This window comes from Treponema sp. J25 (assembly GCF_004343725.1).
Classification (GTDB): domain Bacteria; phylum Spirochaetota; class Spirochaetia; order Treponematales; family Breznakiellaceae; genus J25.
Window position 1 is genome coordinate 1 of the sequence record NZ_PTQW01000005.1, and the last position, 115,343, is coordinate 115,343.

Here is a 115,343-nt window from a genome sequence, read left to right on the forward strand (position 1 = left end):
GTTAGAGAAGAGGGCCTTGTAGCCGCGGTCGTGGTGGTCTGGCATAGGAAAACCATAGCACAGGGATGGTGGGAAGGCAAGGCTGGAAGGGGAATTTGGGTGCAGTGGGGTGGTATGGAGAGGGGCCTAAAAACCTGGCGCTATTGCGGGGTAACCCGGAAAGGGGCCAAAAGACGCCCGCTGTGGCCTGGTGGGAGCAGCCCCCACCCGCAAAAAACTCCCGGCGGGGCTTAGAGGGCGCCAGAACCGGGTAAGATTGGCTAAAGGGGCCCTGAGAAGGGCCCCGCCGGGGGTGAGCCCGGAGTGGGGGGAGCGCCTGATCGCCTGAGCCGGGGGCTCTGGGGTAGTGGGCCGGGCTGGAAGCCCGGCCGGGGAGGGGCTGTGGAAGCGGCGAAGGAAGCAGGCGCGAGGGGGGAGCCGCGGCGGCTGATGTGGCAGTCTGGTGCGGGCTAAGCCGAAGGGGGGGCGGTGCGGTGCTCCCCCTTTTCAGGTCTGGTTGTTTCTATTTTTTGCAGGAAAGAGCGAGCGGGCCAGGTGCGGATTCCTGGTCTTAAAAGTAAAAAAGCCCCCTTTCGGGAGCTTTTTGTGTGTTTAGCAGGGGCAGGACTCGAACCTGCGACCTCCGGGTTATGAGCCCGACGAGCTGCCAACTGCTCTACCCTGCGTCGTATGCTGAACAAAATATAAGAAAATTACTAAAAAGAGTCAAGGGGAGCCAGGGCCCGATCTAAAAGTGTACGAAGCCCCTTTTTTGTTAGGGTAAAGCTTTGGTCCTGCTTCTCTTCTTCATAAAAAATACTTTTCTGATGGACAGGACAAGCCTTTCCATAGTATAAAGATACAGTGGAGCATCATACATCTTTACAAGCGGTGGCTTTTGATCTTGATGGTACCCTGTATCCCAATGGGGCACTGTATGTTCGTCTCATCCCTTTTATTACCCGGCATTTTCGGCTTTTGCAAGCCATGGGGAAAGCCCGGGAAGCGCTGCGGCAACGAGGGAAGGTGGATCGGTTTTACGAGACCCAGGCCCAGCTGATGGCTTCTTATTTGGAAGAGGAGCCCCAGAAGGTATACGAGAGAACGGAACGTCTGATTTATCGGGGATGGGAACCCCTTTTTAAGCACATTCGGCCCTTTCCGTATGTGCGGGAAACCCTGGTGGCGTTTAAAAAAGGGGGCTTGAAATTGGGGTTGTTATCCGATTTTCCTCCGGTACAAAAACTGCAGTATTTAGGCCTGTATGATTATTTTGATGTGATTCTCTGTTCCGAGGAGGTAGGAGCCTTGAAACCCGACCCTTTTCCTTTTCAGATTCTGGCGGAACGATTAGGCTGTTCTCCGCAGCAGATCTTGTATGTGGGGAACAGTGTGGCCTATGATGTACGGGGGGCGCAAAGGGCAGGGTTCTCTTCGGCCCTCATTGATCGAAGGTGGTGGGGCTTTTCCCGTTCCTGTGGAGCCCAGTTTATCTTTAGGGACTATCGTCAATTGCGTAGTTATGTGCTAAGGTAGTAGACAAATGTTATTCACCGTAGGAAACCTATTAACCCTGGGAATCGTTCTCATACTTATGGTCCTCTTCCGGCAGCTGGACCGAAACAACCGCTCCCTTGATAAGGTACGGAAGTACGGGGAACGGCTTAAGGAAGAACTGGCCGCTTTTGTGGCTCAGCGGGAAGCGGCGGTAAAGGATTACGCGGTAGAACTGGATGTGCAGCAGCGGGCTGCGAAGGAACTGCTGAAGCGCCTCGTGATCACCGAAGAGGAACTCGCGGCGAAGGCCGAGGCGGTGGCCCGGATTGATGAACGGATCGCCGGTTATGACGCATCCCTGGATGAACTTATCAAGATGACTGCCCGGGTTCAAGAGAATCTGAACCGCATCAAAGAAGAAGCCTCCTTCACTGAATCGGTGTATAAGCGTATTGGTGATGCCAAGCATCAACTGGATCAGATTCAAAAGGAGTTACAGGATCTGGTGCAACAGTTTGAGCGGGAAAACATGGCCGCCCTGGAACGGGTGGAAGAAACCATGGTGGCCAGTATCAGGACAACCCTGGCGGATGTGCAGACCACCGCGGAGACGCTGGAACAAAAGGTGGAAGACCATCGGGAAGCGATCCTTTCCATAGAAAAAAAACGGGCCGAAACGCTGGAACGGGATCAGCAGCGTATCGAATCTATGCTTAGACAGGCCCTGGAACAGGCAGAACGGGCCGCCGATACCCTGGAAGAGCAGGCCTTTGCGAAACTTAAAGAACAGGCCCTGGAACGGGTACGGAAATTCCAGGCCGCGGTGGAAGAAAAACTGCTCCAGTACCAGGAAGCCACCAAGACCCGACTGGCTGAGGTCCAGGGGATGATCCGGACCTTTAAGGACGAATGGAAAGAGGATGCGGCCGACCTGGAAGCAAAACAACGGACTGCCCGGGATGCCTGGAAAAAAGAAATGCAGGATCTTTCCGAGATTGCCCGGCAGCAACAGGAAAGCTGGAAGCAAAACATGCAACAGCTTTCGGCCCTGGCAAAGCAACAGAAAGAAGAGTGGAAAGAGGAATTGGCCAAGGGGCTCACAGAAGTTCGTGCTATTCACGCTGAAATAAAACAGGGAACCGAACAGATTAAACGGGAAACGGCCCAACAATTGGCGGGCCTCCGGGAAGAGCTTGCCCAGACCCATCGCCATGCTCTGGATGAGACAAACCAGCTTGTCAGCGAGTTGCGTAAGGCCGTACATGGTTCAACCCAGGAAAATCGGACGATGGTAGAAAGCCTGCTTGCCGAGTTCCAGCAAAAGACCCAGCAAACGATTCAGCAGAACCTTGAACAGGTGGAGGGTCTCCTGGAGGGGCTTCGTAAAAAAACGGAGGGAGCCGTTCAGGAGAATACCCGACAGGTGGAACAGCTCTTGGCAGAACTCCAGCAAAAAGCGGAGGCCCTTGCCCATCAAAATCTACAGGATATGGACCAACGGCTGCGGGAATACCAGGAAATTTTCCTTGCCCAGTTTGAAAAACTCCAGGCAAGCAGTGCCGAGGTAGAACGCCTGGAAGGGGAACTGCGGAAATTTATGGCCCAGACGGAAGGTCGGGTATTGCAAGATTTTGCTCAGTTTGAGCAAAAATCAGAGGCCCGCCGGCAAGAAACCCTTGCGCAGTTTGATGCGGCGGTAACCCAATTCAAAGGCCAGGTAGCAGAACTTGAACAGGAACTGGCCACCCTTAAGAGTAAGGCCTACGAAAATGTGTCTGAAAAATTGCAGGTCTTTGAGGACGATTTCTTTGCGGACCTGGCCAACCGCAGTCGGGCCATCGATAGTCGCCTTGCCGAATGGGAAGAAAAAATTGCGGCCGACCTATTGGCCATGGGAGAAGAAGGGCGAAAAGAGCGGCAAGAATTGGAGAACCAGTATACCGAGTACTACAAGAATCGTCTTGCAGAACAATCGAATCGGCTCCAGGAAGAGTTGGAACGCCTTAAACAACAGGCCGCAGCCTTTGAAGAAGGAATCCGGGAACAGATGGCTCAGGCTGATCAGTCCCTGCTTGCCTTTAAGGAACAGATGGCCCGGGACCTTGCGGAGGCCCGGGAGGCGGCAGCGGCGACCACCAAGGCCGAAATTGGGCGGCACAACCTTGCCATGACGGAGCTTCTTAAGACCACTCAGCGCGACATAGAGCAGAACCTGAAGAATCTCGAAAAGGATGTCCAGGAGCGCCTTGCGGCCCTTACCAGCGAGATTGAAAAAGAAGGCACCCAGTTGTCCGAATGGCAACTGCGCTTTAATAAGCAATTGCGGGACCTGGAGGCCATGGTTGAAGAGGCCCGCAAGCGTTCCCGGGAACTCCTTGCAGAAAGCGACGAGCGGCTTACGTCGGTCCGTTCTACCATTCAAGAGGCCCAGGAAGAGGCGGAACGGTATCAGAAAGAGCTTTTAGGGCGGACCGAAGAGCAGGTTAAGGGTCTGGGAGCGCTCCTTAAAGAAATGGACCGGCAGTTCAAGGATTTTGTGGAGCAGACCAAGCTCTTTGGAAAGGCGGAGGAACTGAAGCAAAGCCTGGAACAGCAGCTTGAGGACTTCCGGGTTGAATTGGATAAGCTGGACCAGCGGAAAGCAGAGGCCGCGGAACTGGAAGCCCAGTTTGTCAAGATTAAACGTCTCGAAGATGAAGTGAATGCCAAAATGACCCGGTTCCTGTCGGAGCGGCATCGGATCGAACTTATGGAGAGTGACTTTAAACGGCTGATCCAGACTGCCCAGGCGGTGGACGAAAAACTTGCCCAGGTCACCGCTTCTGATGACACCCTTCAGACTTTACAGGCCCAGCTTCGGCGCTTTGAAGATGCGATCAAAGACACGGAAGAAAAGTACCAGCGCCTGGAGAAGAAAAAACAGATCCTGGATCTTACCACCAGTGGGGTCGATCAGACCTTTGAATCCCTTAAGAACCTGGAAGAGCGGGCCAAGGCTATCGGGGGCGAAACAGAACGTCTTGCCACAGAGCTGTCGAAGGCCCGGCAGAGCATTGATCAGGTGCTTTCCCAGAAGGATCTCGTGCTTACGGTGGTGGACAAGATGGAGCACCTGGATAGCACCCTGGAAGAACTGGAAGCCAGGATCGAAAAACTGCAGACCGCCCGGGAATGGCTTGCCCGAACTGAGACGAGGCTGAATGAACTTACCAAGCAGGCCCAGGATCAGGTAAAACTCATGGGGACCCTGTTAAAGGGAGAAAGTAAACGGGGAAGTGGGGCCCCTAAAGATACGGGGGCCCCCGCGATCAGTGTCCGAGAGTCGGTGGTGCGCCTTGCCCAACAGGGGTGGACGGTGGAAGAAATTGCCCGGTCGGTAAAACTTTCCAAGGGCGAGGTAGAACTGATCCTGGAACTGGAAGGAAATCGGTAGCAAAGAAGAGGGCCGGCGTCTCCTCTTTATCGGGAACGCCTTACCCCGTGACGCTTACACCAGGGGCTAAGGGGGCAGCTACTACAGCGGGGGCTCTGGGGGGTGCAGACCCGCTGGCCAAAAAGGACAAGGAGTCGGTTGATCTCTTTCCAATACGTCCGGGGAAGGATGTGGCGGAGTATTTTCTCCGTTTCGTCGGGGGTTCGAGAAGAAAGGACCCCGAGGCGATTGCAGATTCGATGCACATGGGTATCCACACAGATAGCATCTTGCTCAAAGGCTTCGATGAGCACCAAATTCGCGGTTTTGCGACCGACCCCTGGTAAAGCAAGGAGTTCCTCCAGACTAGCAGGTACGAGGCCCCCATGGTGATGTACCAGAATCTGGGCAATACGTATGAGTGTCCGGGCCTTGGTGCGGTAGAAACCCGCCGGATAGAGCAGTTTTGCCACTTTTTCGATGGTTGTTGTATCGGCCAGAGGGGGTGGGGGCGCTTCTGCGCTTTTCTGTGGATCTGGTCCTTCTCTCTTTTTTGGGTTCCCTGCGGCGGTAACCAGAGCGTGCGGTGAAGGGAAAACCTCAAGAAATCGTCGAGCCACCGTGATGGTTACCTCATCTCGGGTGCGAAGACTGATGAGCGTAGCCACCAGCACCGCCCAGGGATCGGCTTTCTCTTGTTTTCGAAGGGCTGTTACGGAAGGATCGGTAGGACCGGAGGTTTCCTGCTGTTCTTTCCACATTCGCAGGGCCCTGAATGTCTCGTCCCACGGTAGGGGGGCAAAAGGTTGTTCGTCCTTTCTTAGTTGATCCATCTCTGTATCCACTGCTACAACTCAACCCCTGGCCCTGCGGAGGAAAGCTTACGGGGGACTCTATTTTTCTAAAAGACAGACTACCAGGGCCTCTACCGCATCGCCTGCTCCGATAGCATCGAGTTTTTCGTTGGTCTTGCCTTTTATAAAAACCGAGTTTACAGGAATACCCAAAACCGTGGCAAGAGAAGAGCGGATGGAATCCCGGTAGGGAAGAATTTTGGGTTTTTCGCAGGTTACTACCCCATCGATATTGAGAATTCGCCAGCCCTCTTTTTGTACTTTTCCCCAGGCCGTCTTTAGGAGTTCCATTGAATTAGCATCTTTCCAGCGTTCCTGAGTGGGGGGAAACAATTCTCCAATATCCCCGAGACCTGCTGCCCCTAACAGGGCGTCGGTAAGCGCATGGGCAAGGACATCCCCGTCGGAGTGGCCTAATTCACCCCGGTCGCTGGGAATTGCTATGCCCCCTACCAGAAAGGGGCGACCCGGCACAAGCCGGTGTACATCCTTGCCTAGTCCGATCCGTATCATGGCAGGTCCTCCGGAAAGGTGATCTTACGGTTAAGGGCAGACCCCGGGACGGTAGCAACGGGTCCCACAAAGGCGCCCCAGACTTCCGCGTCATCGGTAAATTCCCGATGGTGGTGTAGTTCTTCCTCTGCGGCCTGTTCGTGGGCCCGAAGAATTTCGGGGAACGCAAACCCCTGGGGCGTCTGGGCGGTAACCACCGCAGCCCGTCGCAGGTGCTGGAGAATGTGTCCTTCCTCATCAATTATTTTGGGGGTTTCCACCAGGGGCATCACCGGAATAACCGCTGGATGGGTTTCCAGGGCGGTAAGAACCGAACGGACCAGTTCTTCCGGAACCCAGGGACGGGCCCCATCATGGATGAGCACATGAGATGGGCTATAAGTTTCTAGTAAGGAAAGGGCATGGTGTACCGATTGTCGCCGATTCGAACCGCCGGGAACAAAAACTATTTCTGGTCCCTGGGTTTGTGAAAATAATCGAGCGGGAAGGGCTTTCCGCGCCGCCGCCTCTCCATCTTCGGCTCGGGGAGGAACCGTAATGACGATGGTTCGTACCTGGGGGAGCGCAGCAAAAACCACCACCGCCGCTCCCAATACGGTAAGGGGCTCCCCCTTCTCATCTACCACGTCGGGACTGAGGACCCGATATTCCTTTTTTATCCCCCCCATGCGACGAGAGGCTCCCGCGGCGGTTACCACCACCGCCACCGATTGGACTGGGCTGGTCACCATGGAGCCTACGATTCAAGCCGTTCGTGGATAAGGCTTTCTACCTCTTCTCGGCTTTTCCCCAGGGAAAAACTGATCTCATCTTCCAGGAGTTTTCGAGCCGATTCGTAGAGCTTGCGTTCAAGGATGGGGAGTTCTTTTACCTTGCTTCGATGATAGAGGGAACGAACAATGGTTGCAATATCGATGACGCTGCCCTTTTTAAGAAGGTCCAGGTTCATCTGGTACCGCAGCTTCCAATCCGACGGGATAGGATCAAATTCCTGACTGATAAGTTCAAGAGCCCGAAGGGCCTCTTCCTGGGGGACAATAGGACGAATCCCCAGATCCTCCGCCTTTGCCACGGGCACCATCACCGTCATATCCGAGACTTCCAGGTAAATCACATAGTAGGGAACCTTTTCCCCCTTGAACAACTTTTCCTGGATAGCCACGATCTTGCCAACCCCCTGGCTGGGGTACACAACCTTTTGTTCTACCGAAAAGGTTACTGCCTGCTCACTCATTGGTTACAGTATATCAGAAAAGGCTTCCTTAGGGAATAGACCTTGGCCGAAAGGACCGCTGGGGCAGTCCTTCTCCGAGGGTAGATTTAGTGATTAGAAAAGGAGGAAATTCATAGAATTCCCTTTAGGCCCTTCCGTTTCTCGCTGTCTCTCCTTATTATCATTGAGATGATAGTTCTGTTTTTTACAATACCTTCCGATTTTTCCCTCGGGGTTCCCTTTCCAGAGGGATATTCCCTTTCGCAACTCCTGGTAAAGCTTTGGTGGCAGAATACCGAAGGTACTTAAAAGGATGAATATCAAGAGGATTGGGATACCAGCCTTCAATCTCGTTCATGTCGATGACATTGAGGGCCGGCGGATGGGAAATAGGCAGTACCACCGCCCGCTGCAAAAGGAGTTCCTCTGCCTGGGCAAGCACCTTCCAGCGCTCCTCCCCTTCCAGGATGAGGGATTTATTCATCAGGTCCTCAAAATCTCCATCGGAAAGGGATGCGTCGTTCAGATTGGATTCCCGTTGCCACAGGTGTAAAAAGGTATAGGGATCCGCAAAATCCCCAATCCAGGTAGTGGCTCCTATCACATAGGATTCTTCTTTTAGAGCATCGTAGTATCGCTGGGAAGGAATTTCCCGGATTCTTACCTGGGCCGTAAGTTCTTTTTCCCAGGCTTCTTTCATTAAGGTGGCAATTCGACGGCTTTCTTGAAAGGCCGTAATGAGAATGGTAATAGGAGGAAGGGGCTTTTCTTTGCCAAACCCTGCTTCGGTAAGCAGAGCCCGGGCCTTTTCCGGGTTAGTCTCGGAAAGGGCCGTCACCTTCGGATAGCCGGGGATGGGGAAAATAAGGGTTTCCGCCGGAAGGTAGTAGGGTTTCCGTACCTCTGCCCAGGGAATGGTAAGAGCCAGGGCCTGGCGCACCCGGTAATCGTTCCAGGGGGCTTCCTTTGATTTTATAAAATAGTAATTAGTAGCAAACAGGGCGTTTACGACAATTCCACTGCGATCCTGGAGTTTTTCTAAATCCACGTCTCCTGCAATCCAGCGGGCCCTACCGGTATTCCAGAACTGGGCCGCCTCTTGCGCATCGTCGGTAAATCGGATGGTTAGTTTTTTCAGGGCCACCCGCCTTGCATCCCAGTAGAGTTCGTTTTTGGCAAGGGTAAGCACGGAATTTTCCTGGCTTACGATGTAAAAAGGTCCATTTGAAATAGGAACCCGCTTTGACCAATCCTTTTCCTGGATCATCCGGGGATGGATGGGACTAAAGGCATGATGACAGAGCATGCTGGGAAGATAGGATGCGGGGTGTTCCAATTTTAGAACAAGGGTCCGATCGTCCGGTGTTTGAATACCTACCTGGGTCCGGTCGGAAATGGTTCCCAGCCGGTACTGACGGGCGCCCGCTATACAATCAAAGAGGGATGCATAGGGCGAATTCCGTTGGGGTTCTATCAAGGAAAGCCAGGCATCTCGGAAGTCCCCGGAACGGACAGGGTCACCGTTCCAGTATTTGGCTCCTTCGCGGATAGTAAAGGTCCAGGTTTTCTTATCCTCTGAGACTTCCCAGCGAGCGGCAAGGGCTGGTACGGGTTCCATGGTGAGGGGGTGATACGAGAACAGCCCTTCATACAGGGCCGTGAAGATCTGGGCCTCTTGCGCAGTATAGGATCGGCGGGGATCAAGTTCCAGAGAATTGTTGTTCATCACCACCGTAAGTTCTGAAAGATCTGTCGGTGTAGGACGACTTTCTGCGTAGGGTTCCGTTTTTTCTGGTTCTGTCATCTCTGGCCCAGGAAGACTTTCTGCGGGGGCCGTTTCTTTGTTTTTTTCTGTAATTGTGTCAGAAGAACGATCGATGGTGTCAGTTTTTGTTTCCGGAATTCCCGAACACCCTATGATGATACCGATGATGAGGATGGCCCCTGTGGCCCTTATACCATGCCGTCGTTCTATTTTTTTCATGCTATTCATCCTTTATTCCAAGTTTCTTAAGCTGTTCCATCTCTTCTTTTTGAGCGATGTATTCATGGCGCTTCTGGTTTGCCTTTACGATGCTGTTTTTTAATGCCGAAAGCTCCGGCTTTATTCCCCGAATTCGATCCCGGTTTTCTTTGTGGACCGAACGTTTGAAAAACTCATCCAGCGCGTTCAGAGTACGATGGGAACTCTGAAGTTCTTCAATGAGTTTCGTGAGAGTATTTAAGAGGGATTCTTCGGTGGCTTCTTCAATTTTTTTTAGCACCGAAGAACCCCGGGTGGAAAGTCCCGTAAGATAGCGGCTCTTCCGTTCAAGCTCAACACAAAATTGAGTAAAGTTAAGTTGTTCTGTCCGTTTAGTTCCCAACACGGGGTCAAGATACTCCACTTCGTAATAAAGGGGCTCCGCGTCCTTGTTCAGCATCTGTTGGATCAATTTTTTAAGTTTATACCAGAACCCCTTCTTTTCACTTTCGAGGATACTACTGTTTTCTTGGATTTTTACTATCACGTCGGTAAAGGTAAAGGAAAGGGTCCCCAGAATCTTAAAGGCCTCTATTAACAAATTCTTATTCGAAACGGTGGTCTTAGTCGGTTTAGGTTTTTCTTCAGGCACCGCAAGCCCTTTAAGAATTTCTTCTTTTAGACGAGGTCCCTCGGCGGCATAATTTTCCCGGAGGATCTCTTCCACCAGTTCGGGATAAAAGGGACGATCCGTAATAGTTTCTGCAAATTTTCGCTTTATGGTGTGGAGGGTTTCCTCTTTCTGGGTGAACACGGTGCTTGCGTCAAGGGACATTTGATCCAGAAGACGGATGCGAATATCCAGTTTGTACGATTCTCGATGGTAGTCCGTAATTTCTTTAAGGATACGGAAAATTTCCCGGGAAGAACGATCCAGGACCTGGAGCGCATCGGCCACAAGACCAATAGAAAGTTGATCGTTACCACCCCGTACCAGGGCGATGATTTCTGCCAGGGCCCTTGTATTGATATAGGGTGAATTAACGGAAAACTGGGACCAGTTAAAGTATTTTACGAGTTGTAAAATCCGTTTAATTCGTTCCAGGGTGAGAAATTCAACGCTGTACTGATAAAAATTGACAAGAAAATCCAATTGGCTGTCATAGGCAGAAAGGCGAATGCTCATCTCCTCCATCCGCTCACTTTCGGTAAAGGGCCCTTCGGGGGGAATTTCCAGTTCCCCTATCTTTGCATCATGTTTGTAGGGGTCTTCATGGATAAGCCCTTTTTTAAGGAGCACCTGGTATAGCCCCTGAAACGCGGTGTGGAGGATCTTGAACTCTTCTTTCAGTTTGGGCATTTCCTGACGATCAAGCCATTCTTTTCGACGATCCAGGGCATCGGTGAGTTTTTCCTGGAAGGCAAGGGCATCACTCATATAAAAAAGTATGGCCTATTTTAACGATTAAAGCAACCAGGGAAGAAAGGAGCCCCAACGCAACAAGTGCTTTAAGAAAGAGGTACTTCCAAGCAAAAATCGTTGCAAGGAGGGCGTTCCCAAGCAAAAAGCGCAAAACAGTTCTTATGTAGGTATGATGATAAAAATTAGATATTGTGGGTGGTATGGGTTGATAGCCTCGCTCTGGCTTATATTTGCAGCCTGTCCCCTTGTATCGAATCAGGAGAAAACCCTGGAGATAGCCTTTCCTCTGCTTCCCGCGGCATGGCAGGAAACCCTGGGAAACGCTGCCTGGTGTGTCCAGTGGATGAACCGCGAAGGGAAACGGGAAAGCCTTAGCTTCCCGGTGGGAACCGCCACCGCAACCATCCCCTGGGATTTTTCCTGGGGAACGCCCCTCTGGGCCTATCCCTATTGGCCAGATCGCTCTATACCTGCCGGGATGGTGCATCCGGCGGGGGCCATTTTCCCTCTAGAGCTAGAGCTTTCTAGCGGTCGCATCGTACTAAGCTGGCCTGGTGGGGTAGCGGCCACGTTGTATGAGGCCCTCCTTCGTTATGGTATGGGAGTATCGTATCGACCGGAATGCTTCAATTGGCCCCGCTTTTGCGAGCTTTTATCTGAGTATCTTTCCGGGGGAGTGATTGGAGACCCCTGGAATGTGGATTGGGAAGCGGTGGCTCAAAAAACAGTCCGCTCTGGTTTTACCTCCCGCTATCTCAAGGAAGCTCCCTCAGAAAGAAGGGCCCTTTCTCTTCCACCCGATGTTCCGCCAGCCCGGTGGGTTTCTGATTCTCCTTTTGGCTTGTCCCTTTTTTTAGTTCCCGGCGCTTCCTCTGAAATTTCCTGTTACCCCTGGGTAGACAGGCTTTTGTCTCCCTATGGTATACTAAACTATTCCCAACAAGGATTGGTGTATTGTTCTCTTCCGGTATTTTAAGGAAAGATATTCAAGGCTTTAGTCCCCAAGGTAGGGCTTTGGGGTTTATTGACCGGGGAGATGTGTTGGGTAGTAGGGGGAGTGGAAAACATGAAATTCAAAAACCGGCACAGTAAAAACTCTGCTTTATTTCTGGGGCTCGTAGCGGTCCTGGCGGTATGTGTTTCCTGTAAGAAGGAAATGCCCTCTGAGTCAGGTAGTTCTGGAGTCCTTCCAAACAATCCAAAAAAAGGACCCGCCCTTATTGTTTCCCCCCATGAGCGGCCCTACTGGTTTACCTTTTCTTCGATGAAAGATACCCCAGCCCGGGTGCTTTCCCTTGTTTCTTCTCCAGAAGGGTCAGAGGCTCCGCCCCTTGTGCCATGGCCCAGTGCCGTGCGGATAACCGAAATAGGGGGAGCTCTCTTTGAAGGAACCCCTTCGGCGGGGAGCGCAGCGGAAGGGTTACCAGAGGAAGGAGCCGCCTTGAGCCACAAGAAAGATGCCCAGGAGGTGCTTTTCTGCCCCCTTAATACCTGGGGGATCATCCTCTTTCAACAGGAAGTTCAGGGAGATCGACTCTGGATTTTTCCGTTACCGCTTTCTTTTGAGTCTAAAACAGGTCCTTTTACCATAGGGCCCCTGTTTCCCCTTTATGGTCATATGGCCTTTTCGGTGTATCGGGATATTTTTTTTCAGGAGCTTTCTTCCTCACCACTCCCAAGCACCCTCTGGTATTACGATGAAGTAGGCTCTGAATTTCAACCATTATCCCTGGAAGGGCTGGTGCCCAACATGCAGGAGTTCCCCTCTTCTTGTGAAATAGAATCGGTTAGCCCGGGGAACGATGGCCGCTGGTATGTCCGGGCCCTTGCTCCTAACGCAAGCAATACTGCCGGGACTCTTTCTCGAGGAACAACGGCTTCCTCTCAGAACAAAGGAGATACAGAGAAAAATCCCCAGGCCAGTCCCATCGGGCGGTTGTATTTTTCTCTTGAACAACCAGGAAAGGGGCGGGCCCATCCTGTTTCTGTGGGCGTCTATTATGAAAAAACCAGACCCCACAATTCCGATCAGCTTTCCCCCCTCTTGCGACAGGTGGTACAGGCCTTACCATACCGTCCTAAGGGAATCCTGAGGCTTTTTCGAGAGACCCCGCGGAGTAGCGGGTCTTATTATCTTGCTGTCTCTGAAACTTCCCTTGACGAAGCCGACACCTATTATTGGGGATACGAAGGTGCTAATAGGGCTATCATCATTGATAGCCAGGGAAGGGGAGCCATGGGGTTGATGGGGAAAGAAAAAAATCTCGCCTCTTCTTTTGTGGTAAAAGAAATTACCCTGCCGCCTCTCCCTTCGTCTTTTGTATATACCGGCGTAGGGCTCTTGAAAAACTGGATTCTTGCTAGTTGGGAAGAGCAGGATGCCTATCTTGTTGGGGCAGCAGGAATACTTCTTTTGTGGTATAATGAATGAATGATGAGACGAAAAAACGATAAAGAAAAAACACTGTTGTTCCTCATACTGGGGTTTTTCGTGATGAAAGGGCAGGGCTTCCTCTGGTCTATTCCTCTGGAATGGACCGTGAGTGGCGCTCTTTTAGCCATTCTAGAAGACAATGGCCTTGCATCGGACCCCATGCCCCTTTGTCCTATGCCGGGAGTACGGATAAGCACCCCTCTTACCCCCTGGGTTGAGGGCGTTGTATCCTGTGATATCTATGGCACCTATTACGGTTATTCGGATAGTCTCCAGCGTCCTATCCCGGTGGCTATTGAAAATCGATCTGCCCTGGTGGTGGGAGCCCTGGTGGGAATAGGTCCTCAATTTCGTATTCCCATTGCTTCGCCTCCCTTTGCCCTTCCTGGACCCTGGACACTCTCCTTCTTTGTAGGCCCCGTGGTGGAAGTGAGAGCCTCTTTCCTTGCCTCCGGTCTTGAAGGTGCCGATGCAGCGGATGCGCAGGAAGAAATTAACCGTATGAGCAGTTATTTCTGGTCTTCCGGTCGCTGGCTTTCTTTTTCACTGGGAGGCAGTTTGTTTTTTTTGCCCCTTGGGTCCTATCAACTAGGCCTCTCTCTTACAAGCTGGCTTCCCTTGTATCGTATCTGGACCGATTATAATCAACCCTTTGTAGAGGGGTGGAAAGTAGCCTTCGGTTTTCTTATTCGAAAAAATCCATAACAGCTTATCCTTTTTTACCTTAAGATTTTATTTTTTATTTGGTAGTTGTGTGTGGGGGGGGAGAGCCTTTCCTAGGCTCCCCCCTTAATGTGCCGCTCCTCAATCGCCGTAACCAGGAAATAATTGTTCATCTACCGGGCAAGGGCTCGGTCAATTTCGGCCTTGTTAAAGCCCACGATTATCCTGCCATTAATGTCCACCACCGGAACACCCATCTGGCCAGATTTGCGAACCATTTCCTCTGCCCGGCGGGGGTCCCGGCCCACATCATAATCGGTGAAGGGGACTCCTTTTTGTTTTAAATAGTTTTTTACCATTACACAGTAGGGGCAACTCTGGGTAGAATATACTTGTACGGTCATAGACTCCTCCATTCGATTATTGTTACATATAAAAAATAATATATATGAAACGTAAACGTCAAGACCTTTGTTATCTAAAGACCTGGGAAATTTTCTGGATAAGGTCTGCCTCTCTATTGTTTAGCCCCCCAAAGGAATGCGTACAAGGTTGATCTGCTGGCCCCGATAACGGTTTAAAAAATCGGTATACGAGGTCTCTGCGGCACTCTCAAAAAGGGCCACCGAAAAGGTTCCCTCGGGGGTAAAAAACGGAATAAGTACTACCACATGGTAGTATCGACGTAAGGGAGGTTTCCCTGGCTGAACCGTGCTTATGGTTCCCAGATAAGAATAGGTGGGTTCTTCTACTGCCAGGGTATAGAGAAGCGCCGTAAGCCCTTCTATGGGGAATCCTACGTTTTTAAGATACCCTGGATAAGGACGGTGTTCTCCCGGTAATCCCTGGGGATGGGCCAAACTTGCCAGGGGATTCTTCTGGACCTCCACGGTTTCGAGGGTAACCCGTTGGTTCTGCTGAAGCACTTCCTGCGCCGCTATTGCCAGGTTGCGGGTCCAATCAAGGCCAAAAAAGGGATCGAGGATTGTTTCATAGGGTTCGGTAAAGGAAGAACCGCGAGTATAGGGCGGTTTTTTCAATGGTTCTATTTCCAATCCTCTTCCCCGACGGGCATATATGAATCTGTCCACCACCCATTTTGCAAAACCAGAACAATTAAGCCCCCAGTTTTCTCCCTGAGGGAGTCCTGTATGTATAAATACGGGGCGCCCCTCTTCATCAAGGGCCCCATCATCGGCGTAGCGCAGGGAGGGAAGGTCCCTTCGTATCTCTTCTATGAATGTTCGCTGGGCTTGATAAAGGGCGGGTTCTATAGAAATAAAAGAAGAAAGGTCCGCTGTGCCTGGCTGGTTTAGAATGGTGTGCAGGGGGAGCGTAAAAAAAGAATTCCACGGGAGTCCCATAGGACGTTCATACCATCGATACGCCCCATATATCACAAAATCTACTACCGTGTTTGACCCCTGAGATGCGGCTCTAAAATCCAGGTACACCCGAGGATCCGAGCGGGGATAAAAGCGAAAGGCCCGGATTTCCCCTTGTGGCCATGAACGGTATACAATCCATGACCCTTGACTCCATTCCGGATAGGTGTTTCCCCGAAGTCGGGAAATAAAAATAAGCAGAAAATTCCCTTCCCGTTTTGAACGAACCTGAACAAGGTTGCCCGAAAGAAGGCGGTATATCTGGGGTTTTCGAGATACTACCTGGCGGGGGCTTTCCAGAATCCAATCCTGGTACAGGGCCTTCCTCAGAAGACCATCATCGGCAATCTCAGATAGTTCTAGATCCTGCGGGAACAGAAACAATGGGAAACAGAGGCCTATGAGAAGGGCGCCCAGTATATGAGATGGCTGTATTCTGGCCGTGATAAACGTAACCTTCATATATCATACATATCGGCGCTGTTTATCCATTCCTGCAGGACTCCTGTTGCCAGGAGGAGGGGGAGCGCTGGAACCGCCCTGGCGCAGAGTTGCGGGCAACACGATATCCTGACCGGGTAAGCCCCGGATAAGCTTGACCGCGAGGGAAGCTGCCGCATAGCCCTTGTCATACCCACTCTGATATATAGTAGTGAGGGGTGGTTCCAATAGACGGGAAAACCGAATTCCATCAAAACCTACCACGGTGATATCCTCCGGTATCCTTAGACCTTTCTTTTTTATCGCCCCATAGGCTCCCAGGGCAAGGACATCCGCAAAACATACTAGGGCGGTGGGGCCTGGCTGTTCTTCAAGGATTTTTTCTGTCACCCCCGAAGCCGAATCCATGTCGGCGTCCACCAAACACAAGCTAATACCTGGATCCTCGGGCTCCAGTCCCCATTCTCTAAGAGCCCGGTATGCCCCCTGAAGCCGGAGATCCAGAATCCGGGACCGACGAGCCGTAGGTGCATCCACTATGGCCTCGTGAAGGTTTTTAATGCTGAGGATGGTGATTCGCCGATGTCCAAGTTCAAGTATATGACGAAGTAACTGGTAGCCCGCTTCCTCATCATGTATCCCTACCTGGACTGAACCGGAAAGGCCTGCGCCGTCAATGATCACAAAAGGGAGATTTCGCTTACGAATAATAGATAGCACTTCGTGATCGGGCCCAATTCCAATGGTCATAATGGCATCGACTAAGGCAGTTCGGACTGTATGGGTTAATAGGCCCTTAACAGGGGGCAGAATCGTGAGGGAGAGATCTTCTCCATGACAGACAGCGCCAATGCCTTCGAGGAGTTCTACAATGTATGGGTTTTTAAAGGCTTCCTGAATAGGGTCGGGTAATAAAAGCCCAATGGAACCGACCTGTTTGGTGGCAAGGGTTCGGGCGAGCGGATCAGGGACGTACTCGAGTTCTTCCGCCACCTGGAGCACCCTCTGGCGGGTTGCGTCGGTAATCTTCCAGGGACTATTGAAGGCAAAGGAAACGGTCGCCTTGGATACCCCCGCCCGTTCAGCGATATCTTTGATGGTAACCCGTTGTTTGTGTTTTTTTTCGGTCATAGAACTATCTTAGCAATTCAAAGACTTAGTCGAAAGTATCCATAATAGTTCACAGGCCCTGAGATCAAGAGCTTCCTGGGCCATAACAAGATTCCCTGTTAAAAGATCAACCCCGTTACACCCTGCCAGGATCTGCTGTATCTTATCTGCCGGAATTTGTACGAGGAATTCTGAAAAATTCCCCATAACCGTAAGAAGGTTCCCCCGGTCCTGTTTGTGAAAAATCAATACCGAGGGATGCCCCGAATCGGCCACCGTTAAAGATGGGACTGAAAAAATCCTATGTTCTTTGCGAATCCGAGCCATATTCTGCAAGGCGGTAAACACCCTTCCTTCCACAGTGGCCAGGTTATGACGCCTTTCATAGGCCTGTTGAGACCAGAGGGGACGATGTACCCACCGGCTGTCCCGGCTTTCCCGGGGGTTCTCTACATATTCATAGCGATTCAAGGTTGCCCATTCATCGCCCAGATATATGAGGGGGATACCTCCGGCAGAAAAAACTATGCCATAGAGCAGTAAGAGACGGCGGATGGCCCGATCAAGGTCTGCACCGCTCCCTTCCTCAAGGGCCTGTTCAATGCCGGCGAGGGATGCGGCGGTCCCGCAGATACGGCGGTCCCCCGTTATGGGATTATACTGAAAGCTTACCCCCCTACTGAAACTGCCGGGAAATTCGCCCATGTAAAAGGCATTCAAAAAATTCCGGTGATCCCTTCCTTTAATGCCGAGTTCTGCCGCATCTTCATCTGCGAAGGTCCAGCCGATGTCATCATGGCAGCGCACGTAGTTCACCCAACTGCAGCCCACCGGCAAGTGATGTCGTTTCCTCAAGGAGTGGGCCAAAAGGCGCACTTCCTTAGTCGCCGCGGCTTCCCAAAGTTCCGCCATTAATAAGGGATTGTAGGAAAGCTGGCATTCCCGCAGGTCTATGTATTGTTCGATATCATCGGGATGCACAATAGCCTCCGATTTAAAAAGAAGGGAAGGGCAGACCAGCCGGGCCGCACACTGAAAGGCCCGGATAAGGATGTGGGCTTCTTCCAGGTTTTCACAGGAAGTCCCGGCCTTTTTCCAGATAAAAGCTACCGCATCCAGTCGAAGAATAGCGATTCCTGCGTTGGCAAGGAAAAGCATTTCCTGTACCATGGCATTAAAAACCGCAGGATTGGTGTAATTCAGGTCCCACTGGTAGGAATGAAAGGTGGTCCATACCCATTTTTTCATTGCTTCGCAATAGGTAAAGGATCCTCGGCGTACCTCGGGGAAAATATCTCGAAGGTAAGGCTGGTACCGCTGGGTTTCTCCGTAATCAGAAAAAGTCCAGTAGTAGTCTTGATACTCCCGGTCGCCCTTCTTTGCCCGCTGGGCCCATTCATGTTCGTCCGAAGTATGGTTGAACACAAAATCTGCCACCAGGGCTATCCCTTCATCTGAAAGCTTTTGAGCAAGATTCTTAAGGTCCTCCAGGGTCCCCAATTTGGGATCCACTTCTCTATAGCTTGAAACCGCATACCCCCCGTCATTTTCTTCTGCGGGGCATTTAAAGAAGGGCATGAGGTGCAAATAGGTAATGCCAAGCTCTTTTAAATAGGGAATCCGGGACTCCATGCCTTGCAGGGTTCCCGCAAAACGATCCACGTAGGCCACGGCCCCTACCATCTGGTTTGATAAAAACCATCCCGATTCGGGTGGGTACTTCCTATCTCGTTCCTTAAGGTACTCGGGACGTTCCAGATATGCCTGAAAAAGGTTGGCAATGATAGTTTCGAGTTGAAAGGCAAAGTCTGGTCGATGTCCATAGAGGCGCCACAGGAGCTCTGCAAAACGCTGGAATTCCTGTTCGAGACGGTCGGCAAATTCGTTCCATCCGGGGGACTGTGAAAGCCCCCGTCGATCTAAATGATCAAGACACTGGGTATACAAATGATGCCACATAAGTTCCATCTTATTTTATCGACCCTGCAATCATGCCTTTTACAATGTATTTTTGCGCAAAAAGGAAAAATACAATAACCGGAACCATGGCCAGCAGAATAGCGGTCAGAATAAGATCCCACTGTTTTACGAAGGCCCCCGCAAAATTAGAAACCGCAATGGGAATGGTCATGATTCTATTCCCCTTGCCAAGTACCAGAAGGGGTAAGAGGTAATCGTTCCAGATCCAGATGCCGTTGAGCACCATGACGGTTGCCTGGATGGGGGTAAGGATAGGGAAAATAATCTCGTAGAAAATCTGGGCCCTGTGGCAGCCATCAATGGTCGCCGCTTCTTCGAGTTCGAGGGGTATGGTTTTTATGAAACCGTGGAACATGAATATCGAAAGGGAACACCCAAAGCCCAGATAACTTAAGACGATTCCCTGGTAGGTCCGGAGGAGGGGGATGCCAGTGATCTGGGTCACGCTTCTGAACCAGGAAAGCAGGGGAAACATAACAATCTGAAAGGGGATCACCATGGATGCCACAAACAGAAAGAAAATCGTATTGGATGTTTTGTTTTTCGTGCGAACCAGGGCCCATCCTGCCTGGGCAGATAAAATATTCAAGAGGATGAGCGAAAGGGCGGTAATGATGGCGCTTGATAACAGAGAAGAAGGGTACCGAACCGATTCGCTGGTCCAGATTTTGATGACATTATCGATCAGGTTTCCCCAACGTTGGGGCCAGTCGAGGGGTACGTTGGTTACTTCAAAGGCGGTTTTAGCGGAGTTGATAAGCACCAGGTAAAAGGGAAACACAAAGAGCACAAACAGAAAAGCCGTGATGAGTTCGGCAATGAGGAGGGGAAATTTCTTGCCTTTCATAGTTCAATTTCCTTTCTTTTGTTTACATATACCTGGATAATCGAAATGATAGCCAGGACGATAAAAAACACCACCGCCCGGGCCTGTCCTTCCGCAAGCTTGTTCGATATGAAGGCAGTGTTGTAGATGTTCAGCGCTAAAAGTTCTGTTCCCAGAATAGGCTTTCCCAGGAGCATGGTAGAAGGTCCCCCGCTGGTTAAGGAAACATTCACGTCGAATTGTTTAAAGGAATTTACCAGGGTCAAAAAGAGGGTTACCGTAAATGCCTGGGCCGCCATGGGAAGGGTAATTGCCTTTAGGCGCATCCACGCATTGGCCCCATCGATTTTTGCTGCTTCGTGGAGTTCTACCGGCACGTTTTCAATAGCTGCGATGTAAATCATCATGATGTACCCCGCGTATTGCCAGGTCCCCACAATCACCATGGCGACCAGGGCTGAAGTGTTCTTGCTGAGCATGAGATTGTCCGGTTCTGCAAGGAAGGCGAGGGCGGGCATAAATTTCCCCAGGGAAGGGATGGCGTTATTAAAAATAAACTGCCAGATGTAGCCCAGAATAAGACCCCCAATTAAGTTGGGGATGAAAAAAGCCACACGATACAGGTGTTTGAAACGGAGTTCACTGGTCACCAGCAGGGCAAGCGAAAAGGCCACCACATTGATGACCACCATGTTCATAAGTGTATAGGCGAGGGTAATCCCAAACGAATACAGAAAGGAGGGATCGGTAAAACTCTGCACAAAATTAGCCAGGCCTACCCATCGCAGGCCTCCATCAGCCTTTGCCGAAGAAGACCAGTTGGTAAAGGCATAAAAGGATCCCAAGAAAAAGGGAATCACCATTACCATAAGAAAGGCAAAGAGAACAGGAATAAGAAATAACCAGAATACCAGGGCGTTTTCGGTATGTTTCTTCATGGGTATACCTCGTAGGTTAAAAAGCCCCTTGCATCGGAGACGCAAGGGACCAGGACGCTTACTGCTTCAGGGCCCAGGGACAACGATCCTTGTCCCTGAAGGGTGATACTGTGTTACGGCCTAACCGGGGAAAAAGAAGGTAAAACCGGAGCTGGAAACCCCTTGTGTTGATTAACCTGCTCTCCCCCGTCCTGGGTTTATTATTTTATTTTTTTGCGTTATCTTTGAAGGCCTTTGCCATAAGGTCGATAAACTGGGCCTTCGTAATCTGTCCTGCCGCAAATTGATTATATATGGGAGCAAGCACCTTGTCCCGGAAATCCCCGGAGAAATAATACTGATTCCAGGAATACACCTTGCCAGCGGCGGACCATTCCTGGACAGACCTGGAAAGTTGTCCTTCGGGCTGGAGATCGATTCCCGAGAAGGCGGGAATCATCAGGGCTTCCTTTACCATGTAGTTGTGCCCTTCGGGGGTGGTAACAAGGTCGTTCAGGAATTTCTTAGCCAGTTCGACGTTCTTCGAGTCCTTATAGATGGCGTAGAAAGAAGGGGCAGCCACAAAAATACCATCGGTAACTTTTTCCATAGAACCATGGGGCGCAAAGGCCATCTTAAAGGTGGCGTTGGCCGCCTTCATGTTTGGATCTACCCAGTTGCCCTGATGGAGGAAAGCGGCTTTGCCGGTAGCAAAGGCTCCTACCTGGGCATCGTAGTTTCCTGTTAAAAGGATGGTTTTGTCGGCGTATTTAAAGAGCAACTCTACCCAATCGGCATATTCCTTAAGCCGTTGCATGTCCACGTTGCCTGCTAAAAGGTCGTTTACTACGGAAAGATCCCCATAGGGCAGTCCATTAGAAAGGAGACTGTTAAAGTTATGATGGGCCGTTACCCATCCCATTTCGATGGATGCCGCCATAGAAACCACCGAGGTAATTCCTAACTCCTTTTTCATGGAGTCCAGTTTCGCAAAGGCCTTACGATAGCCTTCCAGATTTACCAGGGTTTTAGGATCGATACCGGCTTTGGCGAGCATGTCCGCATTATAGGCCATGCCCCAGCCTTCTACTGCTACGGGGAACCCATAAACTTTCCCGTTGTATTTAAAGGCCACCGAGGTCTTAGAAACCCAGGGTTCGTTGGAAAGATCCAGGATGGCGTTTTCCCATTCTTTGTAGGATTCTAGACCATCGAAAGCAAAAATATCGGGCATGTCTCCTGCGGCGTAATCGGCCTTAAGTTGCGGCCCCATGCCGCCGGAGGTCCCTCCGATGGATTTGATGGTCACTTGAACCCCATTTTTTTCTCCCCATACCTTCGCATAGGCCTTTAATTGGGTATCGATTTCTGGTTTATTCTGCATGAGGGTGAGCTTCTTGGGCTCCGACGCGGGTTTCCCGCAGGACATAAGAGCGGCTACTACCAGAAGGGTAGCCCCTACCAACATGATTCGTTTCATGGTTTTTCCTCCTAAAACCTCTTACGTTTAACCGGTTTATTTAACCGGTTAAATAAAGGGTAGCACACTTTTTTATTTTGTCAAGGAAAAAATGCTCTATTTTTTGTGCTTTTTTATCGAAAAGATATATATCCCATAACGGCAGTAGTTCATCTCGGCTTTGCTTCTTTCCTTTCTTGAAAAAAAGTGGTCACCCCTTTGTTAACCACCTTCTTCTATATAAAGAAAGGAACCGCAAGTATTTGCACGAGGCGGTCATGGATCGAGTGGTATATGTGGATGAAAAGAAAGAGGCTATCCAAGAACTTTCTTTTGCGCTGCAGGATACCTACGAAGTAATTCCTTGCCTAAATCCACGAGAAACGGTTTCGCTCATCAAAAAATACAATCCCAAAGCGGTGCTGTTAGAAATAGCTCTTCGAGGATATAGCGGATTCCAGGTTCTCGAGGATCTTCAGAAACTTCCCCATCCCTTGCCGGCAATGGTGATCTCGGAACACATCGATCCCCTATTTGTAGTTCGGGCCCTTAAAACAGGAGCCCAGGATTACCTTTCACGACCATACACTATCAGCATGCTTACCCATCGACTGAAGCGGCTCATTGCATCGTCTGCCCCTAAAAACCTCGAGAAAGGCGAAGGCTATGTAAAACGACCTTTATCTATTCATAAAGGCTCTTTTTTTATTGGGACATCTCCCTTTATTCAACAGGTTCGTGAGTTAGTGCGTTTTTATGCTGATAGTCACTATCCGGTGCTCATTCAAGGGGAAAGCGGAACCGGTAAGGACCTGGTAGCCCGGATGCTCCATTTTTCTTCATATCGAGCCCACGGCCCCTACGAAGTTCGAAATGTAGGTGCCATACCTCTTTCTCTTCTGGAAAGTGAGTTATTCGGTTGTGAGGTCGGAGCCTTTACCGATGCCCGCCAGCGGAAGGGGTGTTTTGAACTGGCTCACAATGGAACCCTTTTCCTTGACGAAATCGGTAATGCCAGCGATAGCTTGCAGGCAGCGCTGTTAAGGGTGATAGAAGATGGAGAGGTGCGCCGTCTTGGAAGTACCACGAGCATCTTTGTGAATACCCGGATTATCTGCGCTACGAACAAAGACCTGGGAGAATTAGTAAAAAAAGGAAAGTTCCGAGATGACCTCCGCTATCGCATCGCTCATCTTGTTATTTCGCTTCCCCCTCTCCGCAAACGAAAAGAGGATATTCCTCTGTTGGTAGAATATTTTTTAAGAAATTCAGCCTTCCCCGATGCAAGTATTTCGAGTAAGGCCCTTTCTTTCCTTCAAGATTACCATTGGCCAGGGAATGTGCGGCAACTTCGGGCTTGTCTGGAACGGGCCCTCCTTCTCTGTCAGGGGACCCATATAGAGGTGGGACATATCAGCTTTGAGTAAAAGGTAGTATCCTGGAGCTTTTTTTTTCGGGCTGGTGGGATTTCCCTCCGGGCATCCGGTTCCTCCGGCTGCCCTGCGGGCCGCGGGAGCCTCCTGGCGGCTCCCGTCCTGGGAGCCTTACCTCGCATCCGCTCGGCGGAGGCTCCCGATCAAATCCCCCCAGCCTTCTAACCTTTTCGGGCTGGTGGGATTTGAACCCACGGCCTCTTGGTCCCGAACCAAGCGCGCTAGCCCCTGCGCTACAACCCGATACTGGATAGAAAAATGGGCTGCTTCGATAGTCCGAAACAGCCCTTTCACGGGAGCGACGGGGCTTGAACCCGCGATCTCCGGCTTGACAGGCCAGCGCGATAACCAGCTTCGCTACGCCCCCGTAACGGGCATGACTATAGCGAACTATATAAAACTTGTCAAGGCCCTGCACTGGGGTATCTTTTTTCTTCCCCGAAGGAAACGAAAAATAAAAACTAAAATCTGGCAAGAAAATTTCTCTCTAAGTTCTTATGATTTTTAGCCGCCAGGGAAAAGAAATCAAAATTGAGGAAAAGTCAAATAAAAAAGTTGTCCCCTATCGTCCTAATTATTACTTTTTTAGTATAGTATTTGTGGTGGGGGCCCTGAAACCTGGGAATAGAGAAAGGGAAATAATTTTTTTCCTTCTTCAACAAAGGGGGATGTGGTGCTTAGCTTAGAGAAATGAAAGGAAGCAACTATGAAAGATATAGATGGTAAGAAATTAGTCATTTGGATGTTATTTTTCGGTATAATGCTTCAATCGGCATTCTCCTTTGAAAACACCCCTATAGCCGAAATATCTTCCCGGCTAGAACGATTCCGGGTTATACGAATCGCTTCTGGCCTGGAATATCCCTGGGGGCTAGCCTTTCTTCCCGATGGTTCTCTTCTTGTTACTGAACGGGTTGGCAGAATGTGGATCCTGAGGGAAGGGAGAACGAGACAATTAGTGGTTGGATTACCGTCGATGGTGACCTCCGGACAGGGGGGGCTCCTCGATGTAGCTCTGGATCCGGCATTCAGCACAAATCGATGGGTCTATTTTTCATATGCCGCCCCTGGTCCCCGGGGAACCTCTGGAACAGCGGTGGCCCGGGCTCGCTTAGAGGGAAATCAATTGTGGGACCTTCAAGTTCTGTATGACATGAAACAAAAGACTTCTTCGGGTCTTCATTTTGGATCTCGAATCGTTTTTGGAAGGGACGGAATGCTGTATATCTCTACCGGAGAGCGGGGAGAACGTAATCGGGCTCAGGACCTTTCGGATACGGCAGGGAAGGTATTGCGAATTCACCCTGATGGGAGGATCCCCCAGGATAACCCCTGGGTAAGCCAAAGGAACAGAGGAATAACAGGCGTTGGGGTTGTGGCTCCGGAAATCTATACCTATGGGAATAGGAATATTCAGGGGATGGCGGTGCATCCTGATACGGGAAAAATCTGGGTTCATGAACATGGCCCGAGGGGAGGAGATGAGATTAATGTTCTCATACCGGGAGCAAACTATGGGTGGCCCATTATTACCTATGGGAGGGAATATTCAGGAAACACCCCTATTGGAGAGGGAACTCATAAAGAGGGTATGGAACAGCCCCTTCTGCAGTGGACCCCTTCTATCGCTCCCTCAGGGATGACCTTTTATACCGGCGATAGATTTAGCAAATGGAAAGGAAACCTCTTTGTAGGAGCCCTGGTGGGACAACACCTCCGTCGCCTTGTACTGAATGGCGAACAGGTAGTTGAGGAGGAAATCCTCTTATATCAACAAATTGGACGTATTCGGGATGTGCGGACAGGACCAGACGGATTGTTGTATATATTAACGGATGAGAGAAATGGGGGAGTTTTCCGTTTGGAACCTGTTTATTAGAGCCTGCGAAGATCCGTTTCTGCCTTAACAAACAATAAGCTAGTACCCCCTGGTTTTCCCCTCACAATCCATTGACGAGAAAAAACGGGCATGGTATGGTTTTGAATTGTCCACGCCCTCATACCGGTGTATGGCATCGAGCTTAAAAGAGAGAGGTACACTATCCTATGGCAAAGAAGGAAAAAGGGAAGGATCCGCAGAAAACCGAAGGCTGGCAGGAACTGGTTAATCGGTTTCGACAACATCCTGTTTTATTTACGGGAACGATTCTTATCCTTGTATTAACGGTGGTGGCATTTATTTTTGTGCCCGCCCTGGTTCCGGATGATAAGGGTATTCAGACAGGAAGAATTGCCTTTGGTTCCTATGATGGGACACCGATTGAGTTTATTCCCGGTAATTATTTTGCTCAGCAACGGGATTACTATATCGAACGGGTACGGCAATCAGGGGCCACCAATTCTCAATTTATGGCCTTCCAGGTATGGCGGGCCGCCTTCGAAAACACGGTCATTCGTACCGCTGCCTTAAAAGAAATGGCCGCGGCGGGCTTTGTTACCCCGGAAAGCATGGTAGATGAACGGATAATGGAACTGCCTCAATTTCAGGAAAACGGGCGCTTTTCCGCTATAAAATACAAACAGGTTTCGGAAACGGATCGACTTTCTTTGCGGAAAGAGCTTACCGATGAGATTGCCATGAACTATTATATGGGAGACCTATTGGGCCTTCGCATACCTTCTAAAGAGAAAGAGTTTATCAAATCGATGGCAGCGCCGGAGCGAAGCTTTGTGCTTGTGTCATTGCCGCTTTCTTCCTATCCTGATAATGAAGTAGAAAAATTTGTAGAGACCCATGCCGATCTTTTTACGGTGTACCACTTTTCTAAAATCACCATTACCAGCAGCGAAAAGGATGCTAAAAAAATTCAGTCCGATGTCCAGAAAGGAACTATTTCCTTTGAGGATGCCGCGAAAACCCATTCGAAGGACGAATATGCCGATAAAAACGGTGATATGGGAATAAAGTATGCCTATGAACTAAAAACAGAAATTCCTGATGAGGCAAATCGTACCAAAGTCTTCGGGTTGAAAAAGGGAGAAATCAGCGAGGTTGTCAAAGTTCCCACAGGGTGGGCTTTCTTTCGCTGTGAAGCAGATCCGGTACCTTCTTCGGGAAAGGATGCGACCGTTCTGGCCAAGGCCCGCAGTTATATCCTTTCTTTTGAGCGGGGGCGCATGGAAGACTATCTTATGAATGAGCTTAAAACTCTCGCTACTCGGATAAAAAATGAAAGCCTCGATGCGGCCCTTTCAGCGTATAAATTGGAAAAAAAGACCTTTGGACCAGTCCCGCTGAACTATGGGGATGTGGAACTGTTCCGTCCGGTGAGTTCCTTTGCTAATGCTATTTCTGAACTTCAGGGGGTAGCAACGAATGAGCAATTCTGGAAATATGCTTTTTCGACTCCCCTCCAGAACCCGTCGGACCCCTTTGTACTGGGAGATTCGGTGGTTCTCCTGTATCCTACTGAAGAATCCCGTCCTGAAGAATCATCCCTGGCGGTGATTGATTTTTATTACAATTATGTGGCTGGTCAGTATTCGGAACAGACGGTACGTAACTACTTTTTAGCAAGTAAAAAACTAAAGGACAATTTTTACGAAGTATTTGTAAAACAATTCCTCAGCCAGTCTCAGTAGGGTGATGGAACAGGAAGCTCCCCGGCTTAGCGCAACGAGCCGGGGATACACCATCTATTACAAAGAACGGTATCTTCTTTCTCCGCGGGATGCCGAGGGGGGCTGTGAACGGGTGGTAGAGGCTCTCCCGTTAAAAGAAGATACCCTGTACGTGGTGGCTTCTCCGCTCTTTGGGTATGGGCTTCCCCGTCTCGTTGCCCGACTCCCGAGAGGTGCTGCCCTGCTCTGTGTTGAGCTCGACCCTCTCCTGTATCAGGTAAGCGTTACCGAGTTCTGTGAGTTCTGTAAGGAAGTCTCTTCTCTGCCTTACCTTTGTACTCCTTCTCCAGAAAAAGTGATCAATTTTGTCCGGACTACCTGGGGGCCCCGGCGATTCCGGCGCGTAGAACTACTGCGAATTACCGCTGGCTGGCAGATCCACCCCGCAGGATACCAGGAAATAGTAAGGCTCCTTGAAGAAAGTATTGCCCTGGATTGGTTTAACGCTATGACCCTTACCAGGCTGGGACGACGTTATGCCCGGAATTTTATTCACAACCTGGCGTTGCTTCCGCAAAGCTATGATGCCCGATCCCTTTCGTGGGGAAACGTGCCGGTTCTTCTCTGTGGGGCTGGCCCGAGTTTGGACGAAACCCTCTCCTCATTAGTGCATGTTTTACCTTCGGTAAAAGAGAAAAAACAACGGCCCTTTAAGATACTCTGTGTGGATACCGCCCTGAGGACCCTTCTTTTGTATGGGATTATTCCGGATCTTGTGGTGGTGCAGGAAGCCCAGTGGTGGAATCTCCGGGATTTTGTAGGCATACAAGAAAAGGATGTTGCCCTTCTCCTTGATCTCTGTAGCCTTCCCGCCGTTCCTCGGCTTTCTGTGTTTAAAACGGCGCCTTTTTATTTATTTTATACGCCCTGGACATCCCTGCGTTTTTTTTCTCGTCTTAGCAATCGAAATCTGCTTCCTCTGCAGGTCCCTCCCATGGGTTCGGTGGGACTTACCATGCTTGCCCTGGCTCGCCAGATAAGCACTGGACCCCTGTTCGTAGCAGGTCTTGATTTTTCGTATACCCTAGAACAGTTCCATTGTAAAGGAGCCCCGGGGTTTCTGGAGTCACACTATCGTCTTACCCGTTTTTTTTCTCCTATTCAGGGGGAAAAAAGCTTTCGAGAAAAAAGTCGTTCCCTAGCTCATCCTTTTTTGGCCCTCAGAACCGACCCGGCCCTCTTGCAGTACCAGCAACTCTGTGTGCGCCACTTTTCCCATCATCCTGCCATATTTGATCTGAGGCCCTGGGGTCTTGATCTGGGATTCCCCAGGCGAACCATCGCTGAATTGGTGGCGCTTCTGTCTGAAGAAATGGCAGATTCTGGAGAGAATCCAGAAGGGGTGCCGCAAATCTCTGGTTCTTCTTCTACTTCCCCCTGGGCTCGAAAAGAGGTAGAATTGTTTTTACAGGATGAGAAAAAAACTCTAGAGCGGATCGTGGGGCTTCTTCAGGGTACAGAAGATACTGCCCCGGCAGAACTGGAACAGCTCCTGTCTGACCTGGATTATTTGTGGGCCCATTTCCCGGAGTGGGCAGGGCGGGAGGGAAGCATCCCCCCCACCCAAGACATTTCCTTTTTAAAACGGGTTCGGGCGGAACTAGACTTTTTTATCAAAACCGTCGAACTCGCTTTGGAAGAGATTTGTATACATGGTCTCTTTTAACCAAGGAGTTGTTCCAGTCTTTCCACGAGCTGCGCAAAGGTCTGGCACGCCTGGGCAATCGGTTCCGGGCTCCCCATATCTACCCCTGCGACCTGGAGTGCCTCGATCGGATAGCGGGACCCACCGGATTTCAGGAAGGTAAAGTAATCTGCCCGTTCTTTCTCGCCTCCTGAGAGCACCCGTTCTGCCAGTGCCAGGGACGCGGAGATCCCCGTTGCATACTTGTACACGTAAAAGGCCCGATAAAAATGGGGAATCCGCAGCCCTTCCATGTCGCTTTCTGGTTCAAACACCATGGCTGGTCCAAAGTATTTTTCCAGTAAGGTTCGATATTCGCTGCGGAGCCTATCCACCGTAAGGGGTTCCCCCGCTTCTTCTAAGCTATGGATCCGCTGCTCATATTCGGCAAACATGGTCTGGCGGTACAGGGTGGCAAGGATGTCATCGATCCGTTTGTTGATAAGATAGGTTTTCATCTCCTTTGTTTCAGCCTCTTGTTCCAGATACCGGAACAGAAGTTCCTCATTAAACGTGCTGGCCACCTCTGCTTCAAAAATAGTATACCCATAGTGCATAAAGGGATTATTCCGGGACGAATACCAGGAGTGCATCGAATGGCCCCCTTCGTGGGCGAGGGTAAAGACATCTCGGATCACGTCTTCTTTGTAGTTCATAAGGATGTATGGCAAGCCCGTATAACTTCCCGCAGAAAAGGCCCCTGAGCGTTTCCCTTTGTTTTCGTAGCGATCTGCCCAACGCCCCAGAAGGCCTGAACGAAGGGTGTGCACGTATTCTTCTCCCAGGGGAGCAAGGGCCTTACTGATGATATCAACCGCCTCTTCCCACGGAGTAGTTCGCTTTACGCTTTGAACAAGCGGCACGTATACATCATAGTGTCGCAGCTCTGGCACCCCTAACACCCGCTTTCGGAGTTCGTAATAGCGATGGAGGGGGCCTAAGTTACGATTTACCGTGGCCACGAGATTATCGTAGACCGCTTCATCTACCCGGTCAGGAAAGAGGGCCATTGCCCGGGCACTGGGAAACCCCCGAAGGCGGGCTTTAATAACATCTTGCTTAACAGACCCAGCGTACAGCGTGGCCAGGGTGTTCTTGTGTTGTTCAAATTGTTGATAAAAGGCTTTGTATGCCCGGCGCCGGAGATCCCGGTCGGGTTTTTCCATAAAACTGGACCAGGTCGATTGAGAAAGGGGACGGGGACCTTCGGGGGTATCAATGCTTCCAAAGTCTATATCCACATTGGTAAGCACCGAGAAGGCCTCCTGGCAGGTTCCTTCTGATTCGGACATCATGGCGATAAGTCGTTCTTCCCGGTCGCTGAGAATGTGGGGTTTCCAGCGAAGTATCTTTTTTAGGTAGATACGGTATTCTTCAAGACGAGGATGCTCCAGAAACTGGGCCATTCTTTCATCGGGGATAGCCTGAATTTCAGGGATAGCCCATGCACAGGCCGTATTTATGCGGGCATGGATAATGGTAAAACGGCCCGTCATAGCTCGGGCGGCGGCGGCCCCTTCGTCTTCGGTTTGCCGAAGTTCACAATAGTAGGCGAGTCGTTCTTCTAGAATGCCCAGATCCCGGTAAAAATCGAGCCAGTCTGCAAGTTTTTCCGCGGATGCTCCGAGGGTGCCTCGGAAATTTCCGATCAGTTTTTCTTTTTCTTCGTAAAGATCCAGGTCTTTATACCAGGCTTCATCGCTGGGATACAAACTCGAGAGATCCCAGGTATATTCGGTAGGTACTTCTGAACGGTTTGGAATGGTGGTTGTTTTCATAGAAATAACAGTATCATTTCTTAAGAAAAAAAGGAATAGGCATGTCAAAGATGAAATTCCCTTTGAATTTCTTGGTTTTGAAACGAAGGAAAAGAGCCTTTTCTACAGAAAAACTCCTATTTTGCCGATAAGTTGATTGATTTATTCTGTTTTCGCTATATAATTGGAACTACAGTACGATTGCCATGCAACAAAAGGATGTTCTAGTGATATGAACATGATACAAAAGTTACCAAAAGTAGAGATCCATATCCACGCGGAAGCCACAGTACAGTTTGCTACGTACTATGAGCTGAACAAAAAATACAAAATTAACAAAAACTATAAGGATGAACAAAGCTTCCGGCAGTTGTTACAGATTTCGAGTCTTGAAGACATGATTCGGAATTTCTTTTTTCTACAGTCCTTCTTTCGGGCCCCAGAGGATTTTTCACTCCTTGCAAAGGATGTGGTAGCCTATGCCCGGCGAAACAATATTTGGTACATGGAGACCTATCTTTCTCCTTCGATGGTTATCCGTCAGGGCTTTGTGGATTTCCATGATTTTGTAGATCCTATTGTGGAAGTATTTTCGGAGGAATTTAAGCGGGGTGGTATTGATATCCGCATCATTATTGACGTTTCCCGGACCTTTGGGTATGAAAATGCGGCCCAGAATTTACGGCTTCTTAAGACATATCTTTCCAAAAAAAGTACCGATCGCATTATTGGGATAGGCCTTGGAGGGCAAGAAATCGACCATCCTTGTAAGGAATATGAGCGGGTTTTCAAAGAGGCTGGGGAAGCAGGATTCCACCGAGTAGTCCATGCGGGAGAAGAAGTGGGGCCCGAATCTATCTGGGAGGCTATAAATTATTGTCATGCGGAACGGATTGGGCATGGTACCAGCGCTATTTACGACAAGAAACTGCTTCAGTATCTCAAAGAACACCAACTTCCCCTGGAAATCTGTCCCACCAGCAATATTGTGACCAGAAAATTTGTATCGGCCTATGAAGATCATCCCATTTATTCGTTTTATCCGATGGGCCTTATGGTAACCTTGAACACGGATGATCCAAATCTTTTTGATGTGGAACTGAACGACGAATATCGTCGTTTCCTCTCCTATAATGGAGTTCAACTCAGCGACGGTATGAAGATACTTAAAAATACGGTACTTTCTTCGTTTGCTCCCCAGGAGACGAAAGAAAGACTCCTTAAGGAAATTGAAATGTGTGTGGTTCCTAAAGGAGAAGTAAGGTAAAAAGCAACGGCCTTTTTCAAAAGAAGGCGTGGCGCTTTCTATCTAGTGATGAGAATGGGATAGCGCTGTGGGGGAAATCCTGCCTGGTCGGGGATAGCCCTTGTATTTTTTGACTTCCCTGTTTTATTATCAAACCAATGCAATTTCATTTAAGTCCGTACCAATTAAAAAAAGCCCGGTCGTTATATAATATTTTTAATACCCTGAACGGGCTTGCCTTTACGCTCCTGAGCGGTAATATCATCACCCTGTATGCCCTACGGCTGGGCGTCTCTGCCACGGTGATCGGCGTATTAAATGCCCTGGTGTTTTCGTCGTTTTTCTTTATGCCCGTCGGAAAATACCTGGTGCGACGTCATCCTATCGTACAGGTTTTTGCTACGGCCTGGCTTTTTCGGTATGTGGGCATGATTCCCATCCTTTTTATTCCCCTTGCGGTACAGGGGGCACGTCTTGATATCGCCCTTGTTTTGTTGTTGCTCTCTGTTTCCCTGTTTCATATTACCCGCGGGGTCGGAATGATTGGCAATAACCCGGTCCTTAATGAACTTGCGGCGGGCCCTGATCGGGGGGCCTATATGACCACCATTCAAATCATTGGGAGTGGGGTTTCCCTGGTAACCAATCTGCTTCTGGCCCTATTATTGGGGAGAAATCCCCCTCTTTTGATGTATACGTTAATACTCGGGTTTGGAATTGGGGCAGGAATTTTTAGTAGCTTTATGCTGTATCGTATTCCTGAACCGGCGCGAGAAAATCCGGCGGGGGAGCAGGATTTTTTTTCTACTGTCCAACATGCCTTTGCTCGAGCACCGTTCCGACGGTTCATGGTGATTTTCCTGACCCTTAGTTTTGTTTCGTCGGTAGCCCGTTCGTTCCTTGTGGTGTATGGAAGGCAGGTATACCACCAGGGTGATGGGATGATCGCCTTTTATTCTGTCTTTGGGGGGATAGGGGCGCTGATGGTAGGCCTGCTTACCCGTCTTTTAGTGGATCGAATCGGTGCAAAACCCCTATATGTATCTTTTACCTTTACTGCTCTTTTAGGCCTTGCCCTGGTACTTTTATCACCAGCGATGAATCTTCTTTCATCAGAAGAAGCCTATCCTTTTTCTCAGAACGTAATAGTGGTGTTGCTCTGTACGATCTTTTTTATTGTGAACTTTGCCTTTGCAGGGACCGAAGGAGTGGCTCAACCGTACTTTTTTGGGTTAGTTCGCCCTACAGATATTCTGGACCTGGGTATTCTGTACTATATTGTCTATGGTCTTGCGGGTGCCTTTGGTTCCTTTGTTGCGGGGGTATTTCTTGATATGGTTGGTCAGTGGGGAATTTCTCCCCTCTGGGCTTTCCGGATGCTCTATGGATTTTTGAGTCTCCTTACCATACTGGTTTTATACTGGCAGAGAAAATTAATCCGATTGGGAGCCTTGCCACTGCGGGGAGCGTTAGCGGTAATCTTTTCATTTAAAGATCTCCGGGCCCTTACTCTTCTGGATAAGCTTGAAAAGACTACCCAACCTGAAGAAGAACAGGCCCTGCTCGAAGCCCTCCACGAAAATCCGTCGCCGGTGGCCCTTTCAGATTTGCTTACCCGTTTGCGTTCCCCCCGGCTTATGGTTCGCCTCGAAGCCCTTCGGGCAATCGATGCTCTGGAAGACCTTTCACCAGAAGCCCGGGACGCCCTTATGGAAGATGTGGTGCACAATCCCTTTACCACCGCCTATGCTTCAGCCCGGATTCTCGGCAACCATGGGGTCCGAGAAGCCATTCCGCTCTTGCGACAGGCCGTGTTTTCGGAAGACTACATGCTGGCGGGAGAAGCCCTACTAGCCCTGGCGCGCCTTCGGGACGAAGAATCCCGTTCTCTTATAGAAAAGGTGGTCAGCTCTTCTCATAATCCCCGACTCCAGATTATGGGCGCCCTGGCCCTGGAAATTCTTGGTTCGATGGAGTCCCTGGGGGTGCTCCTCGATGTGATCCGCTATGAACATCCTGCTCCGTATGTACGGGATGAGATTACCCTTGCTATGGCAGGAATTCTGGGGGTAGGAAAAGAGTTTTATGCGGTGCTGGTGCAATATCTTTCTGACCCTTTATTGCTTTCTCCGCTGGTGATGGATATGTTAGAGGAAGCGATCAATACTTGTCTTAAAGGAAAGAGGAAACAGACCAGAGAAAAAATGATCCCCATTTTTCAGGACCTGCGTATCGCTATGGAACAGTATCTAGGTGAAAGAAAGGGGGTTCCCCTTTCCTGCTGGATTCAGAAGCATCTGGGGAATTTAAAAAATCCCGGGGGGTTCCTTTTTGCTGAAATAGTGTTGGAAGATGAACTTGCCCCCTATGAACGCTTACGCCTCTTAGTGGGAACCTGGATTGCAAAACACCTGGAACATCTTTCCTGGTGAAAGGCGATGGGGAGAGGGCGGACGATCTAGCAATTTTTTATTATTTTTCGTATGGTACGTATATGTACGCTGGTAGTCAAAGGGATAAAAAAAGAAGCCTTCTCTATATGATTGTACTGGGTTTTTTGCTCAGTCTTCCCCTCTCCTGTACTCGTCCGATGGGATGGGGGGTTGTTCTCTGGACCATTGATGCTCATTCTATCCCCGCAGGAACGGTGGTACCGGTCTATATTCGTTCTAACATCGATAAGGTTTGGGTAATTGGGATACCAAAGGAGTTGTTGAGCAAGTCTCCCGCCGGGGAGACCCAGGATAAAATAGAAGTGCCCCTCTGGCAGATTAACTTTTTTAAACAGAAATCCAAGGCCCAGCAGTGGGCGGCGTCCTTTGCTCCCTTTGCTTCCCTGTATGGCGAGACCCTGCAGGATGGGCTTCCCATACGGGATAGCCCCGATAATAATGGCCGGCGGGTGTATCGGCTCCGGGAGGGGCAGATCGTAAAGATTCTGGCCAGTGTGAAAGGAAGCCCGGTTATGGGCGCCGATGGGCCACTCCCCGGTGAATGGCTTCAAGTGTTGACCGATGATGGCGTGAGCGGTTACTGCTTTTCCTATCGCTTGCGAATATTTGAAAAACAGGTTGCAGTTTCTGAGAAGTCCCAGGCAGAAAAGACGCAAAAGGGTTCCACCACAGATGAAGAATTAGAGCTTGTTCTTGGTAGTAGATGGGTACCCCTCTGGTATCGTTCGATGTATGAAAAGCAGATGGTGGACCTTAATCGGGTATCAGAAAAGTGGGGGTTCTTTCCATCCCTTGAGGGAGGCATAGTACATATCCGTATGCCCGATTTTGAAAAGAGCTATCGATTTACCTCTATCGAAAGAAAGGATGAACACACCTGGTATTTTGCCGGCACACCGATTCAGATGCGTCTTGCAGAAAAGGATCAACTGGATGTGGAGATTCAAGAATCAGGGAAGGAACGGCGCTTTTTTCAGTATACCCTTCTTCCTGTAGCAGTGGAAGATTGGATTCGTCAGGAAGAGGAACGACGGCTTGCCCTGTATGATCAACTCCGGAACGAAGGATCCCTCTGGAGAAGTCCTACTTATGGCACCCTTTCTTTTTTGCCCGAAGGGAATTTTCAATGGGAAGACTATGAAGTGCTTTTCCCTCAAATAATTCCGTTTCGGGGACCTGCCCGGGGAAAGGTAATTACTGGTCTCTACATTCCCGAAGAACTCCTTTCTCTCTATGAAGGGGCTTTCCAATTGATTTTGTCTTCACCGCAGGCAGGGACTGCATCAGAAAATTCCCCCCAGTCTTCTTCGTCGGGTCAGGGGAAAGAACTGGGCCTTACCTTTTTGTACACCCTTCAGAACAGCGAGCTTATCCTGGAGTATGTTCCCTCCAGCGCTGTGGATGGGGTACAGGTGCTGCGTCGGGCCCCTGCGCCCCTTATTCTTCGCTTCCAGAAGGGAGAGACCTCTGGTGGAATCGAGCCCCCCCCTTTCTTTTTAGGGAGCGGCCGCTGGCTTATTCCAGAGAACCGCCGGAGCTAGGGGATACCGATGGCCTTTGTCCAGTGTACCAAAGTCTCCCTTGCCTATGGGGATAGGGATATCCTGAAGGACGTAAGCCTTTTCCTTGGTCCCGGTTCTCGTTCAGCCCTGACAGGGGCTAATGGCTCTGGGAAATCGACCTTAATGAAGGTTGTGGCGGGCCTGATTCAGCCTGACCGGGGTGAACGCTCCGTGGATCGGGATAGTCGCATTGCCTACCTTCCCCAATCGGGTATTGTTCACCGGGGTAAAACCCTCCGGGAAGAGGTAGAACAGGCCTTTGGGTTTATCCAGCTTCTCATCCAGCAGATGGAGCAGGTGGGCGAGAGGCTTGCCCAGAGCCGAGAGGAGGATGAGCGGACCCGTGCTTTGTTAGATGAATACCACCGGCTTCAGGAAAAAATAGCCCGGTCAGGATACTACGAACGGGAACAGTTTATTGGCCGAGTGCTGGAGGGACTCGGTTTTGAACGCTCCGATTGGGATCGTCCTGTCGAAGTATTTTCTGGGGGCTGGCAGATGCGGATAGCCCTCGCAAAGGTGCTTTTGGAACGGCCCGATATTCTGCTTCTCGACGAGCCTACCAACTACCTGGACGTAGAAGCCCGTACCTGGCTCGAAGGGTGGCTTAGAGAATTCCCGGGGGCCTACCTGATAGTTTCCCACGATCGGTATTTTCTCGATGTGACGGTGAATGAAGTGTATGAGTTGTTTCAGGGCACCCTGCGCCGGTATGTGGGTAATTACAGTACCTATGAAAAAATTCGACAGGGTGAACTGGAGGCGCTCCTGGCCCAGTACGAAGCCCAGCAGGAAGAAATCGCCCGAACCGAAGAGTTTATCCGCCGCTTTCGCTACAATGCGGCCCGGGCCTCGCTTGTGCAGGATCGGATCAAACGGCTTGAAAAAATGGATCGAATCGAGATCCCCGAGTCCCTCAAGCGCATACATATCGAACTGCCGCCGCCGCCCCATTGCGGCCGCAGGGTCTTAGTTCTGGAAGGCCTCGGCAAAAGCTACGGGAACCACCGGGTGTTCCGGAACCTGGATCTCCTTGTGGAGGCGGGAGAAAAACTGTTAGTGGTCGGCCGCAATGGGGCGGGGAAAACGACCCTTCTGCGGATCATCGCCGGTCTTGATACGGACTACGAGGGAACCCTTACTCTGGGTACGGATGTACAGATTGGCTATTTTTCCCAGGATGTGGCGGAAACCATGACCGGTTCTCAGTCGGTGCTGGAAACCCTGGAGGCGGAGGCTCCCCTGCACCTTATTCCCAAACTGCGGGACCTTTTGGGGGCCTTCCTTTTCCGGGGAGACGATGTGTACAAGACCGTTTCGGTTCTGTCGGGAGGGGAGAAGAGCCGCCTTGCCCTGCTCAGGCTGCTGCTCCATCCGGTGAACCTCCTGATTCTGGACGAACCGACGAATCACCTGGACCTTCATTCCAAGGATGTCCTCCTGGAGGCCCTGCAAAAATATCCGGGGACGGTGATCTTCGTGTCCCATGACCGGGCTTTCATGGAGGCCCTTTCGACAAAAACCCTGGAGCTTTCTGGAGGACAGGGGCGCCTTTTTTATGGGAATTACGCCTATTACCTTGAGCGGATTGAACAAGAATCGGCCCTTCCTCAGGAGACAGCCCGGATTCCTCCACCGAAAGAGCAGAGCCTTTCGGCGGCGGCCCGTTATCGGGAAGAAGAAAAGAAGCGACAGGCCCAAATCCGGCGTCTTGAACGACAGGAAGCAGAACTTATGGGCCGCATCGAACAACTGGAAGCGGAAAAGCAGAGTATCGAAGCTGCCCTCGCGGATCTCGCTACCTATCTGCAGGGGCAGCGAGTTAAGGAATTACAGGGAGCCCTTACAGAGGTATCCCGTTTAATAGAAGCGGCAAACGCAGAATGGGAGCGTTGTGCCCTGGAATTGGGGGCCCTCCGTTCTGAGCTACGAAAGGAGCACACATGAAAATACTTGTCATTGGAGGCGCAGGCTATATCGGTAGCCATGTGGCCCGGGAATTTCTGGATCAGGGCCATGAGGTAGTAGTGTTTGACAATCTTTCTTCGGGGACGGAGGAAAATCTATTCCCCGAAGAACGGTTTATCCGGGGAGACATCATGGATTACCCCTTCCTGGAAAAAGTGATGTCTGAGGGATTCGATGCACTGGTGCATCTTGCGGCCTTTAAGGCGGCAGGGGAATCGATGATCAAACCAGAAAAATATTCGCTTAACAACATCAATGGAACCATTCATATTTTGAATGCCGCCTGTGCCACGGGGATACGGTATATTGTTTTTTCTTCTTCCGCCGCCACCTATGGTGAGCCCCGGTATCTCCCCATCGACGAGGAACATCCAACTAACCCAGAAAACTACTACGGGTTTACCAAACTTGAAATAGAACGGTTCCTTTCGTGGTATGATAAGCTTAAGGGGATAAAATATGCGGCCCTTCGTTACTTTAATGCCGCGGGCTACGATATCCAGGGCCGTATTCGGGGCCTTGAGCGAAATCCGGCCAATCTTTTACCTGTGGTGATGGAAACCGCCTGCGGTATTCGACCGGAAGTGCAGGTTTTCGGGAATGATTACGATACCATTGATGGCACGGGGGTGCGGGATTATATTCATGTAAACGACCTGGCGGTGGGACACGTGTCTGCCCTGGAATACATCATGAAGCACAATACGAGCCTTACCGTGAATCTGGGGAGCGAAACGGGGCTTTCGGTTCTGCAAATTATCGAGGCCGCCCGACGTATTACGGGCCGTCCTATTCCGGCTCGAATTGTAGGAAGGCGTCCTGGCGATCCGGCAAAGCTCACCGCCTCGGCAAAGAAGGCCCGGGAACTCTTAGGCTGGCAGGCGAAGTACTCTGACGTAGATACCCTGGTGCAAACCAGTTGGGAGGTGTATCGCCCCCATGCGCGGTAAAGCCGCTCATCATATATTGTAAGGAAGCCCTATGGATACAAGGATAGAACAGTACATTGCAGGAAGTCGTGATCTCGTGGTGGAACTCCAGCGGGAGCTTACCCGTCGGCCCGCCCTTTCACCTGAATCAGGAGGGGGAGGAGAACTTGATAAGGTTACCTATCTTGAAGGCTGGCTCCGAGCCCATGGTATTACCCAGTTAGAGCGCCATGATGCCCCCGATAGTCGGGTTCCCTCCGGGATTCGTCCCAACCTGGTGGCCACCATTCCCGGGAAACGGGACGACAAGCGTCTGTGGATCATGAGCCACACCGATGTGGTTCCCCCGGGAGAACGGGCCCTCTGGAACAGCGACCCCTGGACGGTGGTAGATGCAGGGGATCGGCTTATTGGGCGGGGAGTAGAGGATAATCAACAGGGCCTCGTATCTTCGGTCCTGGCCGCCCTTTCGTTGGTCCAGCAGGATATCGTTCCGCCCCATACGGTGAAGCTCCTCTTCGTGGCCGACGAAGAAATGGGCAGTGAATATGGAATTCAGTGGCTCCTTAAAAATCGGTCCCTTTTTAAGTCCGACGATATGGTGCTTATCCCCGATGGGGGAGATCCCCGGGGCGAAACGATCGAAGTGGCGGAGAAGAATCTCCTCTGGCTCGAAATAAGAACCACCGGGAAGCAATGCCACGGCTCCCGACCTGACCAGGGGGCCAACGCCCATCTTGCGGCCTGTGAACTGGCGGTCCGCCTCCATGATGAGCTTCCCCTGCGGTTTCCCCAGCGGGATCCCCTCTTTGAGCCGGACCGTTCTACCTTTGAGCCCACTAAGCATGAGGGCAATGTGCCCAACGTGAATACGATCCCCGGGGAAGATGTGTTTTGTATGGACATGCGGATTTTACCCTGCTATCCGGTCCAGGAGGTTCTCGCGGAAGTGGACCGTATCATGGGCGAGGTTGCCCAGAAGCGGGGCGTGCGAATGGAATACCGCATCCTGCAGCGGGTAGAATCGAAGGCCACAAGTCCCGAGGCGCCGTTGGTGCACCTGCTTTCTCAGGCGGTACAAAAGGTATACGGCGTGACCACCCGGCCCATTGGGATCGGCGGAGGCACGGTGGGGGCCTTTTTGCGCAACGAGAATATCGATGCGGTAGTGTGGGGCCGCCTTGAAGAAAGCGCCCACCAACCGAATGAGTATGTCCTCATAGCGAATATTCTAGGAGATGCCACCGTCATGGCTACCCTGATGATGCAGGAGCGGTGATTTTTTGGCTCCCTAGCAATCGAAGTAAGAGTCCCCCTTGTGTGGTAGATCGATGCGTATTCTTTCCCGACCTGAACAGTTACCCCCTTCTCTTGCCGCTTCTTTAACGCCCGCAGAGGTGGCGTATATTCAGGAACTTGAACAGGGAAGGGGGCTCCCCTTTGGGGTAACTCCCTTTTATGCGTCCCTTGCCGGCAGCGATAGCGCTGATCCGCTTCGTCGTCAGTGTATCCCTGACCCCCGCGAAAATATCCGACTTCCCTGGGAACTGTCGGATCCCCTCGGCAGCGAGCTCTATAGTCCTTTGCCCCGCCTGGTTCATCAATATCGAGATCGGGTGCTCCTGCTTGCTAACGGTACCTGCGCGGGGTATTGTCGCCATTGTTTCAGGCGGGATTGGACTGCCGGTGCCCTGGGTTTTATTCGGCCTGCGGAGCTTGCTCCCATTCAGGAGTACCTGGGTTGCCACAGAGAAGTAGAAGAGGTCCTTGTTTCCGGTGGGGATCCCCTTATGGGGGATACCGCTAAACTTGCCTGGCTTTTTACGGAACTACGAAAAGCCTCACCGGGAATTTTTATTCGCCTCGCAAGCCGTATACCCGTAACCTGGCCCGATCGAATCGATAAGGACCTCATTGATCTTTTAAGAAACCATCGTCCTCTTCGAGTGGTGGTGCACATAAATCATCCCCGGGAATTGGCAAAACCGGTGGTCCAGGGCCTGGAATGTCTTGTGGCAGGAGGAATCCCCGTGCATAGTCAAACGGTACTCCTTAAGGGAATCAACGACGATGTGGAAACCCTGAGGATACTTTTTCGGGGGCTACTTTCGGTGGGGATAACCCCGTACTACCTTTTTCAGGGGGACCTTGCGCCGGGGACGAGTCATTTCCGGTGTAATTTGGAGCGGGCCATAGGGCTCTATGAAGAGCTTGCGGTTCGGCTTTCCAGTCTTGCCCTGCCCGCGCTGGCGGTGGATCTTCCCGGGGGGGGAGGAAAAATCAGGCTTCGGAGAGAAAGTATTCGGGGAACGGTGCAGGAGGAAGGGGACTTTGCCTATTACCTTCTTTCTGATGCTCAGGAAAAGCTCTGGAAGTATCCTGTGGAAAGGGACTGAAAATCGACTCTGTTTAGGGGCGACGCCCCCTCGGACAGATGAACTGAGAGACTTGTCGATGGTGGGGGTTTTTAAGTAAACCATCGGGGGGATTTTATCCCTAAAAAACTAAGATAGGTTGGAAAAAATCACAGAGGAGCAGTAGAATATACGGTATGGAAGGTAAGAAAGAGCCTAAAAAGTATAAACATTCCCGGCAACGGGAGCGAATCCTGGAAGTTCTCCGTTCTACAAAGTCCCATCCGACAGCGGCATGGGTGTATAATGAACTCAAGCCAACGATGCCCCGTTTAAGTCTTGGCACGGTATATCGGAATCTCCGGATTCTGGGAGAGCAGGGAGAAATTTTGATTCTCCAGAATGGGAGCGGTCCCGATCGTTTTGATGGGGATACGAAGCCCCATTACCACTATATTTGCCTTCGCTGTGGGCGCGTTGAAGATGTGCCCTTACCGGTTAATGCGGAGCTTGATGCACAAGCGGCGTCGGTTCTGAACCGACCTGTCCTCGGTCATCGGCTTGATTTTTTAGGTTTTTGTGCAGACTGTATGGGTCAAAAAGACTAGACAGAGGGGTCCCTCATTTGCTATAGTAGTTTCCGTCATTGGCGCCGTACCCAAGCGGTAAGGGAGAGGTCTGCAAAACCTTTATGCGACAGTTCGATTCTGTCCGGCGCCTGGCATACGCCTCCTATAGAGTGGCCCCGGACTTCCGTACCTCCTAAGTTCGGGGCCTTTTTTATGTGCCCCACCTTTGTTAGTGAGAGAATTTTTGCTATAATACAGCGATATGAAACCGACGATTTCCCGAATAGCAGAACTCGCGGGGGTTTCGAAAACCGCCGTTTCCTTTGCGTTTAATGATCCTTCTAAAATAGCCCGCTCCACCTACGAGCGGATCATGGAAATTGCCGAACGGGAAGGGTATGTACCTGATCCGGTGGCCCGTTCTATGACCCAGAAGCGGGTAGGGGCCATCGGGGTTTTGCTCCCCCAGGCTATTCAAGATACCTTTCGGAATCCCTATGTTTCGGAAGTGTTGCGGGGTATTGGTTCGGTCTGCCACCAGGAAGATCTGTTTTTAACGATTCTGCCCCCCGTAAAGGGCTTTCTTTCCCATGCTATTCGTACGGCCGTGGTGGATGGGTTTATTGCCTTAGGGGTGGAAGCTTCTCCCGAATTGGCCGCTACTATTCGGCAACGCCATGTTCCCTTTGTGACCATTGATGGGGATGCAGAATCGGGAATCCCTAACGTGGGAATCGATGATGTGATGGCCGCGGAAAGCATCATGAACTATGTGCTTTCTCTGGGGCATCGGGATATTATCATTCTAGCGCTAAAGTCTGACGGACCGGGAACGCGGGAAGAATATTCTTCCCGTACGGTCGATCGTCGTTCCGCTGGCTTTGAACGGGCCCTTCAATCCTATGGGCTGAGTCTCCAGAGCCCTGAAGTACGGGTGTATCCCGTGGATGTTACCATGGAAGCGGCAGAAGAATTGTTGATTCCTATCCTTCGTTCAAAACCCCCTACGGCCATTGTGAGTATGAGCGACTCCGCTGCCTTTGGGGCTTACCTGGCCTGTCGAAAGGTGGGGCTTTCCATCCCTCGGGATATCACCATTACGGGTATGGATGATATTCCCTTTGCCTCTCTGATGGATCCACCCCTTACGACGGTCCGGCAGCCGGGCATGCGAAAAGGGGCCTATGCGGTGCGGACCGTACTCGATCTTATTCAGGGGCGGGTGGTGGCCTCCGCTATCTTGCCTACCGAACTGGTAATTCGGGGCTCCAGCGCTCCTCCACCCCCGTATCCTCGGGATGTGTAAAGTTACTCTCCCCAAGGAAATGGATTGGGGGTGTTGTGGTGATGCCCCTGGTAGGTCAGGCATTTTTTACAAGGGTCTGCTGGAGGGCCTGTTCGAGCTCTTGGACGGAATAGGGTTCCCAGAAGGGGATACTATTTTTTAAGAAGAACCCGTATTCGGTGCGTAAAAGCTGTTGTAATCCCTGTTGGAGGAGCCGAGCGGTATGGCGGAGGTTGTCAGGGATTCCCTCTGTTTTCATAAGATGGGCACTCACGGGACTTGCCAGGAGGGTTTCCATGAACATTTTTGCTGCAAGGAAACGTTCTTCCTTCTTTACTTGAATGATAAGGGGATGTTCCAGAAGACCTAATACTTCCCAGGTGCTCTGTTCAATCTGGGCGTAGCGACCGGCCTCTTTATCCTGATCGCTTACATGGAGGGGCAATTGGTCTGCAATCGAAGAAAGCCGGGGAAGGAGGTAGTCCAATTTAAAGAGTCCGATTGCGCAGTTAAAGAGGACCGGCTTCCCTTGCTGTTCCTGGAGAGTAAGTTCTTCCCGGGAAATTCCCTGCCCAATGTCGAGGACCGAAAGACGGCCTGTGGTCGTCTCTACCAGGACCCCTCCTTTCACATCGATAGGGGTTTTCAGGGAAAACTCAAAGGCCCCGGTGGCGTCGGAAAGGGCAAAATAGGCAAGTTCTACTGGATCGATGGTATACCCTGAATTATCTACATTCCCTAAGTATACATACCGAATCCCCTGATCATAGAGGGCCTGATACACCGGTGCAAGAACTCGGAAATTTTCTCCATGTCCCCCTGGCAAGGCAAGCCCTTCATGGGGTCTCCCATAGGCCCGATCAAAAATTCGGCGAGGAAGTCCTTCGCTGCTATGGGTTATGGCGGCTAAAAGCCCCTGGCACGCCCCAAGGGAACAGGTGGGATCGGTGCCGGTTCGTTGGATAAGCTCCGTAAGAAGGGGATCAGCCCGATATTCCTTGTAGGTTTCCTCCAGTTTTGTGGTGGTGCTGTGGCTTGTCATCTGAAAAAAAGGGAGAAGAGGTCGTTCCTTATCGCCAGTAAGGATACGATATTCCAAGGCATGTATAAGAAGGGACCGCATTTTGAGAAGAATAAACGAAGGCCCCGCACTCCCATCGGCTTGCAGGAAGGCAGGAGTAATACCTTTTGGACTATCTTTAATTATCGGCCCGTAGGAATCAAAATACGATTGAAAGTGGTCGTACAAAAGGGGAGCCAGTTCTCGATTTTTTTTGCTGTCCCCATAGGTAGTGGCGGATCCCCCATTGAGGACCCCATAGGCTGTAAAGGGGTACAGGTAAATACCGAGAAGACGGAGTTGCTGCTTACTCATGGTAAGGAGATTCCCTTGTCGCGTGCCCCACCGTTCCACAGGGCCGGCTAGGCCGTGGCGGGTAAGGAGTTCTTCTACCTTAGACAGGGGAATGGAATAAAAAGAACGGTGAAAGTCCGTAATTTGACTATTGTCTGGGTTGGGAAGCCGGTGTTTTTCTGAGTCGGAAGAAGAACTATCCCCCTTGTTGTGTTCAAGAATACTCAGTAACTGAAGGGTTCGCTCAATATCGGCCCCTTTTTTTTCTAGATCCGCACGAAGGGCCGGATGAAGGTCCTGTAGCTGTTGCATAGACCTTCAATCTATACCTTATTCCAAAACCTGGTCAAGCTTTTTGGGTATGTGGATAGTAAAGGTCGATCCAACCCCTTCTACACTGTGTACCGAGACGGTGCCCCCATGGAGTTGCACCACGTGCTTTACGATGGAAAGGCCCAAACCGGTGCCCCCCGCTTCGCGGCTTCGGCTTTTATCGACCCGGTAAAAGCGTTCGAAAATGCGATCCAGATCCCGGGCGGGAATCCCATTCCCTTCGTCCCTAAAGAGGATCTGAATTTCCGCTGGGAGGTCCCGGACCTCAATAGTGGTCCGGGTATCAGAAGGAGAATATTTGAGGGCATTGTCTAAAAGATTGGCCAGGGCCTGTTCAAAGAGAGAAGGGTTGAGCTTAAGGGTGATATCTGGGGGACAGAACAGGGTAACCTCTATGTTCTTTTCCTTAGCAAGCGGCTCAAAGAGTTCGACTATCTCTTCGAGCATCATCTTAAGGTTGGTATCTTCTGTTTCCAAAATGCGTCCTTCTTGCTGTTCTATTCGGGCAAGGGAAAGGAGATCTTCGATAATATGCTCCATCCGTATAGTATGACGGGCAATGATGTCCAGGTAGCGACGGCGCAACTGAGGGTCTTCCCCTGCCCCATCCTGGAGGGTTTCTACAAAACCCTTGATAGAGGTGATGGGGGTACGGAGTTCATGAGAGACGTTGGCCACGAAGTCCTTACGGATCTGTTCCAGCCGGGAAAGATGGGTGATATCGTGGAGCACCAGGATATACCGCTGTGAATTTAACAGGGGCGCCCCGTAGACCTGGAACTTCTTTTGGTTTCGATCCCAGGAAGACACGGTTCCCTCAAAGGATGTGTTGTGCTGGAGCATCTGATCCACGAAGGTTTTCAGTTCTGAAAGAGGAAAAAGTTCCAAAAGAGGGGAACCGACAAAATCGGCAGGGACCTCCGTTTTTCCTACCATGAGGAAGGCCGCTCGATTTGCCTGATATACCCGAAGGTGTTGGTCCAGTACAATAACGCCTTCCCTCATACAGGTAAAGATGGTTTCTATCTCCTCTCGACGGCGAGTGCTTTCCTGGATCCGTTTTTCGATCTCCTCTGCCATCGTATTCAGAGTATAGGCCAGGGTTTGGAGTTCCTCCGGACCTTCAAGGTATATCGGAGATAGGGAAGCCCCCTTGCTAAAGTCCCGGGCTAGATCCGTTAACTTCTTAATGGGCCCTTCGATGCTGCGGGAAAGGTACCAGGCAAGGAGAAAGGAGATACCACCAATCAGCAGCATGAGAAGAAAAAATCGAAGGTAAAAGCGCCGGATTTCCTGGTTCAGGAGATGGAGGGGCAGGGCGGCCCGGACAATGACGAGTTCCCCCGTATCCAGCTGTTTCCTCTGGGCATAGTACACCATCTCCTCCTGGATCGAGACAGAATAGCGGACCGCCCGTCCTTCTCCTTTGGTAAGGGCGGAGATTACCTCGGGACGGCGACTGTGATCGTCCAGGGTGGCGGGATCGGCCCTGGAGTCGGCTAAGACCGTGCCGTCCTTTGTAATAAGGGTGATACGGAAGGATCTTGTTTCTCCCAGATTTTGAACATATTCAAAGACCGATGATTTTTCTATCGAAGGGAGCGACAGGAGGGTGTCTATCAGACTTACCAGATCTTGAAGCTCTTTGATGGTAGCCTCATAGGTTTGCATACGAAAGGTAAACACCCCCAGGGGGATAAAAAATCCCATAAAAACAACGATGATGATACAGTACGACGTAAGGAGCTTTTTAAAGATACTTTTATATTTCATCTTTACAATCCTGGAAACGATACCCTACTCCTCGAACCGTTTCAATCAGGTCCCCCAGGGGGCCGAGCTTTTTGCGGAGTCCCAGGATTTGTACGTCTACCGAACGTTCGGTTACGGGGTAATCTTTTCCTTTAACGGCGTTGATTATCTGGTTTCGGGAAAAGACCCAGCCGGGATTGCGGGCAAGGAATTCCAGAATGGCAAATTCGGTGGCGGAAATGTCGATGGGAACATTGTCAATCGTAACCATGTGGCGCCCTGGATCAATAACAAGGTTTTTCCGTTTAATAATCTCTTCTTTTAGTGGGCCGAGGCCCTGTTTCATATGGGTTCGTCGAAGAAGGGCCCGAATCCGGGCGATGAGCACCCGGGGGCTGAAGGGTTTGGCGATGTAATCGTCGGCCCCAAGTTCAAGGCCGGTGATAATATCCATGTCCTCGCTTTTGGCGGTCGCCATGATCACCGGGATCTGTTTAAATCGATGATCCTGGCGGATCGTTCTCAGCACATCCGTTCCGTCCATCCCCGGAAGCATGATGTCCAGGATAATCACATCCGGATTTGTTACTTCGAGGATCTCAAGGGCCCGTTCGCCGTTATCGGCGGTTACAACCGTGTACCCTTCTTTCCCGAGATTATATGCTAGAAGCTCCTGTATATCCGCATCATCTTCTACCACAAGAATCGTAGCCTTCGCCACCGGTTCCTCCTGGTTAATCGTTCAGTTCTACCCTGTCCCCGGTCCCACAGTAGACAATAATTTCACAGATATTGGTGACATGGTCTCCCAGCCGTTCCAGGTAGCCTGAGGTCTGGATAAGCCGATTCCCCGAAGAGATTTTTTCAGGATGCTTCTGGATGATTTCTATCACATTAGCCACCAGTTCTTTATGGAGCTGGTCTATTTCATCATCCTTTTGGGCAATGTTTTTTGCTTTTTCCATATCCATTGCAATGAAAGCTTCGATAGCCGCTTCTACCATGGTACTCCCGATGTGGGCCATGGTAAAAAGCTGTTCCGTGGCCGCTAAGGAGCTTTGTTTCTCCAGTTTTAACACCGTTTTTGCTAAATGGACCGCATAGTCTCCTATGCGCTCTAATTCATTGGCAATTTTGATGCAACTTAAGAGCCACCGCATATCCTGGGCTACCGGTTGCTGGGTGGCAATAACCCGGGCACAGGTTTCTTCAATTTCGATCTGGAGTTTGTTTACCTCCGGGTCGTCATCCTTTACTTCCTGGGCAAGGGGGAGATCCATCTCCTTTAATGCCTGGGCGGCTTTTAAAAGATCGTCCTTTACTTTCACTCCCATGTGAAGCAGTTGATCCTGGATCTGTCGCTTTGCCTCTTCCAGGTGAATTCTTCCCGTCATATGTCCGTCCTTTGTTTGATATGTTCCGTGGCACTCTTAATCATAGTGAGTATAGCCCCTTTTCTTTTTCCTGAACATAGTCTTACTATATAAGCGAATTGTTAGTAAATTGTTAAGAATTGATAAATTAATGAAAAGGTGCAGAAAAGTAGGCGTACCGCCGGTGGGATGGTGTCCTGAATCTCTCCCCCGAGGGATGCAAGAAGCCCGAAAGTAAGATGCGGTATTCGTGGCGGGTTTCCCGCGATAGTGTATGCTAATACCACAAAAAGCTCAAGCAATCTGACCATATACCCCCTATCTTAGGTATGCATGTATTCTCCTACATACCCTATGGAATGGAAGGTTTCATTTTAAAGATTGAGGCGGACCTGCGGCGCGGAATCCCGGGTATCGAAATTTCTGGCCTGGCGGATAATGCCATCCGGGAAGCCCGGGAACGAATCCGGGTGGCCTTCCGAAATTCGGGGTTCCCCTTTCCGCAGGAACGGATTGTGGTGAATCTTGCCCCCGCGGGGGTGAAAAAAGAAGGGGCAGCCTTAGATCTGCCCATTGCGCTCGCTATCATGGCCGCCGCAGGCCTTGTCCCTCCTCTCGAGGACCTTATGGTCCTCGGTGAATTGGAGCTCTCGGGGAAGGTTCGTCCGGTGCGGGCCGTCATGGCGGCAGTCCTGGCGGGTATGAAGACGGGGCTTGGTGGGTTTCTGGTCCCCGCAGAAAACCTGGAAGAGGCTGCCCTTGCCCGGCCCCGCTGGTATGCGGGGGCGGCGACCCTCGAGGACGCGGTGCATTGTGCCCGGCAGTGGGGAACAGAGCGATGTTTTTCTTTGCCTGGGAAACTTCCTGCGCCGGTGCCGTCGTATGGTTCTGCCGCGGGGAAGTCCTCTCCGGCGGGGCCGGGCTGTGGTTCAGGAGGGGGAAACGCCCTTCCGGGAGATCGGTCTTTGCGGCAATCTTCCCTGGGATGGGGGGATTTTTCCGACGTCCGGGGACAGGGCCGCTATAAACGGGCCCTTGAAATCGCCGCTGCAGGGGGCCATCATCTAGTAGTCTACGGACCTCCCGGTTGTGGAAAGACCATGCTGGCCTTTCGCCTTCCTTCTATTATGGCTCCCCTTTTGCCGGAAGAAGCGATAGAGGTCTTTCAGCTATATAACCTTTCAGGCCAGGAGCGACAGCGGCTGGTGAAAGAGGGAGTCGTAAGTCTGGACCCTCCCTTTCGTAGTCCCCATCATTCGGCCAGTATGGAAGGCATCCTCGGGGGCGGACGAACGGTTCGACCGGGGGAGATAAGCCTTTCCCATTACGGGGTGCTTTTCCTGGACGAGGCGCCCGAGTTTGCCCGGCCTGTTCTTAAGGCCCTCCGGGAACCCCTGGAAGAGGGGGTCATTACCATCGCCCGTTCTGAGTCCAGTGTACAGCTTCCGGCCCAGTTCCAGCTTCTCCTGGCGGCCAATCCCTGTCCCTGCGGAAAGCTCGGAATAGAAGATCCTGCGGTGGGTTCCCTCTGTTTCTGTTCTGAATCGGAGATTCAGCGCCATTGGCAGCGATTGGGGAGCGCCCTCCTGGATCGTATTGAACTGAGGGTGGCGGTTCGTCCCCCTTCTTGCGTGAACTCTTTGGAAGAAGAAGAAAGTGCGGTTATTCAACAACGGGTTATGGTGGCTGTACAACGGCAAAGGGAACGGTTTAACCGTCTTGGGCTTCCCTGTCGGCGGAACAGTCGAATACCCGCGGGGGCCCTTTCAAAAGTGATGGGTCTTTCTCTCCCCCTTCAGGAACAGCTCGAGAACCAGGCGCGGGACTATCATCTGTCAGGGCGGGGATTCCATGGGGTGCTTCGCCTTGCCCGCACCATAGCGGACCTCGCGGATCGATCGGAGATCCGGGCTGAAGATGTGGAAGAAGCCCTCTCCTATCGGTTAACCGGTGAGGATCCCCTGGATGGTTTTGGCGAAGAATAATGGCCCTTCGCTGGCATGGTTCTTCTTTAGGAATTCTTGGCGGGGCTGGGAAGAAAGGGGGCTGCCCAGTGATCGTCGATAATTCGGTTCCCCGCGGTTCTTCCCAATTGCCGTTCTGGCCGGGAACTGCCGTGATAATCGCTGCCGGCGGTAATCAGAAAACCCAGGTTTTTCCCGAGCTTCTCAAGGCGTTCGCACTCTGCGACCCGGGCGGTGGGATGCCAGGCCTCAATGCCCCGGATCCCCTGGCTTTTGAGTTCTTCTAAGACCCCCGGTAATTTTCCCCAGGATACATAGAGTGAGAGGGGGTGAGCCAGGATGGGAATACCCCCTGACTCGGTGATGCATCGTACGGCATGGGAAAGTTTCAGGGCCCCCTTGGGGACATAGAGAACCCGTCCCTTAGCAAGATAGCGGAGAAAGGCCTGTTCTTTCGTTTTCACGATGCGTCGTTCTACTAAAAATCGAGCAAAGTGGGGACGCCCCACAGGCCCCGGTATTCCCTGGCGTATGTCTTCGTACGAGGCGGGGATGCCCATTTCTTGCATCTTCTGGACTATACGCTCGTTCCGTTGGTGACGTTCCTCTTCTAGATACCGGAGGGCTTCCTCGAGGGAAGGAGCAATGCGGTACAAACCGATTCCTAAGAGGTGAAACTCCCCCGGCTCCCAGGGAATCTCGATTTCTACCCCGGGAATGAAGACTATTCCTTCTTGTTGTGCCACCGCTGATGCGGCAGCACACCCGGCTATCGTATCATGATCGGTCAGGGCTATCGCCGAAAGGCCCTCTTTTTTCGCTGCTCGTATCAGGTCCTCTGGCGAAAGGCTGCCATCGGAGGCGCTTGAATGGGTATGTAAATCTATCATCTTGAATAGAACTACATCATATCATACAATAGAATGCATAACCAGTTCCTGAAAAACCCTGTTTATCCCTATGGTTTCCCGGCGGAGTGCCGAAAATATAATGGAATATATCGAAGCGCAGAGCGCCGTTCCGGGACAAACAATGCAGGGTGCCTATAAAAGCCGGCGGCCGGACAGGAGGGAGGAAGTGCATGCCTAAGCCGTTACAGTATCGAGCAGGATCTGTAATCTATTTCCAGGGAGATGTGGCGGATAAGATCTACATTCTCCAGTCCGGCAAGATTAGTCTAAACTATCAGGATATTGAAACAGGGCAGGACATCCACGATTCGGTCCAGGCGGGAGAATTTTTTGGCGTAAAATCGGCCTTGGGGCGGTATCCCCGAGAAGAAACCGCTCTTGTACTGCAGGATGCCACGGTGATCGCCTTTACGGTGAGTGAGTTTGAACAGTTTGCCATCTCCAATAGCCGGATTATTTTAAAGATGCTCAAGGTCTTTTCGAACCAACTGCGAAGGATCCATAAACAGGTTTCTAACTTGATGCAGAATGAAGAACAACAGAATCCTGAGCAAGGGCTCTTTCGGATAGGTGAATATTACCTCAAAAATCGCCAATATGCGCAGGCCAAGTATGTGTTTGGTCGGTACCTTACCTACTATCCAGCGGGGAAACTAGCCATGCAGGCCGCCAAAAATTTAGAGATCGCGGAGAGTTCCCTTGCTCGCTATGGAGAAGGAAAGGGCCCTGCCCCTATCCCTGAGTCAGAAAGTCGAGCCGCGGGAGGGGGCGCTGGAACGGGATCCGCCGCTCCTGCTGCTGCGGGCGGTTCCGGCTCTGCCCTGAGCGGTGTGGCCAAGGCCTATTACGATGCGGTAAGTCTTTTGACCCAGGAAAAAATTCCCCAGGCCTTCAGTATGTTCAAAAAAATTGTGGAAATGAACCAGGAACCGGAGTATGTGGCAAAAAGTATTTATGAGTTGGGGCGGTGCTTGTACCTGATGGGGAAATATGATGAATGTATTAAGCATTTTACTGCCATGATTTCTACCTATCCCCGACATCCTGAACTGAGCAATGCCCTCTATTTTATGGGACAAAGTTATGAGAAAAAGGGAGACAAAGATCGGGCTTCAACGTTTTATAAAAAGATCCTTGCCATGGTTCCCGATGAAGACGATGCGGCCCATATCAAAGCAAAAAAAGCCCTAAAGTTGTTGGAGGCCTAGTATGGAACTGGATGCCTTTAGTCGGTTTGCCCGGACCTATCAGAAAGGGGAGATCATTTTTTCAGAATATGAGCCGGGAGATACCTTTTACCTTATCCAATCCGGACGGGTCCAACTGGTAAAGATCATAGGAAATATCGAGAAGATCCTGGATATCCTTCAGCCCTCTGAAATGTTTGGGGAAATGGCTATTCTCGAGGATTCTCCCCGTTCTGCCACGGCGATTGCCCTGGATCCGGTAAAGGTTCTGGAGTTTAACCGGGCGAATTTTGAAGTGTTAATGATGGGGAACCCCCAGATTGCTCTTAAGCTCCTTAAGCTTTTTACAAAACGCATCTACGATCAAAAACGTCGCTTTATGATTCTAACGTTGGAAGATCCTCAAGCGAAAGTGGCCGACGTCTTTCTTATGCTGGATGAGACCCAACCTAATATTGATAAAACGACGGATCAACGGGAATTTAAAACCACCGTGGAAGACATTGCCCACTGGGCGGGAATGAATGCGGATCAAACCCGGGATATCCTGAACCATTTTGTGAACCAACGACGGGTGGAGATATTCCCTGACCGAATTGTGGTAAAAAATATCAACGACTTCCAGCGTTTTGTGAATTCCCGGCGAAAAAAGACCTAGCCGGTAGAACTTGCCCTTTCTAGTGTCAGTTTTACTACGGGGATGCTTGTCTTGACCTTTTAGGTGAATTTTGTATAATGGCACCGAACGCCAAGATGGCTCAGTCGGTAGAGCAACGCACTCGTAATGCGTAGGTCCCGGGTTCGATTCCCGGTCTTGGCTGTATTCGCAATGAGGACCAATTCCCTTGGTTTGCCCAAAAGAGAAAAAAGTGTCCCCTTCTTTATCTATAAGTACGTACCCAGCAAAAGTCTTTCTTTTTTCCCTTCCGTTTAGTATACTTTGCTTCAGATTTCAATGTTCTAGATAATAAGGGTACTCCTTGTAAAAGGATGCAATTGAGAGAAGGAGTTTTCTAAATGGAAAGAAATACCCGCATTATATGTACCATGGGGCCGGCGGTTCGGAATGTGGAAATCCTTCGTCGTCTCATTCAACGGGGAATGAATGTGGCCCGTTTTAATTTTTCCCATGGGGATCATGAGTACCACAAGGAAGGTTTTGCCCTGGTCCGGGAAGCCTCCCGTCTTGAAGGGGTCCCGGTGGCTCTCCTTCTGGATACCAAGGGGCCAGAGATCCGGACCGGTCTTGTGCCAGAGGGAGGGCAGATTGAACTTGCAGCGGGGTCACGGGTTACCCTCATGGCAGAGGAGGATGCCCAAACGCTTTTGGGTCAAAGGCCTGTGTATTGTTCCTCCTCTTTTATCACTGTTTCGTATCAGCAACTTGCAGATGATGTGAAGCTGGGCGCCAAAATCCTTATTGCCGATGGTCTAATCTCATTGGAAGTGGAGTCCATTGAAGATCGAAAGATGCTGTGCCGGGTACTCCATGGGGGAACCATGGGCAGTAAAAAGAATGTGAATGTGGTGGGGGTAAAGACGCGACTTCCTGCGATGACCGAAAAGGACGAACAGGATATTGCCTTTGGTGTCCAGGAGGGCGTGGATTTCATTGCCGCATCCTTTATTCGGCGGGCCCAGGATGTGACGACAATCCAGAAATACCTGGCCAGTTTGGGGGCCGATATTCCGGTAATTGCTAAGATAGAAGACGAAGAGGGACTTGAAAACATCGAAGAAATCATCCGGGTTTCCTATGGTATCATGATTGCCCGGGGAGACCTCGGCGTCCAAATCCCGGTGGAACGACTCCCCCTGGAACAGAAGCGAATTATTCGACTCTGTAACCAGGCAGGAAAGCCCGTAATCACCGCTACCCAGATGCTGGAGTCGATGATCCATAATCCTCGGCCTACCCGGGCAGAAACAACCGATGTGGCCAATGCGATCCTTGATGGGACCGATTGTATTATGCTCTCAGGAGAAACGGCCAATGGAGCCTACCCCGATGTGGCGGTGGAAGTGATGGCCCGTATTGCCCAGATGGTGGAACAGTCCCGGGAATACCAGGAGCGTCTTGAATGGCAACGGCATAGTTTTGCTGCCTCTGATGACATTGCTCTGGCGGTTGCCCAGGCAGCCAGTTCTCTGGCCGATAGCATTAATGCCCGGGCTATTCTGGTTCCCACCTTGCGGGGGAATACGGCCCGGCTAGTAAGCCACTATCGACCGGGACGGAAAATTCTTGCGGCTACTCCTGATAGGCGAATCCAGCGGCGACTTCTTGTTCATTGGGGGGTGGTACCCCTCCTGGTTCATGTGGAAGAAGACTCGGAACTCATGATTCAACAGGCCATGAAGGCCGCTATCGAGGGGGGCTTTGTCACCAACTCCGACCGGGTGGTGGTGGTAGCGGGCACGCCTCTGAATTCTCCCCTTATGACCAACACTATCCGGGTACAGGTGGTGGGCAACATTCTTGCCCGGGGCCTAAACGGTTTTGGGGGGCGCTGTACCGGAAGAATCTTTAAGGCCAGAACCCTGGAAGAGGCTTCTATGACCCTCCGAAAGGGAGGGGGAGAAATCCTCTTAACCCATACCCTTGATGAATCTTTCATTCCGATTATTCGGGTGGTAAGCGGTATCATCCTGGAAGGAGTATCAGAACTTTCCTGGGACATAATTAAGATGGTGAATCCTGATATCGTATATATTTCCCAGGTTGCCGATGCCTTAAACCGAATTGAAGATCGACTTGTGGTAACCCTCGACGGAGAAGAAAAACTTATTTATGAAGGAACCCTGTAAATCCAGAGGATGGTGAAAGCGGACTCTACCGATGAATGGTCTTTGCTGAAATGGAAGGACTAGAAAGGGTATCGGGGGCTGTTCCTCGACCCGGCGAGAAAGACTTCTTTTCATACGGAGATCTTTTAAGTACCCTATCTGTTCACGCCCTTTGTTTTTAAAGAGCTCTCTTGATTTGGATTGGGCTAATAGGCTATGCTCAATCGGCTATTTTTTAGAGGCGGGGGAATCCCATGGAAGAATCCTTTAACCTTGATACGGCGATACGGAAGGTACCGGACTTTCCCAAAAAGGGTATCTTATTTTATGATATTACCAGTATTCTTGCCGAACCCCGGGCATTTCAGTATTGTCTTGATGCAATGGAACGGCTGTATAAGAATACCGCTATCGATGCGGTGGCTGCTATTGAATCCCGGGGCTTTGTCTTTGCCGCTCCCTTTGCGGATCGTCTAAAAATCCCCCTTATCCTGATTCGCAAAAAGGGGAAACTCCCGGGAAAAACTATTTCTAAAAAGTATCAGCTTGAATATGGAGAGGCCGAGTTGGAGGTGCACCCTGATGATGTGCCTGCGGGTAAGCGGGTCCTTGTGGTAGATGATCTCATTGCTACGGGGGGTACCCTGCGGGCCGCCACGGATCTCATTATTGCCGCGGGTGGTCAGGTGGCGGGTATCTTTGGGGTCGTGGGGCTTCCCTTTTTAAATTATCGGGCCCTCTTGGGAGATATTCCTATCACTACCCTTATCGAATATCACGGTGAGTAGGGGGGCAGGGTATGCTCATGGGTATTAACCCCGCGATAGGGAGCAAGCCTCCTATTGACAAAAAAAATGAAACGTGGTAGGTTCGTGCTGTTGTATGAGCCGTTGGGGTGCACGAACAAACACCTCGCGAAGGTTCTGAACTTCTGTTATTCCCCGGTTGTGTAAGGGTAGCACGGCAGACTCTGGATCTGCTTGTGGGGGTTCGAATCCTCCCTGGGGAAAGGGCCCTGAAAAAGGGCTTTTTTTATAGGGCCCCTTCGTCTATCGGTTAGGACAAAAGATTCTCAATCTTTAAAGAGGGGTTCAACTCCCCTAGGGGCTAGCGGGGGTCGTGAGGACCCCCTTTTTATGTATTCTTGACCCCAATCTTCTGTTCACCCCCAGTGTATAACGTGTAGGATGTTTCCCAAGGGGCCCTTATCCAGCCTGTAACTCCTTCCCGATGGGTTGGATTGTGCTTTTCTCTTTCTGGCTTCTCCATTGACCGTTTCCTATTCTTCCATTTATAGTCGTAGTATGGCAGAGAGTGAGACCTTTAGGAGATTGGCCGCGGAACTATCCCTGGAAGAACGGCGGGAACTTCTGGCCCGTCTTAATTCCTATGCGGTCCTTTCTAAAGAAGTGCTCTTCCATGAAGAAGATGTGCCTCCGACGGTGGATAGCTCCCAGCAATATCGCCAGGCTCCGTGGTATTATAAGCTCTTTCTCTTTTTGCTTTCCCTTATCTCGGGGAAGAAACCCGCAGAATTGTTTGAAGAACGGCTTATTGCAAAACTAGGGGCTTCGGTTGAAACCCATGCCCCTGGGGTGTTTGATTATCGACAAAACCTGCTCTTATCAGGTTTTCGAGAGGAACTGGAGTCTCTTAAAGAAGGGGCCCGTTTTTTTTATGAGGCCCTGGATGTAGGACTGAACAGTGATAAGGGGGCCTTTTTTGCATTTCTTGCTTCGCTCGAAATGGACTTTGTCCATCGCAGGCTCACGGTGGAAACCGATCCTGAAACCATTTCCCAGGCCAATAGCTCTTATTCAACCGGTGATGTCCGTCAATTTGCGCAACGCACAATGGAAGAGATTTTCCAGACCATCCAGGAAGATGAGCGGCGTCGTATGTATCGGGATGCCCGTTCGCTCCATTGTTTAAAGGAGCTTTCATCGTTTTTGTACGATCGCTTTCTTTCTGCCTTTACCTACGATGGGGCCTACAAGGCACCGGTGGCTCCTGCCTATGTGGTGCTGGACCAGATGAAGGTCCTTAACGATATTCTGTATTCTCTTCAGGACCCGCCGACCATGCCCCTCCTGGAAACCCTTTTTGTGTTTCAATTCCAGGAACATTCAAAGGAAGATTCGAGTGATCTTTCCGCTGAAATTCGTACCCTGTTAAATCGGGCTGAAGAAGCCCTGGGGCGGATCCGTCAGTTTAATAAGCGGATTCCCCTGACAGCCATTATTCGCTGTGTTTCCCGGGACCTGGGGTATCTCCCGCGACCTATTACGGGTGGAGAAGATTGGTTTGTGGTGTATCGGGACTACTGGAAACATCAGTTAGAAGAAAAATTCACTCTTTTTGTGCAAAATCGCCGTCGGGCAGATCTCATAGAGAATTTTAAAGAATACTTTAAGGGAATGATCATCAAGCCCCTGTTATATGTGAGTTCTGAAACTAATCCCGAAGGGATACCCCTCAAAAACACCTTTGCCCTTTCCTTCTTGCAAGCCTTCTCTCAATACATATTCCTTCCTACCCTTAATCGGGTATTAAAACCCATTCTTATTGATGGGGAGTTCTATAAAAAGGAAAATCGAGCCGAATTTACCGAGGCCTATAATGAACTGTTAAAGTTGGGAGACACCATTGCTTCTTTTGAACAGAACCTGTCTCCTACCGGCGATTTAGGAAAGCGCTATGATATGGCAAAATCGGAAATCACGAGTCTCCCCCTTAAACGAAAGAAAATTCAATCCATAGTGCAGGAAGCCTCCGATGAAGTGGCTTCTATTGTGGGCCGGGCATCAAAGGCCTTTCGTTCCATGGTGGCGGTACTGGGGGGAATTTTACATGGAGAGGCCCAGGGGAAGTATGATTCCCTGGCTAATTTGAATGCCCTTTCGGGCCGGTCAGGCTCATATCTGAATCAACTAAAGGATGCCTACTATCGTTTTGAAAAGGCCCTGCAGATCCTCACAGAAATACAGGAAATCGAAGCGGGACGATAGGGCCCCCTATAGCGTTCTACTTGCCTGAGTGAGGTACATCACGGTAAAACAAAAGTATGGAAGTATACCCTTTTTCGTTGAGCCTGGATGGGGCTCCCTATTTTCGTTTTCCCTTTATATATCGGGGAACGGTGTTGCCCCATGGGGGCTGTGTGCTTTCTTCCCGACGATGGGGGGACATGCGGTATAACCCCACAGAGGAAAGTGAACCGCGGCGGATTTTCTTTTCTCATCTGGGCATCGATGCTTCCCGGGTTGCAGGCTGTGTGCAGACCCATTCAAAGGTGGTCTGGCCAGTTGATTTCCCTCGATGGAATCGATATAACGAAGGAGATGGTCTTTTGACTCAACAACCTGAGGTGTGGCTTTCGGTCACCGTGGCGGATTGCCTCCCCCTGTATCTTACCGATGTGGAAGGCCGCTGGCGGATTCTGCTTCACTCGGGATGGAAGGGGACGGGTATTGTCCGTCATGCCCTGGAATTGCTTGCCCAGATGGGCGGTGTGCCTCCGTCCCGGGTGGTGGCGGTGCTGGGTCCCTGTATTCGCTCCTGCTGCTACGAGGTAGATAGAGAGCGGGCCCTGCAGTTTCATAAAGATTTTGGCTTTCTCCCCGGTCCCTATCCTCTTGGACCGGTGGTGCGGCAGGAAGGGGAGGATGGGCCCTACCGGCTGGATCTTCAGGCGGCTAATGCGGCCTTGCTCGCCATGATGGGGGTAGAGCATATTGCCTATTGTACCGATTGTACGATGATGAATGAGCATCTTGGCTCCTATCGACGAGAGGGGCCTAATTCTTACACAAGAATGGTGGCCCTCCTGGGATCCTTCTGAACTACAGGGGAAACCCTGCGGGAGGGTGCCACAGAAAAGGATATTCCATGCACCAACTGAAGTCTTTCTTTAAACAGCGATGCGCCCGGGCCCTGGCGGCCATGGATGGATCTGCCGAAAAAGGAGCCCTGGACGAGGCTTCTATTGTGGTAGAAATACCACCCCGGCCTGATATGGGAGACCTGGCATTCCCCATGTTTAGCTATGCAAAGCTCCTTAAGAAGGCACCGCCCCTTATTGCCGCCGAAGTGGCCCGCTCCCTGGCAGAGGATGTCGAATGTGCTCGCCGGGGAAAAGCGGTAGCGGTGGGTCCCTATGTCAACGTGTACCTTAACCGATCCTCCGTGGCACAAGAACTGCTTTCTACCCTTTTGAAGGAAGAGCCCCGGGGAAGGGAACTCTCGTTCCTTGCGGGGAAGCGTATCATGGTGGAATTTTCCAGTCCCAATACGAACAAACCCCTTCATCTGGGGCATCTGCGAAATGATGTACTGGGGGAAAGTATTTCCCGGATCCTTGCCGCCTGCGGTGCTACGGTCCGGAAGGTCTGCATCATTAATGACCGGGGAATACACATCTGTAAGTCCATGCTGGCGTATAAGGAACAGGGCAATGGCTCTACCCCTGAAAGTGTGGGCGTAAAGAGTGATCGCTTTGTTGGGGACTGGTATGTTCGTTTCCATACGATGAGCCAGGAAGACCCGACTGCGGAAGAACGGGCCCAACAGTTGCTTCGTCAGTGGGAAGCGGGGGATCCCGAGACGATTGCCCTGTGGAAACAGATGAATCAGTGGGCGGTAGAAGGAATTAAAGCGACCTACCAACGAACCGGGGTCTCCTTTGATCACTACTATTTTGAGAGTGAAACCTATTTAAAAGGAAAAGAGGAGGTGCTTAAAGGCCTTGAGCGGGGTATTTTTTACCGCGAAGCCGATGGTTCCGTCTGGATCGACCTAACCGCCGAAGGACTCGATAAGAAGGTGCTGCTGCGAAAGGATGGAACTTCTCTCTATATCACCCAGGATATTGGGACTGCCATTTTCCGGCACCGGGACTGGCCCTTTGACCAGCTTATCTACGTAGTGGGTTCGGAGCAACAGTACCACTTTAAGGTCCTCTTTAAAGTACTGGAAAAGCTCGGTTTTGAATGGGCCCGCAATCTGTACCATCTTTCCTATGGAATGGTGAATCTTCCCGAAGGAAAAATGAAAAGCCGGGAAGGAACCGTGGTTGATGCGGATGATCTCATCGATAATTTAAAGGAAATGGCCATAGAGGAAATCCGGGAAAAGGATCGGGAAGCCATTGTTGGTTCGGTGGAAGATGTGGCGGAGCGGATTGCCATTGGGGCCCTGCATTACTATCTCTTGCAGGTGTCTCCTACCAAGGATATGCTCTTTAATCCCAAGGAATCCCTTTCCTTTAACGGGAACACGGGGCCCTATCTGCAGTACATGGGGGCCCGTATCTCTTCCATGCTCCGGAAAAAGGAAGGTTCCGCCGCAAGCCGGGGGATGGTTCGGCCAGAGCTCCTTACCGGTGATCCGGAATGGGAGCTTTTAAAAACCCTGGCCCAGTTTCCCGAGGCTCTGGAAACGGCGGCCCGCTCGCTGGATCCCTCGCTTATTGCCAGCTACTTATATGAGGTTTCTAAAACCTTTAGTCGTTTTTATCACGATTGCCCGATTTTGAATGCGGAAGAACCGGATCTTGCGGCCACAAGACTTTCCCTGTCAGAGGCGGTGCTCCGGGTGTTACGGACCGCCATGGATCTGGTCTGTATTCCTTTCCTTGAGGTGATGTAGGAAAGCTCCTTCTCCCTGGAAAGGGGAGATTACATTCATCCTCGCAAGGACTTGTTGGAATAGGGGAAAAACATCACAGACTTACCGGCCTTTTTAGCGGGCAAACCAGGTTCCTGGTATTTTACCATACAAGGAATTCCGGGGACGCTGGTAATTTAGCAGCCATGGTTATCCCTGGGGCACCCCTATTGACGAGGCGGTGGTAGGCGTTGTATAAGAATGAGACTACATTTTTAACGAAAATCGAGGGCGATAGTTCATGTACGCACTGGTGGAATTCAAAGGTAAACAGTATAAGGCAGAAAAGGACTCCCTGATTCAGGTTGATAAGATTGATGCCGAGGTGGGGTCAACCCTTACCATCGACTCGGTGCTCCTCCTTTCAGGGGATAAGGTGGTGGTGGGGACTCCCTATGTGCAGGGTGCCCGGGTTCAGGCGGTGGTGGAAAACCATGTTCGGGGCGATAAGATCATTGTGTTTAAGTACAAGCCTAAGAAGGATTATCGCCGAACAAAGGGGCATCGACAGGAATATTCGGTGCTTCGTATAAAGGACATCGTTGGGGCCTGATAATTCATGGTTTCCGTCACGGTTGTCCTGGATGAGAAGGGGCTTCTCCGACATTGTCAGGTCTGGGGTCATGCCGGTGCGGGACAACTGGGGCATGATGTGGTATGTGCGGCCCTTTCGGTTCTGTCCCGTACGGCCCTTCGGATGTTAGCGGAAAGGGCTGATGTATCCGTGCAGGGAGATGCCCCTGTACGAGGGAATCTGTGGTTTTCAGTAAGCCTACGGGAAGAGGGGGCTCGGCCTTTCCTGGAGGCTCTTACCACATTCTTGCTGGAAGGTTTTAGGTCCGTTTCGCAGGAGTATCCAGCCTACTGTACATTACATATCCAAACAGAGGGGAGGTTATAAGATGGCGCGCAAGCGTGGTGGTAGCGGTGCAAAAAATGGTCGGGATTCGAATCCAAAATATTTAGGAGTAAAAGCTTCGAGCGGTACCTTTGTACGGGCCGGTTCTATCATTGTCCGTCAACGGGGGACCCATATTCACCCCGGAACCAACGTAGGTTGTGGTTCTGATTATACCCTTTTTGCCCTGGTGGATGGGCGTGTGGCCTTCGGGGAGCGAAAGGGCCGGCGGGTTGCCAGCGTAGTACCGGTAGAACAGGCCTGAAAAACCTTCCGGTAGCCCCGGAAAAGAGGCAATCTGGACTGGTAAAAAGGCGGATCGAATCACGAATAAAAGAGTTCCAGGGGCTGTAAAAGACCGGTGGGGTGTTTTACAGCCCTTCTTTATTTGTAACCGTTGTTGTTGCAAGGGGGCCGATGTCCAGACAGGAACGTAACGGATGCTCATAGGGTAGGTATGCAAAAATTTGCGGATGAAGCAATCATAGAAGTAAGTTCTGGAAATGGGGGAAATGGCTGTGTCGCTTTCCGGCGGGAAAAATATGTCCCCTTTGGAGGCCCCGCTGGAGGGGATGGTGGTCGGGGAGGTTCGGTTATTTTTGAGGTGCGCCGAAACCTCCGTACCCTCTCTCATCTTCGGTATCAGCAGGTGTTTCGGGCTGAAAATGGCAGGGATGGAGAAGGTTCCCAGCGCCATGGGCGGGATGGGGCGGATGTTATTATTCCTGTGCCACCGGGGACGATTCTTCGGGATGCGGAGACCGGCGAATTGATCCGGGATTTTGGGAAAGACGAGAGTCCCTTTCTTTTCCTGAAAGGAGGAAACGGTGGTTGGGGCAATGTGCATTTTAAGTCCTCTACCAATCAGGCTCCCCGCAAAGCCCTGCCCGGTCAAAAGGGGCAAACCCGGCGGGTGCGGGTAGAACTCCATATCATAGCTGATATTGGGTTGGTGGGATTCCCCAATGCGGGGAAATCAAGCCTTCTTGACCGTTGTACCAACGCCCGTCCCAAGATAGCCCCCTATCCGTTTACGACGAAAATCCCGAATTTGGGGGTCCTCCACCTGGAAGAGCGGGATATTGTTCTCGCGGACATTCCTGGGCTTATAGAAGGGGCCTCCCGCGGTGCGGGCCTTGGTTTTCGTTTTTTAAAGCATGTAGGGCGAGCCGCAGGACTTGCCTTTCTGATCGATCTCTCCGATGATAGCTATGAAACCGCTTTTGATGTACTTCTTACGGAGCTAAGAAACTATTCTCCCCTTCTGGCAGAGAAAAAACGGATCCTGGTGGGTACCAAGTTGGATCTGCCAGAAACGGAAACACGGCTTCTCCGTTTGCAACAAAAGTATCCCACTGAACGGGTCCTCGGGATTTCGGTGTTTTCAGGGGTAGGCTTGCCGGAGCTCTATCGAGAATTCCTTCGTCTGGTTCATGAATTAGAACGTCCAAAGGGAGATCGGTGGTGAAACTGGCGGTGTACGGGGGAAGTTTTAACCCCTTTCACTATGGGCATCGTTCTCTTGTGGAGGGAGTCTTACGGCTCGGCCGGTACGATCGAATCCTGGTCATTCCTACTTATCAATCCCCCTTAAAGGAACCTCATGGGGGTGCTTCCTGGGAGGATCGACTTGACATGCTTAATGCGGCCCTGGTGGGATATCCCTCTGTGACGGTGGATCTCTGTGAAATTCGGCGAGGGGGAATTTCGTATACTATCGATACTATCCGGGACATTGAGGCCCGCTATCAGCCGGAAGGTCCGATTGGCCTTGTGATGGGAGATGATGCCCTGCTAGGTTTTCACCGCTGGAAGGAAGCATCGCTTCTGGCAGAAAAGGTGGAATTTTTAGTAGGCCGACGGGAAATAACAGAGGGAACACAGAATTTCCCGTATTCTGTCAGAATGCTTCCCACCGAGGTGGTCCCCATTGCTTCCCGGGACATCCGGGAGCGGATCGCCTCCGGGAAAAGCTGGAAACACCTTGTTCCCTGTCGGGTGGCCTCCATCATTGAACAGCGAGGCTTATATGGGGCCTCATCTTTGCAGGAAAGATCACGATATTATGGTAACCTCGATGAGACCCTTCTAGACTTCTTAGAAGATCTGCTCCGATCCTGGCTTGATGGGGAGCGGTATGTTCATTCAAAAAATGTGGCCCTTTTAGCCAGTGAAATGGCGGCCCATTTTGGGTTGGATGCCCCCAGGGCCTACCTTGCGGGGCTAAGTCATGATATGTGCAAGGCCTTCTCTACGGATCGGCTTATTTCGCTGGCCCAGGAAGACGGTTTTCCGGTGGGGGTCCTGGAACAGAAAAAGCCCCCCCTTCTTCATGGGCGGGCGGCGGCGGTGCTTCTGAGCAAAACCTTTGCTATTACCGATGAAGAAGTCCTGGATGCCATTCGTTCCCATACTTTTGGGAATCCTCGTATGGGGCCCCTGGCGCAGGTTCTTTACATAGCAGATAAGATAGAACCGTCCCGACCTTTTGTTTCTCCTTTTTCAAAAAGCTGGCGGTCTTTTTCTCATCTGGAGGACCTTTTTCGATCCGTCTTTCTCGAAAACATCCAATATTTGCAACAAAAGAATCACATGATCCACGAGGATAGTATGGAATTGCTTGCTCAGCTTACGGGAGGGAAAACCTATGTCCCACATTAAAATCGAAGGGAGTGTCCTGTTGCTTCTGCTGATTGTTTCTCTCGTTATTGGGGGCGTAGTCGTTGTTGTTCTTTCGAGCACTACCGATCCGATGGAAAAAATAATAGGAGAGGAACAGGTTCTCAACGTTCTTTTCATCCTGGAAAAAGAAGCGGTAGAACAGGTGTTGTCTGCCTATGTATTGATGTACTATCCTCCGACCCGCAAGGCTGCAATCATCGATATCCCCCCGGAAACAGGACTCATTATAAAAAACCTGAATCGGGTAGATAGTATTGATATTTTGTATAAGCGTTGGAATGTAGAACCTTTTACGAAAGAAGTGGCAAACCTTCTGGGAATTCCCCTTCATTTTACGCTGGTTTTCTCCCAGGATCGGCTCCTTAAATTGGTCGATCTTATGGATGGCCTTTCGGTTTTTATTCCTCAAGAGCTAGAATATGAAGAAGGAGGAAAAAAGAAAATCATACTTCCCACAGGAAGAGTCACCCTTGATGGGGCTAAAACCTTGCAATACCTCAATTATCGAATGCCAGAGGAAGAAATAGAAAGCCCAGAACAACGGAGTAGTAAAATATTCCTCGCCCTGCTACGCCGGTTGCAAGAACGATTTTCCTTTATGCAGCAACCAGAGGTATGGAAGGTAAGTAAAACCTGCTTTGTCACCCCTCTTTCTGACGAACATTTACAGCGTTTATTAACAGAGGTGCTCCGTTTAGATACCGAACGGGTGGCTATGCACCGAATTTCAGGTTTGTATCGGGAAGTGTCAGGAAAGAGGTTGCTTTTCCCTTCGTATGAAGGAGAATTAATCCGGGAGGTGGTACGGCAGAATGTGTCTCTTCTGGTGCGGCAACAGGAGGGTAACATTCCTGATCGGGTGTTTACCCTGGAAATTCTTAACGGAACTCCCCTTTCGGGGTTAGCCCGTAGAACTGGAGAGCTCATGAAAGGGTTTGGCTATGATGTTATTTCCACAGGTAATGCGGAACGGAACGATTATGAAAAGACCCTTATTATTGATAGAACAAACTATCCGGATATGACCAAACAGCTTTCTGGTCTTCTTCGTTGTACGAATATTGTGCAGGAACGGCCTAACACAGAAGAAAACACTGAATTAAGCCTTGAAACGTATCGGGCTGATTATACTATAATACTGGGAAAGGATTTTAATGGAAGGTATGTCGTTCGTTGATTATGAAGGGGCATCAAAAGAATTAGGGCAACTTCTTGTGGAACACAAGGGGCAGAAAGTGGTAGTCCTGGATTTACGATCCCTTAACACATGGACTGATTTTTTTATTATTGCCACCACCACAAGTTATACTCATCAGCAGGGGCTCCATAAATACATCAAGGAATATGCGGCAAATAAAAAGCTTACCATTCTGCATCGCCATCGCCGCTCTCCGGCGGATGATGAATGGAGCCTTATCGATATGGGACCTATTGTGATTCATCTTATGAGTGATCGGGCCCGCTCTTTCTATGAACTTGAACGGTTGTGGAATGGTGCCCCAGTCATCTGGAAGGAAGAGGAGTGATAGCTTCTTCTCCCTTAGGGGGCTTTATCTTCGAAAAGGGCTTTCGTGGAGAGTAGCGGGGATTTTTGGGGGTACCTCTTACCAAAGGTAAGAGGTACCTGACCAGTAGAAAAAGCGTTCTCAGGAGAGCTTATTCTTCAAAATCGTCGTAATCTACATCATCGTCGTAGTCGTAATCTTCGTCTTCGTCGTCAAAGTCCTCATCTTCTTCATCGTCGAAGTCTTCGTCGAAATCGTCCTCTTCGTCGTAATCTTCATCATCAAAATCATCATCCATATCATCGAAATCTTCGTCTTCGTCGAGATCTTCGTCCTCAAAATCTTCGTCGTAGTCGTCATCATCAAATGCTGCCACTGGGAATGGCAGATCCGTTTCCTGCCCGAAGGTGACTGGCCATACTTCGAGCGTTTCCTCGGTATCAATGGTCTGGTAGGTACCCATACGATTCTCCATATAAAAAAGATTTGGCTTGTTATAGCTCACTGGCTCTCTATCCTCATTGAAACATAAGGGAGAGATTTACTTCCTGTCAACAGGTTTTTATCTCAATTTATGGATTTTTTATTCCCAGAATGCAATAAAAGTAACCAAATTCCCCTTGTATTTGATACCCCCATTCTTCAGATATATGGGGAAGTACTGGGTCAATACCATTGCCCGCAATAAGCGTTGGAGGAGTAATAAGCACTTCAATGCCATTTATTGATTCTAATCCTGCCAATCTTCCTGCTATTTGGTTGGCCACTTCTGCTATGGCATGCCGTTGATAACTTACAGGATCAACTCCAGAAGGAGTTTCCATCTGGAGGTGGGCGTTAAGATAGGTTGTAAAAGAAGCTCCCATCGTTTCGGGCATTATGAGCAGAATATGCCCTTTCCATCCTCCTACGATTCCCACTAATACCACGACTTCGTTCTTTTTGTCTTTAAAGGAAATGGGTGATACTGGCGTATAAGTAAGATTTGTAAATCCAATTTCTTCCAATACTTCTTTTATGGCCTGTTTTAACAGAATTGCATATGACTGTTCCATAAAGATGAGTATAGGGGGTGAAGAGCGGATGGTCAATGTAATTTTAGATAAACTAGTGGTTGTTTAACAGACATGGTACTGGTCTCGTAAGATACAGGGGACCCCCTTTACAAAGAGCTTGATTTCTGTATAATTGCCCCTACCATGGAGTATGAAGTAGTAAGGAAGGCGCCGGCAAAAATCAACCTTCATCTCCATGTGGGACCCCGCCGAGAGGATGGCTTTCACGAGATTGAAAGCCTTTTCCTGGCCCTGGAGTTGGGAGATACCATTCGATTAACGGTCGGTGCTAAGGAAGGTGCCTGCGATGTCGTTATGCCAGGGCCGGTAGCACCGGAGGATAACATTGTAAGCCGGGTAGTATCTCTTTTTAGAGCCGTTACGGGGTGGAAAGCGGGAGTCCGGATTGAAATAGAAAAGCGTCTTCCCCTCGGTGCAGGCCTTGGGGGAGGGTCTTCCGATGCGGCTGCGGTGTTAAAAGGGCTAGAGAGCCTGAGTGGAAAGGTGCTTCCCCGGGAAGTGTTATGGGATATGGCGAGCCGACTGGGGAGTGATGTTCCCTTTTTTTTGGAGCCTGGCGCTGCATATGTACGGGGACGGGGAGAAATAGTAGAACCGCTTCCTTTTCCATACCATATGCCAATTGTGCTGGTGAATCCGGGTATTCACAGTGATACGGCCAGGGCGTACAGGATGTTAGATAGGGCTCGAGAAAGGGGGGATCTTCCCTGTTCTCAGCCCCTGGGAAAGCAGGCTTTAAAGGATGCCCTTGAAGGGAATGTAGAGGGCTGGCCATTTTATAATGATTTTTTAAATCTTTTTTTGGGAGAAACGGAGGGAAGTTTCCAGGAAATATATCAAAGGCTTATAGGGGATCTAAAAACAACAGAAGCCCTGTTTGTAAGCATGAGCGGATCCGGGTCTACCTGTTTTGGGGTTTTTAAAGATACGGTGCATGCTCAGGAAGCGGCACGGTGGCTTTCTTCCCGATGGAATTTTGTGGAATTAACATTTCCTCTTGCGCGCTTGTAAGGTACAGTAGTACAATGGTACTACAGTATACCTGGGCCAAAAAAGGGGAGATGCGCCATGGAGATCACCGACATCAGAATTCGGAAGGTGGCCGGAGAAGGGAAGTTAAAGGCATACGTGACGGTTACATTTGACGATTGTTTTGTCGTTCACAATGTAAAAATCATTGAGGGCAAGAGCGGAGTGTTTATTGCGATGCCCAGTAGGAAAACCCGCTCAGGGGAATATAAGGATGTGGCTCATCCTATTCATCCTGAGTTTCGGGCGGAACTACAGAAGAGAATCCTGGAGGTATATGATTCGGGGAACGTCCAGGATGATCCAACAGTAGAATTATGAAATCTTTGGGACGTCGGCAAGCGGTAAGCCACCGGGTTTTGGTTCCGGCATTCGCAGGTTCGAATCCTGCCGTCCCAGGTATTTTCCTGTTTTACAGGATGCGGATGGAGCGAAGGAGAGAAGAATGGAACACGTGGTGCTTACAGCCCAGAAAAGAACCGGTCTCGGATCCGGCTATGCGGCTCGTCTTCGGCGGAATGGTCGGCTTCCAGCGGTAGTGTATGGGGCAGAAGGGAAGGCTTTCCCTATTGAACTCAATACCTTGGAATTTGCCAAAGGAATAAAGGGAATTTCTGAAAGTACACTTATCAATTTGTCCATTGATGGGGTTTCGCATGAGGTTTTTATTAAGGACCTGCAACGGGATATCCTGACGGGCAAATTTGTTCACGTGGATTTTTACGAAGTGGAAAAGAGTAAGGCCCTCCATGCAAAAGTGCCGGTACGTATTCTCGGTACCGCTGAAGGGGTTCGTCAGGGAGGAATTCTGGAAGTTCCCATCCATGAAGTGGAGGTGGAATGTCTTCCTAAAGACTTACCTGAACATATTGATGTGGATGTTTCTAGGCTGGGTGCAAACCAGTCTCTCCATGTACGAGATTTGGTTCCCCCTCAGGGTGTGAAGTTCTTATCCAGTCCTGACATGGTAGTGGCGACGGTAAAATTTGCTAAGGTAGAAGGAACCGCTGCTCCTGAAGCTGCTGCTGTCTCGGAAACTGCTCCAAAAGCGTAATTCTCTATGAGGAGGGAATTATCAAGTTTTCAGAGAGTACAAAATGCGGATAGGGGCGGGCCTGTACGTTAAAGGATAAGGGTTGTTGTCCTAAGAAAATAGATATGTAAAAGGAAGAAGTTTTTCCCTTTTGCGGTGTTACAGGCTACTGTGTTTCTGTGAGGGGCTTCTTAAAAAAGTCTGAAAAAGGTAGCCATGACATGAAAGTAAAGAACCTGGAGGAGAACGTTGGCCGCTTTGAGCGGATTGTGAAAGACAATCTCCTCCAGAGTAGTGTTTCCTTTGAAAAAACAACTTTTCTTGTGGGAGTTTCGGGGGGCGCTGACTCAATGGCGCTCCTCGTGGCTCTCCAGCACCTTCAAGTAAAACTAGGATATACGCTCCATTGTGTTCATGTGAATCACAACCTGCGGGGCGAAGAAAGTAGGGCGGATGCTCTCTTCGTGAAGGAATTTTGTGCACGCCGAGAGATTCCCTGCACGGTGGTACAGATCCAGGCTGGAAGTATAGAACGGTGGGCCCGAGAAAAAAGATCTGGTATAGAAGCCGCGGCCCGGCATTTTCGGTATAGGGTTTTTAAAAAAATTTTCCACCGTGTCCGGGCAAATTTTCTGGTGTTAGGCCACACCAAGAGTGATGCCTTGGAAACGCTCTTGATGCGGATCCTCCGGGGCTCAGGACCGGCAGGCCTTTCGACTATGCCCCTGCGGCGGGGCGTCATTGTTCGTCCCTTGCTTACCTTTGAACGGAACGAAATAGAGCAATATCTTGCTAGTCAGAAAATTCCCTATCGAACTGATAGCACCAACCAGGATATCCATTATTTACGAAACGCGATTCGACATCTCTTGGTGCCGGTTTTAGAGAGCCACTTCCCTTCCTGGAAGAATAACCTTCTTTCCCTCGGAGAAACCCAGCGAATGGTGTATGATTACCTGTCGCAAGAGGTACATCGCCAGCTTTCCTGGGAAGAAAATCCAGCACCGGCGCTACCGTTCCTCCCTGAAACGCCGGCATGTCGGGGATGGGACCGGCGAACAAGGGTGGACGTATTCTGGAATTTACCTCCCCTGTTGCAGGAAGAGGCCCTCTTCCAGGGGATCGATGGGATCCTGCGGAAAGAAAAAAGAAAAAGGGCCCGTTTTTTTTCTCCTGATCCCCTGTTGTCCCCTGGGGCAGTTCCACGGCGAAAGGGAATTCGGGCCTTTCTTAAAGAAAAACCCTCCCGTGCCATGGTTGGGCCCTGTATGGTATGGCAAGAGGGACCCTATGTGTATCTCCAGACTGCCTGGGGTTCCCAATGGAGCAGAGGGGGAGCCCTCTCTCTTGATGCGCCGGGATCGTATGCTTTCGAAGGAATGATCATTACCCTTTCTTTACTCTCTGCTGAAGGGTCTTTGATGGCTAGTGGTACCCCTGGTATTCCAAAAGGAGAATCGAAAAGAGGGGATCCAGAGATTTTTGTGGGGTATCTACCCCTTCTTATTCGTTCCCCCTATCCGGAAGATCGTCTTGTGTATCGGGGGAAAAAACGTACTATTCGGGAACTCCTGGGAAAGAAAAAAGATGAAGCCCTTCGTTTGTTTGTACTTGAAGACCTTGAGGGTATTGCAGGATATCTGGTATTAGATATACATTCAAAGGTACATGTCTGGCAGCGGGATGCTTCTTTTACTGAAGGAAAAGAAGCGATGCCAGTACTGATACACGTTCGGGGGTCCTATGTCGGATGACAATAAAAATCCACTTCCTCCCCAGAGTCCTTTGCAGGGGGGAAAGGGAAATCGGTTTGCCCTGGTGTTTTTTATTATTACCCTGGGGCTTTTTGCTTTCTATTTTTTACGAGACGATAAACCTATAGTTCAGGAAATTTCCTATTCTTCCTTTCTTACCTATGTGGGGCGTAATGAGGTTGATGCGGTAAAAATTACCGATAAAGCGCTTATCGAAGGATCTCTTCGTAGTGCCGATGGAACCCTCACTCGCTTTAAAACCCTTATTCCCTATGATGATCCCCAATTATTGCCCCTTCTTCGGGAGAATGGCGTTAAAGTGACCGGGGCGGTAAGCGGTGTTTCTCCTCTGGCTATTGTCATGGAATTACTCCCCTGGATTATTGGCTTTACCTTTATATGGCTCATGTACCGGAATGCCCAAGGCGCAGGAAATAAGGCCTTCCAGTTCGGGAAAAGCCGGGCAAAGCGGTATCTGGACATGGGAAAGCGGGTCACCTTTGCGGATGTGGCAGGTCAGGAAGAGGCAAAATACGAACTGCAGGAGGTGGTCTCTTTCTTAAAGAATCCCCAGAAATTTACCCGTATGGGGGCCCGTATCCCCAAGGGGGTGCTCCTGGTGGGTATGCCGGGTACGGGTAAAACCCTCCTTGCGAAGGCGGTGGCAGGCGAAGCGGGGGTGCCCTTTTTTCATATGTCGGGCTCTGATTTTGTGGAGATGTTTGTAGGAGTGGGGGCGAGTCGCGTACGGGACCTGTTTGAACAGGGGCGGAAGAATGCTCCCTGCATCATTTTTATAGATGAACTGGATGCGGTGGGTCGTACCCGAGGGGCCGGCTATGGGGGAGGCCACGATGAGCGGGAACAGACCCTGAACCAAATGCTTGTCGAGATGGATGGCTTTGATTCAAAAGATGGGATTATTATCCTTGCGGCCACTAATCGGCCGGACGTTCTGGACCCGGCCCTCCTCCGACCCGGCCGATTCGATCGACAGGTGGTGGTGGCCATGCCGGATATAAAGGAACGGGAGGCGATTTTCCGCATCCATGCGAGTAAGGTTCCCCTCGGCTCCGACGTCGACTTTGCCCGGCTTGCCCGGGCTACGCCGGGGACAAGTGGCGCCGATATTGCAAACCTGGTGAACGAGGCGGCCCTGTTTGCGGCCCGTAAAGACAAATCTTATGTGGAAATGAGCGATTTTGAAGAAGCCCGGGATAAAATTCTCATGGGTATCGCCCGCAAGTCCCTGGTGATGTCAGAGAAGGAGCGCCGGATGACCGCCATTCATGAAGGGGGACATGCGCTGCTCCACTATTACCTGAAAAATGCGGATCCCCTGCATAAGGTAACGATCGTTCCCCATGGACGGGCCCTGGGTATGGCCATGTCTCTCCCCGAAGAGGATAGCTATAGCCGAAGCCGTTCCTGGATCGAAGACCGGATTGTCATCATGTATGGAGGCTGGGCCGCAGAAAAGATTTTTTATAACGATACGACTACCGGTGCAAAGCAGGATATTGAGCAAGCTACCGATTTGGCCCGGCGCATGGTCTGTGAATGGGGTATGTCGGAAGAATTGGGGCCTGTAGCCTATGGCCAGGAGGAAGAACCTATCTTCCTGGGAAAAGAAATAGCACGACACAAGGATTATTCTGAACAGACCGCTGAAAAGATAGATAAGGCGGTGCGTCAGATCCTTGAGAAAGGCCTGAACAAGGCCCTTGCCCTTCTTACGGAGCATCGGCAGGAACTTGAAAAATTAAGCGAAGAGCTTATCCGTCGGGAAACTCTTACCGATGATGAAGTACGGGAATTACTTGGGTTGCCCCCCCGTAGCTCTGGCCAGGAATCCGACGAAGGGAGGTAAGCCCCCAAAGGTTCTGTTTCTGTAGGATGGAAAAACCATGAGGTCTCCGGTTCGTGTCATTTTTATCATGACTCTTTTGGGATGGGGGGGCCTCGGGGTCTATGTTCCTGCCCAGAGCTTTGAAAATTCCCTTGCCATGGTATATGTTCAGCACGCCCTCAGGGAAATTGAAGCAGGACGATGGAACGAAGCTCGGGTAATTTTTGAACAGGGCGCTGCCTTTGGGGAAGTCTCTTCCGATTTTAACTACCTTTCTGCGCTCCTCTTTTTGAAAATGGGCGAGCCGGTAGGTAAGGTGCTGACCTATCTTGAGAAGGCACAGCAAATTCAGCGCTGGGCCTTGTATACTCCGGAGGAGGCCCTTCTTTTACATGCCCAGGTGTGGATACGTCTGCGAAATTACGCGGCGGCCCTTACCATACTGCGAAGGCTCCCTTCTACGGCAGATACCCTGTATTTTTCCGGTCAGGCCCTTTTTTTAAATGGAAATTCCCGGGAAGCTTTTTCTCTTTTGGATCAAGCTCTGCAACGGTATCCTCAGGACGTGCGTTTTGTCTATCTTGCCGCTCAGAGGATAAACAAACAAAATCCTTCTCCCTTGGAGCGGCAAATACTGGAACGGATCTATCAGCGTCGTCGTGTCCTGTGGGATCTTGATGCCGAACTGTTATGGCGTCTGGTCCCCTTTCTCTCTCAGCGTTCTGAACAAATTCAGGCCCTAGAACGTTATCGGGTTCAGCAAAGACTTACGGCGGAAGCCCTTCCTCTGTTGGTCCTCTATGGAGCAATAGATGAAACCATCGGCATTGAACAGTTGTTTACTAGCGAGAGGATAGAAAAAAAGGTGCTCGAATCTCTGTGGAGTGCTCTCCGTGGAGAAACTTCTCGGAGCCTCTTCTTAGAAAGGCTACAGAGTTTTTCCGGAGTGATAACGGAAGATCTTGATGGAGATGGGTGGTCAGAGATTCAGCTTACCTATACGAAGGGGATGCTGAGCATCTATTCCTATGATGCAGATCAGGATGGAATAGCTGAACTTATCGTGTGGAGTGACGAAGACATCCCCCAGCGAGCCCGAGTGAGGTTTGAGGGGAAAGGCACGGAAAAGCCGGAACGAGAAAAAACGCGGCTAGAAGCCTTTGCTCTGCCCTTTAGCGAGACAGAACAAACCTGGGTAGAACTGGAATGGCAGACGTACCCCCGCATTGGACAGGCAAAGGTGGAGAACAGGGGATACCTATTCAATCCTGAGGAGTTTCAATGGGCCCCACTTCAGTTTATGCCTCTTTTTAGGGATGCAAAAGGGACGGTTTTCCGTTACCCCTCCTTAGAAAACCCTCTCCCGAGGATTACGGAGCGGAGCCTCTGGTCTTTTGCGGTTACAGTTGTTCGACCGGGGAGCCTTATGCCAGGTTCATGGGAGAAACTTGAGGTCCAGGTTGGGGTGATTCAACGGAGCACCGAGACCTACGAGGGGAAAATTCTCCGGGAGACCTTTTATGAGAGGGGGCTGCCGGTACGAGAAACCCTTGATACTGATCAGGATGGGCGGATGGAAACGAAAAAGCGGTATTTTTATAACAGCCCCGCCAGCGATCAATCAGAGAGACGGGAAAGTCTTCTAGAAGCCGATTTTGATGGGGATGGCCTGTATGAATATGGGGAAGAGTTTTTCCGTGATGGGTGGCTTATAAAATCCTGGGATCTGGATCGAGATGGGTACCGAGAAACAACGTATGTTGAAACAATACCGATGGGAAAATAAGAATGGATAAAAGACGAGTTCAAAACATAGTTCTTATTCTTATAGGAATACTTCTTCTTGTGTATGGCAGTTGTACCTCTTCTCCTCCCTCCGAGCCTGCTTCCCCTGTCTGGGAATTACGGCTCCAGGAACTGCGGAATATGGTAGAAAGGGATCCGCAGAGAGCCATCTACCTCCTGGGAGCAGTGCGGTATCAATATAACCTTTCTCAGGAAGACCTCGATGAGGTTTCGGCCCTTTCCGAAAAAGCGATACAAGGCTTACAGCAGGCCCTTATGACGGCTTTTCAGGAAGAGCGCTGGCAAGAGGCTCTTTCGTATTATCGATCCCTGTCAGAAATCAAGAGGCTTCCTAAAGATTTTCCCGAAATAGTTATCCTTTCTTTGAAAAAGGCCCGGGCAGAACTCGCCAAGGGTAAAAACCTCGAAGCTTTCCTTACGTTGGTGACGATTCTGGATCAATCTGAGGGAAATACTTCGATACCAACCGAAGAAATAGAGCCCTTCTTTACTAAAGCCCTGGAAGAAAAGCGTCGGTCCCTTGCCCGGTATCTGTATTCCTGGATGGAATCAAAGGGGAAGGGGCCCGTCATATCGAAAGAAGAAAAGGCTTCCCTTTTTCTCCCTGAATCTCCCCCTGAGATGATCCAGGGGGTGGCCACGGTTATTGTCGATCGGGGTATCCGCTTTGAAAAGGGCCGGGGAGTCCCCGAGTGGGTGGTCGGTTCTGCTTTCTTTATCGATCCTTCAGGACTTTTGGTTACCAATTACCATGTAATAGAAAGCGAGGTAGATCCCTCGTATAAGGGGTATTCCCGCCTGTATATCCGTCTGGGAGATGCATCGACTCCCCGCATTCCTGCCCGGGTCGTGGGGTACGATTATTTCCTTGACCTTGCGGTGATCAAGGCGGAGGTTACTCCTTCCTATGTGTTTTCCATTCTTCCTGCTAAAGATCCTGTTGTGGGGGATCGGGTGTACGCCATAGGATCCCCGGCGGGACTCGAGAAAACCGTGACCTCCGGCATTATTTCCTCTACCAGCCGGCGTTTGCTGCAGATAGGAACGGTCTATCAGCTTGATGCGGCAATTAACCATGGGAATTCAGGGGGCCCTGTGGTGGATGAAAAGGGGAACCTCCTGGGGGTCGTCTTTGCAGGAATTGAACAGTTTGAGGGAATTAACTTTATGATCCCCCTCCGTTGGCTACGGTATGCCCTTCCCGCTATGCTCCAGGGGGGGATGGCGGAACGCCCCTGGCTTGGTTTTTCGGTAGAAGAAAGTCGCGAGGGATTACGACTCCAGTATCTATTTCCTGCTTCTTCGGGACGGGACTATCGCTTTACGGAAGATACGATGATTCGGCATATTTCGACGGCGGACTTGTCAGGTGCAGAAAACCGAATAGGACGAACCCAGGAAATCCTCTATGAACGACAGCCGGGGGAGCTAATACGTGTAGAAGACATAAAAGGAGAGTCTTATATACTCCAGCTTTCTAAAAGACCGAAGACACCTTTCCTGGAAGCCCTGGAGAAGGACATAAAAGAGCGGGTGATAGCCCCCCTCTTTGGGTTTAATCTTGAATATATTGGTCAGGAATTGTTTGTAAAAAGATATACCGTAAAACGGGTTGTTCGGGGGTCGGTGGCCGATGAAATGGGCCTTACGCCTCAAGACAGCCTTGCTATTCATGGCCTTGAAGTAGATAAGGAAAACAAGGTGGCCTATCTTGATGTGACGGTGAAAAAGAAAAAGATGGGCTATTTAGAGTCTTCCATGCGCATTCCCGTGTATCTTGAGACCACCGATACATTATAAGGCTCATACTCCTGGGAAGCCCGCTGAAAAGCACATATTTATAAACAACCATGGGGCTCCTCTTTAAGGGGAAGATACCTTTCTCTTTTCCCTTGCACTTTCTTCGGTATCCCTTATACTTATTTCTATGAATACCAACGAGGAAGTGGAAATGCTACAATGGGAAGGGAGCCTTGATATCTCCCGGGCCCGGCACTGTAAGGAGTCCTTGCTCGAAGCCTTTGATTCCTTTCAGAACATAACCGTAGATCTGACGCTGGTAGAAGAAATCGATATTCCCATCATTCAACTTTTATATGCGGCCCATAAAGAGGCTCAATCCCGGGGTATTCGTTTTACCATCACGGGGAAGGTATCCCCCGGTTGTTATCGGAACATCGAACTCAGTGGATTTCTCTGTGATCCACTCACCGAAGAATCGAAGGCCTGGTGTGCGATCCAGAAAGGATAAAGGGGATTTCTATGATAGAGAAATTTAAGGAGGCCTTTAAAGAGGAGGCCGTAGAATTACTCTCCCAACTGGAAGACACCCTTTTGGAATTGGAACAGGACCCCACAAACGCAGAGGTAATTGCTAGTATTTTTAGGACCATGCACACTATTAAAGGCTCGGCCTCCATGTTTGGTTTTGAAAAAATAGCCCATTTTACCCACGAAATGGAATCCCTCATGGAGCTTCTTCGGCAGGGTGCCTTCGTGCCCGATAAGACCTTTATTTCCATGACCCTAGAGGCCCGGGATTTTATCGAGGAACTGCTTAAGGAAGAAAAGCAGGAGGTGCTGGAACAGGCCCTGGCCTTTGCAGAGCGATTCAAACAGCATATAGAAGAGCTTTCACAAAAGAAAGGTGGGGAAAAAACAACAGTTCTAAACGTCCCTCCCACGGAAGGGAATGTCCAGTCTGCAGAAGGCCCCGGTGGGGCTTCTGCTGTAGTCGATACCAGCCATGCTTCTTCTGCCGTCGCCGGTAACACCCCGTCTCTTTCTGAAACCGGTACTGTCCCGGGGGGTACTCCTCATGGTTCTATAGAAACCTATCGGATCCAGTTCCTTCCCCATCGGGATATTTTTAAAAGCGGGGTTCATCTGCTTTTGATTCTCGATGAGTTAAGTCGTCTGGGAACCATGTCGCTTATAGCCCGGAAGCAGAACATTCCTCCCCTATCATCATTGAATGAAGAAGAATGTTTTGTGGGCTGGGATATTACGTTGACCACCGATAAAGGGGAAGATGCCATCCGGGATGTGTTTATCTTTGTAGAAGATCGGGCGGACATCAAGATTGAAAGGGTCCCCGTACCCGAAAAAGAGAAAGAAGGAGAAGGGAATGTAAAACGGCTCGGGGAAATTCTAGTGGAACGGGGAGTAACGTCCCCCACCACTATAGAATCTTTAGAGGCTGAAAAGAAACGCCTAGGGGAACTCTTGGTAGAAAAAAATCTTGTTTCCGAGGAGGATGTGCGCAGCGCCCTTCTGGAACAGGAACACCTTAAACAGGTAAGGGAACGGCAAGAACTGGTTACCAATAGCATCCGGGTTTCGAGCGAGCGCCTCGATACCCTCGTAGACCTGGTGGGAGAACTCGTTACCCTCCAGGCCCGCCTGGCAAGCCTTTCCTCAGGAATTCGGGATGCGAACCTCCTATCCCTTTCGGAGCAGATGGAACGCCTGGTTGCTCAGTTGCGGGATACGGCCATGGGAATTCGGATGCTCCCCATTGGTACTACCTTTAGCCGGTTCCGGCGGCTTGTGCGGGACCTTTCTCAGGAACTGGGTAAGGAGATCGATCTTGTTACCGAAGGGGGCGATACGGAACTTGATAAAACGGTAATAGAAAAATTGAACGATCCCCTGGTACATATTATTCGCAACAGTGTGGATCATGGTATTGAAAAGCCCCAGGATCGCCAGGCCCGAGGAAAGCCCCTCCGGGGAACCATTCGGCTTTCGGCCTTTCATTCGGGGGCCTATGTGCTTATTCAGGTAAGTGACGATGGGGCAGGCCTTAATCGGGAAAGGATCCTTGAAAAGGCTATTGAAAAGGGGCTTTTGAATGGGGGGGCCAATTATTCGGATGAGGAAATTTTCCAGTGTATCTTTGCCCCTGGTTTTTCTACCGCTTCCCAGGTCACGAGCGTTTCGGGCCGGGGTGTGGGTATGGATGTGGTAAAGCGCCATATCGAATCCCTGGGCGGTATGGTGAGTATTGAGTCCTCCCAGGGTAAGGGGACCACTGTAACGTTACGGATCCCCCTTACCCTCGCCATTATTGACGGGCTTCTGGTTCGCATAGGGCGGGAGAATTTTGTCATTCCCCTTTCGGCGGTAGATGGATGTATTGAAATTGCCTCCGTTGAGCGGAGTAATCTGGAAAAACATCGGGCCATGCTCAGTTATCGAAATATGATCCTGCCCTTTATTACCCTCAGGACAGTGCTGGATATCGAGGGCGAGGTGCCCGACATTGAACAGATAGTGGTGGTAACCTTGATGGAAAAACGAATTGGCTTTGTGGTGGATCAGGTTATTGGGGATAATTAGACGGTTATTAAACCCCTCGGTCCCCTTTTTAAAAATGTACCGATTTTTTCAGGGGCAAGTATTCTGGGGGATGGCAGTATTGCCCTTATTATCGATATTCCCCGCTTGTGCCAGTATTCTCAAAAAATGGAGGAAGCTAAATAACGAATTCTATGGTGGCGCAGGACACAAATTCGGGGACCTTTTCTATTTTTGATGTTTCTCCGGTCGTTCCCATGACCAAAGAAGAATTCAGGATATTAAGTTCTTTTGTGGAAAAGGAACTGGGGATTCGCATGCCCCCGGCGAAAAAGATTATGCTCGAAAGTCGTTTGTATAAACGCCTTCGGCTCCATCAATTTACTTCCTATGGAGAATATATTGACTTTGTTTTTAGCGAGGAAGGGAAACAAAAGGAACTTCCCCACATGATCGATGCGGTTACTACCAATAAAACCGATTTTTTTCGGGAGGCAGACCATTTTGATGTTTTACTACAAAACTGTCTACCGGAACTCTGTGAAAACCTCCGGCGTCCCCTCAGAGTCTGGTCTGCCGGTTGTGCCACGGGAGAAGAACCCTATACGATTGCGATTGTAATGGAAGAATATCGCCGAAGTAGCCCGGCTTTTTCCTATGAGATTGTAGCTTCGGATATTTCAAATAGGGCCATAGAACAGGCTATTGAAGGCATTTATGAGGCTGAACGCATTGATTTTCTCCCCTATGAGTATAAAAAGCGGTATTTCCTTAAAAGCAAGGATCCCAGCCAGGCCCTGGTGCGGGTTAAAAAGGAACTGCGGGAAAAGGTTCGCTTTGAGCGACTTAATTTGATGGAACAACGATATCCCTGGAAAGCCTATTTTGATATTGTGTTTTGTCGAAATGTGATCATTTATTTTGAACGAAAGGTGCAGGAGGATATCCTTAAGAAAATCTGTGAAACCCTTGTGCCGGGGGGATTCCTTTTTTTAGGGCACTCGGAAACTATTACGGGCTTTGATCTACCGTTGGTAGCTCTGTTCCCCACGGTTTACCAGAAGAGGTAATAACGAATGAATGCTCCTATCATTAAAGTATTGATTGTGGATGATTCAGCTATTGTGCGGGAAACCCTCCGAGAAGTCCTGGAATCGGATCCTCACATAAAGGTAAGTGGGGTGGCTTCGGATCCCATCTTCGCCTTAAAAAAGATTGAAGAAGAACGGCCCGATGTGATTATCACGGATGTCGAAATGCCCCGAATGGATGGAATTACCTTTCTCAAAGAAATCATGTCCCGACCAGATCCCATTCCCACGGTAATTTGTTCTTCTAAAACCGAAGAGGGCAGTGAGAATGCCCTTAAGGCTCTGGAGTTTGGGGCCATCGATATCATTCAGAAACCTAAACTGGGGACAAAGCAATTCCTGGAAGAATCGAAGATTCGTTTCTGTGATGTGGTTAAAGCGGCCTACCGGGCCCGGCTCCGCAAGCTTCCTTTAGGAATGACGGCGGTTCCGCCGGTCCAGCCCAAATTAACGGCCGATGTGATGCTTCCTAGGCCAGATCGGGGACATCTTTTTATAGAAACCACCGAAAAAGTGGTGGTGGTAGGAGCCTCAACAGGGGGAACGGAAGCATTGCGGGAATTTCTTTCTATGTTTCCCCAGGATGGCCCCGCCATGGTTATCGTTCAGCATATGCCTGAGCATTTCACCCGGGCCTTTGCTAACCGGTTGGATGGTCTCTGCAAAATTACCGTGAAAGAAGCGGAAGATAACGATACGGTGCTGCGAGGGCGGGTCCTGATTGCACCGGGGAATCGTCATACCCTGTTAAAACGGGCCGGTTCCCGCTATTATGTAGAAGTAAAAGACGGGCCCCTTGTTTGTCGGCACCGGCCCAGTGTGGATGTATTGTTTCGGTCCGCCGCCCGCTACGCGGGGAAAAACGCGATCGGGGTAATTATGACCGGCATGGGGGACGATGGCGCCCGGGGTATGAAGGAACTCCATGATGCGGGGGCCTATACGATTGCCCAGGATGAGCAATCCTGTGTGGTCTTTGGGATGCCTAAGGAGGCGATTAAGGCAGGGGGAGTCGATGTGGTGCTTCCTCTCGAAAAAATTGCAGGAGAAGTGCTCCGTTTTACTCAGTAATATCCAACAGGGAGGTCCGGTATGGCAAAAAAGATTCTAATTGTGGATGATTCCACGGCGATACGCCAGAGTATTGTGTATATTCTTCAGCAGGATGGCTATGAGATTGCAGAGGCCACTGATGGCCTAGAGGGTCTGTCGGTGCTGGAAAAAATGGATAGGGTAGACCTGGTGATTACGGATATCAATATGCCCAACATGGATGGGATTACCCTTATTAAAAAGATTCGTCAGCATGAACGGTTCAAATTCCTTCCCATTATTGTGCTTACCACTGAATCTCAGGGAAGTAAAATGAATGAAGGAAAAGAAGCGGGCGCCACCGGCTGGATTGTAAAACCCTTTAATGCGGAAAAACTACTGGCGGTGGTAAAGAAGATTATAGGATAGTTGAAGTTGTTCGGAGTTATTCGTGCCTTTGAGGGGGCCAGGGGAACCCCGATAAGATGGCCTTGGAGAGGGGGTGGAGGCTTTTATGGCTCGAGAGATTACCTATGTTACGTTTGAATGCGAAGGGGAACAATACGGTATTCCTGTGGCTGGGGTCGAGGTAGTCCTGGAGGGTGCTACCATAACTCCGGTTCCTCATAGCCTCGATTTTATTCGAGGGGTTATGAATCACCGGGGGACCGTGGTGCCGGTACTGGATTTACGGCGGATCCTGAGGATAGGAGAGACGGATCTTACAAAAGAGTTCGTGGTACTCATTGTGGAACTTTCTCTTAATAAAGAGATGGTTTCGGCGGGCCTTATTACCGATAAGGTGTACGAAGTACTTACCCTGTCGGAAAATCAAATCGATAAACGTCCTTCTATTGGCCATAGAATAGATGGAACATTGATCGCTGGAATTGGAAAGGGAGAAGGGGGCTTTATTATTCTTCTGGATTTGCAACGAGCCCTGGAACAGGCACTATAAAGGATGTGTAAAAGTACAGGGAAAGGAAGAGGGGACCCTTGCTGATAGTCCTCAAGTAAAATAATAGGAAATGGAATACAAAAGGTTATGGAGAATCACGAGATTTCTATTGTTATTTGCGAAGACGAACATATTGTGGCCCTCGATATAAAACGTCATCTTGAACGGTATGGCTATCGGGTGGGAGGTATTTTTTCAAAGGCTGAAGAGGCCATCGAATTCTGTGAGCAGGAGAAACCCCAGCTTGTTCTGATGGATATCCAGTTGCAGGGATCCATGAATGGCCTTGAGGCTTCCCGTATTATTTATACCCGTTTCCATATTCCAGTGGTAATTCTTACTGCCTATACGGATGACCCTTTCCTGAACCAGGTAAAAGAGAGTTTTCCCTTTGGGTACATCGTGAAACCCTTTGAGGATAGGGAACTGCGTACTGTAATTGAACTGGCCCTGTACCGGCACGAGATGGAGTTGCGGCTCCAACGGAGTGAAGAACGGTATCGAAAATTGTTTGAAGAAGCCCCTACCGCTAATTTTATTGCGACGAGCAAAGGGCTTATTGTGGATTGTAATGCCACTTTTATTAATCTTATCCGAAGTAGTAGTAAGGAAGAATTAAAGGGGACTTCGCTGTATGATTTCGTTCTTCAGAAGGGTACCCTTGGAAAAATGATAGAATCTTTAAAAAAAGAGGGAAATCCTTTAACTAAAGAAATGGAACTCATGCCAAAAGGCGGAGAACCGCTGTCGGTGCTTATGACCCTTTCGGTTTTTCGGGACCCTTTTACCGAAGAACAAACCATTCAGGGGTATGTGGTCGATATGACTGCCTATAAAGAACTGGAAAGCCAACTTCTGCAGGCCCAGAAAATGGAAGCCCTGGGGCGCCTGGCCGGAGGGATCGCCCATGATTTTAACAATATCATTACCGCCATCATGGGGTATAGTAATCTTCTTCTGGAGGAAGTCAAAGATAATCCCCTGCTCAAAGAAGAGGTAGATGGAATTGTGGCGGCTTCTCAGCGGGCCGTCAGCCTTACTCGACAGCTTTTAACCTTTTCACGGAAGCAGCCTGTGGAAAATCAGCTTATCAATGTGCATCACGCCCTGGAAACGGTACGGAAAATGATAGATCGGCTTATCCCTGAAACCATCCGTCTTACCTATTACCTCGAAGCCCAATCTCCCTATATCTCTCTGGATCCTGGTCAATTTGAACAGGTTATTGTTAACCTGGTGGTTAACGCTCGAGATGCGATTGATGGAGAAGGGGCTATTGTTATTGAAACCGCTAATATTCATTGTGATGGGACAGGCAGTCCCCTTTGCCTTTCACCGGGTGATTGGGTTCGTATTTCCGTAAAAGACAGCGGTTGCGGAATTCCCCGAGAAAATTTGTCCCATATTTTTGAGCCCTTTTTTACCACTAAAAAGAAAAACAATGGAACAGGGTTGGGTTTGTCTACGGTGTATGCCATTGTTACTAAAAATGGAGGGCATATCACCGTGGATAGCACCGTTGGAAGGGGTACTGTTTTTTCTTTATATTTCCCCCATGTTGCAAGTGGTGCTTCTCTGGTCCCGGAATCATCTCCTATCGAAAAGCCAGAAACCCATACGGGCACTATTTTACTGGTGGAAGACGATGATTTCTTGCGGGCCCTTATTGCTCGCCTTCTGATAAAGTGGGGCTATCGAGTGGTAGAAGCTTCCAACGCTGGAGAAGCCCTCATCCTGGCAGAAAAGGAAAAAGCCTTTATGTTAGTCACCGATGTGGTAATGCCCCATATGGGGGGCTATGAACTAGCGGACCGTCTTTTACAAAAAAACCCCGATCTTAAGGTTTTGTTCATTTCAGGTTATGAAAATGAAAACAAGCCGAAGGAACTTTCTCTTTTTACTCCCCCTAACCATTTTGATTTTTTGCAAAAACCCTTTTCCCATGAAGAACTGTTAAAGCGGCTTTCCCAATTGGAAAAGGCCTAGACTTGTGATATGAGGTCCCTCCTCACCCACAGTGCTGGTTACCTGGTTCAGGTGACGCATAAGAGGCTCCCGTTTTTCCTGACACATCGGTCGCTGGGAGGGAGGGCCTATTTTAATTGTAGGAGGAGCTTTAGAGGCCGCTGGGTTGAGTAATCGCCAAAAGTACGCTATAGTCCGGCCATATGAACGATATCAGTAGGATCCGCAATTTTTGTATTATCGCCCATATCGATCACGGGAAAAGCACCCTGGCAGATCGGCTTATCCAGAAGGCCCGTATCGTGGATGAGCGCAATTTTCAAAACCAAATCCTGGATAATATGGATATTGAGCGGGAACGGGGAATCACTATTAAGAGTCAGGCCGTGACCATTCCCTATACCGCCCTGGACGGAAAAGAGTATATCCTTAATTTTGTGGACACCCCTGGCCACGTGGACTTTACCTACGAGGTTTCCCGGGCCATCAGTTCCTGCGAAGGGGCCCTGCTGGTTATCGATGCTACCCAGGGGGTGCAGGCCCAGACCTTGTCGAATATGTACCTGGCCCTGGAACATAACCTGGAAATTGTTCCGGTCATCAATAAGATCGATATGCCCGCCGCGGATATCGAAAACACGAAGCTTCAGATAGATCATGACCTGGGGCTCGATTCCCGGGATGCCCTCCTGGTTTCTGCAAAACAGGGCATCGGGATAGATGAACTATTTGAAGCGATTGTGCATCGCATCCCGGCTCCGAAGGGGGCAGCGGAAAACCCTCTGCGGGCCCTTATTTTTGATTGTCACTATGATCCCTACCGGGGCGTGGTGGTGCATATCCGCCTGTTTGATGGGGAACTCCGGCGGGGTATGAAGATCCGGCTTATGTCCAGCGGCGCCGAATACGAGGTGGAAAACCTGGGGATCTTTAAGATTGTGCTGGAAGAACGGGATATGCTGAGTGCGGGAGAGGTGGGCTACGTTATTGCGGGTATTAAAACCGTGAGCGACGTTCGGGTGGGAGATACCATCACCAATGCGGAACGCCCCTGCGCGGAGCCTTTGCCGGGGTTTAAAGAGGTAAAGCCGGTGGTGTTCTCGTCGATATACCCCGTGGATTCCAACGATTACGAGGAACTTAAGGATAGCCTGGAAAAATTAAAGTTAAACGACGCATCTCTGGTGTTTGAAAAGGACTCTTCGGTGGCCCTGGGCTTTGGGTTCCGCTGTGGGTTCCTTGGCCTTTTGCACCTGGAAGTAGTCCAGGAACGGCTTGAACGGGAATTCGGCCAGTCCATCATCTTTACTGCCCCGTCGGTACGTTACAAAATTCATCTTAAGAACGGCCAGGAACTCTATATCGATAACCCCAGTGAGTATCCCGATGAGGCCCAGATCGAAGCTACCGAAGAACCCTATATTCGGGCTTCTATCATTACGCCCAGTACGTACCTCGGGGCGATTATGACCCTCTGTACCGAAAAGCGGGGAATCCAGACCAATATGACCTACCTGGACGAAAAACGGGTAGAACTTATCTACGAGATGCCCCTGGCGGAGGTGCTCTTCGATTTTTACGATAAACTAAAGAGTATAAGCCGGGGCTATGCTTCCTTTGATTACGATATCATAGGGTATAAACCGACGGAACTGGTAAAACTGGACATCCTTATCAATGGAAAGGCGGTAGACGCCCTTTCTCAACTTGTGTTTAAAGGAAACGCTTATGAACGGGCCCGGACTGTCTGTGAGCGGCTCCGGGATGAAATTCCCCGACATCAGTTTAAGATCCCTATCCAGGGGGCAATTGGAAGCCAGATTATCGCCCGAGAAACGGTGAATGCCTACCGAAAGGACGTACTCGCCAAATGCTATGGGGGAGACATCACCCGGAAACGAAAACTGCTGGAAAAACAAAAGGAAGGGAAAAAGCGCATGAAGATGGTGGGTGAGGTGGAACTCCCCCAGAGCGCCTTCCTCTCGGTTCTAAAATCGAAAGAGGAATAGAGGTAAGTCCGCTTCTTCCCTCTAATAATGCTCTCATCTTTAGGGATGGCCGGCCTAAGAATTTGTAGAGGAATTGGGTGTATCCTCTTTTGTATATATATGAAAAGAGACGGCGGCGGCCCCTTTCCTGAAGGGGCTACCACATTGTGGAATGGCGCCAGCACACCCCCTTTTGTTTTATAGATGGCCCCCTGGCTCTACCCCTTTTTAGGGAGGGCCTCCGGTTTTTCTTCGGTGGAGGAACGGATCCTCACTTGGGCTCCCCGGACGTACCACCTCAGGGCAAGGGCCCCGCCGCCAAGGATAGCCCCCGTAGCGACAAAGACTCCGCGAAAGCCGATGCCAATGGCGATGACCGAACCAAGGAGAGGGCCGACCGCCGCTCCTATGGAAGCAACGGAACTGCGGATCCCATAGAGGCTGCCCTGTTTTTCCGGCGGACTATATACCGTAAGGAGGGCATTTACCGTCGGCATGGTCCCCCCCAGAAAGAAGTTGCTTAACGCCCGAAGAACAAGGAGTTGACCGCGGTTGGTGACAAGGGCCTGGGGAATGGTGGTACAGGCGGCCCCGAGAAGGCAGCCCAACAGAAGCCGCTGATATCCTACCTGGTAACTTATTTTTCCGATCCATACGGCCGCAATGGAACTGGTGAGGGCCCCCACACCCAGGATAAGACCCGTATCGGAAGCCACCCGGGTTCCATCAGGGGATAGGTTTTTGATGAACAAGGGGAGAAAGGGGGCGGTAATACTCCCTGCAATCTGATCAATGGCCACGATGGCAAGCAGGGTGATGATGGTGAATAGGGTCGGCGCTGGCAGGGAACGGAGAGAAAAGAACCTTTTTCCCTTAGGGGCGCTTTGCTGTTTTTGAGGGGGTATAAAGGGGTCCTCGGTTCCCCAAAGGACGATGCATCCTCCGAGGAAGAGTAAAAAGGCGGTAATAAAGAAATTTATCCGGTGTCCAAAACTATCGGATATATATCCTCCAAGGAGGGGGCCCAGGGAGTTACCGAGAAACACGGCCATCTGGAGGAGCCCCAACGCGTAGGCCCGTTCTTTCTCGGGACTAATGGATGCTACGAGTACCATGGCTGCCGCGATGGTTCCTGTTACCGCCCCCTGCAGGGTTTTAAAAACCAGGAGTTGTTCGGGGGTCTGGGAAAGCCCCTGCAAGGCAACGAGGATGGTCCCCCCAAACATGGCCCTAAGGAGCATCAGTTTACGGCCCTTCCGGTCCGCCAGGGCGCCCCAGAGGGGAGCCATTACTGCCATTGCTATCGCGGGCAGGGACTGGACCATGCCGGTGTAAAATTTCAACTGCCCTGAGTCCTTGACTCCCAGATCTTCTAGAAAGAAGGGGATAATAGGACTCGAGGTAGAAAAACCGGTAAGGGCCAGCAGTTCGGCTATCCAGGTGGCGTATAAGGTCTGTTTCCACCGAGGAGAAGGGAAAGACCATTTTTTGTGTTGTTGCATGATGTTTTGTGCCTTTTTTCAAACTGTTGTAAAAAGGTATGCTTGTCTTTAGAGATAGATTAACTGTATCATAACCAGATTTAAATAATTGTGAAAGCCCTTTCTTTAAGGCCTTTTTATTTCAAAATAAAGACATGGTAAAACTTGTTTTTTTTATAAAATGTGTTATAAAAATTTTACAAAATCTCCATAAAGAAAGAGATCTCTCTGTGATGGTTACCAGGGGGACGTCTAAGCTAGCATTTAAAAATAATCGTAGTATCGTGAAAAAAGATACCGATTTTTTTATGAAGCAAGAACCTTAAGGGTAATAAAGAAGGAGGTGGCGATGAACCATATCAGACTGGGGGCTCATGGCCTTTAGCTATTCGCTAGGGGCAAACGATACCCTTTGGCCCTGGAGGTTGAATCTATGCCTCGAAGCAGCCGTGTTGTTTTTTCAGTTCTCTTATTAATGGGTTTCTTCTTAACGGCCCTTCCTTCGCTTCATGCCCAGATTTCAGGGGCGGTAACAGGGAGTGCCAATTTTCTCATATGGTACCGGGATGACTTGAGCCAGTCGGGACTTACGGACACAATAACGGAACGGGACAATCCCTTCTTTTTTCGGACCCAGCTAGAGATCAATAACATCTTTGGATGGAGGGGAATTTTCTCTATCTTTACTGATAAGCTCCTCGACCCATGGGGGATTTTTGCCCGGGATCTTTCGGTAAAGACCGGCGTCACCTATGGGGGGGTGGAACTGGATTTGTATGGGAGTCCCCTCAATTCCCATGTGGAACGATGGTTTGGCTGGAATCTGCCTATACCTTTGTATCCCGAGTTTCACTACAAATACCGGACCATGCGGTGGACCGTGAAAATAGATGATTCTGATCCGTGGATGTATGCTCTTGAGCCTCCGGAGATTTATTATTTTGATGAACAAGGGGACTATACTATCTTAAAGATTGGCAACTCCATCACCACGGGGGCTCGGGTGCATGATTTCCAGCTTGGCCTTGTGGCTCCTCTGGTGGATACCCCCTCCACGTTGAGTGGTGGTTATTTCCTCTCCCTCCACGGAGTGCACTATGTGGCCCCCTCTCAGCTGTATCTTCAGGATCCAAATACCTATGACTCACTCGAAGTTCTCATGGTGCTTCCTACGACTTATATGGGACTTCTCTTTGGGGGTGAAGTGTATAATGGAAATGCCTTTGGGGACCCCTTGCAAAATTGCTGGAAAATCGGCCTTGGTATGGGTTCCGTGTTTCAGGAGAACCAGTTCCTTTCCAATTCCGCCGGCGCCTTTGAACTCTATGGCCTGTATCAACAGCTTTTTCCCTTTGATGATGAAATGAAAAGTGGCCTTGTCCTCGGCGTGGAAGCCTTTTCTCTTATAATAGTGGATGTAGGAGGCGGAGGGGATAGGTTGAGCGATGGCACCCCCTTGTATATTACCTATACTAGCACCGATAGCTATGTGATTCCTTATGTAAAGTTGGTGTGGCGGTTTTAATAACAGGATGCTCGACATATACCCCGCAAGAAGTAAGATCTGTTATTGTGTCGAATAATATGGTAGTGGATAGGGGGACAATAAAAATTTAGAGAAGCTATGGTTTTTCCCAGGGACTCCACATGATGCTGGGTAGTCGCTGGTATTGGGCTCCCTAATTGACAGGTCGCTCTCTTTTGTCATACTATAGTTTTGCGCCTGGATCCGTAGGGACCGGGACGTGGAGTATATGGAACATATCACTATTCCTTCTCAATTAACCGGAATGAACGGCACGGTCCGTATCGAGATCCGGAATCTAAGTTTTTCTTATTCCCGTGAGAATTCCCCTGATGTAAGGGAGGAAAATGAAGGCCCCTGGCAACTGCGGGGAATACGCTGTAGTATTGGGCCGGGAGAACGGATTGCCCTGCTGGGCGCTAATGGATCGGGGAAAAGCACCCTCTTGCGGTGCCTTACCGGTCTCCTTTCGCCACCTCCGGGGACGGTGCACATCCATGGGCTCAGTCCTGAACCGTTAGATCCTGCTCGAGAGACGGATCGCCCCCCTATCCATAGAGGGGTGGGGATGATTTCCCAGGATCCGGATGAACAGATTGTGGGGGCCGTAGTAGAAGAAGACATAGCCTATGGACCTCGAAATCTGGGACTTGCCGAGGCGGAGGTCCGGCGGCGGGTGCAGAGTGCTTTGGATCTGGTGGGTTTAGAAAAACTTAAAGCGAGGCCGCCCCAATTCCTTTCCGGCGGAGAACGCCAGCGGCTTGCTATTGCGGCGGTCCTCGCCATGGATCCCGCGGTTCTTATTCTTGATGAAGCGACCTCTATGCTGGATGGTCTCCATCAGGAACGGATCGACGGAATCCTCGCGGCCCTTGTGCAACAGGGAAGGACGGTGATCCAGGTAACCCATCGCTTAGAAGAGGCCCTGCGGTGTACCCGGTGCCTGGTTCTATCCGCAGGTCAGTTAGTGTTTGATGGAGATCCCTGGGACCTGGTTGGTCACCCCTCTTTGTACGACTGGGGCTTTCGACCGGGACACGCCCTTTCGATGGTGCGCTCTTTGCAACGGCTATTTCCCGGTTTTTCGACTTCTTCCCTTGCACCTTCTGACGTGGCCCATGCCCTGGTGCCCTATCTTGATGATGTAGAAGCCTGGAGTACTGCCCGGGAACGGTGGTCCCGCTTTCGCTCTACCCCGGGGAAAGAATCCCTGTCCTTCAGTAAAAAAGGCCCCCTTTCTGAGAATATCCCTTCCCCCTGTGTCGAAGTTCAGCACCTGGGGCATCACTATGGTGAAGGAACACCCTTTGCAACCGCTGGTCTTGTAGACTGTAGTGTATCAGTCTATCCCGGGGAAAGCCTTGCCCTTATTGGGCCCAGCGGAGCCGGAAAAACCACCTTTTTAAAACATCTGAACGCTATTCTGCTTCCCACTACCGGGACCCTTAGGGTTTTGAATCAAAATCCTCTGGATCCCGGCGTCTCTTTACGAAGGCTGCGGCAAAAGGTGATTCTCGCGGTTCAACATCCCGAACGGGCCCTATTTGAACCCTACGTGGCTGATGATATAGCTTATGGTCCCCAAAATCTGGGGTTCCAGGGAAAGGCCCTTCTGGAGCGGGTTGCCCATGCAATGAAACAGGTGGGACTTAATTTTAATCTGTATAAGGATCGGCGGTGTCGAGAACTTTCGGGAGGGGAAAAGCGCCGAGTTGCCCTCGCGGGGGTGCTGGCGATGGATGGGGCGGTGTATCTTCTGGATGAGCCCACCGCCGCTTTGGATGGAAGGGGAACCGAGGAGGTGCTTTCTTTATTACGAACATTGCAAGAAAAGGGGAAAACCCTGATCGTAAGCACCCACTCGTTGGAAGAGGCCCTTCAGTTTGATAAGGTGGCTGTGGTGGTGGCTGGCCGCCTAGTACAAATAGGAGCTCCCCGACAACTGTTTTATCGGCTTTGGGACCCCTCCTGGCAACTTGAACGGCCCTGGATTGTTCGGTTTGCCGAAGAACTTTCTTCCTTTTTTTCTAGAACAGGGGAAAAAGGCCCCAACCCAGGGGAACCATTGATCCATGATTCACCCTGGCATGCCCAGGTGCCACACATCTTTGAACCCTGTTCGATAGAAGAATGTCTAGATATGCTCCTGGGAGATTACTCGTCGGAAAAAGAAAGGGAGATCCCGGCTGTTTCCCCCGCCATTTCTCCGGTGGAGGGGATGCGCCCCCCTCAAGGGGATGATGCTCCGGCTCTAATGACGTATCCTTTGGCGGAAAAGGATCTATCCTATCACGCCGGGGCTAAGGCTGGAGATGCCGGTGATGCTGGTCAGGAAAGAAACACCTCCCCTGAGGGGAGTTCTGCACCCAGAAAAAAGAGAAGCCGCACAACCACGGGAATTGAATTTTTCCGTACCATCACTATGGGGCTCTTTGTGGATCGGCCTTCCCGTCTCAGAAGCCTTTCTCCTTCCCTCCGGCTTATCCTTACGGTGCTCAGTTTTATTTTTATTCTGGCCAGTTCCCGGCCCCTTTATCCCCTCATCTGTATCGCCATTTTCTTGGTGGCAGGGGCCTTATTGGGAAATATAAGGCCCTCCTATCTCCTTAAGAATATTCGGCCCATGATTCCCTATCTTCTTTTTATGGTTCTATTGCAACTTCTTTTTTCCTGGCCCGAAGATACGAGCGCTGTCCTCTGGCGCTGGTGGCTCCTGGATGTTACCACCTTTGAACTGGAGCGTTCCCTCCTTATGGTGGGGCGCTTTGTGGCCTTTGTGGTGCTCCTGAGTCTTTTTACCGCCCTTACTTCTCCCGATGAGATGCTGCGTTCCCTTTCAAAACTGTTACGCCCCCTGGGATATCTAGGAATCCCCGTCCCCCTCATCCTCGTGGTGCTTCAGATAACCTTTAATTTTATTCCTATTCTGGTGGAAGAGGCTGAGCGGATTGTGGTAGCCCAGTATTCGCGGGGTGGGGGCTACGAGGGGCGCTGGAAACTGGCCGGACGGATCAGAGCGGCCCTGGCGTTGACGGTTCCCCTTTTTATCAGGGCCCTCGATCGGGCCGAAGCCCTTTCCCGGGCCATGGAACTGCGCTTGTTTGAAAACATCCTCCGTGGGAGGAATAAAAAGAATGGCCCATCCCCCTCTAAAGAGATATACTAGAGCGAGGGGTGTACCATTGCCTGCCAGAGGGCAGGACCAATTCTATGTGTGGAGGTAAGCTTATATGGCACGCCTACCGATTCGTAAAATTGCCGTGACAGGGGTTCTCTCTGCCCTGGCAATCGTCTTGGGACTCACCCGACTGGGATTTATCCCCTGGTTTTCCGGTGCATCCCTTACCATTATGCATGTGCCGGCTATCATCGGTGCGATTCTGGAAGGACCGGTGGTGGGGATCTTAATTGGGGGACTCTTTGGCCTTTTTAGCCTGCTCCAGGCAGCGCTGGCCCCCACGGGGCCAGTGGATGTGGCCTTTACCAATCCCCTTATATCGATAGTTCCCCGGCTTATGATAGGGCTCTTTGCTTTTCTGGTATACCGCGGAATTGTTGGTTCCGGGGAGAGTGAAAAAAAGGCAGGGAACCTTCGAAAATTCCTTGCCATTGGGGCCGCAGGAATGGTCGGAAGCCTTACCAATACGGTGCTTGTGTTGGGGGCCCTGGGCCTTTTTGGGTTCTTCCCCTGGCAGGTGATCTGGACCGTGGCGGTGGGTAATGGGCCAGCAGAAGCGTTGGTTGCGGCGCTTCTTACGGTGGCGGTGGTTTCTGCCTATTGGGCTATTGACCGGGGTGGGGGAAAGGCCCGGCTTTCCCGGGAAGCATAGCATACCCACTGGTAATGAACCTGAAAACCTATGACTAAGGGAGGTGGCGGGATGATACTGGCGGTGGATCTTCGGAATGGCGGGCTCCATGTGGGGGTCTGCACCCCTGACGGACAATGGAAGGCCCGGTTTCGACTTGCCATGGTGGAGCGGAGTGCCGATGAATGGGCCTTTGTTCTCCGGGGCATGTTCCAGGAACGGCATCTTGATACGATTTCCTGTTCTCAGGCGATTCTTTCGTCGGTAGTCCCCGCCGCTACCCCCATATTGCTTCAGGCTTTGCGGGAAATCCTTCAGGGGCGAGGGGAGCCCCTCCTGGTGGGGCCGGGAATCAAGACGGGCCTGCGTATCCGAACGGATAACCCCGCAGAAGTGGGGAGCGACCTGGTCTGTAACGCCGTAGCGGCCCTCACTCTGGTGGGAGCTCCCTGTATTGTGGTGGATTTTAGCACGGTCCTTTCGTTTACGGTGCTTAACCCGCAGGGAGACCTGGTGGGGGTTGCCCTCGCTCCCGGGCTTGAGGCGGCAGTGGCGGATCTCCGCCTCCGGGCGGCCCAGATTCCCCAGGTGCGGCTTGATACCCCCCACACGGCGATTAATAAAAATACGGCCGAATCAATCCGGGCGGGTATCCTTATTGGCTGGGCAGGGCTTGTGGACCGGATTATCGAAGCGATAGCCCGGGAGCTTGTAGAAGGCCCTAACGACGACAGGGAGCCAAGGGAAGTAAAAAAAGAATTCCGCCCCCCCCTCTCTTCACCGCAGTCACGACAGGATATGAGGATAGACAAATCCACAACCCCTTTCCCGTATCTTGTGGGAACCGGCTGTTACGAAGACATTCCGGTGAGGGGAACCTATACTTTTGATCGATGGGAGCCCTATCTTGCTCTCCAGGGGCTGTATCTCATTGCCCGAAAAAATGCCCTTGAAGAGACAGGAGTATCGGACAGGGGAACGTCTCGATGAGAGGGTTACCCTTTCAATCGGGCAGCGTTTGCCGCGTGTTTTAACGTAATACCGGTGGCGCCTGCCCTGAATTTTAAAAGACCAGCAACGCCCGCCATTCTCTGCCTCATCTATACCTCATAAAAGCAATTTTAAACCAGTTAAAATTTTTGTTATTTTCCTTTTTTTGTATTGCCTTTTTGTTTCTCCCTGGCCTATAGTCTCTCCTAGTAAAAAGCTTTTTAAGGGTGGAGCGAGACGGGGAAAGACGGTAAAGCTCTTTTCAGGCTTTCCCCCGGACCATGGGGCCTGGTAAAAAATAGTTTTTCCGGTTCGTTACCCTAAAGAAGAGGATAAACTCCGGCGTCATTCTTCGGGAAATGCCCGGGAGGAGAAACTCTGGTACGCCCCTCTTTTTAGGGAGGGGATGTTTTTTATTAAGAAGCGAAAAGGAGCAAAACCACACATGAGGGTGATACTTCGCTATCTAAAGCCCTACTGGTTTACGGCGATGCTTGCGGTCTTACTCATGGCAGGGGAGGTTGCGGCGGATCTCAGCCAACCTGCCCTGATGTCTCAAATTGTGGACCAGGGGATTAAAAATCGAGACCTAGAGATGGTGCTTCACAAAGGTCTTGTTATGGTGGCCCTTGCCTTTTTGGGGGTGCTTGGTGGGGTAGGTTGTGCTGTTTTTTCAAGCTATAGTTCCCAGGCAATGGGCTGTGATATGCGACAAGCAGCCTTTCGGCGTATCCAGTCCTTTAGTTTTACGACCCTGGATCGCTTTTCTCCGGCTTCGCTCATTACCCGCTTAACCAGCGATGTGACCCAAATTCAAAACTTTGTGATGATGATGCTCCGTATGATGGTTCGGGCCCCTCTCCTTGTGGTGGGGGGAACCTATATGATTATTCATATTGATGGAAAGTTGGCCCGGATTCTGTTAGTGGTTTTCCCGCTGTTGATTGGAGGCACCGCGCTTATCATCGGAAAAGGTTTTCCCCTTTTTACGAAGGTTCAGGAAAAACTGGATGGCCTTAATCGGATTGTTCGGGAGAATCTGGCCGGGGTCCGGGTAGTGAAGGCCTTTGTTCGAGCCGATTATGAAAAAGCCCGTTTTGATCGGGCAAACCAGGACCTGACGGAGCAAACGGTATGGGCTTCTACATTGATAAGTCTTACCATCCCCCTCCTTTTTTTAATGATGAATGTGACCATCGTGGCGCTCCTGTGGTTCGGAGGGATAGAGGTGCAGACGGGACATCTTTCGCTGGGAGAGATAATTGCGGCGGTTACCTACATGACCCAGATTCTTATGAGCCTTACCATGATTGCTTTTACGATAATGGCCGTTTCTCGGACCAAGGCCTCGGCGGATCGTATACAGGAGATATTCCAGGCCCCGGTAGAGGAATATCTGGGGGAAAAAGAACCATTCCGTGGCGCACTCCCCGGCGGAGTGGGCCCCCGAAGGCTTGAAAAAGCCCTTCCTCCTCAAAAAGAAAATGTCCCTGCGGCGGTTTCCCTTAGGTTTGATGGAGTTTCGTTCCGCTATCGAAAGGAAGGGGGAGAAGCGGTACTTAAAAATGTTTCTTTCAATCTGGACGCAGGAAAGACCCTGGGAATTCTGGGTTCCACCGGGGCGGGAAAATCCACTCTTCTACATCTTATCCCCCGTTTTTATGAAATAGAGTCAGGCCAAATTCTTTTGGATGGAAAGGATATCCGCTCCTATCCACTGGATGAACTGCGTTCCCGGTGCGGCATGGTGTTTCAGCAGAGCATCCTGTTTAGTGGTACCATTCGGGATAATCTCCGCTGGGGGAAAGAGGATGCCACCGACGAAGAAATTATTGAAGCCGCCAGGATAGCCCAGGCCCACGACTTTATTATGTCCTTTCCCGCAGGATACGATACCCTTCTCGAAGAGCGGGGGGTAAACCTTTCGGGGGGGCAGAAGCAGCGGCTTGCCCTTGCCCGGGCCCTTGTTCGGCGGCCGGCGCTTCTCTTACTGGATGATACGACCAGCGCGGTAGATATGGCCACCGAGGCGCGTATCCAGGAAGGCCTTAAGGGGCTTTCTTCCACGGTGATCATCGTGGCCCAGCGGATTAGTTCTGTTATCGGGGCCGATCAGATTATCATTCTGGAGCATGGATCTATTGTGGGTATAGGAACCCATCAAGAACTCCTGAAAGAAAATCCGGTGTATCAAGACATGTATCAGTCCCAGTTGGGAAATGGTGAGGAGGCCCTGTATGGCTGAAAAAACGAGGGATGGTGCTTCTCTGGCTCCTGGGCCATTCCCCATGGGAGGTCCCCGACCAGGAAGAGGTGGGCCCGGTCCTGGCCCGGGGCCCCTCTATCTGGGCCCAAAAGAAAAACCTAAGAATCTTAGGAAGACCCTGTTCTTCCTTTTGCGCTATCTGGGGCGATATAAGGGGCTGCTTTCTCTTATCTTTGTCCTTGTTCTCGTAAGTTCTGTCATCACCCTTCTTGGCCCCTATCTTATCGGAAAAGCGGTGGATACGATGGCGGGGGGAGCCGGTCAGGTCCAGATGGATCGACTGCGGGTTCTGCTCTTTTTGATGCTGGGCCTGTACCTTCTCGGAGGATTGCTTACCTTTCTTCAAAACTACTGGATGATCCGGATCTCCCAGAATACGGTGCGGAATATCCGGCAGGATCTGTTTTATCATCTTCAAAATCTACCCCTCCGTTTTTTTGACACCCGCCCCCACGGGGAAATCATGAGTCGCCTTACCAACGATGTGGAAAACATCAACACCACCTTGAGTCAGAGTGTGATTCAGGTTTTCTCCAGTATTATTACCCTGGCGGGATCCGTGGGGATGATGCTCTATTTAAGTCCCCTCCTTACGTTGCTTACCCTTTTGACGGTTCCTCTGGGGTTCTGGATTACTTCGATAGTTTCAAGATATACCCGGCAGGTGTTTTCTGCCCAACAAAAGGAATTAGGAAACCTGAATGCCCTGGTAGAGGAAAGCATTTCCGGTGAACGGGTGATAAAGGCCTATGGACGGGAAAGGCCGGTGGTGCTTCAATTTGAAACAATCAATAAAAAACTGAGGCGGGCGGGTATTCTTTCCCAGATCTTCTCTGGCCTTATGGGCCCCCTCATGAACATGATAAACAACCTGAGTTTTGTCATTGTTTCTGCCGTGGGAGGTTATTTTGCACTGCAGGGATACCTTGGACTTGGTTTAATAGCCAGTTTTATCCAGTATTCCCGGCACTTTATGCGGCCCCTTAACGAGGTGGCAAGTCAGATCAATATGATTCAGGCGGCCATTGCCGGGGCTGAGCGGGTCCTGGAAATTCTAGAAGTAGCCCCTGAATCGGATGGCGAAAAGCTCCTTCGGCCGGAGACTGTTCAGGGGTTTGTAACCTTTGATAAGGTAGTTTTTGGGTATGAACGGGATCGGCCGGTTCTCCAGGATGTGTCTCTTGAGGCCCGGCCAGGTAAGACCATCGCCCTCGTGGGTCCTACCGGCGCAGGAAAAACCACGATTATTAACCTCCTCGCCCGGTTTTACGATATTGATGGGGGAACCATTTATGTGGATGGCATACCCCTTTCTACTATAGAACGGGAAACTATTCGCCGTTCCCTGGGAATTGTGCTCCAGGATACCTATCTGTTTTCTGCTTCGATCCGTGAAAATATTCGCTATGGTCGGCTTTCTGCCACCGACGCAGAGGTAGAAGAAGCAGCCCGAATCGCCGAAGCGGACCCCTTTATTCGTCAATTGCCGCAGGGGTATGAGACGGTCCTGACAGATGACGCCACGAACATCAGTCAGGGACAGCGGCAGTTGCTTACCATTGCCCGGGCAATCTTAGCGGATCCGGCGATCCTTATCCTTGATGAAGCGACGAGTAACGTAGATACCAGGACGGAACTCCATATTCAGCGGGCCCTGCAACGCCTCAGAACGGGTCGAACCAGTTTTATCATTGCCCATCGGCTTTCTACGATACGGGATGCCGATGAGATTGTGGTCATTAACCAGGGACGCATTGTGGAACGGGGTACCCACGAGGAATTACTCTCCCAGAAGGGGTTCTATTTTAACCTGTATGCGGCCCAGTTCCGGAGGGAGGCAGAACTCAGGGAATCGGAAAACCTGGTGGTGTAGTAAGTAATAGGCGGGCCCCTTCGATCTTCTATACGATTTCTCTTAGAAAAGTGCGAAAAAAGGTGTTCCTCTTTTGCCGGCCGACAGGGGGTGCTCAATAAAAAAGCTCCCCTTCGTCGGGCAAGGCGGACTTGAACCGCCGACCCCAAGTCCCCCAGACTTGTACGCTAACCACCTGCGCTATTGCCCGACGAATGAGAGCTATCACACCCCGCTGCGGTGCCGTTTCGGCAACATATCAGGGTGAACGGGGGAGAGCATACCATAAAAAGGCCTGTCGTGTCAATGAAAGCATACCATTTGATTTTACTGCTCCCTTCTTCTATAGTTTAGTTATATATAGCCCCTGCGAAATAAGGAGGCCCTTGGTATGAAACTAAAACCTAAAATGCTTCTGTGGCTCGTAGTCCCTACCGCTCTTGGGATGATCCTCCTGGTAGCTCAGGTGACTTTTATGGTCTCCAATAACTCTTATAAGAACATCCTTGAACTTTCTTCCCTGGTTACTCAGGCCCGGGCCGCAGAAATAGGCCGATGGCTGTATGGACACCTTCAAAATGTACGTCGAACCGCGGGAAACGCCGAAATGGTAAGTGGCGATCTGGATCGGATAAAAAAATATATCCTTTCCCGGAACCCGAACCTTCCTCAAGATGTCTCCTTTGAATATTATGGGAGTACAACTGGTAAATTTTTTACTTCTGGAGGAGTAAGTGGAGATCTTTCAGGTCGAGAATATTTTAAAAAAATAATGGCTGGAGCTGAATATGTAGTATCGGAAGGTCTTGTTTCTCTTGCCACAGGGAAGAATGAAACATTTATCGTGGTTTCTCAAAAAGATAGTACGGGTAAACTTCTTGGGCTTACAGGAGCGGCAGTGGCACTCACGACCCTTTCGGATATAGTTGCCCAGATTCGTTTTGGAGAAGCCTATGCGGCAATTGTGGATAGCAAGTTAAATGTTATTGCCCATCCAAATAAAGAGTTGGTCCTCAAGGCGAATTTGCAGGAACCTCAAAAACTTGGGTATCGGAATTTGGAAGGTGCCCTGGAAGTAATGAAAAAAGGTGGTCGGGGATACCAACGGTATTGGAACGAAAAGGGGCAAGAGGAATTTATGGTATTTGAACCTATCCCTTATTCGCAGGGGTGGTATATGGTGATGATGATACCTGCCCAGCAGGTGTATGCCTTTGGGCAAAATCTAGCTCGGAATATCATTTTCCTTTCTTTTGGTATCCTTGCGATTTTAATTGGGATCGTGATTTTTTCTATTAATGCGATTATCAAACCCATTACACTTCAGTCTACAGTGGTTCTATCTATTTCTCGGGGAGAACTCTCTATCGACTCAACTCTTCAGGGCCAATTCAAAAAGTACCTTTCTTTAAAAGACGAAGTAGGAGATTCTCTGCGAGCTACGAATATGCTCCTGCATAGCCTTTCTGAAACGGTGCAAACGATTCAAAGTTCAGCCTTTGAATTGGACCGGGGGGCAGGGGCCATTAGCTCTACGAGCCAAATGCTGAGCCAGGGAGCTACTGAACAAGCTGCAAATGCGGAAGAAGTTTCTTCAATGGTAGAAGAAATGAGTGGTACTATTCGGCAAACCGCGGAAAATGCCGCTGCTACCGAAGTTTATGCAAATAAAGCCATAGAAGATGCGAAGGCCGGGGCGGAAGTTGTCTTTAAGTCGGTGGAAGCCATGAAAACTATCGCCTCTAAAATTGGAGTAATAGAAGAAATTGCCCGCCAGACGAACCTCCTTGCGCTTAATGCGGCTATAGAAGCTGCCCGCGCAGGGGAGGCCGGTAAGGGGTTTGCGGTGGTGGCCAGTGAGGTCCGTAAATTGGCCGAACGGAGTCAGGGGGCTGCCACGGAGATCCTTAAGATTTCTACCCAGAGTGTGGAAACCGTGGAAGAAGCGGGCCGAAAGATAGCGGCCTTCTTGCCGGATATCCAAAAGACCGCCGAACTTGTCCAGGAGATGAACGCGGCCACCCGGGAACAGCATATTGGAATTGATCAGATTGTAAAGGCGATTACCCAACTTGATACGGTGGTCCAGCAGAATGCAAGTTCCAGCGAAGAGCTAGCATCCATGGCTGAGGAGCTTTCTGCTCAGGCAACAACCCTCAAAGATGCGGTAAGCTACTTTAAAATTGCTGAGGAAGCTCAGGCCTTAGAAAAAACGGAAAAGAAAGCCGATTTTGTGCGGAGTCCAGAAAGGGAGCCAAAAAAGGTGGTAGGGCAAGGGCTCGGGCCACAGATGAAAAAAATACCCATGCCTGAGCATCATCCCGATAAAGGAGAACCCCCAAAGGTTGAGGAATCGCATAAAAAAGATGTTCGCCTTAGTTCTTTGTCTCCTGTGAAAGGGCGGTTAAAAGCAGGAACGGCTGAATCCCTGCGAAACGAAACCAAAAGAGAGCTCAAAGGTGAACCATCCAGTCCTGCTCGAAAAGGAGAAAAGCTAGAGGATAGCGATTTTGAAGAGTTCTAAGAACGGGAAGAAAGAAGCGGTATTTTACGAGGGGGAAAGACGGTGAAAACCCCTCACTAAGGATCTGGTGGGGCCCCGGGGCGGGGGCCTCAGTTTTCTGTGTCCGGTGATTTCAAGGGCCCCGCGGCTCCCCTTCTTTTTCCCGTTCCGTAACTTCGAAGGGCCCGGCGGGAAACGGGCCCGGTGAAACTTCTCTATGTTTGAAAAACTCCTATTTCCACGTAAGCACCGAAGGATCGTAGTCCTCCGGCGGAAGATATCCCAACAGTTCGATACAAGTTGCTGCCAGGGAACTGATCCCGAGGCCGGCTTTCAGGCTTTCCTTGCCGGGGATATATTCATATTCACCCTGATAGGCGGGATCGAATACGATGCAGGGCACGGGGTTGAGGCTATGGCTTGTTTTTGCCTTCGGTGTGCCATCACTCTTATAAATAACGGCCCCGGTTTTCTTGTCGTGTTCAAACATGTCGTCCGAGTTCCCATGGTCGGCGGAAACCACCATGATACCCCCCGCCTTTTCTACGGCCTTTGTGAGCCTGCCCAGTTGAATGTCCATGGCTTCCATGGCACAGACCACTGCCTGGTAGATACCGGTGTGACCCACCATGTCTCCATTAGGATAGTTAAGCCGGATGAACTGGTACTTGCCTGACTCAATCGCTTCAATAACCTTGTCGGTAATTTCGGCGCACTTCATCCAGGGACGCTGTTCAAAGGGGACCACGTCGCTGGGGATTTCCACGTAATCCTCCAGTTCTTCGCTGAATTTCCCTGTCCGGTTTCCATTGAAGAAGTAGGTCACGTGGCCGTACTTTTGGGTTTCCGAAATAGCCAGCGTCTTAACGCCCGTGGCCGCAAGGAATTCACCCATGGTTCTATCGATGGCAGGGGGGCTTACCAGGTACCGTGCAGGCACGTGGAGGTCCCCATCGTATTCCATCATCCCCGCATAACAAACCTGGGGCCAGCGGATTCTATCGAATTTATCAAAGTCCTTTTGCTCAAAGGCCGCGGTCATTTCCAGAGCCCGGTCCCCGCGGAAGTTGAAAAAGATAACCGAGTCGCCATCTTCGATGGTTCCGATGGGCTTACCGTTTTCGGCGATCACAAATTCTTTAAGATCCTGATCGATGATACCGGGGATTTCTTTGCGATAGGTTTCAACCGCTTCTCGGGCGCTCTTAAACTGGCGGGCCTGTCCCAATACGTGGGTTTTCCATCCCCGTTCTACCATGGACCAGTCGGCCCCGTAACGGTCCATGGTGATCCACATGCGGCCTCCGCCGGAAGCAATGCGGGCATCGAAATTGGTATCCCGCAGGTTTGCAAGGAATTCCTCGAAGGGATCCACATATTCAAGGGCGCTGGTTTCTCCCACGTCCCGCCCATCAAACAGAACGTGGATACGAACCCGCTGGACCCCTTCGGTTTTAGCTTGGCGAATCATGGCCTTAAGGTGATCCAAGTGGCTATGGACATTTCCATCAGAGAAAAGACCGATGAAGTGCAGGGTACTGTGGTGACCCTTTACGTTTTCGATAATTTCTTTCCAGGCCTTCCCCTGAAACATGGCCCCCGATTCGATCGATTTGGAGACAAGGGCCGCCCCCTGGGAAAACACCCGACCACAGCCGATAGCATTGTGACCCACCTCACTGTTTCCCATGTCCTCGTCACTGGGAAGTCCTACGGCAGTCCCATGGGCCTTAAGACGGGTGTGGGGACAGCGCTCCTTAAGGGCCTGTAGGTTATACATTTTGGAATCCGCTACCGCGTCTCCCTCTTTGTATTTTCCGTAACCAACGCCATCCATGATGACCAGCACCACGGGACCTTTCCGACCTTTCCATTTAGGATTTTTTTTAAGAACCTCTACCATATAAAAACTCCTTGGTATACAACGTGCCTTTTACCGGCCGGAGCGGATCTTACCCCACGACTCCTGGCCACTCATAGTACGCCTAATATACCAAAAAAAGCTTGACAAGTCTAACCATGCGGAGGAAACTGGGCATATGAAACTCTTAGTTTTTGTCCTCAATAATGAAGAATTCCTTGAAGAAGTCCTTGAGGCCTACGTAGAGGCGGGTATTGAGGGGGCCACAATCCTTGATTCAGAGGGAATGGGACGGTTTCTTACCTATGAGGTTCCCCTTTTTGCGGACTTCCGTGAATTTATGAAGGGAAATAAACCCTACAATAAAACGATCCTTTCGGTAGTTCGGGATGAGTCGTGTATCGAACGGCTTGTTCCTTTAGTAGAACATGTGGTAGGTTCCCTTTCGGAAAGGGGCAGGGGTATCATGTTTACGGTGCCCGTCGATTGGGCTACGGGGCTTTCCCCGACGATTCCTCCTTCGGGGGAGCAACCTTCATAATGAGGTATAATACCGGCAAGGAGGGTGCAGCGGCGGAGTGTAATAATCCAGGAGGGAGAGACATATGGTAGAACTAAAACAGGTGTTTTCACCAGAAGATGTGGAAGTTGATTTTGTGTGTAACAATAAAGAAGAGGCCATTTCCTATTCAGTAGAGGTAATGGCAAGAAATCATCATATTCCAGATCCCCAGCGCGTGGTTGCTACGATGCTGGATCGGGAAAAACTCACTTCTACCGGTATTGGAGAGGGAATTGCCGTCCCCCATGGTCTGTGTGATGGCCTTTCTCAAACCATGATGGTAGTTATTCGCCTAAAGAACCCCATAGAGTACGGGGCTCCCGATGAGAAACCGGTGGATCTGCTTTTTTGTATTGCCGGTCCCCGGGATAATACGGCCTATCATTTACAGCTTCTGTCTAAACTTGCTCGAATTCTCCACAATGAACAATTTCGCACGGCCCTTCGAGAAGCCTCCGACAGGGAATCCCTTTGGAAGCTTATTGTTTCCCGGGAGTAACGATGAACAAATTGGTTCGCCTCCGATGGAACATCATTCGTGTGACGATAACGACTATCTTTTTGTTTTCTCTCTGGCTTTTGTTTTCCGCATCCCTTGAGCCCTACCATATGATAGTGGGTTTTGCCGGTTCCAGTGTGGTAGCCCTGTTTACCTATCGGGTGTTTATTGAAGACTGGGAAGCGGGTAAACACAGCGTGGTTCCCCGGGGGATACCTCTCTTAGGGTATCTTTTTTGTATGGTGTGGTGGTTATATACGGCAAGTTTCGCTGTGGCCCGGGCGGTGATAACGGGGAAGGTACAACCCCGGATCGTTTATTTTCGGTCGAAGTTACGCTCCGATCTTGCCCGGGTGGTGCTTGCCCACTCGATTACCTTTACTCCGGGTACCATGGTTCTAGAGCTGGATGAGGACCATTATGTTGTCCATTGGCTCTTTGCTACCAGCCGTCACTCGAAGGAAGCGGGGGATCAGATTAAAGGAAAGATGGAAGGTCTTCTGCGAAGGGTATGGGTATGAAAGAAATGGTGCTCCTTATTTCTGAGGGATGTCTCGCCGTGGGGATCCTTATAGCGATAGTTCGTGTCCTGCGAGGCCCCCGGGGCTCTGACCGTCTTGCGGCTCTTTCGGTGATTTCTTCATTTGTTCTGGCCCTTCTGGTGTTGTTTGGTGTATATGATGGGCGGGTCCTCTATCTGGATGTGGCCCTGGTATACGATATTTTTGGATTTCTGGGCATCCTTGCTATTTCCCGCATAATAGGGGAAAAGCAAAAGGAATAAACAGGAGTGGACCATGAAATGGAACCGATTGCTCCTTTGTCCGGGAACCTTCTATTTCTAATGAGGTCGATATCATGGTTGAAATACTATGGACCATAGGGGTGATTCTATTAACGGTAGTTGGCGGAGTGTTTACCCTGCTTGGTGCCCTGGGGCTCCATCGCTTTAAAGATCCCTACGTTCGGCTCCAGGTTTCGTCTCTCGGGTCTACCACAGCGCCCTTTACCTATTTCCTTTTGGCCCTGTTACTAGCGGAGGACTGGCAAAGCAGGTTACGGGTACTCATTATCCTTTTATTTTTTCTGGTTTCTTCTCCTACCACCACCCATATTATTGGCCGCTATGCCTGGAAATCAGAAGGGAAAATAGGCCGATGACGGTTATACTCCTTGTTGCGATTCTGGGGCTTTCGATATATGCGCTGATATGCAAAGATCTTCTGTATGGGACTATTGCCCTTTCGGTGGTAAGTGTCCTTACGGCCCTGCTTCTGTATATCCTTCATGCCCCTGATGTGGCAATTACAGAAGCCGCCGTTGGGGCGGGAGTTTCGACGGTGATATTTGTATGGGTGATTCGAAAAACCCAGCGAAGGGAGGAGACATGAAGCGATATATCATCGGTGTGGCTTCCCTCGTGATGATAGGGGTGGTGGTATTCCCCATCGTGCTTTTTTCGGCGGAGTGGCCTGGTAGTGCCCGGGATTTTCTTGCTCAGTCCGCGGTCCCTGAGACGGGGGCTACCAATGTGGTGGCTTCTATTTACTTAGGCTATCGCTTATACGATACCCTGGGAGAGACCATGGTATTACTGGCAGCTCTTGTCGGGTCGGTATACCTTATGACTGATCATGGAAAAAAGAAAGAACATTTCCCGGGGACCGCTCATGATTCTTTTTCTTTGTCCGTCCCGGGGGAAAATATCCGTAAACAGTATAAAAGGGTCCAGCGGACAGAGGTTCTTTCTCTTACGGTAGGGAAATTGAGCCCCGTAGTACTTCTTTTTGGGTGGTACGTTATGTTTTTTGGGCATCAATCGCCGGGAGGCGGTTTCCAGGGCGGCGTGGTGGTGGCTTCAGGTATTACCTTTTTACTCATGGGGCGCCGACTTTCACAGGAGATAGGGGTGCTCTTTCAAAATACGGTTCCCATTCAAAGGATAGAAGTGGGAGCCCTTGTGGCTATTCTTCTTCTTATAGGAAGTGGCCTCCTGCGGGGTCAGGGATTTTTTTCCAACCCCTTTGTAGGGGCAGAAATGTCGATGCCCGTTACCTACATCGTTCTTTTTAATATAGCCATCGGTATAAAGGTAGGAGCTGGTCTTGCGATCCTGATGATACTGATGCTCCGGGGGACGGTACGTGATACTTGAGCAACTTCTTTTAGGGATGTTTTTTTTAGCAGGGTTTGGGGGCCTTATCTTTTGTAAGAACCTGATAAAAAAGGTCTTTGCCCTTTCTGTTATGAATTCGGCGGTTATTTTGCTTTTTATGGTAGCAGGGGATCGAATTGGGAAGCGGGCTCCCCTGGTACTCGATCCACAGGAAATACTTCTCTTACAGGAGATGGTGGATCCCCTTCCCCAGGCCCTCATGCTCACCGCCGTAGTTGTGGGGCTCTGTGTCACCGCCTTTGCCCTGGTCCTGGTGTATCGTCTCTATCGGGAGTACGGTACCCTCAATATCGATATCATCTATGAAAGGATACGGGATGCATCCCATTGATTGGAATATTGCTCTCCTTATGTTGCCCCTCGGAGGGTTGAGCATCGCTCTTTTTGCAAAAACCCTGGGGAATAGCAGAGTTCGCGATGGATTAGATTTTCTTGCAGGAATAGGGGGCATTGTTCTCCCCCTGGTACTTCTTGGTCCCCTCTATGTGGTAATAAAAGAAAAACCCTGGTATCCCTTTGTGGGACAGCAACCAGACCTCTTAGGGATTCAGCTTTCCTTTGATGGTCTTTTTTGGCTTTTAAGTCTTCTGGGGCTCATAGGTTCCTTTCTTTCCTGGCTCTATACCCGTTCTACGGCATTAAAGGGGCCGGTTTTTACTGCCCTTTTGTGTCTCCAAACCTTTGGCCTTATAGCAACGGCGGCCTCGGCGGACCTTTTCAACCTGTTTGTCTGTTTTGAGATTCTCGGCATTGCTTCGTACGTGCTGGTAGCCCTGGCAGGGAAAGGAAGGGCCTTTTTAGCAAGCTTTAGTTACATGATGGTAAGTTCTGCCAGCATGTTGTTCTTTCTTCTGGGGGTCTTTGGGCTCTATAAAGTAACGGGTCGTCTTTCCTATAGCGGGATAAGTCAGGTCCTTGCGGGGGGAATAAGCGCCGAATCGGTGTGGATGGTGCGACTTTCGGTGATCTGTATTGTAGGGGCTACGGCGGTGCGGATTGCCGTTCTGCCGGTCTATGGGTGGCTGCCTGAGGCCCATGCCTCGGCTCCCCATGGGGTTTCGGCAGTTCTCTCGGGGGTACTCATTAAGGTGCCCCTTTTTGCGTTGGGGCGCTTTTTGTTCACCCTGCAACAGGATGTGCCATTCCTTGCCCCTGATGTGCAGCGGCTTACCCAGATTCTCGGTACCGCTGGAACCTTTACTTCCCTGGTGGCCACGGTGCTTTCCCTTTGTCAGCGGGATGCGAAGCTTATATTAGCCTATTCCTCTATCAGCCACATTGGGTATATCGTCGCTGCCTGGTCCCTCGCTTCCCCCCTTGGGTTTGTAGTGGCCTATCTCCATGCCTTTTCCCATGCCATGGCAAAGGGTATCCTCTTCCTTACCGTAGGAACCGTCTCAGACAGGCTTGGAGAACGGAATGTGGATAAGGCCCGTGGGGGGCTTAGCCAGGGTTGGTTTTTGTTTGGGGCTTTCCTTGTGGGGGTCCTTTCCCTCGCGGCCCTTCCACCCCTTGGAGGATGGGTAAGTAAGGGGGCGGTTGCGGAGCTCTACAAAGGGGGGTGGCAATATACGATTCTTTTTATAAGTTCCTGGGGAACGATGGCGGCCATGCTTCGTCTCTCCCAATTGTTCTGGCATCCCTTTTCTGGAAAGTCTTTTTTCCCCTCTTTTCTTAAAAAACCTTTTCCAGCTTTATCTTCTCTGGAACCTGTTTTCCCCTCTTCCTCAGGGGGGGCATCGATTTCGGGGGGTAAATCGGCTTCTGGTGAAGTTTCCCAGGATGCTGATGCTTCCCAGGGGAACGGGAAACAACGCTTACCCCGGGGGACACTATTTTCAATAACTCTATATGGACTCCTTTGTATCGCGAGCGGTGTTTTTGCCCACCCCTGGATTTCATTGGTTACATCCCTTTTATCTCCTACCCCCGCGGCCCATGAAAAGGGCATAACCATCCCGCAGCCCTCTGGTTCTGCTTTTATTACGATAGTTGCGGGGGCCCTCCTGTTTGGACTATCCCGCACCAGAAGGGGAGGGCAACTCCTGCAGCTTATCCGAAACCGTCCCCAGAGCTTTGAAGGCCTTGTGGGGGCCTTCAGTGTGGCCATAGGCGCTCTCGCAGCCCTCTTACTTATTCCCTGATTAGAGGGGGATTCATACAGGAGAAAAGGAGGGGCTGGCTTTCTCTGGGTTACGGTTCCATAATGCGAATGTCTACCAGGGTGATATCATCGGCCAGGTGGGATTCGCCAATCCAGGAGGTAATGGTTTCGTTGAGTCGGTCCTGGAGAGCTGCAGGCGAAAGCCGGTGGATGTCCCGGACTAATTCCAGGGCCTTATCGTCGCCATAGCGTTCTCCAAAGGGGTCGGTCATGTCGGTGAGTCCATCCGAAAAGGCCACAAGCCGCATCCCCTTCAACATAGGAAGCAGGATAGGAGCATCGATGTCGATCTCCGGAGCAATCCCTAAAGGAGGCATGGTGGGCTTGGCCATTTTGCAGGCTAATTTCTTTTCCTGTTCCTGGGGCATAAAAATAACCACCGGTGAAAAACCGCAATTGTGAAGTTCAATGGTTTTTTCCTTAAAATTGAGGTAAAACAGAACCGCCGCCACAAAGACATCCTCGGGATTTAGATCCCGGATCATGCCGTTGAGGAGCTTGGTAGTCTCTACAGGGGTCCCTGAATGATGGAATAGGGCCAGGGCAGAAAAGAAGGCCCCCAGGGCAGTGGTGGTTAAGGATCCAGAAAGGTTTTTCCCTGCCACATCAAAACACCCTACCAGATACTGGTCCCCATCGAACCGGTAGGCCCGGTAAAAGTCGCCTCCCACCTCGTGGGCCATGCGATTAAAAAAAGTAATCCTTACGCGGGGATCTTCGGGAAGACTTCGAGAAAGCAGGTACCGCTGGATTTCTCCCGCCCGCCGCAGATCCTGGGCCCGCAGTTCATTCAGATATACCAGCATATCCTGAAGGCTTACGATGCCCAAATAACTGCGGTGATGCTGGACGATAAACCAACTGGTCTGTTCATTCTGTTGTTCTTTTAAGGCCTCGGCGACAATACGATCCACGTAATCAGTGGCCTCTACTGTTTTACGGGCCGGTATCATGTAGGCATCAAGGTCTTTTTGCCAGAACCGTTTCCATGCCGATTCTACGAGTTCCTCAAGGACGTGGCGCGGAACTACTCCTAACACGGCTCCATCCCGTTCTACCGGAATCACCTTAAGCTCTGGTCGATCCTGAATCATCTCCAGGGCCCACCCCGCTTCGGAACCCGCGCTCAATGGTTCAATACAGTCGGCGATAAAACCAACCTGGAGGGGTGAAAACATCCGCCCTATTTGTCGTGCTGTAATTGCCATAGCCTTCCTCTTGCGATTACTTTTGCGATGATGGGGATCATTATATGACGAAAATGGCGAATTTTAAAGTTTTTTTATTCCTTTTTCTTTGAAATATGACAAATATCCAGTATACTAATGCTGTTATAAAACGAGAGGGAAAATCTCTTTTTTCAGGGAGGTTTGGTAAAGGCCCTCGGTGCTTCACAGGTTTTCTCCCTGCGAATTTTGATTCTTCAGGAATTGGTTTCCCCCAAAAATAGGGCGGGATAGGAATACACAACACGAAAGGAGAGATATCGGTTGTTTAATGGGTTAAAGAAATGGTTTTCTTCTATTCTCTCGGGGGTACAGCAGGGGGTCAAAACTATCCTTGGCTCACTGAGAAAAACCCCGAGTCCCCTGGTAGATCGAATTATGGCGGATGCCCTACGGCTTGCGGAGTTACCCTCTCCTACAGAGGGTGAAACAGAACGGATCCGTTTTATAAAAGAACGGCTTGATGCCCTGGGTGTACAAAGCTTGCTTGATGAAGGGGGCTTTTTATGGGCCCGTCTGGCGGGGGAACGGCAAAGGGAAGGGGATCCCTTGCTTCTGTATACCAATGTGGGAACTGCCCATTGGCATCAAACCTATAGTCTCGGTCGAGTAACCACTGAAAAAGCCTATGGTTCGGGCCTGTCGGATGCCCTGGGCCCGGCGCTCCTTATTTCTCTAGCGGAGGCCCGGGAGACGGGGGCCCTGCCGTTGCATACTGATGTGGTGCTCCTGTTTGCGGCCCAACACTCGGAGGCCCTTGATGAGGCTCTTTTTTCTCGTCTAGCCCGGGACCGTCTGTTACGCCCTCAGGTGGCTCTTATAGTGCAGGGGTTTCTTTTGGGCAGGGTTACCACAAAGACCCTGGGAACTCACCGATTAGAGGTGATTGTGGGCGGGGCCCCCGGAACTCTCGCTGGCGGACCTGCAGGAAGCGGAACCATCGGTGGGGGACCGGCAGGAAGTGGTGGCGCAAAAAGCTCCGATGCGGTGAAGGCCACCGTGGAGATTGCCCAAAAGTTAGCGGGCCTTTCCTGGGATACCTCTGGATCTACCCGCTGTTGGATCCGACGGATTGAAGCAGGTTCTGGTTTTGGAAAAGAAGCTACCGAGGGAGTTCTCGAGATAGAGCTTGAATCTGCCGCAGAGGACCTACTCAAAATGGCGGTCCAGGTTGCTAGTGCCACCGCCCAGACGACGGCAACCGCCCTTGGTGTGGGAGCAACAATCCATAATCGGGGATCTATTCCGGTGGGGCAGGACCGATTGATGGAACCGGTAACAAAAAAAATTACTTCCCTCTGTCGGGATCATCATATCAAGGTCCAGGAAACATCCTCTCCAGATATGTCGGCCTTTTTTACGGTCCATGGTGTTCCTGCGGCTACCCTGGGGGTGGCGCAGGGGAAAGAGGGGCTTACCCAGGATGAAATTGATATTGCCTCGTTAGAAAAAGGACGGGAACTCCTTTTTGCTCTTCTCTCTTCGCTGGATAAGGAGGGATAATGGAACTCCAAGGGAATCTTTTAGAGCGTACCTGGCACCATTCTCGCTTTCAGGATGTAGCCCATCTTGTGACATTAAAACAGAAAAAGGGGCTTTCTATTTCTCTTGCTTTTCCTACGTTAAATGAAGAAGCCACTATTGGGAAGGAAATCCTGGTCATAAAAACAGAACTTATGGATCGCTATCCTCTGCTCGATGAGATTGTGGTGATCGATTCTTCTTCGCAGGATAAGACCCGGGAAATTGCTCAGCGCTTTGGGGCCCGGGTATATGAATCAAAAACGATTCTTACTTCTTATGGTTCATATAAAGGGAAGGGTGAAAATCTCTGGAAAAGTCTCTATGTCCTTAAAGGAGACATTATTGTCTGGGTTGATGCGGATATTTCTAATATTTCTCCCAAATTCGTCTATGCCCTGGTGGGGCCCCTTCTGGAATATGATTCCATTGGGTATGTAAAGGCCTTTTATGAACGGCCCATGCAATCTGCCAAGGGAATCATGCCCTCTGGGGGTGGTCGGGTCACCGAAATTTTGGTGCGCCCCCTCTTTTCTCTCTATTACCCCGAATTGGCCTATTTTATTCAGCCCCTCTCAGGGGAATATGCGGGGCGCCGCACTATCCTTGAGCGCCTGTCCTTTTCGGTCGGGTATGGGGTAGAACTGGGGCACCTCCTCGATCTGTACCATGAGTATGGGATGGGCATCTTCGCCCAGGTAGACCTGGATATTCGGGTGCATCGGAATCAAAGTACCGAAGCCCTGGGGAAAATGGCCTACGGGATTCTCAGGACCTTTTTTAATCGGGCCCAGCGCTATGGGGAAGCTCAGATCCTCAGGGACCTCCATCCCTATCATCTTACCCTCCAGGTAGAAGGGGACCAGCACCGAATTCAGCGACATGAAATTCCTGCCACCGAACGGCCCCCGATGATAGAAATTCCTGAATATCAAAATCGCTTTAAGAGAGAATCGAACCCCTAAGAGCCCGACAGAGAGAGCCTCAAAAAGGATTGGTAAAAAGGGGTAAAAAGGGCTCCGCGGGTAAAAGCCCACCGGCGAGGGTTCTTGTGGGCAGGACGCTGGAAAACCACCGGAAAATCCTCTTTTCGGTGGAAGCTGGTCCCTCAAGAGGGGACCGCTTCCTGCCGGAGGGTTCTGTTTCGTTGTAAAAATTACTGATAGTCTTCCCAGGCCTTTATCTCAAGGCCCCGTTTGTTTTTGTATTCCAGGGCTTCGATAAATTGCCGGGCCACCTTGATGTTGGTAAAGAGGGGAATATCAAAATCAATGGCCATACGTCGAATCAGGTAGTCATTCTTGAGTTCCGTCTGGCGATTGTTTTTAGGAATATTGATAACCAGGTCGATTTCTCGCCGTTTGAGCATGCCCGCAATGTTGGGTTCCTTTGATTCCAGGGGCCAGTTCAGGGCTTTTACGGGCACCCCCCGGCTTTCCAGGAATTTTGCGGTTCCCCGGGATGCATAGAGAGTATAACCCATGGCAACGAGTTTTTGCGCCGAATCGAGGAAGTCCACCTTATCTTCCAGGGGCCCGGTAGAAAGGAGGATGTTCTTTTTGGGAACCCGGTAACCCACCGAAAGCAGGGCCTTCATAAAGGCATCGTCTAACTCACTGCCAATACAGCCCACCTCGCCGGTGGAAGCCATTTCTACCCCCAGAATGGGATCTGCCCCATGGAGGCGGGAAAAACTGAACTGAGCCGCCTTTACGCCCACCCACTCTAGGTCCAGGGCGGAAGTGCCGGGGTGTTGGACCGGTTCGTCCAGCATGGCCCGGGTGGCCAGGTCTATCATGTTGACCCGACTCACCTTGGAACAGAAGGGGAAACTCCGGCTTGCCCGGAGGTTGCATTCGATGACCCGGACGTGGTTCCGCTGGGCAAGGAACTGAATGTTAAAGGGTCCGGTAATGTCCAGGGCCCGGGCAATCTGGGCGGTGATTTTTCGGATCTTCCGGACCGTTTCGATGTAGAGCCGCTGGGCAGGGAGCACCACCGTGGCATCCCCCGAATGGACCCCCGCATTCTCGATGTGTTCCGTAATGGCATCATAGAGGATTTCTCCCCGTTTGGCCACCGCATCGATTTCAATTTCCTTAGAGTTTTCGATGAATTTGGAGATAACCACCGGGTGTTCGGGAGACACGTCTGCCGCCAGAGCAAGAAACCGTTCCAGGCTTTCATCGTCCCAGGCCACATTCATGGCGGCCCCCGAAAGGACGTAACTTGGTCGGATAAGCACGGGGTACCCCACCTCGTGGGCAAAATTTCGGGCCGCCTCTATGCTGCTGAGCTCCTTCCATGCGGGCTGGTCAATCCCGAGCTTGTCCAGCAGGGCCGAAAACTTGTGGCGATCCTCGGCGGTGTCGATTGCGGTGGGATGGGTGCCGTATATTACCACCCCCGCTTTGAAAAGTTTCATGGCCAGGTTGTTGGGGATCTGGCCCCCCATGGAAAGGATTACCCCATCGGGCCGTTCTCGCTCATAAATGTCCAGGACCCGTTCAAGGGTAAGCTCTTCAAAATAAAGCCGATCACACACATCGTAGTCGGTGGAAACCGTTTCGGGGTTACAGTTCACCATGATGGTGTATCGCCCCGCTTTTCGGGCCGTCTGAATGGCATTGACGCAGCACCAGTCAAATTCGACGCTACTACCGATCCGGTAGGCCCCCGAACCGAGGACCATGACCCCCCGATTAGCGGGCACCACATCGTCGATGGTGGCGGCCCCGCTGGACGCGCCGGTTGCCGCCCCGTAGGTCATGTACAAGTAATTGGTCTTAGCTGGATATTCGGCTGCGAGGGTATCGATTTGTTTGATGGCCGGTCGAATTCGATATTCTTCCCGGAGGCTGCGGATCCGATCTTCAGAAAAGCCTAGAATCGCACCAATCCGAGCATCGGAAAAGCCCATCCGCTTTGCCTGGGCAAGGAGTTCCCGGTCCGGGAGTTTGCCTTTATGGTCCCGTAACCTTCGTTCTACCCCCAGCACCCGCTGAAGGCTGTATAAAAACCAGCGGTCTATTTTGGTAAGCCGATAGATCCGTTCCACCGACCATCCTTCGTCCAGGGCTTTATAAATGGCAAAGATCCGCCGATCCGTGGGTTTTGCCAGGGCTTCCTTAAGGTTAGTAAAGCCGCTGCCTAGAAGGGCCTCGTCCGCCGCAAGGCCGGGGGCCCCAATGCCCAGCATCCGCAGGGCCTTTTGGATTGCCTCCTCAAAGGTGCGGGCAATGGACATCACTTCGCCCACTGACTTCATCTCCGAACCAATCCGCTGGTCCACATTTTTGAATTTGGTAAGATCCCACCGGGGAACCTTAACGACACAATAATCCAGAGCAGGCTCAAAACAGCTCTTTGTAACCCGGGTAATGCGGTTTTCTATTTCTGTTAAGGAATACCCCAGGGCGAGTTTGGCAGCCACGAACGCAAGGGGATAGCCCGTAGCCTTAGATGCGAGGGCTGAACTTCGGGAAAGTCGGGCGTTTACTTCGATGATCCGGTAGTCCTCCGAGTGAGGATCCAGGGCGTACTGGATATTGCATTCTCCAACTATCCCCAGGTGTCGGATGACATCGATGGCGATGCGGCGCAACTTGTGGTATTCCGAATCAGTAAGGGTCTGAGAGGGCGCTACGACAATGCTTTCGCCGGTGTGAATCCCCAGGGGATCGAAGTTTTCCATGTTACACACGGTGATGCAGTTATCAAATTGATCCCGGACCACCTCATACTCAATCTCTTTCCAGCCCCCCAGCCATTCTTCTACCAGTACCTGGGGAGAGTGGGCAAAGGCCCGGTCGCAGCGACGGACCAGTTCTTCCTCGTTTTTGCAGATCCCCGAACCGGAGCCCCCTAAGGCATAGGCCACCCGGATCATCACGGGGTAGCCGATTTTCTGGGCCGCCTCTCGGGCTTCGTCGGTGCTGGTGGTGGCGATGCTCCGGGGCGTCTTGGCCCCAATTTCGTTGAGCCGTTGCACAAAGAGTTCCCGATCTTCCGTGTCTTCGATGGCCCGAACCGGCGTACCGAGTACCTGAACCCCATACTTGTACAGGATTCCCTCTTTTTCCAGGGCGACGCCACAATTTAATGCCGTTTGTCCGCCGAAGGAAAGGAGAATCCCATCGGGCCGTTCCTTTTCTATTACCTGGCGGACATACTCCGGTGTGACCGGCAGAAAGTAGGTTCTATCCGCCATGCCTTCGCTGGTTTGAATGGTGGCGATATTCGGATTGATGAGGACGGTGGTGATTCCTTCTTCTTTCAGGGCCTTCAGAGCCTGGGATCCGGAGTAATCGAATTCCCCGGCCTGCCCGATTTTAAGGGCCCCCGAGCCTAACACCAGAACCTTTTGTACGGGTACCCGTTTCATGCGACGCCCTCCTTACTGTCTTCTTCGTGTCGGAGCATGCTTACCGGTGTTTCCCCCGCCGGAAGAACCCGTCGGGGTTCTTCGGGAAGCCCCGCGTGGTGTCGGACGGTGGCAAGAAATTCGTCGATAAGAAACTCCGTATCCCGGGGGCCGGGACATCCCTCTGGATGGAACTGAACCGCCCGGAAGGGGCCGGTGGTGCTTTTAATTCCTTCTACGGTTCCGTCGTTGGTATTGACAAACCAGCTTTCCCAGCCCCGGGGAAGGGTATCTTCCCGGACGGCGTACCCATGGTTCTGGCTTGTGATATAGCAGCGCTGGGTGCCCACTTCGGTACAGGGCTGGTTTTGGCCCCGGTGGCCGTAGGGAAGCTTGTAGGTATCGGCCCCTGCGGCCAGGGCCATGAGCTGGTTCCCCAGGCAAATACCGAAGATGGGCTTGGAATCGGTAAGGGCTTTGCGGAGCGTGGCAATGGTCTTTCCACAGGCTTTGGGATCCCCCGGACCGTTGGAAAGGAAAATCCCATCGTACTCGAGTTGAGAAATATCGTAATTCCATGGCACCCGGATAAGCTCCACATTTCGGGCTATAAGGCAGCGAAGGATGTTTGCCTTTGCCCCACAGTCCACAAGAACAATCCGGGGCGCCCGCTTTGTTCCTGAGATAATGGGAGGATAGACCTGCACCTCCCGGGGAGAGACCTCTGCCACAGGATGGGCGATATCCCCCGATTCAAAGGTAACTTCCCGGCACCCTTCCACCAGGATTTTCCCCCGCATGACCCCCTGTTCCCGAAGTCGTTCCGTAAGGGCCCGGGTGTCGATACCGTAGATTCCCGGGACATTGTTTTGTTCGAGCCAGGCGCTGAGGGTGCTGGTACTGGCAAAATGGCTTGGTTCTTCGCAGAGTTCGGCCACCACAAACCCGGCGACCTGGATGCGATCTGATTCAAAATGAACCGGAATGCCAAACCGATCGAAGTAGGGTTTCCCTGTTTTGGGTTGCAGGGGAACCCCATAGTTACCTATGAGGGGATAGGTGGCAACAAGAATTTGCCCCCGGAAACTGGGGTCCGTAAGGGATTGGGGGTAGCCAGTCATACCGGTGGTAAAAACCACCTCTCCTGCCTGGGACCGGGCCTTGCCAAAGGACCAGCCGATATATTCTGACCCATCCTCCAGGACAAGCCGTGCCTGTAATCGCTTTTTCTTCATGGGGGTATCCTCCCAAGTATGCCGGGGCTGAACAATCCCTTGCCAAGGGAGATCCTTACGTAAGGGTTTGTTGCCCCAGGATAATCTGTA

The 115,343-nt window shown here is 50.7% G+C and carries 91 protein-coding genes, 9 tRNA genes and 1 pseudogene; 71 read left to right on the forward strand and 30 right to left on the reverse strand.

The window, feature by feature from the left end; all coding sequences use genetic code 11:
- Positions 1–592: 592 nt before the first annotated feature.
- Positions 593–665 (reverse strand) — tRNA-Met (locus C5O22_RS01020).
- A 178-nt stretch (positions 666–843) separates the two neighbouring features.
- Between C5O22_RS01020 and C5O22_RS01025 the strand changes: the two genes are divergently transcribed.
- Entirely contained in the window at positions 844–1,515 is a 672-nt protein-coding gene (locus C5O22_RS01025; protein WP_132779299.1) for an HAD family hydrolase, read from the forward strand.
- A 7-nt stretch (positions 1,516–1,522) separates the two neighbouring features.
- Positions 1,523–4,909, forward strand: coding sequence for a SpiroCoCo family coiled-coil protein (locus C5O22_RS01030; RefSeq protein WP_132779301.1), 3,387 nt, complete (start codon positions 1,523–1,525; stop codon positions 4,907–4,909).
- Positions 4,910–4,935: 26 nt separating this feature from the next.
- Here the strand turns inward: C5O22_RS01030 and C5O22_RS01035 are convergent, their stop codons facing one another.
- From C5O22_RS01035 to C5O22_RS01060, 6 genes are all read right to left on the reverse strand, one after another.
- Positions 4,936–5,721 (reverse strand): endonuclease III domain-containing protein, encoded by a 786-nt coding sequence (locus C5O22_RS01035; protein WP_243692835.1) that lies wholly within the window; start codon positions 5,719–5,721, stop codon positions 4,936–4,938.
- Between the two features lie 60 nt (positions 5,722–5,781).
- A complete protein-coding gene (gene ispF / locus C5O22_RS01040; RefSeq protein WP_132779303.1) occupies positions 5,782–6,255 on the reverse strand; it encodes a 2-C-methyl-D-erythritol 2,4-cyclodiphosphate synthase in 474 nt (157 codons plus the stop codon).
- Complete coding sequence (locus C5O22_RS01045) at positions 6,252–6,986, reverse strand: IspD/TarI family cytidylyltransferase (protein ID WP_132779305.1); 735 nt, start codon at positions 6,984–6,986, stop codon at positions 6,252–6,254. The genes ispF and C5O22_RS01045 overlap by 4 nt, the downstream gene beginning before the upstream one ends.
- Positions 6,987–6,991: 5 nt before the next feature.
- Complete coding sequence (locus C5O22_RS01050) at positions 6,992–7,489, reverse strand: CarD family transcriptional regulator (RefSeq protein ID WP_132779307.1); 498 nt, start codon at positions 7,487–7,489, stop codon at positions 6,992–6,994.
- A 184-nt stretch (positions 7,490–7,673) separates the two neighbouring features.
- A complete protein-coding gene (locus tag C5O22_RS01055) occupies positions 7,674–9,452 on the reverse strand; it encodes a peptide ABC transporter substrate-binding protein (RefSeq protein ID WP_243692836.1) in 1,779 nt (592 codons plus the stop codon).
- Between the two features lies 1 nt (position 9,453).
- Complete coding sequence (locus C5O22_RS01060) at positions 9,454–10,869, reverse strand: TP0584 family protein (RefSeq protein WP_132779309.1); 1,416 nt, start codon at positions 10,867–10,869, stop codon at positions 9,454–9,456.
- Between the two features lie 154 nt (positions 10,870–11,023).
- On the opposite strand from C5O22_RS01060, the gene C5O22_RS01065 reads away from it, so the two are divergent.
- From C5O22_RS01065 to C5O22_RS01075, 3 genes are all read left to right on the forward strand, one after another.
- A complete protein-coding gene (locus tag C5O22_RS01065) occupies positions 11,024–11,830 on the forward strand; it encodes a hypothetical protein (RefSeq protein WP_132779311.1) in 807 nt (268 codons plus the stop codon).
- A gap of 90 nt (positions 11,831–11,920) precedes the next feature.
- Positions 11,921–13,285, forward strand: coding sequence for a DUF8086 family protein (locus C5O22_RS01070; protein ID WP_132779313.1), 1,365 nt, complete (start codon positions 11,921–11,923; stop codon positions 13,283–13,285).
- Positions 13,286–13,993, forward strand: a complete 708-nt coding sequence (locus tag C5O22_RS01075; protein ID WP_132779315.1) for a hypothetical protein — start codon at positions 13,286–13,288, stop codon at positions 13,991–13,993.
- A gap of 131 nt (positions 13,994–14,124) precedes the next feature.
- On the opposite strand, the gene C5O22_RS01080 is transcribed toward C5O22_RS01075, so the two are convergent.
- The 7 genes from C5O22_RS01080 to C5O22_RS01110 form a co-directional block, all read right to left on the reverse strand.
- Entirely contained in the window at positions 14,125–14,355 is a 231-nt protein-coding gene (locus C5O22_RS01080; RefSeq protein ID WP_132779318.1) for a glutaredoxin family protein, read from the reverse strand.
- A gap of 120 nt (positions 14,356–14,475) precedes the next feature.
- Positions 14,476–15,798, reverse strand: coding sequence for a hypothetical protein (locus tag C5O22_RS01085; protein ID WP_132779320.1), 1,323 nt, complete (start codon positions 15,796–15,798; stop codon positions 14,476–14,478).
- 3 nt (positions 15,799–15,801) lie between these two features.
- A complete protein-coding gene (locus C5O22_RS01090) occupies positions 15,802–16,908 on the reverse strand; it encodes a LacI family DNA-binding transcriptional regulator (protein WP_132779322.1) in 1,107 nt (368 codons plus the stop codon).
- Positions 16,909–16,917: 9 nt separating this feature from the next.
- Positions 16,918–18,846, reverse strand: coding sequence for an alpha-amylase family protein (locus tag C5O22_RS01095; protein WP_243692837.1), 1,929 nt, complete (start codon positions 18,844–18,846; stop codon positions 16,918–16,920).
- Between the two features lie 10 nt (positions 18,847–18,856).
- Positions 18,857–19,714 carry a carbohydrate ABC transporter permease gene (locus tag C5O22_RS01100; RefSeq protein ID WP_132779326.1) on the reverse strand — a complete coding sequence of 286 codons (858 nt, stop codon included), beginning with the start codon at positions 19,712–19,714 and terminating at the stop codon, positions 18,857–18,859.
- Entirely contained in the window at positions 19,711–20,631 is a 921-nt protein-coding gene (locus C5O22_RS01105) for a carbohydrate ABC transporter permease (RefSeq protein WP_132779329.1), read from the reverse strand. The genes C5O22_RS01100 and C5O22_RS01105 overlap by 4 nt, the downstream gene beginning before the upstream one ends.
- Positions 20,632–20,836: 205 nt before the next feature.
- On the reverse strand, positions 20,837–22,090 hold the full coding sequence (locus C5O22_RS01110) for an ABC transporter substrate-binding protein (RefSeq protein ID WP_132779332.1): 1,254 nt from the start codon (positions 22,088–22,090) through the stop codon (positions 20,837–20,839).
- Between the two features lie 257 nt (positions 22,091–22,347).
- On the opposite strand from C5O22_RS01110, the gene C5O22_RS01115 reads away from it, so the two are divergent.
- The gene (locus tag C5O22_RS01115; protein WP_132779335.1) at positions 22,348–23,496 is read left to right on the forward strand and encodes a sigma-54-dependent transcriptional regulator; all 1,149 of its coding nucleotides are present in this window, start codon (positions 22,348–22,350) and stop codon (positions 23,494–23,496) included.
- A gap of 176 nt (positions 23,497–23,672) precedes the next feature.
- Here the strand turns inward: C5O22_RS01115 and C5O22_RS01120 are convergent.
- Positions 23,673–23,745, reverse strand: a tRNA-Pro gene (locus tag C5O22_RS01120).
- Between the two features lie 50 nt (positions 23,746–23,795).
- Positions 23,796–23,869, reverse strand: a tRNA-Asp gene (locus C5O22_RS01125).
- 339 nt (positions 23,870–24,208) lie between these two features.
- Here C5O22_RS01125 and C5O22_RS01130 point away from each other — a divergent pair.
- The 3 genes from C5O22_RS01130 to C5O22_RS01140 all read left to right on the forward strand — a co-directional run bounded on the left by C5O22_RS01130 (position 24,209) and on the right by C5O22_RS01140 (position 28,789).
- Positions 24,209–25,381: a PQQ-dependent sugar dehydrogenase gene (locus tag C5O22_RS01130; protein ID WP_243692838.1), complete on the forward strand. Its 1,173-nt coding sequence runs from the start codon at positions 24,209–24,211 to the stop codon at positions 25,379–25,381.
- 167 nt (positions 25,382–25,548) lie between these two features.
- The gene (locus C5O22_RS01135; protein WP_132779337.1) at positions 25,549–27,084 is read left to right on the forward strand and encodes a peptidylprolyl isomerase; all 1,536 of its coding nucleotides are present in this window, start codon (positions 25,549–25,551) and stop codon (positions 27,082–27,084) included.
- Between the two features lie 4 nt (positions 27,085–27,088).
- Entirely contained in the window at positions 27,089–28,789 is a 1,701-nt protein-coding gene (locus tag C5O22_RS01140; protein ID WP_132779339.1) for a 6-hydroxymethylpterin diphosphokinase MptE-like protein, read from the forward strand.
- On the opposite strand, the gene pepF is transcribed toward C5O22_RS01140, so the two are convergent.
- On the reverse strand, positions 28,786–30,585 hold the full coding sequence (gene pepF, locus C5O22_RS01145; RefSeq protein ID WP_132779341.1) for an oligoendopeptidase F: 1,800 nt from the start codon (positions 30,583–30,585) through the stop codon (positions 28,786–28,788). The two genes, C5O22_RS01140 and pepF, sit on opposite strands and share 4 nt — an antisense overlap.
- A gap of 211 nt (positions 30,586–30,796) precedes the next feature.
- Between pepF and add the strand changes: the two genes are divergently transcribed.
- The 10 genes from add to C5O22_RS01195 all read left to right on the forward strand — a co-directional run bounded on the left by add (position 30,797) and on the right by C5O22_RS01195 (position 42,951).
- Complete coding sequence (gene add, locus C5O22_RS01150) at positions 30,797–31,831, forward strand: adenosine deaminase (protein ID WP_132779343.1); 1,035 nt, start codon at positions 30,797–30,799, stop codon at positions 31,829–31,831.
- A gap of 137 nt (positions 31,832–31,968) precedes the next feature.
- A complete protein-coding gene (locus C5O22_RS01155; RefSeq protein ID WP_132779345.1) occupies positions 31,969–34,242 on the forward strand; it encodes an MFS transporter in 2,274 nt (757 codons plus the stop codon).
- Positions 34,243–34,349: 107 nt separating this feature from the next.
- Positions 34,350–35,804, forward strand: coding sequence for an SH3 domain-containing protein (locus tag C5O22_RS01160; RefSeq protein WP_165910356.1), 1,455 nt, complete (start codon positions 34,350–34,352; stop codon positions 35,802–35,804).
- Between the two features lie 9 nt (positions 35,805–35,813).
- Complete coding sequence (locus tag C5O22_RS01165; RefSeq protein ID WP_132779349.1) at positions 35,814–37,772, forward strand: ABC-F family ATP-binding cassette domain-containing protein; 1,959 nt, start codon at positions 35,814–35,816, stop codon at positions 37,770–37,772.
- Positions 37,769–38,743, forward strand: a complete 975-nt coding sequence (gene galE, locus C5O22_RS01170) for a UDP-glucose 4-epimerase GalE (protein ID WP_132779351.1) — start codon at positions 37,769–37,771, stop codon at positions 38,741–38,743. Before C5O22_RS01165 ends, galE begins: the two co-directional genes overlap by 4 nt.
- Positions 38,744–38,774: 31 nt before the next feature.
- On the forward strand, positions 38,775–40,001 hold the full coding sequence (locus C5O22_RS01175; RefSeq protein ID WP_132779353.1) for a M20 family metallo-hydrolase: 1,227 nt from the start codon (positions 38,775–38,777) through the stop codon (positions 39,999–40,001).
- 52 nt (positions 40,002–40,053) lie between these two features.
- Complete coding sequence (locus C5O22_RS01180; protein WP_132779355.1) at positions 40,054–41,118, forward strand: KamA family radical SAM protein; 1,065 nt, start codon at positions 40,054–40,056, stop codon at positions 41,116–41,118.
- Positions 41,119–41,273: 155 nt separating this feature from the next.
- Positions 41,274–41,684: a Fur family transcriptional regulator gene (locus C5O22_RS01185; RefSeq protein WP_132779358.1), complete on the forward strand. Its 411-nt coding sequence runs from the start codon at positions 41,274–41,276 to the stop codon at positions 41,682–41,684.
- A gap of 40 nt (positions 41,685–41,724) precedes the next feature.
- Positions 41,725–41,796 (forward strand) — tRNA-Cys (locus tag C5O22_RS01190).
- 111 nt (positions 41,797–41,907) lie between these two features.
- Positions 41,908–42,951 carry a LacI family DNA-binding transcriptional regulator gene (locus C5O22_RS01195; protein WP_132779360.1) on the forward strand — a complete coding sequence of 348 codons (1,044 nt, stop codon included), beginning with the start codon at positions 41,908–41,910 and terminating at the stop codon, positions 42,949–42,951.
- Between the two features lie 55 nt (positions 42,952–43,006).
- Here C5O22_RS01195 and C5O22_RS01200 read toward each other — a convergent pair whose 3' ends face one another.
- The 4 genes from C5O22_RS01200 to phoU are packed head-to-tail and all read right to left on the reverse strand — an operon-like array spanning position 43,007 to position 47,763.
- The gene (locus tag C5O22_RS01200; RefSeq protein WP_132779362.1) at positions 43,007–44,596 is read right to left on the reverse strand and encodes a UTP--glucose-1-phosphate uridylyltransferase; all 1,590 of its coding nucleotides are present in this window, start codon (positions 44,594–44,596) and stop codon (positions 43,007–43,009) included.
- Positions 44,597–44,614: 18 nt separating this feature from the next.
- Complete coding sequence (locus tag C5O22_RS01205) at positions 44,615–46,390, reverse strand: sensor histidine kinase (protein ID WP_132779364.1); 1,776 nt, start codon at positions 46,388–46,390, stop codon at positions 44,615–44,617.
- Entirely contained in the window at positions 46,380–47,090 is a 711-nt protein-coding gene (locus C5O22_RS01210; RefSeq protein ID WP_132779366.1) for a response regulator, read from the reverse strand. Before C5O22_RS01210 ends, C5O22_RS01205 begins: the two co-directional genes overlap by 11 nt.
- Before the next feature lie 13 nt (positions 47,091–47,103).
- Positions 47,104–47,763: a phosphate signaling complex protein PhoU gene (phoU, locus tag C5O22_RS01215; RefSeq protein WP_132779368.1), complete on the reverse strand. Its 660-nt coding sequence runs from the start codon at positions 47,761–47,763 to the stop codon at positions 47,104–47,106.
- 338 nt (positions 47,764–48,101) lie between these two features.
- Here phoU and C5O22_RS01220 point away from each other — a divergent pair, with 338 nt between their 5' ends.
- The gene (locus tag C5O22_RS01220) at positions 48,102–49,727 is read left to right on the forward strand and encodes a YifB family Mg chelatase-like AAA ATPase (protein WP_243692839.1); all 1,626 of its coding nucleotides are present in this window, start codon (positions 48,102–48,104) and stop codon (positions 49,725–49,727) included.
- Between the two features lie 26 nt (positions 49,728–49,753).
- Here C5O22_RS01220 and C5O22_RS01225 read toward each other — a convergent pair whose 3' ends face one another.
- A complete protein-coding gene (locus C5O22_RS01225) occupies positions 49,754–50,596 on the reverse strand; it encodes a PHP domain-containing protein (RefSeq protein WP_132779373.1) in 843 nt (280 codons plus the stop codon).
- 191 nt (positions 50,597–50,787) lie between these two features.
- Between C5O22_RS01225 and C5O22_RS01230 the strand changes: the two genes are divergently transcribed.
- From C5O22_RS01230 to rsfS, 17 genes are all read left to right on the forward strand, one after another.
- Positions 50,788–51,825: a cyclic nucleotide-binding domain-containing protein gene (locus tag C5O22_RS01230; protein ID WP_132779375.1), complete on the forward strand. Its 1,038-nt coding sequence runs from the start codon at positions 50,788–50,790 to the stop codon at positions 51,823–51,825.
- A 1-nt stretch (position 51,826) separates the two neighbouring features.
- Positions 51,827–52,462: a Crp/Fnr family transcriptional regulator gene (locus C5O22_RS01235; RefSeq protein ID WP_132779377.1), complete on the forward strand. Its 636-nt coding sequence runs from the start codon at positions 51,827–51,829 to the stop codon at positions 52,460–52,462.
- 89 nt (positions 52,463–52,551) lie between these two features.
- Positions 52,552–52,624: transfer RNA gene (locus tag C5O22_RS01240), tRNA-Thr, on the forward strand.
- 197 nt (positions 52,625–52,821) lie between these two features.
- Positions 52,822–54,612 (forward strand): pyruvate kinase, encoded by a 1,791-nt coding sequence (gene pyk, locus C5O22_RS01245; RefSeq protein ID WP_132779379.1) that lies wholly within the window; start codon positions 52,822–52,824, stop codon positions 54,610–54,612.
- Positions 54,613–54,845: 233 nt separating this feature from the next.
- Positions 54,846–55,379 (forward strand): adenine phosphoribosyltransferase, encoded by a 534-nt coding sequence (locus tag C5O22_RS01250; protein ID WP_132779381.1) that lies wholly within the window; start codon positions 54,846–54,848, stop codon positions 55,377–55,379.
- A gap of 150 nt (positions 55,380–55,529) precedes the next feature.
- Positions 55,530–55,600 (forward strand) — tRNA-Gln (locus C5O22_RS01255).
- 29 nt (positions 55,601–55,629) lie between these two features.
- Positions 55,630–55,701 (forward strand) — tRNA-Glu (locus C5O22_RS01260).
- Positions 55,702–55,895: 194 nt separating this feature from the next.
- Positions 55,896–57,599, forward strand: coding sequence for a DUF5312 family protein (locus tag C5O22_RS01265; protein WP_132779383.1), 1,704 nt, complete (start codon positions 55,896–55,898; stop codon positions 57,597–57,599).
- Between the two features lie 56 nt (positions 57,600–57,655).
- The gene (locus C5O22_RS01270) at positions 57,656–58,432 is read left to right on the forward strand and encodes a purine nucleoside phosphorylase YfiH/LACC1 family protein (protein WP_132779385.1); all 777 of its coding nucleotides are present in this window, start codon (positions 57,656–57,658) and stop codon (positions 58,430–58,432) included.
- A gap of 47 nt (positions 58,433–58,479) precedes the next feature.
- Positions 58,480–60,237 (forward strand): arginine--tRNA ligase, encoded by a 1,758-nt coding sequence (gene argS, locus C5O22_RS01275; RefSeq protein ID WP_132779387.1) that lies wholly within the window; start codon positions 58,480–58,482, stop codon positions 60,235–60,237.
- A gap of 259 nt (positions 60,238–60,496) precedes the next feature.
- Positions 60,497–60,808, forward strand: coding sequence for a 50S ribosomal protein L21 (gene rplU, locus C5O22_RS01280; RefSeq protein WP_132779388.1), 312 nt, complete (start codon positions 60,497–60,499; stop codon positions 60,806–60,808).
- 6 nt (positions 60,809–60,814) lie between these two features.
- On the forward strand, positions 60,815–61,156 hold the full coding sequence (locus C5O22_RS01285) for a ribosomal-processing cysteine protease Prp (protein WP_132779389.1): 342 nt from the start codon (positions 60,815–60,817) through the stop codon (positions 61,154–61,156).
- Between the two features lies 1 nt (position 61,157).
- The gene (gene rpmA / locus C5O22_RS01290; protein ID WP_132779390.1) at positions 61,158–61,418 is read left to right on the forward strand and encodes a 50S ribosomal protein L27; all 261 of its coding nucleotides are present in this window, start codon (positions 61,158–61,160) and stop codon (positions 61,416–61,418) included.
- 192 nt (positions 61,419–61,610) lie between these two features.
- Complete coding sequence (gene obgE / locus C5O22_RS01295; RefSeq protein ID WP_132779391.1) at positions 61,611–62,621, forward strand: GTPase ObgE; 1,011 nt, start codon at positions 61,611–61,613, stop codon at positions 62,619–62,621.
- A complete protein-coding gene (gene nadD / locus C5O22_RS01300; RefSeq protein ID WP_132779392.1) occupies positions 62,618–63,814 on the forward strand; it encodes a nicotinate (nicotinamide) nucleotide adenylyltransferase in 1,197 nt (398 codons plus the stop codon). The genes obgE and nadD overlap by 4 nt, the downstream gene beginning before the upstream one ends.
- Positions 63,801–65,012 (forward strand): LCP family protein, encoded by a 1,212-nt coding sequence (locus C5O22_RS01305; protein WP_132779393.1) that lies wholly within the window; start codon positions 63,801–63,803, stop codon positions 65,010–65,012. Before nadD ends, C5O22_RS01305 begins: the two co-directional genes overlap by 14 nt.
- The gene (rsfS, locus tag C5O22_RS01310; protein WP_132779394.1) at positions 64,999–65,361 is read left to right on the forward strand and encodes a ribosome silencing factor; all 363 of its coding nucleotides are present in this window, start codon (positions 64,999–65,001) and stop codon (positions 65,359–65,361) included. Before C5O22_RS01305 ends, rsfS begins: the two co-directional genes overlap by 14 nt.
- Positions 65,362–65,491: 130 nt before the next feature.
- Here the strand turns inward: rsfS and C5O22_RS13575 are convergent, their stop codons facing one another.
- Both C5O22_RS13575 and C5O22_RS01320 read right to left on the reverse strand, forming a co-directional pair.
- Entirely contained in the window at positions 65,492–65,803 is a 312-nt protein-coding gene (locus tag C5O22_RS13575) for a hypothetical protein (protein ID WP_207895321.1), read from the reverse strand.
- A gap of 109 nt (positions 65,804–65,912) precedes the next feature.
- On the reverse strand, positions 65,913–66,395 hold the full coding sequence (locus C5O22_RS01320; protein WP_132779395.1) for a chemotaxis protein CheX: 483 nt from the start codon (positions 66,393–66,395) through the stop codon (positions 65,913–65,915).
- Between the two features lie 144 nt (positions 66,396–66,539).
- On the opposite strand from C5O22_RS01320, the gene ispE reads away from it, so the two are divergent.
- From ispE to lepA, 16 genes and pseudogenes are all read left to right on the forward strand, one after another.
- Positions 66,540–67,427, forward strand: coding sequence for a 4-(cytidine 5'-diphospho)-2-C-methyl-D-erythritol kinase (gene ispE, locus C5O22_RS01325; protein WP_132779396.1), 888 nt, complete (start codon positions 66,540–66,542; stop codon positions 67,425–67,427).
- 57 nt (positions 67,428–67,484) lie between these two features.
- The gene (spoVG, locus tag C5O22_RS01330; RefSeq protein ID WP_132779397.1) at positions 67,485–67,766 is read left to right on the forward strand and encodes a septation regulator SpoVG; all 282 of its coding nucleotides are present in this window, start codon (positions 67,485–67,487) and stop codon (positions 67,764–67,766) included.
- A 6-nt stretch (positions 67,767–67,772) separates the two neighbouring features.
- Positions 67,773–67,844 (forward strand) — tRNA-Gln (locus tag C5O22_RS01335).
- A gap of 46 nt (positions 67,845–67,890) precedes the next feature.
- The gene (locus C5O22_RS01340; protein ID WP_132779398.1) at positions 67,891–68,499 is read left to right on the forward strand and encodes a 50S ribosomal protein L25; all 609 of its coding nucleotides are present in this window, start codon (positions 67,891–67,893) and stop codon (positions 68,497–68,499) included.
- Positions 68,500–68,699: 200 nt separating this feature from the next.
- A complete protein-coding gene (tilS, locus tag C5O22_RS01345; RefSeq protein WP_132779399.1) occupies positions 68,700–70,232 on the forward strand; it encodes a tRNA lysidine(34) synthetase TilS in 1,533 nt (510 codons plus the stop codon).
- On the forward strand, positions 70,222–72,102 hold the full coding sequence (gene ftsH, locus C5O22_RS01350; protein ID WP_132779400.1) for an ATP-dependent zinc metalloprotease FtsH: 1,881 nt from the start codon (positions 70,222–70,224) through the stop codon (positions 72,100–72,102). Before tilS ends, ftsH begins: the two co-directional genes overlap by 11 nt.
- Positions 72,103–72,139: 37 nt before the next feature.
- The gene (locus tag C5O22_RS01355) at positions 72,140–73,867 is read left to right on the forward strand and encodes a tetratricopeptide repeat protein (protein ID WP_132779401.1); all 1,728 of its coding nucleotides are present in this window, start codon (positions 72,140–72,142) and stop codon (positions 73,865–73,867) included.
- Positions 73,868–73,869: 2 nt separating this feature from the next.
- Positions 73,870–75,687 carry a S1C family serine protease gene (locus C5O22_RS01360; protein ID WP_132779402.1) on the forward strand — a complete coding sequence of 606 codons (1,818 nt, stop codon included), beginning with the start codon at positions 73,870–73,872 and terminating at the stop codon, positions 75,685–75,687.
- 127 nt (positions 75,688–75,814) lie between these two features.
- On the forward strand, positions 75,815–76,138 hold the full coding sequence (locus tag C5O22_RS01365; RefSeq protein ID WP_132779403.1) for an STAS domain-containing protein: 324 nt from the start codon (positions 75,815–75,817) through the stop codon (positions 76,136–76,138).
- An 11-nt stretch (positions 76,139–76,149) separates the two neighbouring features.
- Positions 76,150–78,372 (forward strand): annotated as a pseudogene (locus tag C5O22_RS01370) (chemotaxis protein CheA).
- Between the two features lie 8 nt (positions 78,373–78,380).
- Positions 78,381–79,256 carry a CheR family methyltransferase gene (locus tag C5O22_RS01375; protein ID WP_243692841.1) on the forward strand — a complete coding sequence of 292 codons (876 nt, stop codon included), beginning with the start codon at positions 78,381–78,383 and terminating at the stop codon, positions 79,254–79,256.
- 6 nt (positions 79,257–79,262) lie between these two features.
- Positions 79,263–80,348, forward strand: coding sequence for a protein-glutamate methylesterase/protein-glutamine glutaminase (locus tag C5O22_RS01380; protein WP_132779404.1), 1,086 nt, complete (start codon positions 79,263–79,265; stop codon positions 80,346–80,348).
- Between the two features lie 21 nt (positions 80,349–80,369).
- The gene (locus C5O22_RS01385) at positions 80,370–80,738 is read left to right on the forward strand and encodes a response regulator (RefSeq protein WP_132779405.1); all 369 of its coding nucleotides are present in this window, start codon (positions 80,370–80,372) and stop codon (positions 80,736–80,738) included.
- A gap of 85 nt (positions 80,739–80,823) precedes the next feature.
- Positions 80,824–81,267: a chemotaxis protein CheW gene (locus tag C5O22_RS01390; protein ID WP_132779406.1), complete on the forward strand. Its 444-nt coding sequence runs from the start codon at positions 80,824–80,826 to the stop codon at positions 81,265–81,267.
- An 87-nt stretch (positions 81,268–81,354) separates the two neighbouring features.
- Positions 81,355–83,253 carry an ATP-binding response regulator gene (locus C5O22_RS01395; protein WP_132779407.1) on the forward strand — a complete coding sequence of 633 codons (1,899 nt, stop codon included), beginning with the start codon at positions 81,355–81,357 and terminating at the stop codon, positions 83,251–83,253.
- Between the two features lie 182 nt (positions 83,254–83,435).
- On the forward strand, positions 83,436–85,241 hold the full coding sequence (gene lepA, locus C5O22_RS01400) for a translation elongation factor 4 (RefSeq protein WP_132779408.1): 1,806 nt from the start codon (positions 83,436–83,438) through the stop codon (positions 85,239–85,241).
- Positions 85,242–85,438: 197 nt separating this feature from the next.
- On the opposite strand, the gene C5O22_RS01405 is transcribed toward lepA, so the two are convergent.
- Entirely contained in the window at positions 85,439–86,722 is a 1,284-nt protein-coding gene (locus tag C5O22_RS01405) for an MFS transporter (RefSeq protein WP_132779409.1), read from the reverse strand.
- 412 nt (positions 86,723–87,134) lie between these two features.
- On the opposite strand from C5O22_RS01405, the gene C5O22_RS01410 reads away from it, so the two are divergent.
- From C5O22_RS01410 to C5O22_RS01435, 6 genes are all read left to right on the forward strand, one after another.
- Positions 87,135–88,226 carry a hypothetical protein gene (locus C5O22_RS01410; protein WP_132779410.1) on the forward strand — a complete coding sequence of 364 codons (1,092 nt, stop codon included), beginning with the start codon at positions 87,135–87,137 and terminating at the stop codon, positions 88,224–88,226.
- A gap of 229 nt (positions 88,227–88,455) precedes the next feature.
- A complete protein-coding gene (locus C5O22_RS01415) occupies positions 88,456–91,392 on the forward strand; it encodes an ATP-binding cassette domain-containing protein (RefSeq protein ID WP_132779411.1) in 2,937 nt (978 codons plus the stop codon).
- Positions 91,393–91,456: 64 nt separating this feature from the next.
- Positions 91,457–92,056 carry an ECF transporter S component gene (locus C5O22_RS01420; protein ID WP_132779412.1) on the forward strand — a complete coding sequence of 200 codons (600 nt, stop codon included), beginning with the start codon at positions 91,457–91,459 and terminating at the stop codon, positions 92,054–92,056.
- 51 nt (positions 92,057–92,107) lie between these two features.
- Entirely contained in the window at positions 92,108–93,025 is a 918-nt protein-coding gene (locus tag C5O22_RS01425; protein ID WP_165910357.1) for a type III pantothenate kinase, read from the forward strand.
- 445 nt (positions 93,026–93,470) lie between these two features.
- Positions 93,471–95,270, forward strand: coding sequence for an ABC transporter ATP-binding protein (locus C5O22_RS01430; protein ID WP_132779414.1), 1,800 nt, complete (start codon positions 93,471–93,473; stop codon positions 95,268–95,270).
- The gene (locus tag C5O22_RS01435; RefSeq protein ID WP_132779415.1) at positions 95,263–97,164 is read left to right on the forward strand and encodes an ABC transporter ATP-binding protein; all 1,902 of its coding nucleotides are present in this window, start codon (positions 95,263–95,265) and stop codon (positions 97,162–97,164) included. The genes C5O22_RS01430 and C5O22_RS01435 overlap by 8 nt, the downstream gene beginning before the upstream one ends.
- Positions 97,165–97,280: 116 nt before the next feature.
- Here the strand turns inward: C5O22_RS01435 and C5O22_RS01440 are convergent.
- Positions 97,281–97,354 (reverse strand) — tRNA-Pro (locus C5O22_RS01440).
- A gap of 180 nt (positions 97,355–97,534) precedes the next feature.
- Between C5O22_RS01440 and C5O22_RS01445 the strand changes: the two genes are divergently transcribed.
- Positions 97,535–99,667: a methyl-accepting chemotaxis protein gene (locus C5O22_RS01445; protein ID WP_132779416.1), complete on the forward strand. Its 2,133-nt coding sequence runs from the start codon at positions 97,535–97,537 to the stop codon at positions 99,665–99,667.
- Between the two features lie 211 nt (positions 99,668–99,878).
- Here C5O22_RS01445 and gpmI read toward each other — a convergent pair whose 3' ends face one another.
- Positions 99,879–101,549, reverse strand: coding sequence for a 2,3-bisphosphoglycerate-independent phosphoglycerate mutase (gene gpmI / locus C5O22_RS01450; protein ID WP_132779417.1), 1,671 nt, complete (start codon positions 101,547–101,549; stop codon positions 99,879–99,881).
- Positions 101,550–101,685: 136 nt separating this feature from the next.
- On the opposite strand from gpmI, the gene C5O22_RS01455 reads away from it, so the two are divergent.
- The 9 genes from C5O22_RS01455 (at position 101,686) to C5O22_RS01495 (ending at position 106,888) form a co-directional block, all read left to right on the forward strand.
- A complete protein-coding gene (locus tag C5O22_RS01455) occupies positions 101,686–102,048 on the forward strand; it encodes a P-II family nitrogen regulator (protein ID WP_132779418.1) in 363 nt (120 codons plus the stop codon).
- Between the two features lie 64 nt (positions 102,049–102,112).
- On the forward strand, positions 102,113–102,568 hold the full coding sequence (locus C5O22_RS01460) for a PTS sugar transporter subunit IIA (RefSeq protein WP_132779419.1): 456 nt from the start codon (positions 102,113–102,115) through the stop codon (positions 102,566–102,568).
- 2 nt (positions 102,569–102,570) lie between these two features.
- Positions 102,571–103,089, forward strand: a complete 519-nt coding sequence (locus tag C5O22_RS01465; RefSeq protein WP_132779420.1) for a Na+/H+ antiporter subunit E — start codon at positions 102,571–102,573, stop codon at positions 103,087–103,089.
- Positions 103,086–103,352 carry an MrpF/PhaF family protein gene (locus C5O22_RS01470; RefSeq protein WP_132779421.1) on the forward strand — a complete coding sequence of 89 codons (267 nt, stop codon included), beginning with the start codon at positions 103,086–103,088 and terminating at the stop codon, positions 103,350–103,352. Before C5O22_RS01465 ends, C5O22_RS01470 begins: the two co-directional genes overlap by 4 nt.
- Before the next feature lie 74 nt (positions 103,353–103,426).
- Positions 103,427–103,729, forward strand: coding sequence for a cation:proton antiporter (locus C5O22_RS01475; RefSeq protein WP_132779422.1), 303 nt, complete (start codon positions 103,427–103,429; stop codon positions 103,727–103,729).
- The gene (locus tag C5O22_RS01480; protein WP_132779423.1) at positions 103,726–103,959 is read left to right on the forward strand and encodes a hydrogenase subunit MbhD domain-containing protein; all 234 of its coding nucleotides are present in this window, start codon (positions 103,726–103,728) and stop codon (positions 103,957–103,959) included. The genes C5O22_RS01475 and C5O22_RS01480 overlap by 4 nt, the downstream gene beginning before the upstream one ends.
- Positions 103,956–104,723 carry a hydrogen gas-evolving membrane-bound hydrogenase subunit E gene (gene mbhE, locus C5O22_RS01485; protein WP_165910358.1) on the forward strand — a complete coding sequence of 256 codons (768 nt, stop codon included), beginning with the start codon at positions 103,956–103,958 and terminating at the stop codon, positions 104,721–104,723. Before C5O22_RS01480 ends, mbhE begins: the two co-directional genes overlap by 4 nt.
- Positions 104,713–105,075, forward strand: a complete 363-nt coding sequence (locus tag C5O22_RS01490; RefSeq protein WP_347812554.1) for a sodium:proton antiporter — start codon at positions 104,713–104,715, stop codon at positions 105,073–105,075. The genes mbhE and C5O22_RS01490 overlap by 11 nt, the downstream gene beginning before the upstream one ends.
- Positions 105,047–106,888, forward strand: a complete 1,842-nt coding sequence (locus tag C5O22_RS01495) for a complex I subunit 5 family protein (RefSeq protein ID WP_132779425.1) — start codon at positions 105,047–105,049, stop codon at positions 106,886–106,888. Before C5O22_RS01490 ends, C5O22_RS01495 begins: the two co-directional genes overlap by 29 nt.
- A gap of 49 nt (positions 106,889–106,937) precedes the next feature.
- On the opposite strand, the gene C5O22_RS01500 is transcribed toward C5O22_RS01495, so the two are convergent.
- Positions 106,938–108,116: a PP2C family protein-serine/threonine phosphatase gene (locus tag C5O22_RS01500; protein ID WP_132779426.1), complete on the reverse strand. Its 1,179-nt coding sequence runs from the start codon at positions 108,114–108,116 to the stop codon at positions 106,938–106,940.
- A gap of 282 nt (positions 108,117–108,398) precedes the next feature.
- Here C5O22_RS01500 and C5O22_RS01505 point away from each other — a divergent pair, with 282 nt between their 5' ends.
- Positions 108,399–109,637, forward strand: a complete 1,239-nt coding sequence (locus C5O22_RS01505) for a zinc-binding metallopeptidase family protein (protein WP_132779427.1) — start codon at positions 108,399–108,401, stop codon at positions 109,635–109,637.
- Positions 109,637–110,620: a glucosyl-3-phosphoglycerate synthase gene (locus tag C5O22_RS01510; RefSeq protein ID WP_132779428.1), complete on the forward strand. Its 984-nt coding sequence runs from the start codon at positions 109,637–109,639 to the stop codon at positions 110,618–110,620. Before C5O22_RS01505 ends, C5O22_RS01510 begins: the two co-directional genes overlap by 1 nt.
- Positions 110,621–110,811: 191 nt before the next feature.
- Here C5O22_RS01510 and carB read toward each other — a convergent pair whose 3' ends face one another.
- Both carB and carA read right to left on the reverse strand, forming a co-directional pair.
- Positions 110,812–114,039: a carbamoyl-phosphate synthase (glutamine-hydrolyzing) large subunit gene (gene carB, locus C5O22_RS01515; RefSeq protein WP_132779429.1), complete on the reverse strand. Its 3,228-nt coding sequence runs from the start codon at positions 114,037–114,039 to the stop codon at positions 110,812–110,814.
- A complete protein-coding gene (gene carA / locus C5O22_RS01520; protein ID WP_132779430.1) occupies positions 114,036–115,253 on the reverse strand; it encodes a glutamine-hydrolyzing carbamoyl-phosphate synthase small subunit in 1,218 nt (405 codons plus the stop codon). Before carA ends, carB begins: the two co-directional genes overlap by 4 nt.
- Positions 115,254–115,343 lie beyond the last annotated feature (90 nt).

Bases quoted from the DNA above. Each gene is read 5' to 3' on its own strand.
- C5O22_RS01175 (WP_132779353.1), top strand. From the start codon at position 38,775: ATGGATACAAGGATAGAACAGTACATTGCAGGAAGTCGTGATCTCGTG.
- C5O22_RS01180 (WP_132779355.1), top strand. From the start codon at position 40,054: ATGCGTATTCTTTCCCGACCTGAACAGTTACCCCCTTCTCTTGCCGCT.
- C5O22_RS01510 (WP_132779428.1), top strand. From the start codon at position 109,637: ATGGAACTCCAAGGGAATCTTTTAGAGCGTACCTGGCACCATTCTCGC.
- C5O22_RS01155 (WP_132779345.1), top strand. From the start codon at position 31,969: ATGCAATTTCATTTAAGTCCGTACCAATTAAAAAAAGCCCGGTCGTTA.
- C5O22_RS01460 (WP_132779419.1), top strand. From the start codon at position 102,113: ATGGTAGAACTAAAACAGGTGTTTTCACCAGAAGATGTGGAAGTTGAT.
- C5O22_RS01050 (WP_132779307.1), bottom strand. From the start codon at position 7,489: ATGAGTGAGCAGGCAGTAACCTTTTCGGTAGAACAAAAGGTTGTGTAC.
- C5O22_RS01435 (WP_132779415.1), top strand. From the start codon at position 95,263: ATGGCTGAAAAAACGAGGGATGGTGCTTCTCTGGCTCCTGGGCCATTC.
- lepA (WP_132779408.1), top strand. From the start codon at position 83,436: ATGAACGATATCAGTAGGATCCGCAATTTTTGTATTATCGCCCATATC.
- C5O22_RS01340 (WP_132779398.1), top strand. From the start codon at position 67,891: ATGGAACACGTGGTGCTTACAGCCCAGAAAAGAACCGGTCTCGGATCC.
- C5O22_RS01385 (WP_132779405.1), top strand. From the start codon at position 80,370: ATGGCAAAAAAGATTCTAATTGTGGATGATTCCACGGCGATACGCCAG.
- C5O22_RS01115 (WP_132779335.1), top strand. From the start codon at position 22,348: ATGGATCGAGTGGTATATGTGGATGAAAAGAAAGAGGCTATCCAAGAA.
- C5O22_RS01090 (WP_132779322.1), bottom strand. From the start codon at position 16,908: ATGACCGAAAAAAAACACAAACAACGGGTTACCATCAAAGATATCGCT.
- tilS (WP_132779399.1), top strand. From the start codon at position 68,700: ATGAAAGTAAAGAACCTGGAGGAGAACGTTGGCCGCTTTGAGCGGATT.
- C5O22_RS01035 (WP_243692835.1), bottom strand. From the start codon at position 5,721: ATGGATCAACTAAGAAAGGACGAACAACCTTTTGCCCCCCTACCGTGG.
- C5O22_RS01375 (WP_243692841.1), top strand. From the start codon at position 78,381: ATGGTGGCGCAGGACACAAATTCGGGGACCTTTTCTATTTTTGATGTT.
- C5O22_RS01285 (WP_132779389.1), top strand. From the start codon at position 60,815: ATGGTTTCCGTCACGGTTGTCCTGGATGAGAAGGGGCTTCTCCGACAT.
- C5O22_RS01250 (WP_132779381.1), top strand. From the start codon at position 54,846: ATGGAAGAATCCTTTAACCTTGATACGGCGATACGGAAGGTACCGGAC.
- argS (WP_132779387.1), top strand. From the start codon at position 58,480: ATGCACCAACTGAAGTCTTTCTTTAAACAGCGATGCGCCCGGGCCCTG.
- C5O22_RS01270 (WP_132779385.1), top strand. From the start codon at position 57,656: ATGGAAGTATACCCTTTTTCGTTGAGCCTGGATGGGGCTCCCTATTTT.
- obgE (WP_132779391.1), top strand. From the start codon at position 61,611: ATGCAAAAATTTGCGGATGAAGCAATCATAGAAGTAAGTTCTGGAAAT.
- ispE (WP_132779396.1), top strand. From the start codon at position 66,540: ATGGAGTATGAAGTAGTAAGGAAGGCGCCGGCAAAAATCAACCTTCAT.
- C5O22_RS01500 (WP_132779426.1), bottom strand. From the start codon at position 108,116: ATGGCAATTACAGCACGACAAATAGGGCGGATGTTTTCACCCCTCCAG.
- C5O22_RS01475 (WP_132779422.1), top strand. From the start codon at position 103,427: ATGGTTGAAATACTATGGACCATAGGGGTGATTCTATTAACGGTAGTT.
- C5O22_RS01420 (WP_132779412.1), top strand. From the start codon at position 91,457: ATGGCACGCCTACCGATTCGTAAAATTGCCGTGACAGGGGTTCTCTCT.
- C5O22_RS01470 (WP_132779421.1), top strand. From the start codon at position 103,086: ATGAAAGAAATGGTGCTCCTTATTTCTGAGGGATGTCTCGCCGTGGGG.
- galE (WP_132779351.1), top strand. From the start codon at position 37,769: ATGAAAATACTTGTCATTGGAGGCGCAGGCTATATCGGTAGCCATGTG.
- C5O22_RS01225 (WP_132779373.1), bottom strand. From the start codon at position 50,596: ATGATAGATTTACATACCCATTCAAGCGCCTCCGATGGCAGCCTTTCG.
- C5O22_RS01195 (WP_132779360.1), top strand. From the start codon at position 41,908: ATGAAACCGACGATTTCCCGAATAGCAGAACTCGCGGGGGTTTCGAAA.
- C5O22_RS01055 (WP_243692836.1), bottom strand. From the start codon at position 9,452: ATGAAAAAAATAGAACGACGGCATGGTATAAGGGCCACAGGGGCCATC.
- C5O22_RS01480 (WP_132779423.1), top strand. From the start codon at position 103,726: ATGACGGTTATACTCCTTGTTGCGATTCTGGGGCTTTCGATATATGCG.
- C5O22_RS01365 (WP_132779403.1), top strand. From the start codon at position 75,815: ATGAATACCAACGAGGAAGTGGAAATGCTACAATGGGAAGGGAGCCTT.
- carA (WP_132779430.1), bottom strand. From the start codon at position 115,253: ATGAAGAAAAAGCGATTACAGGCACGGCTTGTCCTGGAGGATGGGTCA.
- carB (WP_132779429.1), bottom strand. From the start codon at position 114,039: ATGAAACGGGTACCCGTACAAAAGGTTCTGGTGTTAGGCTCGGGGGCC.
- rsfS (WP_132779394.1), top strand. From the start codon at position 64,999: ATGTCGTTCGTTGATTATGAAGGGGCATCAAAAGAATTAGGGCAACTT.
- C5O22_RS01390 (WP_132779406.1), top strand. From the start codon at position 80,824: ATGGCTCGAGAGATTACCTATGTTACGTTTGAATGCGAAGGGGAACAA.
- C5O22_RS01140 (WP_132779339.1), top strand. From the start codon at position 27,089: ATGGAACAGGAAGCTCCCCGGCTTAGCGCAACGAGCCGGGGATACACC.
- C5O22_RS01130 (WP_243692838.1), top strand. From the start codon at position 24,209: ATGAAAGATATAGATGGTAAGAAATTAGTCATTTGGATGTTATTTTTC.
- C5O22_RS01065 (WP_132779311.1), top strand. From the start codon at position 11,024: ATGATGATAAAAATTAGATATTGTGGGTGGTATGGGTTGATAGCCTCG.
- rpmA (WP_132779390.1), top strand. From the start codon at position 61,158: ATGGCGCGCAAGCGTGGTGGTAGCGGTGCAAAAAATGGTCGGGATTCG.
- phoU (WP_132779368.1), bottom strand. From the start codon at position 47,763: ATGACGGGAAGAATTCACCTGGAAGAGGCAAAGCGACAGATCCAGGAT.
- gpmI (WP_132779417.1), bottom strand. From the start codon at position 101,549: ATGGTAGAGGTTCTTAAAAAAAATCCTAAATGGAAAGGTCGGAAAGGT.
- C5O22_RS01265 (WP_132779383.1), top strand. From the start codon at position 55,896: ATGGCAGAGAGTGAGACCTTTAGGAGATTGGCCGCGGAACTATCCCTG.
- C5O22_RS01160 (WP_165910356.1), top strand. From the start codon at position 34,350: ATGATTGTACTGGGTTTTTTGCTCAGTCTTCCCCTCTCCTGTACTCGT.
- C5O22_RS01230 (WP_132779375.1), top strand. From the start codon at position 50,788: ATGCCTAAGCCGTTACAGTATCGAGCAGGATCTGTAATCTATTTCCAG.
- C5O22_RS01185 (WP_132779358.1), top strand. From the start codon at position 41,274: ATGGAAGGTAAGAAAGAGCCTAAAAAGTATAAACATTCCCGGCAACGG.
- C5O22_RS01220 (WP_243692839.1), top strand. From the start codon at position 48,102: ATGGAAGGTTTCATTTTAAAGATTGAGGCGGACCTGCGGCGCGGAATC.
- C5O22_RS01465 (WP_132779420.1), top strand. From the start codon at position 102,571: ATGAACAAATTGGTTCGCCTCCGATGGAACATCATTCGTGTGACGATA.
- C5O22_RS01405 (WP_132779409.1), bottom strand. From the start codon at position 86,722: ATGCAACAACACAAAAAATGGTCTTTCCCTTCTCCTCGGTGGAAACAG.
- C5O22_RS01430 (WP_132779414.1), top strand. From the start codon at position 93,471: ATGAGGGTGATACTTCGCTATCTAAAGCCCTACTGGTTTACGGCGATG.
- pyk (WP_132779379.1), top strand. From the start codon at position 52,822: ATGGAAAGAAATACCCGCATTATATGTACCATGGGGCCGGCGGTTCGG.
- C5O22_RS01095 (WP_243692837.1), bottom strand. From the start codon at position 18,846: ATGTGGCATCATTTGTATACCCAGTGTCTTGATCATTTAGATCGACGG.
- ispF (WP_132779303.1), bottom strand. From the start codon at position 6,255: ATGATACGGATCGGACTAGGCAAGGATGTACACCGGCTTGTGCCGGGT.
- C5O22_RS01135 (WP_132779337.1), top strand. From the start codon at position 25,549: ATGGCAAAGAAGGAAAAAGGGAAGGATCCGCAGAAAACCGAAGGCTGG.
- C5O22_RS01360 (WP_132779402.1), top strand. From the start codon at position 73,870: ATGGATAAAAGACGAGTTCAAAACATAGTTCTTATTCTTATAGGAATA.
- C5O22_RS01100 (WP_132779326.1), bottom strand. From the start codon at position 19,714: ATGAAAGGCAAGAAATTTCCCCTCCTCATTGCCGAACTCATCACGGCT.
- C5O22_RS13575 (WP_207895321.1), bottom strand. From the start codon at position 65,803: ATGGGTACCTACCAGACCATTGATACCGAGGAAACGCTCGAAGTATGG.
- C5O22_RS01045 (WP_132779305.1), bottom strand. From the start codon at position 6,986: ATGGTGACCAGCCCAGTCCAATCGGTGGCGGTGGTGGTAACCGCCGCG.
- C5O22_RS01320 (WP_132779395.1), bottom strand. From the start codon at position 66,395: ATGGAACAGTCATATGCAATTCTGTTAAAACAGGCCATAAAAGAAGTA.
- C5O22_RS01030 (WP_132779301.1), top strand. From the start codon at position 1,523: ATGTTATTCACCGTAGGAAACCTATTAACCCTGGGAATCGTTCTCATA.
- C5O22_RS01380 (WP_132779404.1), top strand. From the start codon at position 79,263: ATGAATGCTCCTATCATTAAAGTATTGATTGTGGATGATTCAGCTATT.
- C5O22_RS01445 (WP_132779416.1), top strand. From the start codon at position 97,535: ATGAAACTAAAACCTAAAATGCTTCTGTGGCTCGTAGTCCCTACCGCT.
- C5O22_RS01165 (WP_132779349.1), top strand. From the start codon at position 35,814: ATGGCCTTTGTCCAGTGTACCAAAGTCTCCCTTGCCTATGGGGATAGG.
- C5O22_RS01395 (WP_132779407.1), top strand. From the start codon at position 81,355: ATGGAGAATCACGAGATTTCTATTGTTATTTGCGAAGACGAACATATT.
- C5O22_RS01415 (WP_132779411.1), top strand. From the start codon at position 88,456: ATGGAACATATCACTATTCCTTCTCAATTAACCGGAATGAACGGCACG.
- C5O22_RS01425 (WP_165910357.1), top strand. From the start codon at position 92,108: ATGATACTGGCGGTGGATCTTCGGAATGGCGGGCTCCATGTGGGGGTC.
- C5O22_RS01110 (WP_132779332.1), bottom strand. From the start codon at position 22,090: ATGAAACGAATCATGTTGGTAGGGGCTACCCTTCTGGTAGTAGCCGCT.
- add (WP_132779343.1), top strand. From the start codon at position 30,797: ATGAACATGATACAAAAGTTACCAAAAGTAGAGATCCATATCCACGCG.
- C5O22_RS01200 (WP_132779362.1), bottom strand. From the start codon at position 44,596: ATGCAACAGCTACAGGACCTTCATCCGGCCCTTCGTGCGGATCTAGAA.
- C5O22_RS01205 (WP_132779364.1), bottom strand. From the start codon at position 46,390: ATGAAATATAAAAGTATCTTTAAAAAGCTCCTTACGTCGTACTGTATC.
- C5O22_RS01410 (WP_132779410.1), top strand. From the start codon at position 87,135: ATGCCTCGAAGCAGCCGTGTTGTTTTTTCAGTTCTCTTATTAATGGGT.
- C5O22_RS01305 (WP_132779393.1), top strand. From the start codon at position 63,801: ATGTCCCACATTAAAATCGAAGGGAGTGTCCTGTTGCTTCTGCTGATT.
- pepF (WP_132779341.1), bottom strand. From the start codon at position 30,585: ATGAAAACAACCACCATTCCAAACCGTTCAGAAGTACCTACCGAATAT.
- rplU (WP_132779388.1), top strand. From the start codon at position 60,497: ATGTACGCACTGGTGGAATTCAAAGGTAAACAGTATAAGGCAGAAAAG.
- C5O22_RS01080 (WP_132779318.1), bottom strand. From the start codon at position 14,355: ATGACCGTACAAGTATATTCTACCCAGAGTTGCCCCTACTGTGTAATG.
- mbhE (WP_165910358.1), top strand. From the start codon at position 103,956: ATGAAGCGATATATCATCGGTGTGGCTTCCCTCGTGATGATAGGGGTG.
- C5O22_RS01455 (WP_132779418.1), top strand. From the start codon at position 101,686: ATGAAACTCTTAGTTTTTGTCCTCAATAATGAAGAATTCCTTGAAGAA.
- C5O22_RS01495 (WP_132779425.1), top strand. From the start codon at position 105,047: ATGAAAGGATACGGGATGCATCCCATTGATTGGAATATTGCTCTCCTT.
- spoVG (WP_132779397.1), top strand. From the start codon at position 67,485: ATGGAGATCACCGACATCAGAATTCGGAAGGTGGCCGGAGAAGGGAAG.
- C5O22_RS01085 (WP_132779320.1), bottom strand. From the start codon at position 15,798: ATGAAGGTTACGTTTATCACGGCCAGAATACAGCCATCTCATATACTG.
- C5O22_RS01235 (WP_132779377.1), top strand. From the start codon at position 51,827: ATGGAACTGGATGCCTTTAGTCGGTTTGCCCGGACCTATCAGAAAGGG.
- ftsH (WP_132779400.1), top strand. From the start codon at position 70,222: ATGTCGGATGACAATAAAAATCCACTTCCTCCCCAGAGTCCTTTGCAG.
- C5O22_RS01075 (WP_132779315.1), top strand. From the start codon at position 13,286: ATGATGAGACGAAAAAACGATAAAGAAAAAACACTGTTGTTCCTCATA.
- C5O22_RS01070 (WP_132779313.1), top strand. From the start codon at position 11,921: ATGAAATTCAAAAACCGGCACAGTAAAAACTCTGCTTTATTTCTGGGG.
- C5O22_RS01105 (WP_132779329.1), bottom strand. From the start codon at position 20,631: ATGAAGAAACATACCGAAAACGCCCTGGTATTCTGGTTATTTCTTATT.
- C5O22_RS01355 (WP_132779401.1), top strand. From the start codon at position 72,140: ATGAGGTCTCCGGTTCGTGTCATTTTTATCATGACTCTTTTGGGATGG.
- C5O22_RS01060 (WP_132779309.1), bottom strand. From the start codon at position 10,869: ATGAGTGATGCCCTTGCCTTCCAGGAAAAACTCACCGATGCCCTGGAT.